General features: G+C 57.5%; 93 protein-coding genes, 1 tRNA gene and 16 pseudogenes. 56 read left to right on the forward strand and 54 right to left on the reverse strand.

Features of this window, described 5'->3' with window-relative positions:
* The 4 genes and pseudogenes from IB263_RS31975 to hutI all read right to left on the reverse strand — a co-directional run.
* A pseudogene (locus tag IB263_RS31975) lies at positions 1-217 on the reverse strand (urocanate hydratase); the annotation flags it as partial.
* Positions 218-236: 19 nt separating this feature from the next.
* Positions 237-1,037, reverse strand: a complete 801-nt coding sequence (gene hutG / locus IB263_RS31980) for an N-formylglutamate deformylase (RefSeq protein ID WP_192359173.1) — start codon at positions 1,035-1,037, stop codon at positions 237-239.
* A 3-nt stretch (positions 1,038-1,040) separates the two neighbouring features.
* Complete coding sequence (gene hutH, locus IB263_RS31985; RefSeq protein ID WP_192359185.1) at positions 1,041-2,582, reverse strand: histidine ammonia-lyase; 1,542 nt, start codon at positions 2,580-2,582, stop codon at positions 1,041-1,043.
* On the reverse strand, positions 2,573-3,790 hold the full coding sequence (gene hutI / locus IB263_RS31990) for an imidazolonepropionase (RefSeq protein WP_192359170.1): 1,218 nt from the start codon (positions 3,788-3,790) through the stop codon (positions 2,573-2,575). The genes hutH and hutI overlap by 10 nt, the downstream gene beginning before the upstream one ends.
* A 100-nt stretch (positions 3,791-3,890) precedes the next feature.
* On the opposite strand from hutI, the gene IB263_RS31995 reads away from it, so the two are divergent.
* The 6 genes and pseudogenes from IB263_RS31995 to IB263_RS32020 all read left to right on the forward strand — a co-directional run bounded on the left by IB263_RS31995 (position 3,891) and on the right by IB263_RS32020 (position 10,502).
* Positions 3,891-5,231 carry a formimidoylglutamate deiminase gene (locus IB263_RS31995; RefSeq protein WP_192359167.1) on the forward strand — a complete coding sequence of 447 codons (1,341 nt, stop codon included), beginning with the start codon at positions 3,891-3,893 and terminating at the stop codon, positions 5,229-5,231.
* 560 nt (positions 5,232-5,791) lie between these two features.
* A pseudogene (locus tag IB263_RS32000) lies at positions 5,792-6,286 on the forward strand (porin); the annotation flags it as partial.
* Between the two features lie 417 nt (positions 6,287-6,703).
* On the forward strand, positions 6,704-7,690 hold the full coding sequence (locus tag IB263_RS32005) for an ABC transporter substrate-binding protein (RefSeq protein WP_246811148.1): 987 nt from the start codon (positions 6,704-6,706) through the stop codon (positions 7,688-7,690).
* A 72-nt stretch (positions 7,691-7,762) separates the two neighbouring features.
* Positions 7,763-8,833 carry an ABC transporter ATP-binding protein gene (locus IB263_RS32010; protein WP_192359163.1) on the forward strand — a complete coding sequence of 357 codons (1,071 nt, stop codon included), beginning with the start codon at positions 7,763-7,765 and terminating at the stop codon, positions 8,831-8,833.
* Positions 8,830-9,690: an ABC transporter permease gene (locus IB263_RS32015; RefSeq protein WP_192359161.1), complete on the forward strand. Its 861-nt coding sequence runs from the start codon at positions 8,830-8,832 to the stop codon at positions 9,688-9,690. The genes IB263_RS32010 and IB263_RS32015 overlap by 4 nt, the downstream gene beginning before the upstream one ends.
* Positions 9,639-10,502 (forward strand): ABC transporter permease, encoded by an 864-nt coding sequence (locus tag IB263_RS32020; protein WP_192359159.1) that lies wholly within the window; start codon positions 9,639-9,641, stop codon positions 10,500-10,502. Before IB263_RS32015 ends, IB263_RS32020 begins: the two co-directional genes overlap by 52 nt.
* A gap of 82 nt (positions 10,503-10,584) precedes the next feature.
* On the opposite strand, the gene IB263_RS32025 is transcribed toward IB263_RS32020, so the two are convergent.
* From IB263_RS32025 to IB263_RS32045, 4 genes and pseudogenes are all read right to left on the reverse strand, one after another.
* On the reverse strand, positions 10,585-11,493 hold the full coding sequence (locus IB263_RS32025; protein WP_210333430.1) for a MurR/RpiR family transcriptional regulator: 909 nt from the start codon (positions 11,491-11,493) through the stop codon (positions 10,585-10,587).
* A gap of 283 nt (positions 11,494-11,776) precedes the next feature.
* A pseudogene (locus tag IB263_RS34865) lies at positions 11,777-11,938 on the reverse strand (integrase core domain-containing protein); the annotation flags it as partial.
* 207 nt (positions 11,939-12,145) lie between these two features.
* Positions 12,146-12,268: an IS3 family transposase gene (locus tag IB263_RS34870; protein ID WP_192359152.1), complete on the reverse strand. Its 123-nt coding sequence runs from the start codon at positions 12,266-12,268 to the stop codon at positions 12,146-12,148.
* 117 nt (positions 12,269-12,385) lie between these two features.
* Positions 12,386-12,808 carry a helix-turn-helix domain-containing protein gene (locus IB263_RS32045; RefSeq protein ID WP_246811143.1) on the reverse strand — a complete coding sequence of 141 codons (423 nt, stop codon included), beginning with the start codon at positions 12,806-12,808 and terminating at the stop codon, positions 12,386-12,388.
* Between the two features lie 612 nt (positions 12,809-13,420).
* On the opposite strand from IB263_RS32045, the gene IB263_RS32050 reads away from it, so the two are divergent.
* Positions 13,421-13,633, forward strand: coding sequence for a hypothetical protein (locus IB263_RS32050; RefSeq protein WP_192439513.1), 213 nt, complete (start codon positions 13,421-13,423; stop codon positions 13,631-13,633).
* A 77-nt stretch (positions 13,634-13,710) separates the two neighbouring features.
* Here IB263_RS32050 and IB263_RS32055 read toward each other — a convergent pair whose 3' ends face one another.
* Positions 13,711-14,256: a hypothetical protein gene (locus IB263_RS32055; RefSeq protein ID WP_192359146.1), complete on the reverse strand. Its 546-nt coding sequence runs from the start codon at positions 14,254-14,256 to the stop codon at positions 13,711-13,713.
* 2 nt (positions 14,257-14,258) lie between these two features.
* Positions 14,259-14,678 carry a DUF3830 family protein gene (locus IB263_RS32060; RefSeq protein ID WP_192359143.1) on the reverse strand — a complete coding sequence of 140 codons (420 nt, stop codon included), beginning with the start codon at positions 14,676-14,678 and terminating at the stop codon, positions 14,259-14,261.
* A gap of 403 nt (positions 14,679-15,081) precedes the next feature.
* On the opposite strand from IB263_RS32060, the gene IB263_RS32065 reads away from it, so the two are divergent.
* The 3 genes and pseudogenes from IB263_RS32065 to IB263_RS34875 all read left to right on the forward strand — a co-directional run.
* Positions 15,082-15,468, forward strand: coding sequence for a transposase (locus IB263_RS32065; RefSeq protein WP_192359140.1), 387 nt, complete (start codon positions 15,082-15,084; stop codon positions 15,466-15,468).
* A complete protein-coding gene (gene tnpB, locus IB263_RS32070) occupies positions 15,465-15,797 on the forward strand; it encodes an IS66 family insertion sequence element accessory protein TnpB (RefSeq protein ID WP_192359138.1) in 333 nt (110 codons plus the stop codon). The genes IB263_RS32065 and tnpB (IB263_RS32070) overlap by 4 nt, the downstream gene beginning before the upstream one ends.
* Positions 15,791-15,952: pseudogene (locus IB263_RS34875) on the forward strand (IS66 family transposase); the annotation flags it as partial. The gene tnpB (IB263_RS32070) and the pseudogene IB263_RS34875, both read left to right, overlap by 7 nt.
* A 17-nt stretch (positions 15,953-15,969) precedes the next feature.
* Here the strand turns inward: IB263_RS34875 and IB263_RS34880 are convergent.
* A pseudogene (locus tag IB263_RS34880) lies at positions 15,970-16,017 on the reverse strand (hypothetical protein); the annotation flags it as partial.
* A 23-nt stretch (positions 16,018-16,040) separates the two neighbouring features.
* Positions 16,041-16,185, reverse strand: a pseudogene (locus tag IB263_RS32080) (transposase); the annotation flags it as partial.
* Positions 16,186-16,188: 3 nt separating this feature from the next.
* On the opposite strand from IB263_RS32080, the pseudogene IB263_RS32085 reads away from it, so the two are divergent.
* Positions 16,189-16,565, forward strand: a pseudogene (locus IB263_RS32085) (transposase); the annotation flags it as partial.
* On the opposite strand, the pseudogene IB263_RS32090 reads toward IB263_RS32085, so the two are convergent.
* Positions 16,565-16,918: pseudogene (locus IB263_RS32090) on the reverse strand (IS66 family transposase zinc-finger binding domain-containing protein); the annotation flags it as partial. The pseudogenes IB263_RS32085 and IB263_RS32090 overlap by 1 nt on opposite strands.
* Before the next feature lie 562 nt (positions 16,919-17,480).
* Between IB263_RS32090 and IB263_RS32095 the strand changes: the two are divergent.
* Positions 17,481-17,544 (forward strand) — tRNA-Met (locus tag IB263_RS32095).
* Between the two features lie 126 nt (positions 17,545-17,670).
* Here IB263_RS32095 and IB263_RS32100 read toward each other — a convergent pair.
* From IB263_RS32100 to IB263_RS32110, 3 genes and pseudogenes are all read right to left on the reverse strand, one after another.
* Positions 17,671-17,852: pseudogene (locus IB263_RS32100) on the reverse strand (cold shock domain-containing protein).
* 98 nt (positions 17,853-17,950) lie between these two features.
* On the reverse strand, positions 17,951-18,238 hold the full coding sequence (locus IB263_RS32105) for a hypothetical protein (RefSeq protein ID WP_192358208.1): 288 nt from the start codon (positions 18,236-18,238) through the stop codon (positions 17,951-17,953).
* Between the two features lie 132 nt (positions 18,239-18,370).
* Positions 18,371-18,667: a hypothetical protein gene (locus IB263_RS32110; protein ID WP_192358235.1), complete on the reverse strand. Its 297-nt coding sequence runs from the start codon at positions 18,665-18,667 to the stop codon at positions 18,371-18,373.
* Between the two features lie 393 nt (positions 18,668-19,060).
* Between IB263_RS32110 and IB263_RS32115 the strand changes: the two genes are divergently transcribed.
* The 7 genes from IB263_RS32115 (at position 19,061) to IB263_RS32145 (ending at position 26,066) form a co-directional block, all read left to right on the forward strand.
* Positions 19,061-20,659, forward strand: coding sequence for an RcgA family putative transporter (locus IB263_RS32115; protein ID WP_192358233.1), 1,599 nt, complete (start codon positions 19,061-19,063; stop codon positions 20,657-20,659).
* Positions 20,649-21,668: an RcgR family putative quorum lactone hydrolase gene (locus tag IB263_RS32120; RefSeq protein ID WP_192358206.1), complete on the forward strand. Its 1,020-nt coding sequence runs from the start codon at positions 20,649-20,651 to the stop codon at positions 21,666-21,668. The genes IB263_RS32115 and IB263_RS32120 overlap by 11 nt, the downstream gene beginning before the upstream one ends.
* Positions 21,669-22,383: 715 nt before the next feature.
* Positions 22,384-22,815: a protein psiB gene (locus IB263_RS32125; RefSeq protein ID WP_348646649.1), complete on the forward strand. Its 432-nt coding sequence runs from the start codon at positions 22,384-22,386 to the stop codon at positions 22,813-22,815.
* A complete protein-coding gene (locus IB263_RS32130) occupies positions 22,812-23,813 on the forward strand; it encodes a hypothetical protein (protein ID WP_192358202.1) in 1,002 nt (333 codons plus the stop codon). Before IB263_RS32125 ends, IB263_RS32130 begins: the two co-directional genes overlap by 4 nt.
* Before the next feature lie 30 nt (positions 23,814-23,843).
* Positions 23,844-24,290, forward strand: a complete 447-nt coding sequence (locus IB263_RS32135) for a hypothetical protein (RefSeq protein WP_192358201.1) — start codon at positions 23,844-23,846, stop codon at positions 24,288-24,290.
* Between the two features lie 299 nt (positions 24,291-24,589).
* Positions 24,590-24,895 (forward strand): hypothetical protein, encoded by a 306-nt coding sequence (locus IB263_RS32140; protein WP_192358199.1) that lies wholly within the window; start codon positions 24,590-24,592, stop codon positions 24,893-24,895.
* Positions 24,896-25,784: 889 nt separating this feature from the next.
* Positions 25,785-26,066: a hypothetical protein gene (locus IB263_RS32145; protein ID WP_192358197.1), complete on the forward strand. Its 282-nt coding sequence runs from the start codon at positions 25,785-25,787 to the stop codon at positions 26,064-26,066.
* Between the two features lie 453 nt (positions 26,067-26,519).
* Here IB263_RS32145 and IB263_RS32150 read toward each other — a convergent pair whose 3' ends face one another.
* Entirely contained in the window at positions 26,520-26,735 is a 216-nt protein-coding gene (locus tag IB263_RS32150) for a hypothetical protein (protein WP_246811144.1), read from the reverse strand.
* A gap of 176 nt (positions 26,736-26,911) precedes the next feature.
* Here IB263_RS32150 and ligD point away from each other — a divergent pair.
* The 13 genes and pseudogenes from ligD (at position 26,912) to IB263_RS32215 (ending at position 40,963) form a co-directional block, all read left to right on the forward strand.
* Positions 26,912-27,951, forward strand: a pseudogene (ligD, locus tag IB263_RS32155) (non-homologous end-joining DNA ligase).
* A 460-nt stretch (positions 27,952-28,411) separates the two neighbouring features.
* Positions 28,412-30,340 carry a ParB/RepB/Spo0J family partition protein gene (locus tag IB263_RS32160; RefSeq protein WP_192358193.1) on the forward strand — a complete coding sequence of 643 codons (1,929 nt, stop codon included), beginning with the start codon at positions 28,412-28,414 and terminating at the stop codon, positions 30,338-30,340.
* A gap of 563 nt (positions 30,341-30,903) precedes the next feature.
* Positions 30,904-32,181, forward strand: coding sequence for a plasmid replication protein RepC (gene repC / locus IB263_RS32165; protein WP_192439514.1), 1,278 nt, complete (start codon positions 30,904-30,906; stop codon positions 32,179-32,181).
* Positions 32,178-32,690, forward strand: coding sequence for a thermonuclease family protein (locus IB263_RS32170; protein ID WP_210338361.1), 513 nt, complete (start codon positions 32,178-32,180; stop codon positions 32,688-32,690). Before repC (IB263_RS32165) ends, IB263_RS32170 begins: the two co-directional genes overlap by 4 nt.
* Before the next feature lie 401 nt (positions 32,691-33,091).
* On the forward strand, positions 33,092-33,424 hold the full coding sequence (locus IB263_RS32175) for a DUF736 family protein (protein ID WP_192439515.1): 333 nt from the start codon (positions 33,092-33,094) through the stop codon (positions 33,422-33,424).
* A gap of 120 nt (positions 33,425-33,544) precedes the next feature.
* Positions 33,545-33,748 (forward strand): antitoxin VbhA family protein, encoded by a 204-nt coding sequence (locus IB263_RS32180; RefSeq protein ID WP_014330300.1) that lies wholly within the window; start codon positions 33,545-33,547, stop codon positions 33,746-33,748.
* 68 nt (positions 33,749-33,816) lie between these two features.
* Positions 33,817-34,866, forward strand: a complete 1,050-nt coding sequence (locus IB263_RS32185) for a Fic family protein (RefSeq protein WP_192439516.1) — start codon at positions 33,817-33,819, stop codon at positions 34,864-34,866.
* A gap of 224 nt (positions 34,867-35,090) precedes the next feature.
* A complete protein-coding gene (locus tag IB263_RS32190; RefSeq protein WP_192439517.1) occupies positions 35,091-35,972 on the forward strand; it encodes an ArdC family protein in 882 nt (293 codons plus the stop codon).
* Between the two features lie 812 nt (positions 35,973-36,784).
* Positions 36,785-37,960 carry a plasmid partitioning protein RepA gene (repA, locus tag IB263_RS32195; protein WP_058327362.1) on the forward strand — a complete coding sequence of 392 codons (1,176 nt, stop codon included), beginning with the start codon at positions 36,785-36,787 and terminating at the stop codon, positions 37,958-37,960.
* Positions 37,957-38,949 (forward strand): plasmid partitioning protein RepB, encoded by a 993-nt coding sequence (gene repB / locus IB263_RS32200; protein ID WP_192439518.1) that lies wholly within the window; start codon positions 37,957-37,959, stop codon positions 38,947-38,949. Before repA ends, repB begins: the two co-directional genes overlap by 4 nt.
* Before the next feature lie 182 nt (positions 38,950-39,131).
* Positions 39,132-40,349 (forward strand): plasmid replication protein RepC, encoded by a 1,218-nt coding sequence (gene repC / locus IB263_RS32205; protein ID WP_192439519.1) that lies wholly within the window; start codon positions 39,132-39,134, stop codon positions 40,347-40,349.
* 118 nt (positions 40,350-40,467) lie between these two features.
* Positions 40,468-40,607 (forward strand): annotated as a pseudogene (locus IB263_RS32210) (cold-shock protein); the annotation flags it as partial.
* Positions 40,608-40,627: 20 nt separating this feature from the next.
* Complete coding sequence (locus tag IB263_RS32215; protein ID WP_192439520.1) at positions 40,628-40,963, forward strand: hypothetical protein; 336 nt, start codon at positions 40,628-40,630, stop codon at positions 40,961-40,963.
* 7 nt (positions 40,964-40,970) lie between these two features.
* Here the strand turns inward: IB263_RS32215 and IB263_RS32220 are convergent, their stop codons facing one another.
* The 5 genes and pseudogenes from IB263_RS32220 to IB263_RS32240 all read right to left on the reverse strand — a co-directional run bounded on the left by IB263_RS32220 (position 40,971) and on the right by IB263_RS32240 (position 44,371).
* Complete coding sequence (locus tag IB263_RS32220) at positions 40,971-42,131, reverse strand: site-specific integrase (protein ID WP_192439521.1); 1,161 nt, start codon at positions 42,129-42,131, stop codon at positions 40,971-40,973.
* Complete coding sequence (locus IB263_RS32225) at positions 42,121-42,540, reverse strand: type II toxin-antitoxin system VapC family toxin (protein WP_192439522.1); 420 nt, start codon at positions 42,538-42,540, stop codon at positions 42,121-42,123. Before IB263_RS32225 ends, IB263_RS32220 begins: the two co-directional genes overlap by 11 nt.
* Positions 42,537-42,776: pseudogene (locus IB263_RS32230) on the reverse strand (type II toxin-antitoxin system Phd/YefM family antitoxin); the annotation flags it as partial. The pseudogene IB263_RS32230 and the gene IB263_RS32225, both read right to left, overlap by 4 nt.
* Before the next feature lie 45 nt (positions 42,777-42,821).
* Positions 42,822-43,724, reverse strand: a complete 903-nt coding sequence (pyrF, locus tag IB263_RS32235) for an orotidine-5'-phosphate decarboxylase (RefSeq protein ID WP_173997052.1) — start codon at positions 43,722-43,724, stop codon at positions 42,822-42,824.
* 14 nt (positions 43,725-43,738) lie between these two features.
* Positions 43,739-44,371, reverse strand: coding sequence for a recombinase family protein (locus IB263_RS32240; protein WP_124916303.1), 633 nt, complete (start codon positions 44,369-44,371; stop codon positions 43,739-43,741).
* 129 nt (positions 44,372-44,500) lie between these two features.
* Here IB263_RS32240 and IB263_RS32245 point away from each other — a divergent pair, with 129 nt between their 5' ends.
* The 4 genes from IB263_RS32245 (at position 44,501) to IB263_RS32260 (ending at position 50,399) form a co-directional block, all read left to right on the forward strand.
* Positions 44,501-46,975, forward strand: coding sequence for a Tn3 family transposase (locus IB263_RS32245; RefSeq protein ID WP_192439523.1), 2,475 nt, complete (start codon positions 44,501-44,503; stop codon positions 46,973-46,975).
* Between the two features lie 276 nt (positions 46,976-47,251).
* On the forward strand, positions 47,252-48,403 hold the full coding sequence (locus IB263_RS32250) for an RHE_PE00001 family protein (RefSeq protein WP_192439524.1): 1,152 nt from the start codon (positions 47,252-47,254) through the stop codon (positions 48,401-48,403).
* A 242-nt stretch (positions 48,404-48,645) separates the two neighbouring features.
* Positions 48,646-49,176, forward strand: coding sequence for a hypothetical protein (locus IB263_RS32255; protein WP_192439525.1), 531 nt, complete (start codon positions 48,646-48,648; stop codon positions 49,174-49,176).
* The gene (locus IB263_RS32260; protein ID WP_192439526.1) at positions 49,173-50,399 is read left to right on the forward strand and encodes a DNA phosphorothioation-associated DGQHR protein 1; all 1,227 of its coding nucleotides are present in this window, start codon (positions 49,173-49,175) and stop codon (positions 50,397-50,399) included. The genes IB263_RS32255 and IB263_RS32260 overlap by 4 nt, the downstream gene beginning before the upstream one ends.
* A gap of 311 nt (positions 50,400-50,710) precedes the next feature.
* On the opposite strand, the gene IB263_RS32265 is transcribed toward IB263_RS32260, so the two are convergent.
* From IB263_RS32265 to IB263_RS32295, 7 genes are read right to left on the reverse strand one after another with little or no spacing between them, the layout of a single operon-like run.
* On the reverse strand, positions 50,711-50,914 hold the full coding sequence (locus IB263_RS32265) for a sulfurtransferase TusA family protein (RefSeq protein WP_192439558.1): 204 nt from the start codon (positions 50,912-50,914) through the stop codon (positions 50,711-50,713).
* A 32-nt stretch (positions 50,915-50,946) separates the two neighbouring features.
* Entirely contained in the window at positions 50,947-52,473 is a 1,527-nt protein-coding gene (locus IB263_RS32270) for a DNA translocase FtsK (RefSeq protein ID WP_192439527.1), read from the reverse strand.
* Positions 52,470-54,539 carry a DNA sulfur modification protein DndD gene (dndD, locus tag IB263_RS32275; RefSeq protein ID WP_192439528.1) on the reverse strand — a complete coding sequence of 690 codons (2,070 nt, stop codon included), beginning with the start codon at positions 54,537-54,539 and terminating at the stop codon, positions 52,470-52,472. The genes IB263_RS32270 and dndD overlap by 4 nt, the downstream gene beginning before the upstream one ends.
* A 19-nt stretch (positions 54,540-54,558) precedes the next feature.
* Complete coding sequence (locus IB263_RS32280; protein ID WP_192439529.1) at positions 54,559-54,774, reverse strand: DNA modification system-associated small protein; 216 nt, start codon at positions 54,772-54,774, stop codon at positions 54,559-54,561.
* Positions 54,767-55,906 carry a DNA phosphorothioation system sulfurtransferase DndC gene (dndC, locus tag IB263_RS32285; RefSeq protein WP_192439530.1) on the reverse strand — a complete coding sequence of 380 codons (1,140 nt, stop codon included), beginning with the start codon at positions 55,904-55,906 and terminating at the stop codon, positions 54,767-54,769. Before dndC ends, IB263_RS32280 begins: the two co-directional genes overlap by 8 nt.
* Positions 55,906-56,118: a ribbon-helix-helix protein, CopG family gene (locus IB263_RS34885; RefSeq protein ID WP_192439531.1), complete on the reverse strand. Its 213-nt coding sequence runs from the start codon at positions 56,116-56,118 to the stop codon at positions 55,906-55,908. Before IB263_RS34885 ends, dndC begins: the two co-directional genes overlap by 1 nt.
* A gap of 52 nt (positions 56,119-56,170) precedes the next feature.
* Positions 56,171-56,527, reverse strand: a complete 357-nt coding sequence (locus IB263_RS32295; protein ID WP_192439561.1) for a hypothetical protein — start codon at positions 56,525-56,527, stop codon at positions 56,171-56,173.
* Here IB263_RS32295 and IB263_RS32300 point away from each other — a divergent pair.
* On the forward strand, positions 56,451-57,800 hold the full coding sequence (locus tag IB263_RS32300; RefSeq protein ID WP_371814289.1) for an anti-phage deoxyguanosine triphosphatase: 1,350 nt from the start codon (positions 56,451-56,453) through the stop codon (positions 57,798-57,800). The genes IB263_RS32295 and IB263_RS32300 overlap by 77 nt on opposite strands.
* A 5-nt stretch (positions 57,801-57,805) precedes the next feature.
* On the opposite strand, the gene IB263_RS32305 is transcribed toward IB263_RS32300, so the two are convergent.
* The gene (locus IB263_RS32305) at positions 57,806-58,849 is read right to left on the reverse strand and encodes an HNH endonuclease domain-containing protein (protein ID WP_192439532.1); all 1,044 of its coding nucleotides are present in this window, start codon (positions 58,847-58,849) and stop codon (positions 57,806-57,808) included.
* A 184-nt stretch (positions 58,850-59,033) separates the two neighbouring features.
* Entirely contained in the window at positions 59,034-64,358 is a 5,325-nt protein-coding gene (locus IB263_RS32310; RefSeq protein ID WP_192439533.1) for a sacsin N-terminal ATP-binding-like domain-containing protein, read from the reverse strand.
* Between the two features lie 317 nt (positions 64,359-64,675).
* Between IB263_RS32310 and IB263_RS34385 the strand changes: the two are divergent.
* The 3 genes and pseudogenes from IB263_RS34385 to IB263_RS32325 all read left to right on the forward strand — a co-directional run.
* Positions 64,676-64,819: pseudogene (locus tag IB263_RS34385) on the forward strand (SyrB2 regulator); the annotation flags it as partial.
* Between the two features lie 120 nt (positions 64,820-64,939).
* The gene (locus tag IB263_RS32320) at positions 64,940-65,449 is read left to right on the forward strand and encodes a hypothetical protein (RefSeq protein WP_192439535.1); all 510 of its coding nucleotides are present in this window, start codon (positions 64,940-64,942) and stop codon (positions 65,447-65,449) included.
* A gap of 32 nt (positions 65,450-65,481) precedes the next feature.
* A complete protein-coding gene (locus IB263_RS32325; protein WP_192439536.1) occupies positions 65,482-66,021 on the forward strand; it encodes a hypothetical protein in 540 nt (179 codons plus the stop codon).
* Between the two features lie 93 nt (positions 66,022-66,114).
* Here the strand turns inward: IB263_RS32325 and IB263_RS32330 are convergent.
* The 4 genes and pseudogenes from IB263_RS32330 to IB263_RS32345 all read right to left on the reverse strand — a co-directional run bounded on the left by IB263_RS32330 (position 66,115) and on the right by IB263_RS32345 (position 68,864).
* Positions 66,115-66,317 (reverse strand): annotated as a pseudogene (locus IB263_RS32330) (cold-shock protein).
* Between the two features lie 339 nt (positions 66,318-66,656).
* Positions 66,657-67,130, reverse strand: coding sequence for a helix-turn-helix transcriptional regulator (locus IB263_RS32335; protein WP_058329199.1), 474 nt, complete (start codon positions 67,128-67,130; stop codon positions 66,657-66,659).
* 593 nt (positions 67,131-67,723) lie between these two features.
* Positions 67,724-68,158, reverse strand: a complete 435-nt coding sequence (locus IB263_RS32340) for a hypothetical protein (RefSeq protein WP_192439562.1) — start codon at positions 68,156-68,158, stop codon at positions 67,724-67,726.
* On the reverse strand, positions 68,151-68,864 hold the full coding sequence (locus tag IB263_RS32345; RefSeq protein ID WP_192439537.1) for a ParA family protein: 714 nt from the start codon (positions 68,862-68,864) through the stop codon (positions 68,151-68,153). The genes IB263_RS32340 and IB263_RS32345 overlap by 8 nt, the downstream gene beginning before the upstream one ends.
* A 653-nt stretch (positions 68,865-69,517) precedes the next feature.
* On the opposite strand from IB263_RS32345, the gene mobC reads away from it, so the two are divergent.
* From mobC to IB263_RS32385, 8 genes and pseudogenes are all read left to right on the forward strand, one after another.
* Positions 69,518-69,919 (forward strand): plasmid mobilization relaxosome protein MobC, encoded by a 402-nt coding sequence (mobC, locus tag IB263_RS32350; protein ID WP_192439538.1) that lies wholly within the window; start codon positions 69,518-69,520, stop codon positions 69,917-69,919.
* A 3-nt stretch (positions 69,920-69,922) separates the two neighbouring features.
* Entirely contained in the window at positions 69,923-71,866 is a 1,944-nt protein-coding gene (locus IB263_RS32355) for a conjugal transfer protein TraA (protein WP_246811145.1), read from the forward strand.
* 88 nt (positions 71,867-71,954) lie between these two features.
* The gene (locus IB263_RS34890; RefSeq protein WP_060530559.1) at positions 71,955-72,341 is read left to right on the forward strand and encodes a transposase; all 387 of its coding nucleotides are present in this window, start codon (positions 71,955-71,957) and stop codon (positions 72,339-72,341) included.
* A complete protein-coding gene (gene tnpB, locus IB263_RS32365; RefSeq protein ID WP_060530558.1) occupies positions 72,338-72,685 on the forward strand; it encodes an IS66 family insertion sequence element accessory protein TnpB in 348 nt (115 codons plus the stop codon). The genes IB263_RS34890 and tnpB (IB263_RS32365) overlap by 4 nt, the downstream gene beginning before the upstream one ends.
* A gap of 72 nt (positions 72,686-72,757) precedes the next feature.
* Positions 72,758-74,323, forward strand: coding sequence for an IS66 family transposase (locus IB263_RS32370; RefSeq protein ID WP_060530572.1), 1,566 nt, complete (start codon positions 72,758-72,760; stop codon positions 74,321-74,323).
* Entirely contained in the window at positions 74,323-74,628 is a 306-nt protein-coding gene (locus IB263_RS34390) for a hypothetical protein (protein ID WP_060530557.1), read from the forward strand. Before IB263_RS32370 ends, IB263_RS34390 begins: the two co-directional genes overlap by 1 nt.
* 45 nt (positions 74,629-74,673) lie before the next feature.
* Positions 74,674-75,165: pseudogene (locus IB263_RS32380) on the forward strand (conjugal transfer protein TraA); the annotation flags it as partial.
* A gap of 6 nt (positions 75,166-75,171) precedes the next feature.
* Complete coding sequence (locus IB263_RS32385) at positions 75,172-75,381, forward strand: hypothetical protein (protein WP_192439539.1); 210 nt, start codon at positions 75,172-75,174, stop codon at positions 75,379-75,381.
* Here IB263_RS32385 and IB263_RS32390 read toward each other — a convergent pair.
* The 14 genes from IB263_RS32390 to IB263_RS32455 form a co-directional block, all read right to left on the reverse strand.
* A complete protein-coding gene (locus IB263_RS32390) occupies positions 75,378-78,626 on the reverse strand; it encodes a hypothetical protein (protein ID WP_192439540.1) in 3,249 nt (1,082 codons plus the stop codon). The two genes, IB263_RS32385 and IB263_RS32390, sit on opposite strands and share 4 nt — an antisense overlap.
* Before the next feature lie 263 nt (positions 78,627-78,889).
* Positions 78,890-80,983, reverse strand: a complete 2,094-nt coding sequence (locus tag IB263_RS32395; RefSeq protein ID WP_192439541.1) for a type IV secretory system conjugative DNA transfer family protein — start codon at positions 80,981-80,983, stop codon at positions 78,890-78,892.
* On the reverse strand, positions 80,980-82,008 hold the full coding sequence (gene virB11 / locus IB263_RS32400) for a P-type DNA transfer ATPase VirB11 (protein WP_192439542.1): 1,029 nt from the start codon (positions 82,006-82,008) through the stop codon (positions 80,980-80,982). The genes IB263_RS32395 and virB11 overlap by 4 nt, the downstream gene beginning before the upstream one ends.
* Positions 81,989-83,200: a type IV secretion system protein VirB10 gene (gene virB10 / locus IB263_RS32405; protein ID WP_192439543.1), complete on the reverse strand. Its 1,212-nt coding sequence runs from the start codon at positions 83,198-83,200 to the stop codon at positions 81,989-81,991. Before virB10 ends, virB11 begins: the two co-directional genes overlap by 20 nt.
* A complete protein-coding gene (virB9, locus tag IB263_RS32410) occupies positions 83,197-84,009 on the reverse strand; it encodes a P-type conjugative transfer protein VirB9 (RefSeq protein ID WP_192439544.1) in 813 nt (270 codons plus the stop codon). Before virB9 ends, virB10 begins: the two co-directional genes overlap by 4 nt.
* Complete coding sequence (locus IB263_RS32415; RefSeq protein WP_192439545.1) at positions 84,006-84,701, reverse strand: virB8 family protein; 696 nt, start codon at positions 84,699-84,701, stop codon at positions 84,006-84,008. Before IB263_RS32415 ends, virB9 begins: the two co-directional genes overlap by 4 nt.
* Positions 84,702-84,726: 25 nt before the next feature.
* Positions 84,727-85,755: a type IV secretion system protein gene (locus tag IB263_RS32420; protein ID WP_192439546.1), complete on the reverse strand. Its 1,029-nt coding sequence runs from the start codon at positions 85,753-85,755 to the stop codon at positions 84,727-84,729.
* A 16-nt stretch (positions 85,756-85,771) separates the two neighbouring features.
* Entirely contained in the window at positions 85,772-85,999 is a 228-nt protein-coding gene (locus IB263_RS32425) for a hypothetical protein (RefSeq protein WP_192439547.1), read from the reverse strand.
* Complete coding sequence (locus IB263_RS32430) at positions 85,989-86,690, reverse strand: type IV secretion system protein (protein ID WP_192439548.1); 702 nt, start codon at positions 86,688-86,690, stop codon at positions 85,989-85,991. Before IB263_RS32430 ends, IB263_RS32425 begins: the two co-directional genes overlap by 11 nt.
* 11 nt (positions 86,691-86,701) lie before the next feature.
* The gene (locus tag IB263_RS32435; protein WP_192439549.1) at positions 86,702-87,790 is read right to left on the reverse strand and encodes a lytic transglycosylase domain-containing protein; all 1,089 of its coding nucleotides are present in this window, start codon (positions 87,788-87,790) and stop codon (positions 86,702-86,704) included.
* The gene (locus tag IB263_RS32440; RefSeq protein ID WP_192439550.1) at positions 87,787-90,246 is read right to left on the reverse strand and encodes a VirB4 family type IV secretion system protein; all 2,460 of its coding nucleotides are present in this window, start codon (positions 90,244-90,246) and stop codon (positions 87,787-87,789) included. Before IB263_RS32440 ends, IB263_RS32435 begins: the two co-directional genes overlap by 4 nt.
* A 2-nt stretch (positions 90,247-90,248) precedes the next feature.
* Positions 90,249-90,548, reverse strand: a complete 300-nt coding sequence (locus tag IB263_RS32445) for a type IV secretion system protein VirB3 (protein WP_113399136.1) — start codon at positions 90,546-90,548, stop codon at positions 90,249-90,251.
* A 2-nt stretch (positions 90,549-90,550) separates the two neighbouring features.
* Positions 90,551-90,901, reverse strand: a complete 351-nt coding sequence (locus IB263_RS32450; protein WP_192439551.1) for a TrbC/VirB2 family protein — start codon at positions 90,899-90,901, stop codon at positions 90,551-90,553.
* A gap of 11 nt (positions 90,902-90,912) precedes the next feature.
* Positions 90,913-91,872 (reverse strand): lytic transglycosylase domain-containing protein, encoded by a 960-nt coding sequence (locus IB263_RS32455; protein WP_192439552.1) that lies wholly within the window; start codon positions 91,870-91,872, stop codon positions 90,913-90,915.
* Positions 91,873-92,032: 160 nt separating this feature from the next.
* Between IB263_RS32455 and IB263_RS32460 the strand changes: the two genes are divergently transcribed.
* The 5 genes from IB263_RS32460 (at position 92,033) to IB263_RS32480 (ending at position 94,730) form a co-directional block, all read left to right on the forward strand.
* The gene (locus IB263_RS32460) at positions 92,033-92,641 is read left to right on the forward strand and encodes a hypothetical protein (protein WP_192439553.1); all 609 of its coding nucleotides are present in this window, start codon (positions 92,033-92,035) and stop codon (positions 92,639-92,641) included.
* Positions 92,638-93,174, forward strand: coding sequence for a thermonuclease family protein (locus tag IB263_RS32465; protein ID WP_192358212.1), 537 nt, complete (start codon positions 92,638-92,640; stop codon positions 93,172-93,174). Before IB263_RS32460 ends, IB263_RS32465 begins: the two co-directional genes overlap by 4 nt.
* Positions 93,171-93,863, forward strand: a complete 693-nt coding sequence (locus tag IB263_RS32470; RefSeq protein ID WP_192358086.1) for a thermonuclease family protein — start codon at positions 93,171-93,173, stop codon at positions 93,861-93,863. The genes IB263_RS32465 and IB263_RS32470 overlap by 4 nt, the downstream gene beginning before the upstream one ends.
* 101 nt (positions 93,864-93,964) lie before the next feature.
* Positions 93,965-94,534, forward strand: coding sequence for a hypothetical protein (locus tag IB263_RS32475; RefSeq protein ID WP_192358084.1), 570 nt, complete (start codon positions 93,965-93,967; stop codon positions 94,532-94,534).
* 13 nt (positions 94,535-94,547) lie between these two features.
* A complete protein-coding gene (locus IB263_RS32480; RefSeq protein ID WP_246811147.1) occupies positions 94,548-94,730 on the forward strand; it encodes a hypothetical protein in 183 nt (60 codons plus the stop codon).
* A gap of 319 nt (positions 94,731-95,049) precedes the next feature.
* On the opposite strand, the gene panD is transcribed toward IB263_RS32480, so the two are convergent.
* Entirely contained in the window at positions 95,050-95,502 is a 453-nt protein-coding gene (panD, locus tag IB263_RS32485; RefSeq protein WP_192358081.1) for an aspartate 1-decarboxylase, read from the reverse strand.
* 684 nt (positions 95,503-96,186) lie between these two features.
* On the opposite strand from panD, the gene IB263_RS32490 reads away from it, so the two are divergent.
* The 3 genes from IB263_RS32490 to IB263_RS32500 all read left to right on the forward strand — a co-directional run bounded on the left by IB263_RS32490 (position 96,187) and on the right by IB263_RS32500 (position 100,389).
* Positions 96,187-96,594 carry a TadE/TadG family type IV pilus assembly protein gene (locus IB263_RS32490; RefSeq protein WP_192358210.1) on the forward strand — a complete coding sequence of 136 codons (408 nt, stop codon included), beginning with the start codon at positions 96,187-96,189 and terminating at the stop codon, positions 96,592-96,594.
* 1 nt (position 96,595) lies between these two features.
* Positions 96,596-98,335: a pilus assembly protein TadG-related protein gene (locus IB263_RS32495; RefSeq protein ID WP_192358079.1), complete on the forward strand. Its 1,740-nt coding sequence runs from the start codon at positions 96,596-96,598 to the stop codon at positions 98,333-98,335.
* A gap of 302 nt (positions 98,336-98,637) precedes the next feature.
* The gene (locus IB263_RS32500; RefSeq protein ID WP_192439554.1) at positions 98,638-100,389 is read left to right on the forward strand and encodes a bifunctional diguanylate cyclase/phosphodiesterase; all 1,752 of its coding nucleotides are present in this window, start codon (positions 98,638-98,640) and stop codon (positions 100,387-100,389) included.
* A gap of 86 nt (positions 100,390-100,475) precedes the next feature.
* Here the strand turns inward: IB263_RS32500 and IB263_RS32505 are convergent, their stop codons facing one another.
* From IB263_RS32505 to IB263_RS32520, 4 genes and pseudogenes are all read right to left on the reverse strand, one after another.
* Entirely contained in the window at positions 100,476-101,159 is a 684-nt protein-coding gene (locus IB263_RS32505) for a LuxR C-terminal-related transcriptional regulator (protein ID WP_192358075.1), read from the reverse strand.
* 124 nt (positions 101,160-101,283) lie between these two features.
* Entirely contained in the window at positions 101,284-102,489 is a 1,206-nt protein-coding gene (locus IB263_RS32510) for a DUF3422 domain-containing protein (protein ID WP_192358074.1), read from the reverse strand.
* 266 nt (positions 102,490-102,755) lie between these two features.
* Positions 102,756-103,337: a HutD family protein gene (locus IB263_RS32515; protein ID WP_192358072.1), complete on the reverse strand. Its 582-nt coding sequence runs from the start codon at positions 103,335-103,337 to the stop codon at positions 102,756-102,758.
* 4 nt (positions 103,338-103,341) lie between these two features.
* Positions 103,342-103,619: pseudogene (locus IB263_RS32520) on the reverse strand (urocanate hydratase); the annotation flags it as partial.

The following is a 103,619-nucleotide window of genomic DNA, read 5'->3' on the forward strand; positions in this document are numbered from 1 at the left end:
CCTTTAGCGTCTCTACGATCTTGTCGAAATCGGCCCACGTGCGGGCGGCACGACCGATGCCGCCGTAGACGACCAGCTCGTGCGGGTTTTCCGCGACGTTCGGGTCCAGATTGTTCATCAGCATGCGCAGCGGCGCTTCGGTCAGCCAGCTCTTGGCGTTGAGCGTGGTGCCCTGGGGCGCGCGCACGTCGCGAATGTTGTGGCGCGGATTGTTCATGGTCAATGGCTCCCAATAATCAGTTCTTCAATTCAGATGCGACACGTTCGAGGCTGGTCAGGATGTCCTTGAGCCGGGCACGAATGCGGTCTGCTCTTACGGCGTCATACGCAAAGGGCGGTTCTTCGGCCGAGAGATGTGTTGACTGCGCCAGCTCCATTTGGATCGCGTGGATGCCGGTTTCCGGGCGGCCATAATGGCGGGTCGTCCAACCGCCTTTGAACCGGCCGTTTAGCACCCGCGTGTATCCATCGGCATTGCGGACAATGTTGACCACGGCCGCCTGGATGGAGGGATGACATGTGCGGCCATCATCCGTTCCAACGTTCAAGTCGGGCAATCTGCCTTCAAATAGGAAGGGGATGTGCGAACGGATCGAATGGCAGTCGTAGAGGATGGCTATCCCATGCATCCCCTTGACGCGCTCGATCTCCGCCTTCAGCGCGGCATGGTAGGGTGCATGAAAGGCACCCAGGCGGGCAGTAACATCCTCTGGAGTTGGGCCGGCGCCATCTTTCCAGATCGCATTGCCGTCGAAATCCGTTTCCGGGATCAATCCGGTCGTGTTCTGGCCGGGATAGAGGCTGACGCCCTCGGGATCGCGGTTGGCGTCGATCACGTAGCGGTGGAAGGTGGCGCGAACGACGGTCACCTCCGGCAGGAGCCCGTCGTAGAGTTCATGAATATGCCAGTCCGTGTCGGCGAGCGTTCGCCCATTGTCGTTAAGCCGCTCCCAAATGTCGCCCGAAACGACGGTGCCGGTGTGCGGCAGGGCGAGAACAAGGGGGGACGTGCCCTGCGTGACCTCGAAGACTTCCATAAGCTAAGCCTCCAGAATCGGCAGAATGCCGTCCGAGATTGATGAAACAAGCGCACCTGAGGCGATCAGGCTGGCCGCAGCGGCAAGATCGGGCGCCATGAAACGATCATTCTCGAGCGCCGGTACGGCAGAGCGTAGCACCGCAACGGCCTTTACGAGCTCCGGACTGGTTTTTAGCGGACCTCGCAACTCAACGCCCTGCACTGCGGCCAGCGCCTCAATGCCGAGGATGCCGAACAGGTTTTCCGTCATAGCGAGGAGCCGGCGGGCACCGTGGCAGGCCATCGAAACGTGGTCTTCCTGGTTGGCCGAGGTGGGCGTCGAATCGACGGAGGCCGGATGCGACATTTGCTTGTTCTCGCTCATCAGCGCCGCGGACGTTACCTCGGCGATCATCAGGCCCGAATTCAGGCCCGGCTTTTTCGACAGGAATGCGGGTAGGCCATAGGAGAGCGCCGGGTCGACGAGGAGCGCGATGCGCCGCTGGGCAATCGCACCAATCTCGCAAATTGCGAGCGCCGTCTGATCGGCGGCAAACGCTACTGGCTCCGCGTGGAAGTTCCCACCTGACACGACTTGGTTGTCGGAAAGTACGAGCGGATTATCGGTAACCGCGTTCGCTTCGATTTCGAGGGTGCGGGCCACCGAATGTAGCAAGTCGAGGCAGGCGCCATCGACCTGTGGCTGGCAGCGGATGCAATAAGGATCCTGCACACGCTCATCGCCTTCGACATGACTGTCCCGGATTTCGGAGCCTGCGAGCATCTGGCGGAGCGCGGCAGCCGCGTCAATCTGGCCCTTATGGCCACGCAACGTGTGGATGTCCGGATGAAATGGTGCAGACGAGCCCATTGCCGCATCCGTCGACAGCGCACCGGTGACAAGCGCCGTTTGCGCAGCGCGATGGGCACGGAACAATCCTGCGAGCGCCAGCGCCGTCGAGGTCTGCGTACCGTTGATCAGTGCAAGCCCTTCTTTCGCGGCCAGCACGACCGGCGCAAGCCCGGCCTTCGCCAACGCATCGCGGGAGGCCATGCGTTCGCCGCAGTAGAAGGCCTCGCCCTCGCCCATCATAGTTGCAGACATGTGGGCGAGCGGCGCAAGATCGCCCGAGGCACCGACCGAGCCCTTTTCTGGAATAACCGGGATCACGCCCTTTTCGAGCATGCCTTCGATTAGCCGGATGAGCTCGATGCGGACGCCAGAGGCACCACGACCAAGTGAGATCAATTTCAGCGCCATGATGAGGCGCACGACATTTTCCGGCAGCGACACCCCGACGCCGCAGCAGTGGGAGAGGATGAGGTTTCGCTGGAGGGTTGCCAGATCGGCGCTGTCGATCTTGATCGAGGCAAGTTTACCGAAGCCGGTGTTGATGCCATAAACCGGCGTGTTGCCGGCGGCGATCTGGGCGATCCGTGCGGCCCCCTTCATCACTGCGGCGTTAAAGGACGAATGGAGTTTTGCCGAACCGTTATTCCAGTAGATGTCAGCAAGGTCCTTGAGAAGCACGCTGCCCGGGTGGAGAACAATTGTCATGGTGATACCTTTTCGCCTTTGAATACGCGGGAATGAAGTGGGTTGAAGCCGATGCGATAGACGAGCTCGGCAGGTTGTTCGATGTTCCAGACTACGAAGTCGGCGGACTTGCCGACTTCGAGCGTTCCTGTTTCGTGCAACCACCCGAGAGCGCGTGCGGCCTCTCTGGTCGTGCCTGCAATACACTCGTCAACTGTAAGCCGGTACAGCGTGGCGGCCATGTTCATGGTGAGAAGCAGAGAGGTCAGCGGCGAGGTGCCGGGGTTGCAATCGGTGGCGATCGCGATCCTTGCGCCGGCGTCGCGCAGCGCCTGAACCGGCGGCAGGCGCTCTTCGCGGAGTGCATAGAACGCACCGGGGAGCAGGACGGCAACCGTGCCTGATTTGGCAAGGGCTGCGGCGCCTTCGGCGTCGAGATATTCGAGATGGTCGGCCGAGAGCGCACCATAGGTTGCCGCGAGCTTGGCGCCGCCGAGATTGGAAAGCTGTTCTGCGTGCAGCTTGACCGGCAGGCCCAGTGCCTTGGCGCGGTCGAAGACACGGGCGATCTCGGCGGTCGAGAAGGCAATGCCCTCGCAGAAACCGTCGACCGCATCGACCAGCCCTTCGGCGTGCGCCGCATCGAGGCCGGGCAGCACGACGTCGGTGATGTAGTCGCCGTTGCGGCCCTTGTAGTCTGCCGGCGTCGCATGCGCGGCGAGGTAGCTGGTGACAACGCGGACCGGGCGGAGCGTTTCGAGCTTGCGCGCGGCGCGCAGCATGTTGAGCTCAGCCGTCACATTGAGCCCGTAACCGGACTTGATTTCGACCGTCGAAACACCTTCGGAAAGAAGCGTGTCGAGGCGTGGCAGGGCGCTTTCGACAAGCTGATCGACGCTCAGCGCATTGGTCGCCTTCACCGAGGAAACGATGCCACCGCCGGCCCGTGCGATCTCTTCATATGTGGCGCCTTCGAGCCGCATCTGGAACTCGCGGGCGCGGTTGCCGCCGTGCACGAGATGAGTGTGGCAATCGATCAGGGCAGGCGTGACCCAGCGGCCTCCGCAGTCCGTTGCGGCGGCGGTTTGAAGTAACTCACCAGGCAGAAGGGCTTCCGGACCGACGAATTGAAGCCGTCCGGCATCGACCACGATCGCTCCGTTCTCGACAATATCTAGTCCGTTTTTATCGGAAGCGGCCGTGATCAGACGGGCATTTCTCCAGACTTCGACCACCCCCCGCCTCCTGAATTTCGGGTTGCTTCACTCACAATATGTATATATCCATTCACGTAACTTGCAAGATGAAAAATATCATTCATACCAGGAGCAAAAAATGTCACAGCTTTACGCAAGCAAGGCTTTTCTACCAACCGGCTGGACGAGAAACGTCCAACTAACTCTGAAACAAGGGAAAATCGCTGCGATCAGCTCGGAAGTTCCGCCGGAGCAAGCCGCCGGAGAACGTCACGACATACTGCTCCCGGCTATGCCGAACCTGCACAGTCATGCGTTCCAGAGAGCGATGGCAGGTTTAACGGAGACGCGCGGCGACGGTGATGACTCCTTTTGGAGTTGGCGAACTCTGATGTACAGGTTCGCGCTCTCAATGACACCGGACCAAATGGAGGCAGTTGCTGCGCAGCTTTACATGGAAATGCTTGAAGCTGGCTTTGGTCGAGTCGGCGAGTTCCATTACCTGCATCACGACAAGGACGGAAACCGTTATTCCAATATCGCTGAAATGGCAGAGCGGATCGCTGCGGCTGCCAATGATACGGGAATTGCTCTCACGCTGCTGCCCGTATTTTACGCCCATTCCGGTTTTGGCGCACAGGCACCGGGTAAAGAGCAGCGGCGCTTCATCAACTCGGTAGAAGGTTTCGCCCAGCTCACGGAAGCAGCTGCAAAATCAATTTCTTCCTTGCCCAATAGTCGGATTGGCATCGCACCTCACTCCTTGAGGGCGGCAACAGTCGATGAAATCCGACAGATCTTGCCTGTAGCGAACGGCGGGCCGATCCATATCCACGTCGCCGAGCAGACAAAGGAAGTCGAAGATTGCATCTCATTCTGCGGTGCTCGACCCATCGAATATCTTCTCTCGAACTTCTCCATCAATGACACCTGGTGCTTAATTCATGCGACCCATATGACGGCCGAAGAAACGGCTGCTGTTGCCAAGGCAGGGGCAGTCGCCGGTCTTTGTCCGATTACCGAAGCCAATCTCGGCGATGGAATTTTTCCCATTACGGATTTTCTTAAGGCCGGCGGTTCATTCGGGATTGGTTCCGACTCCAATGTCTTGATTGCGGTCAGTGATGAGCTGCGGCAGTTAGAGTACTCACAGCGTCTCGCTCAACGTGCGCGTAATGTCATTGCTCCGCCAAACGGCTCTACGGGTCAAACCCTGTATGAGAAGGCGACAATGGGCGGCAGCGCGGCCTTAGCCGCTACAGCCAAAATCGCGCAGGGAGAGCCCGCCGACTTGGTGTCGTATGATCTTCATCGGCAGCCCAAGCAACACGCCACCCTCGATCACATTATTTTCGCCGGTGCACCAAAGCCCGATTGTGTGTGGGTACATGGGGCGAAACAAGTCGCCGGCGGGCGCCATCGCGATCGTGATAGGATAGAGCGGCGTTTCCGAACTACGTTAGACGCTCTGATGGCGTGATAGGTCTACCTATTCACGGGAACCTCGTGCTCATCGACTGCCAGGCGGTTCCTCCATGGGCAGAATCGCTTAGCCGTCTTTGTATGAATTGAAATATTCATACGCGGATTGTCGGACCTGATATTAGCTGTCCTTACGGATTGGTTTGAGTGGTTGCAATGCGTTTTAGGAGGGAGCGGATTGTTGTTGGGCGTTTCCGGGGGGCATCATGCATTTATCAGGGACGTTCCGGTTTCAAAGCGTTGCCCTCATGTCCGCGCGCGTCCAGCCCGCGTCAACTGAGTCGGGGCTGAATCCTTTTTCGACACTGCGCCTGTTCCGAAAGACATCGGTGCAAATGCTCGAAGCCACCGGCTTAGCCGGGAGTGGCAAGGACCGAAGTACAGAATTTTGAGAAAGACACAACTTGGCGGTTGCGGCCAAGTCCATCGAATTGGCCATAGCTCGAACGACCCTGGCTTCGATTTACTCCCCCAGCGCCGCTAGGCACTAGGCACTAGGCACTGGCGGCGCCTCTTTTGGCCTCTTCTCTTAGGCAAGGCCTGCGTAACACCAATCTGGTCGCCACCGCCGTTGACGAACTTGAGGGCTGGTCCACCAAGGCAAACGGCGTCGGCATCGAAGGTATCGTTTCGGCTACGCTCGGTAGTGTTTCCTTCGACCTGCTCGGCGGCTACGACACCGAATGGGAAGAAGGCGCGATCCGCGCGCTGCTCTCGGCAGACCCCGGCCCGGGCACGCTGCAGGTTGCCGGTATCTGGGCTTCCAACCCGAACACCTATTGGCGCGCATCGGAATGGAGCGTTGCAGCTTCGTACGCCTTCAAGCACCGACAAGCTGAAGATCACCCCGGTGTACAGTACTTTGATAGCCTGCGCACCGGCAACGAGTTCAACAACGACCTCGACAAGTGGCGAGCTGGCGTGACGCTCGACTACGCGGTCACCGAAGGCCTCGCCGCTCGCGTATCGGTTCAGTACAACCCGGAAGACCTGACGGCTACGACCGACCGCGACTACGTTGCGGGCTTCGTCCGCCTTCAGCGCAATTTCTAATCCGGCTCAGGAATAACATGGCTCTGCACATGTTTGCTGCTCGGGATAAAGGACAGGCGTCGCTCGTCGTCGCCTGCTCGGCTGCTTATTTACACAATCTAGGCTCGAGCTCTCCTCCTGTCTGGTTATGTATCAAGAGACGGCTGGCACATGCACAATGCCACTGATGACGCGGCCGTTCGCCATCCGGATTCGAGCGGATGGAACGGGTTTCCGCGTCACATTAGGAGTCTGACGTTTCCGCAGACCTGCCCACGGGCAAGCGTGAGGTTGTGACCGCCTAATTGTCCTGGGTAGTCAGCTTGCTTGATTACGGCATCCGACTGAATGGAAAATTACATCTTGCCATAGCATAAAAATTTCCATACATTCGCAATGTCTACCCAAACCAAAACAAGGGGAACTCAAGTGAAGATCATGTTGACTGCTGCCGCACTCACTCTGGCGATGGCGACTTCGGCTCTTGCACAAAGCAAGGAGCTTGTCGTCGCAGCTTTCGGCGGTGCCTACACCGACGCCATCAAAAAGAACATTGCCTCGTTCGAGAAGGAAAACGACGTCAAAATCACTTTCGTGCCCGCATCGGGTGCGGACGGGCTGGCCAAGGCAATGGCCAAGGAAGTCGATGTCGTGCATGCTGACATGGCATGGGCCACCCGCGGCGAAGCGCAGGGTGCGTTTGAAAAGCTCGACCCTGCAATCGTAACGAACTTGGAAAAGCTATACCCGAAAGCTCGTTTTTCCGATTACGGGGTAATCACGAACTTCGGCCAGTACGGCATTGCCTACAAGCCAACGGAAGTTAACCCCGCTCCCACCTCCTGGCTGGATTTGTGGAACGATCAATATTCCGGCGCTGTTACAACAGCCGGGTTCGATGCAGCAAATATCGAGCTGCTCGTTCTCATGGCCAAGCTCAATGGCGGAAGTGAAGACAACATCGACCCCGGCTTCCAAAAGATGGCTGAGCTGGGCAAACACATCACAGTCTTCTACAGCCAGCACCCGCAGCTCCTGGATCTCTTCCGTAACGGTGAAGTCGTAATGGCTCGCTGGCTGCGCGGGCGTGTCGATTGGGCCAACAAGCAAGGCGTTGAGCTTCAGTTCGCTGTGCCGCAGGAAGGTGCTATCGGCCTAGTTTCGACTGTTCATGTCGTCAAGGGCCGTCCGAACACAGAGCTTGCCATGAAATTCGTGAACAATCTCCTCGGCGAGGCAAGCCAGAAAACCTACGCAACGGATCTCGGCTATACTCCGGCGCGCATGGGCTTGGATTTGTCGGGCGTCAATGTGCCTTACAGTGACGAAGTCGTGAACTCGCTGCTCATCTCCGACTGGAGAAAGATCGTCCCGCAAATGGATGCGTGGAAGGAGCGGTGGGAAAAAGAGGTCGTCGCCCGGTAATCTCAACTGGTCAACTTTCCGACGTGCCCGGCGTCCTTCGCCGGGCCCTTTATTCAAACCTATGGTGATGTGATGGGCGAGATTAGCGTAAAGAACATTACAAAAAGTTGGGCGGATTTCGCGGCGCTCAAAAACATCAGCCTTGATGTGCGTGAAGGCGAATTCCTGTCTATCCTCGGGCCTTCCGGGTGCGGCAAGAGCACTTTGCTGCGCATCATCGCCGGACTTGAAAATCCGACTGGCGGGGACATCGTGATCGCCGGTCGGTGCGTTACGAATGATCCCGTCTGGAAGCGCAAGATTGGTTTTGTATTTCAAAACTTTGCGCTCTGGCCTCATCTAACGGTCTTTCGCAACATTTCCATGGGACTTGAGCTTCGTAAGACCCCTAAGAACGAGATCCATGAACGGGTGATAGAAGCACTCCGCATGGTCCAACTTGAGGCGCTTGCAGATCGGCTTCCGTCCCAACTGTCTGGCGGTCAACAGCAGCGTGTTGCGCTTGCACGCGCAATTGTCCTGAAGCCACATGTTCTGTTGCTTGATGAACCGTTGAGTGCCCTCGACAAGAACTTGCGCCAGGACATGCAGGTCGAGCTGAAGGCACTGCAGCAAACTCTGGGGCTGACAACCGTGTTTGTAACCCACGATCAGGAAGAGGCTCTATCGCTCTCTGACCGTGTGGTGGTAATGAACCGGGGAGTGATCGAGCAGTTGGACACACCAGATAACGTCTACAACAAGCCTGTGTCAGAGTATGTTGCACGGTTTGTGGGAGAAGCCTTTTTCTTCCGTGGGGCTATAGAAAACGGCAGCGGTGGGCTGCATCTCAGGTTACAGGACGGGAGCCGCGTGCCAACTAAGGCAGAATTCGAGGCGAGTCACCCCGGAGAAGCGGTGGGGTTCGTCCGACCGGAATGGATCTCGCTCAGTAAGCTGGATGGAAACCTCAATCCCGACGTCCTTCAGGGAAAGGTGGAACGTCTTATGTTCTTCGGGCAATCGAGCGACTACATCGTTCGTATCGGTGAACATCCCATGCGCGTCAAGCGCATGAATGACGCGCCGGAATTGCGCCAGGGCGAAACTGTGGCAGTTCATTGTACAGCGAGACTGCTTCCCAAAGAGGGAAGAGCGCGATGAGGAAACCCGGCATTCTCATTTTACCCGCACTCTCAATCCTTGGTGCGTTTTTCGTACTTCCGCTGATCTGGGTTTTCATTCTGAGCTTCATGGCAACCGGCCCGACTGGCGAGGTGCTGAGCGAGTTTACGCTTTCTAACTATTCCCGCTTCCTCGGAGATAGTTACTACTTGAACGACCTGCTTTGGCGCACAATCAGAATGGCGGCGGTGGCCACGGTTTTTTCCGTTGTTATCGGCTATCTTGGGGCCTTCTTGATCGTTCGAGCCGAGCCGCGCGCCCAGACGTGGATGATCCTTCTTGTGATGTTGCCGCTTTGGGTCAATCTTGTCGTCCGGACGTTGAGTCTCATGGTGGTGCTCGGCCGCACTGGTCCAGTCAATCAGCTCCTCGTCGGTCTTGGATTGGCCGATAGGCCGTTGCAACTACTTTACAACGAAACATCCGTGATCATTGGTATGGTGCAGGTCGCCGTTCCCTTTGTTGTAATGTCTATTTATGGAGTGCTGCAGTCCATCCCGCGCCAGTTGGAGCACGCTGCGATGACTGTGGGAGCGACACCGATCGCAGCTTTCAAGAGAGTGACGTTGCCAATGAGCGTGCCCGGAATTCTTGCAGGCAGCGTCCTCGCCTTCGGCATCAATGTCGAGTCCTTCGTGGTACCTATCCTGCTCGGAGGTGGGCGAGTCCGGTTTATGAGCGTGGCAGCGTACGAGACCGCGACGCAGTCCAACAATCTGCCATTTGCCGCTTCGATCGGGGTCATTCTCTTGATAGTTACTATGGTGATGCTTGGCGTGTACCAGTGGGCGGTTCGCTCCGCCAGCCGGCCAGCCACGCTGGCGCCGGCAACCTGAAAGGCCGTCCTATGCAAAAGACATTTCTCACGACTGGGCTTTGGTATGTGGGGGCCATCCTCTTCTTCGGCTTTCTCCTGGCCCCGCTGCTAATTCTCATCGCTGTTTCCTTCAACCCAACCGCGATGGTGTTTCCGCCCCAAGGCTTCACCTTGAAATGGTATGGAACAATCCTTGAGAAGCCTGACTTCCTCACAGCGGCTGTTGCAAGCACGATACTCGGGGTGGCGACTGCTGTCGCTACGACCGCTTTGGGCGTGCTTGCCGCAATCGGCCTGCAGAGATACACGGGCGCTGCTAAGGGCGTAGTGTCATCACTCTTGATGTCGCCGCTTTTCATCCCGGCGGTTATCGTCGCGCTGGCGTTGTTTCAGATCATATTCATGATGGGTATCGTCAATAACGTTTGGACCCTTCTAGCGGCCCACATCGTTGTCACGCTTCCCTATCCCGTTCGGAACGTAATGGCACAGATGGAAAATTTCGACGCCCGGTTGGAGGAAGCGGCTCTGAGCGTAGGTGCCACGCCGGCACAAGCGCTGCGGCGTGTCACTCTGCCGTTACTGAAATCAAGCATCATTCCGTCTCTAATTATCGTCTTCGTTCTGTCGTGGAACAATTACACGGTATCGGTCTTCCTCGCGAACAAGGACTGGACAACCCTGCCCCTGCAGCTTCGCGCCTATCTGCAGTACGAGTACGAACCATTCGTAGCGGCGATGTCTACGATCCTCATCCTTGCTTCGATAGTCTTGCTGATCATCGTGGACCGCACGGTTGGTTTGGGAAGCGTTCGTAAGCCTGGCAACTAATCGACCAAGTCTAGTCGGCCGTATTGCGGCCGACTAGACAAGATATCAGCGCCCTGCCCCGCCGCCTCGGCTCCTGTACGGATTAACTGACGAAAACTTTACGACGCTTGGACGAACGATCGATCGAATCCAGTCGCTTTTGGGCTTCCCCATTCATGTTGTTGCACATCGCGTCCAACAGCACTGACACGAGGGCAGTCGCCGCAGCGTAGGAATCGAAAACCAGTCGGCTCTCGGCTCGGGCGGTAAGCAGGAAATCCGCAATCCCCTCATGATCGGTGAAGTCAGGATCAGTAACGAGAGCTATTTTCATCCCTGCGTGCCGAGCCAATTCGATAGCCTTCAAAGTTTCCCGGGGATGCAGAGGCATCATGAAAACCACCATGGTACGCCCGCCGGCAGCATAACATTGCTCGATCTGATCCTCCACTAAGGATCCGCCCGCCGCCAGCAATCGAACATCCGGGTGTACCTTGGCGGCAAAATACGCGAATTGGGTCGCAAGGCCGGCTGACGCTCGTATACCGAGAACTGCGAGTGGCCGCGAATTAGCCAGTGCCTTGCCGAATTCATCGATTGCCTTTTTATCTGAGAACGATTGCGCAAGTTCCGTTAGATTTGCCGCTTCGGCTAGCATCGCCGTCTGATAGCGGTTTGCATGTGTTTCCGCTGGCAGGTCGGCAACGGGTTGGGCGCTTCGCAAGAACCGGCGCATTTCAAGGTAGCCGTCAAAACCAAGTGCCACGGCAAAGCGCGTAACGGACGGTTGGCTCACATTTGCCAGTTCGGCCAGTTCCATGCTCGATAGGAAACCGAGTTGCGCGCTGTTCTCGATCATTTGCTGTGCGATCCTGCGATGGGCAGGCGTCAGCCGCTGACCAGCCGTTCTCCGTTCGATTTCCGCTCGCAGCGCTTGGCGATCTGAAGGCTGAAGGTTTGTGGCGCTGGTCGCGACGTCCTCATCAGCAATCTCGATGTTGCCTTCCGACACGAAAACACCTCCACGATTTCTCATGTATCAAAATATTCAAAATTGAGTCCACGGTATAGCTCTGTTTCACTCCAAACGCAAAAAAGCGTCTGCAGTGTGATTGCAAGCGGCGGGTTTAGCAGGTAGCGGGTCGAGGAGGCCACCGGGCGACTAGTTCCGGCAGGGACAACGTGGGAGCTGTGTGCGTGGCGCTGCTGCCTCCGGCAGAAGGTCTGCGTGTACGGGATTGGAGTGCACCGCCAGGCTGAGACAAGGAAAATCGCGGACACCGTCCCGCGTTCAGCTATCCCGCCTTTTCCATCTGTCGTCCACCTGAATGCTTCTGTTCGTATTCCTCTGGCGTGAGATAATCGAGCGCCGAATGTAGGCGCTGCGTGTTGTAAGCGGTATCGATGAAAGCGCCGGTGCGCCTGCGGGCATCATCTGCATCCCTTATAGGCGAGACCTTGCACCTCTTCCTGTTTCAGGGTTTTCATGAAGCTCTCTGACTTGGCGTTATCATAAGGATTTCCGACACGGCTCATGCTCGCCTGGCTGGTTGACCCCACTGAGGATCATGCCCCGGCAAGGTTCGGCACGACTTGCCAACCATGCCTCGAGTTCGTCGTTGCAGGAACAAAAAGGTCTCGCGCGCAGGCACAGCAGATTGTCTTCACGCATGATGCGTTGAATGCACGTGGTTGACTTGCCAACCCTCCCGCCGCAACAGGGCCGCGATCCGGCGGTAGCCGTAGTGCGCGTTGTTTAGTGCCGTCCTCTGGATGAGATCGCGCAAACCTGTCTCAGCCCGACGCGGGGCCGAATGCAGCCAGTGACGGTAATAACTTGCGGCTGACGCCAGCGAGCCAGCACATTCTATTGACGTTGAATTCGCCTTGCGACAGGCCGGTCGTCATCTTTTGGATGACTTTGAAGATCCAGTTTCGCCAGGGGCGCTGCTCCGACGCTGATCTTCCTCGAAGTGCCGCAAGGCTTCGCGAAAAAAATCGAGATCGAGTTGCTGTTGCCCGACTTTCTGCTCCAATTCCCTGGTCCGGCGCCTGGCCTTAGTCAGTGCCTTTTCCTGAAGCGCCGGCAGATCGACTGCACTCTGCAGCTGCAAGTCCCCGTCGGCTCCTCCCGCCGCTCTCGTTGGCCGGCCGCGCCGACGTGACTTCAAATTACCACGAAGCCTGAGTTGATCGCGCCACTCGTAAAGACGTTGGCGCCTGATGCCAATCTCATCTGCAAACTTGCTGGCGGTTTCGCCCGCCTCCATGCGCTGGAGAAGCTCCAGTTTTCGGTCCTCATCTATAACTCTTTGCCGTCCGGCCATGCCCCAGTTTCCTCTCCTTGCGGGAAACTGTCCGCGATTTTCCTTGTCTCAGCCTGGGGCGCACTCCATAGCCGTCCGGCATCATCGGAATACGCAGAAGGTCAGCTTGGCATGGATTTTCGTATGGAAATATTCACACAATGGTGTAGTGTTATTTTTAATGCATAAAACAAAGGGGTAACACATGACACCGATAGAGGCACCTGAATTCAACTATCTTCCGATCAGATTGTCACTCCCGATGCTGGAGGAGTATCAGTCGGACGACAGCCCGGCCATTGCACTAGTAGCCAGGTTCTGGAGCTTCCCAGTAGCTGCCAGATTTCGCGCACTTGGATTGATCCTTGTTCGAGTCGCAATTAGCTGCCGCCACTCCGTAACGGTTGGACGCTAGTGAACGCGCCAATCCCGTGGGTGGTTGGACCACCCATTGGGTGGGCTGCGGCGTCTTGAAACGGAGCCGCTGCACCGGAAAAAGCTCTAATATCCCGCCCGCCGTGAGCTCAAAAACAAACTCGAGCTCTGAGCATTCAGGAGGAGTCCACTCGACCCGGCCGTGAGAGCCTGTTGCAAACATCGGCCTATTTGCAGACCGCGTCCGCGCTGAGGGACATGAGCTATGGTGCCGCCCTTCCCGCACCCTTGATGCTGAGCAACGACATTCTGACCTCTACGATTACCTATAGCGATGGCTGCGCGAATATCCGCAAGGTGATGGGCTGGGCGTTAAGGTTGACTGGGAAAAAGTCGACCGCCTGGCAAATGGCTAAGGCGGTGTACGTGTCCACAGCTTCGATCTCGAATCTGCCTACCGGCATCCTCTGAGCCCGCTCTTCCTGGCATCAGCTGAAACGAAAAAACCCCGGCAAAGCCGGGGTTTTCTTTGGCGTCCTGGGAGGGTTTTAGAGCGCCTGAACAAGCTTGCTGATCGCCTGGACTTCCGCCGGCAGACGGTGCGGGAACGCAACGCCGAGGTTCCACGGGAAGATGAAGTGGATCCAGCGGTGCATACGGATGACGTAGGTCATCATTGCGCCGGTCAGCTCGACATACTGTTCCTTGGTCTCGAGCGTATCGAGAGCGTCAGAATACATCTGGCCGATTTCATGCATGTTCGTAAGGCCGAGGTCGGTCATGAACTCGAAAACGTTGAACGTGCCGGTGAGGAACTCGCGGGTCAGGCGGTTCATCGTCGCGAGCTGCATGTCTTCGTACTGCGAGACCTTAAGGAAGCGGTACATAACGTCCGCACCAACCAGCATCAGGTATGCTTCGAGGTGAACGAGTACCGTGAAGGACTGCTCGCGCGTACCTGCGCCGCTGTCGATGACACCGAAACGGATCTTCTGGATCTCGGTCGGCTCTTCGAACCAGACGCGATCGATTTCTTTTTCGATGATTGCCTTGGCTTCTTTCCAGTTGCCTTCAAATTTCTTGATTCCGGACATGATCAGCCCTTCCGAACATTGATTTCGATGACGGTGCGACGCGGCAGAGCAACGGTATGCTCGTATACGATCTCGCCGAGCTCCTGCAGGATCGGCAGGTCTTCCTCGAAGACTTCGGCGAACTTGTTGACGTTCGCGCTCTCGGTGATCTTGCCGTAGGTCAGGCAGATCGTCTGACCCGGTGCGTAGAGGTATACAGCGCCTGGATGGCGCTGAACCATGTTGCTGCGGCCGAGGTGTACGATGCGGGTCGGCATCCAGATCGCTTCGCCGGAGATGACGACGTGGCCGAGAACGCTCTTGAGCGGAAGCTGGGCGAGAACCTGCTCGACGACATCCGGATTGTCCTGCGTCAGGAGTTTGGCCCGGAACGATTTTCCGACACTCGGAGCGTCGAAGATTAGGATTTCAGAGGACGGCATGGATGCTCCTTTTGCTCATGTGAATAAAAAATTGCCGTGCCCACATGTATGAATAAAACTATTCAGAATGTCAATGTATGGATAAATACATTTAGCATTTTGCGTACCGGTGCCCCGCGCACTGGACACAGGATTGAATGCAATGCTCGAATTTTTCCTTGAAGAGGAAATCGATCCTCGCGCTACCGGCGCTTGGATCCTCGAACTGGAGGTCGGGCGAACCTTATGTTTCCAGTCGCGGCATAGCCTGTTATCAAGCGTCATCGTGAACTGGTACCGGAGCGCGCTTCATGAAAATCCCCAGCGGGCGTAGAAGTCACGTAACCGCTGTTCCACTCCCACGTTGTCCTCGCCGCTCTGATCTGTGATCGCCTATCCATGGACGAGCAACGGGAGTTTCTCCATGGAGACTACATTGGAGGTTCTCAGGACCAGGAAGCCTGGACGTGAGGTTCACCGGCACTGGCCGGACGAGGTCAAGGCGCAGATCGTTTCGGAGAGCCTTCGGCCCGGAGCGATCGTAAATGAGGTCGCCGAGCGGCATGGGTTGAAGCCGAACCATCTGTCCACCTGGCGAACGATGGCGCGGCAGGGCAAGCTGGTTCTGCCTGCATCTGAGGATGCGGTGGAGTTCGCAGCGGTGATCGTCGATCCGCCGGTTTCGGAGCTGCCGATCAAAGAAGTCGCTCGCCCTGAGATCATCGTTGGTTCCATCACCATCCGCTTGGAAGAAGGCGCATCTGCCGCCCGGATCGCCGCCGTCGCGCGTGCCTGCGCGGTTCCGGCATGATCTTTCCATCGAACCGGGTTCGGATCTTGGTGGCGACCAAGCCGGTCGACTTTCGCAAAGGCCATGTTGGCTTGGCGGCACTGGTCAAGAACGAGTTGCACAAGGACCCATTTACCGGGACGGTCTTCGTATTCCGGTCGCGTAATGCGGATCGACTGAAGTTGATCTACTGGGATGGAAGCGGGCTGGTGATGGCCTACAAGCGGCTGGAGGAACATACATTCACCTGGCCGGGCATCAAGGATGGCCTGATGACCTTGGGCCATGCTCAGTTCGAGGCGTTGTTTGCAGGGCTCGATTGGCGTCGGGTCCGTGCCGTGGAGCGCTAGCTCGTGATGACCGACCGTGGGGCGGCGGCGCTCCACCAGGTGTGGCCTTCACCTATGCTGCAGGCCGTGGCGGGCAGCATGCCGAGCGGATATTGCAAGGGTTCACCGGCGTGTCGGCGATCAGCGGTGCTGATCGTTTTTGCCGTCCAGACAAACGAGCCTCGGGGTCGAGGCAGCGCAACTCAGCCTCCATCCGATAGAGTTCACCGATCCGCTTCACGCCTTCCTCGGCAATCGGCGTGGCAACGTCGCCCAGTTCTCGGCTCCGGCGTCATGCCCTGCAAACAGCGAGTTTTTCCGGTTAAGGGCTATTGGCCGGATCGTTTTCGACGCTGTTGTTGTCGATCTCGACGCGGCCATCGGTGAGGAACAGGCCCAGGCCGTTCCAATATTTGGCGATGTCATCGTCACCCGTCGTCCCAGATATGCGTGCCGTGCCGCACCGACGGGGTTGCCCAGGCTCCAGCGCCCGTGTGGCTGATCCAAGCCGGATTGCCGACGGAAGCGACTATCGCGCATGTGCTGGTGTCCAAATACGCCGATCATCTGCCGCTCTACCGGCAGGCCCAGATCATGAGCCGCCAAGGCATCGATCTTGACCGTTCCACACTTGCTGACTGGGTCGGTCGGACAGCATTCGAACTGCGCCCGGTCTTCGACGCCCTGATTGCCGACCTGAAGCGCTCGACTAAGCTGTTCATGGACGAGACCCGTGCGCCGGTCCTTAATCCCGGCTCCCGCAGGACCAAGATCGGATACTTCTGGGCGCGGAACTGCGCCGGAATGACATCCAACCGCTCGGACACGTCTTCACCGATGCAATGCAAGCCACCTCCGCAAGAGCAGATCAGCCTTTCCGGCTCGATGATCTCCTCTATGCGAGGGAGATGGGCGGGAAGAGAGCCGCGATTAGCGGAGCGTGGTTTGGTGCGCGGCTTGTCCGAAGGCCTATCGGCTTCGTCTTCGGCATGGACGGCCGCAATGGCCGTTTCCAGGTCTTCCAGTGCGAGATCGAATTGCTCGGGATCAGCCTTCTCGGACTTGCGGCCGAAGGCAGCCTGCTTGAAGGCGGCGACCAACTTCTCAAGCCTTTCGATCCGCTCATCCTTGCGAACTTCACGCTGGCTATCCATGGTGAATATTGTGGGCGATCATCGAGATCATTTTCGATTAGTAATGCTGAGCCGAGATACTTGCCTTCCTTATGTGCGACAAGAGCGAGAGGGACGTCTTCGCCTTCCATCATCGGATCCAGATGGGCGCGATATTCAGCCAAAGAAACACCACTATCAGTCCACCAAGCATTCCAAGCACGGGAAGCGATTGTGTCCGCCCACTCCGGGCAGGTCTGTAGATTAGAAACTTCCACGGAATACCCTTTAAAATCGTGCCATGAAGTAAGTTGCACCATATCGATGTGCAGTTCTCGATCAAGCAGGTGGAGAGCATAGGTCATTCATAACGTCCGCTTCTGGCATGGCGGCATTTAACTTTTCGTCCAGGTGTGAGCTGCACACCGGTTACGAAGTCACTTTTGGGGTGTGCGAACAGCAGGTGGTCGAGGATTTACTGGATCGCTGCGCTTTGGGATAGCGTGAGGCCGCAGTTAGCTGATGCAGAGAAAACTGGAGGACCCGCCGCCACTGCAGCGGCGTCTTGCGCGGTAATCACGGTAACGAGCTTAGCTCAATGGTTGGAGCCGTCCGCTCATAACCGATTACTGCAGGTTCGAATCCTGCCGGGCCCATTGATCAATCGCTTTATGTCCTTAGAAGCGTTGTCTGTGGGGCCTGTACCATTCGTTGCCGCGCCGTTAGTTGCGACAATCGCCACATCAGCCCCTGCCACAACTCGGCAAGCCGGCCGTCTTTCGTCAAAACGATCTAACGTTTTCGGCCTTCGATCTTCCTGCCTTTCGAACTTGGTCGTAAGACACCGTCTGCCCATCTCTCAATATATCGCCATACCGGAGTGCGGAGACATGAAGGAAAACGTCCGCGCCGCCCGTATCCGTCGTAATGAAAACGAAGCCCTTGTCGGCGTAAAAAACTTCACCTTGCCGTAACCATATCAATTCTCGCCTGTTCGCCCACGCACTGCGGAGCAGCACTGCTCCTAAAATAGGAAATACTAAAAAATGCTTCGAACGCGTTTCAATGTCGTTTCGGATTCTCCGACCAATGCTTCACCGACGAGCCGGGGTCGAGATAACGCCCGAGCGATCTCAGGTGTGCGACGATTTCTAACAGCAGGAAATCGCGGTCTCCGAACTTTTCACCTATCCGCTGCAGTTCACCGCTCGCCGCATCCATCTCCTCCAAGTCGCCCAGTATGTAGCAATCGCGCCTAACCGCACAGATATCGCAGCCAGCGTTGATCACCTCATCAATAAAGGCCGGAATCTCACTAACTCCCAAATGCTTACGCTGGCGTGTTTCCATGTACGGTATCTCCCAGCAAAGAATCGACGAGGGGAAATGGCGCCGCGTCCTATCCCTCGAAACGCTGTCGGATTTCAGCGCAGAGTCTGTGGCCCCAGTAGCCTGCAGCCGGCATAAAAAGGTTAATTAGACCTACGCGCCGCCTGACCGACCCCGAGGGGCTTCCAAGGTCGAATTCATCTCTTTGGCGTTCAGTGTGCCGCGTGTTGCGATCAGGTATGCCGCCATATAGGTCAGCTTTAGCCTCGATTCCTGATCGCCCCGCGGCCGGTAATCGACGATCGCGAGCCAGCCAGCTTCTTCATCCCGCGCAACGTCCAACAGTCGATGAGCATAGGTGAGGTTCGTAATATCGCCGGCCGCCCTGCGCTCATCCCAGGCACGAACAGCATCCGCCGTCGCCAGTTGCGCGGCGATATGGCGATCTATCAACTCAGCAAGGGAAACCGCAGTTTCCGACCCACTTTGTTCCTCGTGTCCCTTCCCGCCGTCAGGTTCCGCGATTTCCAGATACGAAATACCGTCGGAAGCTAACGCGCTCAAAGCCGAGCGCATTCTTGCAGAATAGGCTCCGTTGCTATGGCACCGAAGCGAACTTGAAAGGGTGTCGGTGTCTATGCTGCGCGGAAACGCTGATGCCGACGACATTGGTATGATTGAGCGCCTCACCGATGGCAAAAGACCCCCTCCTTCCAATAGTTGCGCGCTTCATCTCGGAGGCGCTAAAAGTTGCATCCAGTCGATCAGACGATGATTTGAGGGGCGGTGGCACGATAGGACACGAAACCTAGCGAAATGAAACGAAACCAGGGCCTGAAGCCATTGATAAAGAACGGAAAGTTTTTTCTTGCGCCGTCGAAGGACGGAAGTGATTTCAAGGAGCTGTTCAAACAATTGGCTGCGGCTGGAGCGGGTCGGCCATTGGGCAGCGACGGATTTCCCGCAGGCCCGTGGACGCCCGAGCTTCTTGCAGAAGCGATTTCCCAGATCGATTCGAACCGGATCGGGGTCGATCTGCGAACAGTGCAGCTTTGGTTTCAAGAAAATGAGAAGGGAATTAGCACTGCCAACATTCGGTGGCTCGCACGGGTTTTCGGGTGCGATGATCCGTTGGCAACCAGCGAATGGCAGATGGAGCTCAGTGCGGCGCAATCGCGTTTAGCCGCCAAGCGGCGAGACTCGAAGCAGGCCGGGGGCAGCGTTGGGATCCCGGATCCGACGCCGACCACGATCGTCGACGATGAGACGAAGTCTCCGCCAGAATCGGCAAGGGACACTTTCGCCAAGGGGCCAAGACATTTCGGTTTGGCGACGAGATCGGAGGCGCTCTTCAGTCGCGGGTCGCCCTTGAATTTGCCGGCGTCGGTGTTTGCAGGTGCAACTGCCCTCGGGTTTTTGTCGTATGTCACCGGGATCCATAACGCTAGTTATGGCCGGCCGGATGGCGTTGTTAAACAGGTTGGATTTCTTTGGGCGCCGAATTGGACTTTCGTCTTCATGGTGCTGCTCCCTTTGTTTTGTGCGTTCGTCATAGAGCTGCTGGGTTTCTGGAAAAATGAGGCGCGCTTAAAGCTCACTGCGCAGGCAGACCGGATGCAAATCGACTGGGAGCGCAATGTCGAAGCTTCTTCCTATACATATTGGTTGGTCTTTTTGATTTGCCTGCTATTCGCAGGTCTTTTTCAATGGATCGAAGTATGCCTGATCCCATTGGTAAACGGCGGTGGCAACTATGCAATGGATTGGGGCAAGTTCGCACTTGTGCGCCCGGAGGTCATATCGGTGCCAGAAGCGGTCCTGTTCACAGGGATTGCTTATCTATACATGTCCATTTGCTTCTATGTCTTCTTTGTCGGTCTAATTCTGCTTTATACAGTGGTCTATGATTTCTGGAGAGTTGGCGAGGCGACAAAGCATCGGCTTGATGCCGACTGTCGGCAAGAGATCGATGAAGTCGGTCTCAGGGTAATCCGCGGGATTTTTCGGTGCACGGTATTGGGCGTTGTGATCGCCATATGCATGAAGGTGCAGAGCTCCTACCTGACATCGAGCGGCGAGAATGTCGTAGCTTGGTTGGTCAGCGATATGTCTTCAGCCCTTCATGGTCGCAATAATGTAAGCGACGGGGTCGGCTATAGGATGCCGACGCATTTCAGCAGTCTTCTTATCGTTATTTCGACCTGCGTTGTCTTCCTGTTTGGTTCGATCCGTTTGCGCGCTGATGGTCGTTTTCGCGCGCTTTTATGGAAGATGACGGCTGTTGTAGGCCTCCTGGTTGGCGGTTACTTGCTGGTCGGGGCGTTTGCAGGCTTTTCGATCCTTTTGGGCGTCGGCGTGCTCCTTGCGGTGTACGGCCTGTTTGATCCAGGGTTTGGGCAATGGCGAGCGAGTGAGTTAGGAAATCATCAGCGTGTATCATAATTGGCTTGATCGATGGGATGAGCGGCGGGCGCGGCGCGGCGAAGAAGAAAAGGAAACGACGGATTTCGTCCTCGACGCGGAACGCGCCTTTCCAGGCGCGAAGGAGGTCATAAGTCTCGAGGCGTTTTTTGATTTTGCGGACCAGGCCGTCGTTGATCCAGCCTTCTTCGATGAGGCGAGTGGGAGCGATCAAGGTTTTCAGAAGCAAGATGGGTGGCTCAGATTTTCATCGGGCATTTCTACTGACATTGACGAGAACAACGTCGTCTGGGCAAAGATCACAGAAAGCGGATCGTTCGACCAGGTTCTTGTGGTTTTCCACCATTGGAATGCAACCTCGCGAAATCGTCAGATCGCCAAATTTCTCTCACGGCGTGGCATCACGGTTGTTGAGATTGCAATGCCTTACCATTTCGAGCGCCGACGTCCGGGCTCCTCGCACGCCGATTACATGCTCAGCGCAAATCTCGGCCGAACGATTCAATCTGTGAGGCAGGCGGTTTGGGATGGGCGAAAACTCCTACGCTGGCTGAGGAGCGAAGGCTATCGAGAGATAGCCGTTCTCGGCATGAGTCTTGGCTCCTGGGTTGCGGGGCTCATTGCGGCTCACGATCCGGCTGTGTCGAAGGCCTCATTGTTTCTGACGGCGGGAAGTCTCGCGGATATGGTTTGGACGGGGCGCGCAACGCGAGCGATACGCGACAGCCTTGAGCCTCCGATCGGGCTGACCGATCTAAGAAGGGCCTGGGCTCCACTTAACATGGAGAACTACGCGCATCGTTTGGCGCGTCCTGATCTCGATCTTCACGTTGTGCTCGCGAAGAGAGACAAGGTGGTGTTGCCAGAGCTATCGGAGAGGTTCATGCACGGGCTGAAGGTCGCCGGAGCCAGGCCAAATATCCTGCATCTAAACTGTGGTCACTATTCGCTCGCCAGGCCGCCCTACATTCTGTTGGCGGGTTTGAGCTTGAAGCGGTTTCTATCGGCTACTGCCAAATCGGCCCGCTGAGTATGCGCTGGCGACGAACGAAAGTTTTCCTCTACTGGAGCCTTTCCGCCTGAGCTTATGGTCGGCACTACGCCGCCCGGTTTCGCATCGATTTGGCGCATCGCTGACGCGGGCCCGCTCTATGCCTTTGGCACGAAGCCCGCTGAAGGCGGTCTTCGCCTCTACGGGTAGCGATCGGGTGCGCTACGTCCGCTTCGCGTCCTTGCATCAAATTGCCTCTGACTCCCGGTTTACACGCCCGTTGAAACCAGCATATGGTGCGCCGGCAAAGTCAATCATGAGTTGGTGATGGCAAGTCGCTAGCCCTTCTTGTCATGCGCCAAGGGGTCGTCCTGTTCACGAGGCAGGACGGCCCTTTCTGTATCTGAAATGGCGTCCGCTAGGCGGCCGGCGTGCTTTCTCGAGGGAGGGAAAGAAGGCGCCGCCCTCTCTCCCTCACAAGGGAAAAAACGGTCTCCCCGTCCTTCCTCCGCTCGCTAATCGCTCGCTTCGTGCAGGATAGACGCGGATCCGCCTGTACGGATCATGCGCGTCGCCCCTTCGGCGCTAAGCCTCGGGCGGGCGAACCCCCTCCGTTTTGTTCCCTTGCCTCCCTCTCTCCCGCTGCTCCGCGCGAACTCGGAAGCAGGAGCGGGGCTCCTGCCCCTCGGGCAGACGCTAGACCGCTTCGCGGAATGGAAAGGGCTAGAATATGTTACGCGCAAACACCGCTTATGTGCTGGACCCGGAGACGACGATTTTTAAGCCGGTCGGGCTTCCGGTCTCGACGGGTATCCGGCCGGTTTACGACCTGATTGGCTGCCGCCTCCTCGAAGTCGTACGTTTCGACGAGCGCCACACGCTTCTTGTCGATGAGGAAGGGTTGAAGGAAGGCCTGACCGCCTTCACCATCTTTGAGGGCTTCCCCCAGCCGATCGCGGGCAAGATTGTTCTTGTCGGCGGGGGCGGTAGCTCCCCCTACACGTCGCCGCTTGTCAGTCTTGAGGACGCGGCCAAGCATTTCAAATGCTGCCGCCCGGTCCTGGACCCGGTTTTCGCAAAGACAGACGAGATTTCCCCCGGAGGCATCATCATTGCCGGCGCGCTGGCGGGCTTGCAATCCCGCATCGAGCGACGTGCCCCCACCCTTGTCGAGGGAGAGGCATGATGAAAATCGCAACCTTCGAAAACAACATCCTGGCCATTGTCTCAGGGACCTTCGCCGCAACCATCGCGGCGGAGGACATCGAGCCGCAGTTTCATGCCCTGACGCACTTTCCCGACCGGCGCGCAAAGACTGAACTAGCGGACCTGGCCGAACGGCTGAACCAATTCGCCACACACGTTGTCGAGCTTTGGAACGAAGCTTGCGCACCGATCCCGGAGCCGGAAATCGAAACCTTCGCCTGCCGTCACGTCGAGTTGACGCGGCGCTATTGGGCGGCGGAAGGCCGTTGCATGAATTGGTTTGTCACTGGTCCCGCCCGCTTCCCGGTTGCCCGCAACGAAAAGCGAATGCGGATTTCCGATGCTCGCCGAGCCGATCTTAAGGCGCACGAGGCAGCCGCCCGGAAGGCCGTCAGGCGGAAAGCGTTCCCGCATGGCGTGGAAGATAAACCGAACCGTTCCGGCGATCCCGCTGTTTTGCAGAAGATCATGACGCGCATCGAGGCGACAGCGCTTTCGATCGACCAAATGAAGGCGGCAAACGTAATCATCCGGCGCATGGAGAAAGACCTTGCCACGGAAGACGACATGATCGCGGCCGTCGTGGCAAACACAGGACTCACTGAGGAAGCAGCAGCCAGAGGCATCAAACTGGCTCCGTGGCAATCACGGCGCGGGTTCAGCACGACCAACAGCCGCGCCGAGCTCCGCCGCCTTCAGCAGCGCCTTGCAGTCCTCGCAAGAATGAAGGAACGCGGCACCCTAAGCCAGGAGCTTGAGACGACCGCAGGCGCCGTCGAGATCAAGGAGAACGCCGACATAGCGCGTATCCAACTGATCTTTCCCGACAAACCCGACGATACGACACGACGCGTCTTGAAAGCCAACGGCTTTCGCTGGTCGCCGTCGCAAGGTGCGTGGCAACGGCACCTTAACGAGGCCGGACGCTACGCAGCGCAGCGCGTGTTGAAAACGATCATCGACGCCAGCGCCGCCTGATCACGCCCCCATTTTGAGAAGGACGTTCCGATGACCCCCACAATCTTTTTCGCAATGGAGTTTCACGGCACGGGCGATCCCTATTTCGGCGGCGCTGCCGCCGATTGGGCGCTCTACAAGACCGACGACGGCGGGCAGGCGTTCATCAGCGCTGCCGACGCGCAGCGCCGAGACTTGATCTTGGCCTATTTCCCGACGGCTACGGAGGCAGAAGAGGCTGGAACCGCAGCGAGCACACGGAGGGGGCGGATATCCGCCCTTCCCGGGAAACTCCGGTCGGAAGTGCCGACCGGACAGATTTCTTGGATTGTCGGCAACAAACATGTCGGCGAGGACGATGGTGAACTCGCCGAGGACATCGCCGACAGAGCCACGAGGGCGGGCGCGACCGACGCCGATTTAATCGCGCAGATGGTTGCCTACGCTCTTGCTTGCCACCGCGCCAATCAGGCGCTTGTGCCTCATTTCCAGCTGTAGGAGGCCGCACAATGCGACACGAGCGCCGCAGCGTCGAGGTTTTCGATACCCCTTCTGGCTCGGGCGGAAGCCATACGGCTTCCATGGCGCAGGAGTTGGCTGCCGATAGAGTGCAGGTGCGCGTCTGGTATGGACGCGCCACGCCGAGAGGTTGGGAGGCTTAGAAGGATTGGGACGGCTACACCTTCGCGACGGAACGAGCCGCCCTGACGAACAAGCGGACAATGCCGCTTTTCAAATAGAAAGAGGCCGCGCCACTCGTGGCGCGGCCATCGAACACGCCACGAGAGGAACCGACATTGAGCCGCTACACCGTTGAAGTGAAGTCTGCGACCAACGCCGATCCCGAGGCCACGATTGGCTATGACCGGCCCCTGAGGACCTTCTTTTTACAAGCGTTTCCCCACCCGAATACCGACGAATGCGCCTTGTGGTTGGGCGCGTTCCTTGATGAATACTCAACCCTGGAATCGATCGTCGAGGCCGCGCGGACACAAGGCTACGAGGTTCGCGGCCTGACACGCGAAATGATGCTGGCAATGATCAAGGAATCTGGACCGCCGCAGCCGCCGAGCCTTGGCGAAAGACTGGGCTTAGTGCGGTAAGAGCCCTCCCCGGCCGATCCAAGCTCGCATCGAACGGGCCAGGACCGGAACGAGGGGAGCCCCAGACGCCCCTCCCCTCGTGCTCCCCTCCCCAACCACAGCGGCCGACCGCCATGGCGGGTCGGCTCACTTCGACATGTTGTCATTGTCAGCCGTTGAAGACTGATGTCATGAGCGCGCTGTACCCGCAACCCGGGATCCCGGCCCTGGTGGCCGGATGGGGACCCGCCGATTGACGACGAAGGCAGTGGGCCTGGGCTACGAATGCCGCGTTTTCCGACAGCTCCTTAATGGCAGTCCGTAATCTAATGCTGCGCACGATACTGCAGGCCCTGCCTTGGCGCGCAACCCTAAGGGTTCTCCTCTCCGTTGCGACCGCTCCGCGGTGCACTCGTCAGTGCCTGCCGTATTCGAGCTTCGCGATCACGCAGCACCACTAGGAGGATCCACCTCATGAAAGCGCTCGTAACCTTCTGCCAGAAGACCGGCCGCCGCCTTCGTCTCTACATCAATTGGCACATCGCCAAACTGACCATAAAGGCCAGTTGAAAATCTCGGTCGCAGTCTCGCTTCCGCTCATCGCCAAGATTGAGGTCAGCTATCAGCGCGACTTCAGCGCCAAGGCTGGCAACGGCAACACGCCGAAATGAGAAGGCCGCGCTGACACGGGCGCGGCTTTCCGCCCGAACTTCGGATCTCGTCGACGATCTTTCGCTGATGCTTAGCCCGTGGTGCGGAGCGCTCCATACTCGGAGCGCCGCGGGCGGGAACCACAGTCAGCCTCGCACATTACTGAACCTTTGCAAGTTGCGGACCTTGTCGAATCCTACAATTTCGAACGTGCCGAGCCGTGACTATAACCGGAGCGTTGATTGAGGAAGGGATCCAGATGGAATTCACGCTTTGGGCGTATCAGGTCACGCCGGGCTCCGACCATAACCTGTATTTTGCTGAGCATGAGGCCGACTGCCGTCGTGCTGCACTTGAGCAGCGTGCCGAATTGAAGGAAGGCGACCTCGATGATGAGGAGGTATTGGGCGCGATGGCTCTTTACGTGTTTGTGTTCCGGTCGATGACATCTGGGGAACTGGTTGCCGTCTTAAATGGTGACGCATCGCTGATCGAGACCTGTGCGGTGGACCGGAAACTTGTCGGGCTGATTGCAGACTAAGTACGCCCGACGGAAAGGCCCAGCTCAACGACGTGGTATCTGATAAGTGCCTTTATGCCGCCTGCCTGGAGGATTGTTGATAGCGCGTTTCATCGCCCCGTCTTTGGATCGCGGCCTTGACTCGCCTAAGACTATGTTCCTATTTTGTTCTCTTCCTCCTATCGAGCAAGAGCAATGAAACTAACCGCGCCTTTTCAGCCCTCATCGTTCATCGAGCATGATCCTGCGACGTACAACACGATCAAAGGCCTACAGGAGTGGGAGGTATTGGGTGCACGATGCTCGGCATGTGGCCGAGTGGGCTGGGTCAACAAAGACACAGTGCTTGCACGTTGGGGCGATCAATATCTGATGAACTTGAGAGGCAGGTTCCGCTGCGACTGTGGCAACCGAACTGACAACACCGTTCTGATTGGTCGATTGCCCCGGTAACATACCGGACGCTACGACGGCTCAGCCGTCCGGCAGTTCTTTGCGCATCAGCAGTCGATTTCCCGGTAATAGCGTGATGATCTTGTCCTGTTCGAGCGCATACAGGACCTCTACGATTTCATCCTGCGTGAAGCCTGTCGCAGTCAATGGAACACCGATGTCGAATACGTTGATCGACATTTCCGGCAAAGCCTTCAAGGCGCGTAGGCGCTCGATCAATGCGGTTTCGGTTTCCATGAATCTACTCATAGTAACTTCATTACGATTTTCCGGCTGAATTGTCTCATGTCCAAAGCCGCCGCACGTCTGCCTGTTCGCAGTGGCGGACGAAATCTGTTGATCGGCGCCTAGGATTCGGAATCCGCCCCTTCCCGATCTATATTCGGTGTTGCAGCACCGTACCGAGTACCGCTATGGCACGAACGCCGAGATCGAAACCTCTTCTCCAAGACAGCGATGCGCCTATCAGGTCGAAGCCTCGGCGCCGCCGGGATCCGGCGCAGCCAAACCTTCTGCTCGATCACATGCCTCGCAGGATCGAACCTTGTCTTTGTCTCCTGAAGTCGAAGCCGCCTGAAGGACCTGACTGGGCTTACGAAATCAAGTGGGACGGCTATCGCTTGTCGATCCACATCGAGCCAACCGGGATTCGTATCCTAACGAGGAACGGACACAACTGGACCAGCCGCTTCCCGGAAATGGAGGAAGGTGCGCGGGAGCTGGGCGTTGCATCTGCGATCATCGACGGAGAAGCGGTCATGTTCGACGACCAGGGCCGATCCGATTTCAGCCTCCTTCAGTCATCGCTTGGCGGCCGAGCTGGTAAGAAGACCTCGCGGGCACAGTTCATGGCCTTCGATCTCATGTATCTCGACGGCCACGATCTCACGACGACGGAATTGCGGGTGCGTCGACATCTCCTCGAAGAACTGATCTCCGCTCGCCCAGAATCCGCGATCCGCTTCTCTGAAGCCTTCGACGTGACGGGAGCAGAGTTGTTCCGGGCATCATGCGACCACGGACTCGAGGGGATCATCGCAAAGCATCTCGGTCGTCCTTATAGATCCGGCCGCCTTGGCGACTGGGTGAAGGTCAAATGCGTCCAGTCCGAAAGCTTCTTTATTGTCGGCTACGAGCGTTCAGCCGGAGCTTTCCGGTCTCTCATGCTGGGCGCTTATCGCGGTGACCAAGTGGTCTACGTCGGAAGCGTCGGTACGGGCTTCAAAATGAGGGAGATGTCGCAGCTCCGATTCACTATGAACAAGCTGCCATGGACCGGAAAAAGCCCCCTGTCTCCTACGCCGGGAAACGCGACATCGTCTGGGTCGCGCCTACCATCATCGCCGAGATCGAGTTTCGCGGCTGGACCTCCGACGGCAAGCTCCGACACTCGAGCTATAAGGGCCGGCGGGAGATTCAGGACAACGCCGCAGTATATCGGATCGAGGAATAGGGCGTCACTCGTCGTTGGAGCCATCCACAGTCTGGCAGAACCGCTTGCCGGGGCCAGTCGGTCCCGGTTCCCGGCTGATCGCCGGCGCTATGCTGAACCTCCTGCGGTGGGCCTTTTAACCGGTCAAGCGGTGCGCGAACGGTCTGCGGCCGCTTTGCTGAGCCTGCGCCTGGTACGCTCATTCTTGCTTTGGCAGGGAAAGGGTGGCCCTGCCCCCTCTCCCCTGCAAGCGGAAAATCGGTCTCCCCGTCCTTCCTCCGCTCACCTTTGCTCGCTTCGTGCAGGATCGGACGCGGGTTCGCGTCGCCCCTTCGGCGTTGCCTTGGGCGGGTGATCCCCCTCCGATTTGTCCCCTTGCCCCCTCTCCCCCGCTGTTCCGCACGAGCTCGAGAGCAGGAGCGGGCTCCTGCCCCTTCGGGCACGAGAAACGCTTCGCGGGAAAATGGAAAAGGGAAACATCATGACCGAGATCATCAGCATTCCATTGAACAAGCTGGACGCCGATCCGAAGAACGTCCGCAAGACCTACAACGCCGAGGGCGTCGAGGCGCTAGCCGCCAATATTCGAGAAGACGGCTATCGCCTCTTGCAGAACCTCGTTGTTCGCAAGGGCGACAAGAAGGGCCGCTACTTCGTGACGGCGGGCGGCCGACGCCTTGCTGCCCTCAATCTGTTGGTCGAGGCGGGGGAGATCGCCAAGGATTTCGCTGTCGAGTGCAAGGAGCGGGAAGGCGAGATCGCCACGGAAATCAGCCTTGCCGAGAACCTTATGCGCGCGGACATGCACCCGCTCGATCAGTACGAGGCATTCGACGCGCTTACCAAGCAAGGCAAGGAAGTGGCCGATATCGCGGCTCGTTTCGGCACGACCGAAACCGTGGTTCGCAAGCGGCTGGCGCTCGCACGCGTGTCGCCGGTGCTGTTGGAGCTGTTCCGCGACGAGGACATGAGCTTTGCGCAGCTATCGGCCTTCACCGTCAGCGATGACCACGAAAGGCAGGTGACTGTTTGGAACTCGCTTTCGTCTTGGAACCGTGAGCCCCACTCGATCCGGCGAGCTCTCACGGAGGAAATGATTCCAGCGACGGACAAACGCATCCAGTTCATAGGCGGACTGGCGGCTTACGAGGAAGCCGGTGGATCGGTAAAGCGCGACCTGTTTGATGACCGCAACGCCGGTTACGCCTTGGATTCGGTTTTGGTTGAGAAGCTGGTCGCCGAAAAGCTCGATGCGACCGCCGCGACTGTTCGCGCCGAAGGCTGGAAGTGGATTGAATGCTCCGCGACAGCGCCCGTTGGCTATCACACGATGAAACGGCACTATCCGGAAGGGATCGCTCTTTCCGAGGAAGATCAGGCTGCGCTCGATGCCGCAAAAGCCGAATATGACGATCTTGCCGCACTCATCGAAAACGACATGGCAGGCGACGAGGCAGAGGCGAAGTTGGCGGACGTCGAAAAACGAATCGACGCGCTCAATGCCCGAACGGAGGCCTATAGCTCCGAGGCGTTGGAACAGGCGGGAGCCTTCGTTTTCCTCGACTACTACGGTCGGCTCGCCATCGAGCGCGGTTTCGTAAAGCGGGACGAAAACGCCGAAACGGAGGACGGGGACGACGAGGGCGAGAGCCTGCAGGGCCGCAAGGGTACAGATGAGCCCAAGGTCCCTACCATCAGCCACTCGGCTGCGCTGATCGAGGACCTGACGGCTCACAAGACCGCCGCGTTGCGCATCGAACTGGCCAACAACCCCGAGGTGGCGCTTGTCGCCGTGGTTCACGCCATGTTGTTGCGCGTGGCCTACCCGTATCACTCGGAGCAGAGCGCGCTTCAATTGTCGCTCACCCATGAGCGATTAGAGCCGTCGATGAAGGACGCCGAAAGCTGCAAGGGGCTTACCGCATTTAACGACCTTGCGGACAACTATGGTCATCACCTCCCCGGCAATCCCGCCGACCTGTTTGTCTGGCTGATGGAACAACCACAAGACACCGTGCTTTCGTTGCTGGCCTTTGGGGCGGCACACTCTGTCATTGCGGTAGAGAAGAAGTTCACGGATCGGAAGAAGGGCCTTGAGCAGGCGAACCAGCTTGGACACGCGCTCAAGATGCACATGCCGGACTGGTTTGAAACAACGGGCGACAGCTATTTCAAACACGTCAACCGGACGACCATCGAACTGGCTGTCGCCGAGGCAAAAGGCAGTGAAGCGGAACTGGTGGTTCGCGCTGCCGCCAAGAAATCCGAAGCGGTAGCGATCGCAGATCGTATTGTTGCCGGAAGCGGCTGGCTACCGTTCCCTGTTCGCTTAGCATCGCCCGAGGTAGGCCCGGAAATTGAAGCCGGGCGCAACCCTGACGATAGTCAGTTCCCCGAAGCGGCTGAGTAACCTCAGTCGCGGGCCGGTCACGTTCTTCTCCCCGTGATCGGCCTCCCGCACTCTGCGCCGATGATTAGGAGCCAGTGACGACCTGGCTCCTAATCACGTCGAGGGTAGGCCCATTCCCCTCCCCTCGAACACCCCTTCCCGCCCATGGATTGTCCGATCCGGACACTGATTCCGCATCAAATTGCTTCGGGTATAGGCGGCCGCGCATGAAAGCCTCATTTGCGGAGATGGCAGAAAATCACCGAAAAACCAGTCAATTGTAAGGGGTTCTAGTCGCCTTTGGGGCCATCTGATGGCGCACGTTGTTGCGCCAATATGCTTTCTGTCGCTATGTTCCCGAAGCAGCGGAATCGGTTCAAATTCCGGCTGCCAATCTGACCATCATTTTGCGGAGAGACACCCGACCAGAAAAGAAAAACCGCTCCCGAGAAATTCCGGAAGCGGTCTGCGAGTCGATAATTTAGCCAAATCCTTTCTCGCAGACCCTCCCTTCCCTGTCAACGGTGAATGCACCTATTCGGTGAACGGCGAAGCTTTGCCTGGTCTCAAAATGGAGACGAGGAATGGGGGAAACCCAAATGAACCTGCGGCCCGCCGGTCGCCGGATAACCCCGCAGCGTGCCCATTTCCGTCGACTGGCAGAGTCGGCGGAAATGGGGGCAGTTACACGCGCCCAGTTGACGATACTTGTTCAAAGCCTCCCATGCGTGGGCTTGATCAACGGAACGGAAAGCCATTTGCTGTTAGCTCTGATCAACACGGCCCAGGCCGACACATTCGACAAATCGGGTCGTCCGATCATATTTAAGTCCAACCGGCAGCTGGCGTTCGAAATCGGCCGATCGGTCGGTCGCGTCAGCCGCATGTTGTCGCGGCTGTTCGACGCCGGCCTGATCACCATGCAGGATAGCGGCAACTACAAGCGCTATCCCATACGCAATGGCGAAGGCGAGATAACGGATGGATGCGGGATCGACCTGCGCATTTTGATCTTTCGGTTTGCCGAGCTCGATGAGATGGTCAGGCGGGCACGCGCTGAGAAGAAGGCAGCAGATGCGGCTTTGCGGCGTTACCGCGGCGCGCTCCGCACCGCTCACCAAGCCCTAGCGATCGCCACCGAGCAGACCGAGCGAGTTGTGAGACTGATTGAAGGCCGCATCGAACGTGTCAGCGATCGTATCGGGACCGCCGGAAAGGCCACCAGCAGCGTGCTGCGTCGGGCAACCGCCCTTTTGGAGTGGTTCGTCGAGCGTTTGATGCGACTTCCGCGTCGATCAGCAGAAGGGCATGAGACTCAGAATATGACATGCTCGCATGTCGAAAACGGCATGCACAAACAGACTACAACCCCCTATCCTCTTGCAGATAGTAACGATGAACGGCGTTCGGCTGACGCCGAACAACACAAATCCGTTAAGGCTGGCTTTGCCAGCAAATGGGCTTTTGAGGAAAGCCTGAGGCGACGCCGGAGCGAAATCAACCGGCCACAGCGCTTGCCGCACGCAAAAGTCGCGTTGCAAGACGTAGTGAGGGCATTACCAGCATTGAAGGCCTATGGGTTTGCGCCCGCCAACTGGGGAGACTTGGCGCGCGCCGCGCCGCTGATGTGCCGATTTACCGGGATCTCCGAAGATGCCCGGCGCCGCGCCGTCGAACAGATGGGCGAGCAGCAAGCCGCCGTTGCGGTCGCCGTTACGCTAGAGAAATACGACCGGCAGGACGTTAAGTCGCCAGGAGGCTATTTGCGGGCCCTTACGGACCGCGCCGCCGCGGGCGAATTGCATCTTGCCCGCTCGGTTTTCGGGCTCGCCGCCCGAAATTCCATGGAGATCAAACATTGAAACGCAAAGCCTTATCGGCAGTTTTCGCCATCCTCGTTGTCATTGGTAGTTCGGTCGAAGCGGCCGATCTTTCGGGCCGTGCCCGGGTTATTGATGGCGATACCATTAATATTCGAAACCAGCGCATCAGGATCGCGGCCATTGATGCTTGCGAACGTGATCAGACGGGATTGAAAGACGGAAAGGTATGGCGCTGTGGCGTCGCAGCCCGGAGCTACCTCGGCAGAATGATCGACGGACAGCATGTGCGCTGTGACATCATTGACCAGGATCAGTATCGGCGCCTGGTCGGCCAGTGCTTTCTCGGCGACATCGATATCGGCCTAGCGATGGTGAAAGCCGGAATGGCAGAGGCAATGTTGCGGTATTTGCCGGCGGCCCACTCAATCAGTGAGGTCGAGTACGGCCAAGCCGAGAACAGAGCCCGCGACAACGGTTTGGGCATATGGTCCGCTGAGATCGAAAGCCCGCACGTCTACCGCCGTTCCAAATCAACCGTGATGCCGTGACCCTTGAAATAGCCAGTATCGCGCAATGGCGGATTCGGCTTCCTGCGCCGTATTGCTTCACGCGTTCCGTCGAAACTCTGGAAAACCTGTTGATATCGCCGCAATCGTGATTAATATTGATGCAGAATTTGCGGTTGTATGTCGCTGGAGAAACGGGGAAACGTTGCCAGAGAGGTTCAAGCCACACTCCTCTAAAGCGGTTGCTTGTGACGCTCGTTCGCACGTCGACGCGAATTTGCGCAAAGCTGGACGCCACAAAAATTTCCCCGCCTTCGGCTTCCTCGCGCACCAAATTTTCGCGTCCTCCAGCTTCCTCCGCTCCTGCTCCGGCCTACGGTGCCCATCGCTAACCGCCGTGCCGTTTGAACGATCATTGCAACCGCCAAAGAGGAGTGAAAGACATGAACATCACCAACTACATCCAGTTCGAGGGCGACGATCTCGCAACCGCAAAGGGCACCGGCCTCATCTCCACCATCGACCGGGACATGGACATCAAGGTTGTGCCTTTCGACTCGGACAATGAAAAGGCCCCGACGCACCGCGTCTACGCCAAATCACCGCGCGGTCACGATATCGAGGTCGGCGGCATCTGGAAGAAAGACAACCAGGAGGGCAAGCCCTACTACACTCTTTCGATCCGCAAGCTCCGCTACAATGCCAATCTCGGCCGGTTCCCGGGCCAGGACGACGCCTCCCTGCAGGCGATCATCGAGTGGGACGCCCGCGATTGAGCCGCTCACAGCGCCCGGCATCCTGCCGGGCGCACACCCTCGAAAGGCCGGTAGATCCGGCAAAATGCTGGATTTACAGCATTATTCCTGCTAACGTATCCCGCAACTGGAGATTTGCCGATGAACGTTCATTCCCGCCGTCCGGATCGTTCCCCGGAAGCTGTCGAGAAACGGCGCAAGGCTGCGGAGCAGGCGCGCGCTGCCAACGTGCGGCAGGGCTATGTTCACGATCCCGTCCTCGAGGCGACCACCGCACGCTATGTAGCCGGCGACATCACCCGCGAGGAATACCGGGCGCTCATGATCGATCGACCCGTTAGATAGCTCACCGATCAACTCTCAAGAACAAGAGGCCGCCCGCTTAGAGCCGGCGGCTTTTTGTTGGGCTTGCCATGGCTGAAGAGCGCCCCAAAGGTTCCTACACCTACCCCAACTCCTCGGACGATCCGGACCGGACAGACGTTTTGAGAAACAGATGGGGAGTTGAAACACACTCCGAGCTGCGCGTGAAAGAGTATCGCGCGACGGCCGTGCGGATGCTCGAAATCGCCGAAGGCGATGGCCCGAAGGGCAATTTTGACAAGGCCCATCTGAAGGCGATCCACGGTTATATTTTTCAGGACGTCTACGAGTGGGCCGGTCACACGCGCAACGAAACGCCTGTCGTCGACGGCGAGCGTCTCGTGCCGATCGGGGGGTTGTCTAAGGGCGGCACCTCGTTCCTGCCGGGGTCGCGCATAGAAATGGGCTTGGACGAAGCCTTGAAACCGATCCGGGATCCGCAAGCACTGCGCAATGCCACGCCAGAGCAATTTGCAGAACGTGCCGGCCAGGTCCTTGCCGAACTGAATTACGTGCATCCGTTTCGTGAGGGCAACGGCAGAGCGCAAGAGGCCTTCATTTCCGAACTTGGGCGCCACTACGGGCACGAGATCGATTTTTCCGTTATCAGCAAACCACGCATGATCGATGCGTCGATCGAGACCACGAACAATCCCTCGAGCGATGCAATGAAGCATGTGGTGCAGGACGCCTTGGATCCTAGTCGCCGAGAAGCCATCCGAGCGGCATTCGCGGATTTGAGAACCTGCGGCGAGGAGCCCCTCCACCACAACGTTCGCACTGCCCGGGCTGGCGAGGAAATCACCGGCACGGTTCTCGGAGCCGACGACCGCCTTATGAGCCTTGTCACCGAACGCGGCATTGTCGTTGCCGATCGCGCCGACTTGCTGGAAAGATTGCTGGACGACGGGGAAATCACCTTTACCGCCCGATCGGACTTTTCCCGCCTGGGACGAGAGCATCAGACCCGAGAGGTTCAGTCGCGGCCAGCGCCGGCCGGGCAGCCACAGCAGGACCGGAATCCCGATCTGAAGGCGATCCAGGCGCAATTGGGGGCACAGAGAGGCCGCGAGCGCGATGACGACAATCATGAGCGATAAGGATCCCATTCGGCTTTAAAGCTGCAACGACGTTTCCGATTGCGGACAGTCTCCTATGATCTGCCGCCCTCTCCTTCCGTTGGATGGATTGACGGACAAGCTACGATAGCCCCTCCCCCATGCAACCGCTGGCGCGGTCCTCCTCTCTGTTGCGGCCCTTTGGGTGCATGGGCTCGCTTCGGCCATCTCCGTTTTCTGCCGTCAACCAACGGAAGGAGACGGCAATGCAGAACATCAAGGACACCTACCAGCGCATTACGGATGCCGTCATCGAGCAGCTTGAAGCCGGCACCAAGCCGTGGGTCCGGCCCTGGCGCGGAAACAGCCGCGGCTCCCTTGTTCCCCGCCGAGTCAATGGCGAGGCCTACCGCGGGATCAATGTCCTGATGCTGTGGCTTGCAAGCGAGCTCGCGGGCTACGAGGAAAACACCTGGCTCACTTACCGCCAGGCTCAGGAATTCGGCGGTCAGGTTCGAAAGGGCGAAAAAGGCACCTTGGTCGTCAAGTACGGCACCTTCGCCCCTAAGGAGCGCGAGGACGATGACAATCGCGGCATTCCCTATCTCAAGGGCTACACGGCCTTCAACGTTGAGCAGATCGAGAAACTTTCGCAGGAGTTCTATCGGCCGACCGAGGAGCTCCCGACGACGCAGGTTCCGCACCTTGAGGCGGTCGAAACCTTCGTCCGCAACACCGGCGCGGTGATCACCTATGGCGGCACGACAGCCTGCTTTCGTCCCACCCCGGACGACATCCTGTTGCCCGAGCGGGCTCGGTTCGTCGATGAGGTTCATCTGTACTCGACGTTGCTTCATGAAATGTCGCACTGGTCCGGTGCAAAGCATCGCCTCAATCGTAACCTTACCGGGCGGTTCGGCAGTGAAAGCTACGCCATCGAGGAACTCGTTGCCGAGCTTTCCGCTTCATTTCTCTGCGCTGATCTTGGCGTCGCCCACGACCCTCGAGGCAATACCGCGAGCTACCTGGAGAGCTGGCTTAAGGTGCTGAAGAACGACAAGCGTGCGATCGTGTCCGCGGCCGCCAGGGCTCAGGCTGCTGCTGACTACCTTCACGGGCTGCAACAGGCTGGCGCTGCGCCAGCCTGACGGAGAACACAAGTTCCCCGCGGGGAACTTTCGCATCGTCACGTTGGTGACGGCCCGTTCCACGTGTTTGGAAGGTGAGGGGTGAGGCGTCCGCGCCGTCGCAAGGTGCCTTATCCCTCTCACGCGTTGTCTGGCAGGGGAGGGCCGCAAATGTGATGTCTAGCGCTCAGCCCCTTCTTCGATGAAGGATCGCATCAATGGATGACTGGAAGATCGGAAGTATCCGGGTAACCAGAATTCTGGAGATGTGTGACCCATTGCGGACGCCATCGGAATGGTTTCCCGATTGCACCGACGAAGCGCTCGGAACTCATCTCCATTGGCTTACGCCGCGATCAATGGGCGTTTTTGGAGGTATGTTCGGACAACGGCCGTATCGTCATGACATCGCATTCCCCTTTGCCATCCCTGGGAACCATCGCCCGACGCCATTCATCATTCTGGTTCGACGACTACCAACCGCGGTAGTGATCGAGACAACGGTAGCTGCGAAGCGCCCCTGATTGTTGAAAAGTTCCCCGCGGGGAACTCGATCATACCTTGCGCCGATCGCGGTGGCTCGTGAGAGGATCTGCCTCGAATCCAGACCTCTCAAGGAAACGGGGTTCCCCGCGGGGAACTTTGCACAAGAAGGCTATTCATACGCGATCAGAAATGGCGTGCGATAATTGATGCGTTCGCCCGAATCGGATTACCCATTAGTTGCGGAGAAAACTCGAAATTGCGGGTTTTTGAGTAGTTACGTGGTTGTTAGCGGTTCGTTAACCACAGCGACGGTTAAGTAGCAGGACTGACCACCGAGGATTCTCATTATGACGCGACATCTCAGCAGCCTCTCCTTCATGGAAAACTTCTCCAGCAAGCTTGAGTTGGCGTTGAGCAATTTGAGCATGGCGCAATTTCCGCCGGATGCGCGGCGCAGCATGCGAAAGTTCACTTCCACCGAGGTCGCCCAGCTCCTTGATGTGACCGAAGCCTATATCCGGCAAGTCGCGGCGAAGGAGCAGGGACCTTCACCTGAGATCGCGAACGGCCGGCGCCTCTACACTTTGGAGCAGGTCCTCGAACTCCGAATGGCACTCGCTGCCAACGGCCGCAAGAAATGGATGAACCCCAGGCGCACCGGAAACGAACAGTGCCAGATTATCGCGGTCACCAATTTCAAAGGCGGTTCCAGCAAGACTTCCACAACGATCCACCTCGGTCACTACCTGGCTCTTCGCGGCTACCGCGTGCTCGCAGTCGACCTCGATCCACAGGCGTCTCTGACGGCCCTCCACGGCAACCTCCCGAATTTCGACTACAGGGGAGGGGATACGCTTTATTCCGCGATCCGCTTCGAGGATCCGATCCCGACCAGGTCGATCATCCACCAAACACATATCGCTGGCTTCGATGTCATTTGCGCCGGCCTTGAGTTGACCGAATTCGAAACGGCCGTCGCGCTCGAGATGCGCCGCGCTGGCGGGACAGGATTCCTGCTTCGCGTCTCGCAAGCTCTCGAGCAGGTCGCCGACGACTACGACTTCATCTTGATGGATTCGGCGCCGTCGCTGAACTTCCTGACGTTGTCGTCGCTGACGGCCGCCACCGGCGTGGTGATCCCCGTGCCTGCACACATGCTGGATGTCGATTCGACCGCCAAGTTCCTCGAACTGGCCGCCTCCTATATGCAGATCCTTGATGAGGTCGGAACGTCCGCTCAATGGGATTTTGCGAAGTTCTTGGTCACCAAGTTCGAGCCCAACGACCATCCGCAGGCGAACATGTCTGCGCTGATGCGTCAGGTATTCGGCGAAGATCTACTGCTTAACTCTGTCATCAAGTCGACCGCGGTCGCGGATGCGCTCACATGGAAGCAAAGCCTCTATGAGGTGCAGCGAGCGCGTTTCTCCGCACCAAAAACCTATGACCGCGCCATCGAGTCGATCAATGCGGCCAATGCCGAACTGGAAAGCCTCTTCTGGAAGGCATGGGGGAGAGAATGAGCCGCAAAGATTCCAAAGGTCTTTTCGCCAACGTTCTTGGTCAACTCGAAGCCTCGCCCGACAGGGGAGGGGCTCAAAGGACGACATCACCGCATCTTCTCAAGGTTGCGGCGGGGGTCAGGCAAATCCAAGAGCGCAGCGAACTTGCCGACAGGCTGTTGAAGGACGGTGGCCAGATCATCGAAATCGATCCGGAGGACGTGCTCGACTCCGATATCCCGGACCGCTTTGCCTCGGCCTATGACGCAGCCAACCTCACTGAGCTGATGCAGTCGATGGGGGAGCACGGACAAAGCACGCCGGGCCTCGTGCGTTCGGTACCGGGTGGCTCGAAGCCATTCCAGATCGTCTTCGGACGCCGTCGCCTTGCTGCGGCAAAGCTGCTCGGCACCAAGTTCAAGGCGATTGCCCGAGACTTGAGCGACGAGGAAGCTGTGGTCCTTCAGGGGGAGGAAAACAGCAATCGCAATGACCTCTCATTTATTGAGCGTTGCCTGTTTGCTCACTCACAAGAGGCGTCCGGCTTCGGGCGCGAGATCATCTGCAAATCGCTGAACACCGGCAAGTCTCACGTTTCGGAGATGATCCGCCTCGCTAACGCGCTTCCCCGAGATATTCTGCAGGAGATCGGCGCCGCTCCTGAGGTCGGCCGCCGGCGGTGGGTCGATTTTGAAGCAAAGTGGTCGGGGCATCAGGCGCCTATGGACGTCGCCAGGAAAGCCCTCAGCAAGGATGAAATCCGCAACGGTGGCAGCAATGTCCGTTTCGCCGGAGTTTTCGATGCACTTTCCGGTGAGAGCCAGGCGTCAGATTTGTCCGTTAACGGGACGGAGCTCGTTTCGCACGGCCTGGTGCTTGGGCAGGTGAGCCATGGGAAATCCGGCTCGAAACTGGCCTTCAACAAGTCAGTGTCGAGCGACTTCGTCGACTTCGTTGCGGAGCAAATTGAAAGTCTGCACGACCAGTTTATGCAGAGAAGTGCCCGATAGGGCACGAGAACTTAAACGAGGAGCATAACCGCAAAAGAAAAAGGCCCCCAAACGTTTCCGTCGTGGAAGCCTCTCTCATATCTGTAGCAAGATCGAGAATCGCATTTCCACGAATCCCCGTCAAGAGTCTTGGCGCCGTTTTGGTGAGCAGATTTCTTTTGCCTTGTGAGAGGTGAAGAAAAATGCAGGTTGGAAATGTGACGACGCCCTTCGGGCGACGGCCGATGACGCTTGCCTTGGTCAAAAGGCAGTTCACGACTGCCGAAATCAAACCAGGCAAAGCAGCCGACAAGTGGAAAGTGTTTCGCGACGCCTCGGAGGCAAGGACGCTTCTTGGCATCCAGGACCGCGGCCTAGCCGTCCTCGACGCATTGCTGACGTTCTATCCGGATGCGGAGTTGTCGCAGGACAGGGCCATGATTGTATTCCCATCGAACGCGCAGCTTTCAGTGCGCGCGCACGGAATCGCCGGCGCCACCCTGCGCCGCCAGCTGGCAGCACTTGTAGACGCGGGCCTCATCGTGCGCAAAGACAGTGCCAACGGAAAGCGATACGCCCGTAAGGGCCGCGCGGGTGAGATTGAAGAGGCCTATGGCTTCGATTTATCACCCTTGCTTGCCCGCGCCGAAGAACTCGCGCAGTTGGCCCAGCAGGTCAATGCCGATCGCGTGCACTTCCGTCGCACGAAAGAGAAGCTCACCGTCTGCCGGCGCGACGTGCGCAAGCTCATTTCGGCAGCCATGGAGGAGGGCGCTTCCGGCGACTGGGGTGCGATCGAGGCTATGTATATCGAGCTTGTTGGCCGGATTCCCCGCACGCCGACCATCGGTGACCTGACCGCGATCCTCGACGAAATGGAGATGCTGCGGGCGGAAATCCTCAATCTGCTGGAAATGCAGATGAATTCCGAAAATATGAGCTCCAATGATGCTCAAGATGAGCGTCACATACAGAATTCAAATACCGAATCCATCCATGAACTTGAACCCAGCTCCGAAAAGGAGCAGGAGGCGAAACCTGAAATAAAACCGGGGCCGAAGCGCGAGCCTATAAAGGCGTTCCCGTTGGGCATGGTGCTGCAGGCTTGCCCGGAAATCATAATGTACGGGCCTGGCGGCGCAGTTTCGAGTTGGCGCGATCTGATGGCAGCTGCAGTCCTCGTTCGATCGATGCTTGGGGTGAGCCCGAGCGCCTACCAGGATGCCTGCGAAGTGATGGGGCCTGAAAACGCCGCGGCGACGATCGCCTGTATCCTCGAAAGAGCAGGGCACATCAATTCTGCCGGGGGCTATCTGCGGGATCTGACGTCAAAGGCACGCCGAGGGGAGTTTTCCCTCGGTCCGGTGCTGATGTCGTTGCTTCGGGCCAACGCCGCTGTCGGTAGCAGATTTGCTTCTTGAGCTGGAGCCAGACGAGAAAGGAATCGAACGGCGCGAGTTTAGCAGTGCTCGTACCATTCAGGCTTGTCTGAGCGTGGAACCGTCTAATTGTTCTCATGTCGAGGCGAGCCATGTGGCGGGCGATGCTGATGTCTTCGTCCACATTTCTGCGGTGGAGCGGCCTGGGATGCGAGAACTGAAAGATGGTCAGAAGGTCACCTACGGGCTGTCGCGGATCGCAAGTCAGGCAGGATATCCGAGGATAATTTGCAGACCTAACAGAACGTGCGGGAGCGATAATGGAAACTGACGAACGCGAATTCATCGTCGTGATGAGACGCTATTTTGCGGCGAAGACCGAGTTAGCCGCGCTGACGGCGCAGTTGGAAGCGGAACGAAAGGCTGCCGGCGAGCAGATCGGTAAGTTCTATGATCCGCGCCAGAATGCCGAGCGCGCCGCCGATCTCCAACGCTCGCATCATTTGAGGGCAGAGATGGCGTCGCTTATGCAGCGCGCTGAAGCATGGTCGCGGGCGGCAGTAGCCGCTGACCAGCGCGGAAAATCGGAGCCGGACGCCGAACCTGAAGAATGGCAGTCGTTTGAGAAGCGGGCCGATACATTATTCGGAGCGTAGTCTTATCCTAGACGATGAGACGGGCCGCTCGTCCATTCTTTCGTTCTACGTTGTTGTAATAGCTGGCCGCCTGGATCACCGACTTGTGTAGCGACTGCTGCATCGCTTCGGGGAGGGGAATGCCGCGATTGGCTGACTCGGTGAGATAGCCAGACCGCAATCCGTGCGCCGAAAACAGTGTCGCGTCGAGCCCGGCCTGCCTGCAACGGCCTTTCAGGATCAGATTGACCGACTGTGGCGTCAGCGGCCGACGGTCGATGTTCCCCCATTGATCAATGCGCCTAAACACCGGGCCGTCTTTGATGCCGGCTACTTCGAGCCACCGTTTCAATGCGGTGACCGGTCGGCCGATCAGCAGCACATGTTCGTCGTCATCGCTGGTGGTCGTCTTCGTCCGACCCAGTCGGATGGCGAGGCAGGGAAGGGGAGGGGAGTCCGGGATCGATGGATCCGCCTGGACGGGATCCTCGTCGATCAGATCCCCAACACGCAGCGCTGCCACTTCCGATCGGCGGCGACCGCCGGAAGCGAATGCCAGAAGAATCAACGCGCGGTCGCGAACATCGACCAGGCGTTCATCGGTGCAGGCGTTCAGCAACTTTGCCAGGATGTCGCCGGTGACAGCCTTCTTGCTTTTGCGTTGCCGCGGCCGGGCGCTGGTGCGAACCGCAAGCCGTAGCGCCGATTTGAGCGACGGCCCGTCGAAGGCGCCTGTCAGGCCGCGCCAACGGGTCAGGATCGACCAGCTGGTCAGCCGGCGGCGCACGGTCTCGGGCGCATGGGGCCCGTCGGCGCGCAACAGCCGCTTCGAGCGCAGGCCAGCTTCCACTTCGAATGGCATTCCATGGCTCGGATCTTCCGCGCGCTTGACCGGGTCCCAAAGATGGTGGGCAACGAATTTCAGCAGCAGACTCTCCGGCGCCGGCCAGGGCAGTGGGCTCCCGGTGGCGAGCTGGCACCACGCCTCGAGATAGCCGAGGTCGGAGGCGAGTGCGCGCAGGGTGTTATCACCCATGCCTTCGCTGGCAAGATGCTTGAGCGTCGCGACGTCGTCATCGGTCAACAGGGCAGCAAGCTGGTCGCGGCGATCAAAGGGCAGGATGGCGTCCAGGGCGTCGAGTTCTTCGGCGCGCCGCTCTATTTCCGACGCTGTAGGGTCAATGCTCATTCTCGAACGGCCCCAGCGCCTGAATCCTCTCGGCGCGGGCCGCGCCGGCGAGCTTGCGGTCAAGCGTGGCGAGCGGCAGGGACTGACGGACTGCAACGTCGAGATAGGCGGCATCGTAGGCGCTCAGGCCGTGCGCGCTTGCGAGCTCGAGCACCGAACCGTCCTGACCGGCGCCCGTGTCCTCGAGCGGCAGCCGGCGCAGCCGGGCCATCGCGTTCAGCGCCTGGCCGGCGGCGATCCGCTGTCGCCGCTCAGCGCTGATCAAAATGCTGCGCGTCTCGTGCCAGAACAGGTTGGGTACCGGGCAAGGGCTGGCGATGCCGGCGATGAGCCGCTCGGCCGCCTCGCTGTATTCCTCCGGCAACAGCCAGGCAGCAGCGAGCGATGCGTCGAGAACAAAGACGGTCAAAACCTTTGTCCCTCGCGTTTCCAGTCGAGGATCTCGTCGTTGGTGACCGGTTTTGCCCGCATCCTGGCCGCGCGCACTTCCGCGATGAGCGTCGTCAGCTCGGTTTCTTTCTGAACGCGCGAGAGCCGGGCGACCGGATCGTTGCCGCGAGATATGATGACCTCTTCGCCGGCTTCGACGCGCGCCAGTAGTTCTGAGAGATGGGCCTTGGCCTCGGCGACCTTGACGGCCCCTGAACATTAAAGGGGCACAGATATACGGTAGGCAGCGCCAAATTGGAGCTAGCCTGATTTGGCTTGGCTCGCGCTGTAATCGTACGCTATCGCTGCTTTGAACTGATCGACCCTTTCCACGATCATCGCGCGGTAGAGTTCCATTGGAACGTCCCGATCTTCGACGCGCGTCAATCCTCGCGAGACGGGCACCAGCAGATCACCAAGACGAGTACCACGCAGAGAATGTATGCTTGCGGCATCACCTCCCTGGGCACCCAAGCCAGGCGCGAGAATGATCGAACGAGGCAACAGATGTCGCAGGCGCCGCCCTTCGTGGGGTACTGTTGCACCGATCACAGCCCCGAATGGACTTAAAGAACTGGCGTCGGTCACCGCGAGCGCCCCGATCAAATCGGCGACCCGGTCGGAAATCAACCTGTTTCCCGCCATCTTGTCCTGAAGCCAGCTCGCGCCTGGGTTGGAAGTTCGACACAACACGAACAGGCCTTTGCCGAACCGGTTTGCGCATTCGACGAAAGGATCCAGGGTGTCCGGCCCCATTAAGGGGTTGATCGTTAGGCAGTCTGCTTCGAAATCTCCGCTACCACCATCGGAAACGGGTGTCAGATAAGCGCGGGCGTACGCTGCGGCAGTTGCGCCGATGTCTCCGCGTTTGGCGTCCAGTATGACGCCCATTCCCGCTGCTTTCGCTCTCTTCATTCCAGAGGAGAGCGCGGCCAATCCAACGAGGCCGTGTGCTTCGAAGTAAGCGGACTGGAATTTCACGAATCCGACATTTCCCTCGACGGTGTCGAGGATGAAGTTGACGTATCCTGCAATCCAACTCTCGGCATCATCTCGCGCCAAGACACGTGGAATATCGGGAAGGGACGGATCGATACCGACGACGAGATCGCCAAATTTGCGAACATTCTCTTCAACGATTTCAACCCAGGTCCGATTTTCCATAGTAGCTCCTTGTTTCAGGTTTTACGGTTGCGACGAGCAAGTAACTTCTCACCGTCGGTTCGTAGTTCGCCTTTCGGGTCGACGAACCGGTACAGTGTTTGCCGGGTGATACCGAGTTCGGCGCATAAGTCGCCGATTTTGGTTTCCGGCTTTCCCATTGCAGCTTGGGCGAGGCGCAGTTTCGCTGTCGTCATCTTGAACGGCGCTCCACCATTTCGGCCGCGGGCACGGGCCGCCGCCAGGCCCGCTTTGGTCCGCTCGATGATTAGCGCCCGCTCGAACTCAGCGAGCGCGGCGAATATCCCAAACACCAGCCGGCCGTTGGCTGTCGATGTGTCGATCGATGCGCCTTCGCCGGCGAGCACTTTCAGACCGATGCTCCGCTTCGTGAGGTCGTCCACGAGATTGACGAGGTGACGCAGGTCACGGCCGAGGCGGTCTAGCTTCCAGACGACGAGTGTGTCGCCACGGCGCAGCGCCTTCAAGCAGGCCGCCAGACCGGGACGGTCATCCTTCTTTCCTGACGCGGAGTCCTCATAGATATTGTCGGCCTCGACCCCAGCTTGGGTCAGCGCATCGCGTTGCAGATCGTGGACCTGACTACCATCGGATTTCGACACCCGCGCATATCCGATCAACGTTGTCATTTATACGTCCGTCTGCGTGACAATTTTCATTTGGCCGCGCCAAAGTCTGTAGATTGTCACATAACCCGTCTTGCAATGTAAGATCCGTGAACGGTTATCTCCGGTCTTTTTGTGACAAATGGAGTACCGATGCCTCGCCGCATGATTTTGACGGATGCCGAACGGCAGAATTTTCTTGCACTGCCAACCGATGAAGACACCCTGATACGTCACTGGAGCCTCGATGACGAAGACCATCGCCTTCTCGAAACGCGGCGGCGTGACGACACCCGCCTTGGTCTCGCACTTCAGCTCTGTGCACTCCGTTATCCCGGCCGACTGATCCAGCGTGGGGAGGTCATCCCGGAAAGCGCGATCGCGTTTCTGTCAGAGCAGCTCAGGATAGAACCGGAGGCGCTTGCAAGCTTCGCACGAAGAACGCCCACTCGCTACGAGCAACTGGCTGTCCTTCGCCAGCATTATGGGTTCAGCGAATTGTCTCACCCGCTCCGCGCCGACCTGCTTGCCTTCGCGCGCGGCGTGGCAATCGCTTCGACGAAAGACAAATTTGTTGTTGCGTCTCTTGCTGACGAGATGCGCCGCCGGCGTATCGTCATTCCCGGCATCACGGTGCTCGAAAGGTTGGCCGGGCAGGCATGTACCGAGGCCGAGGAAACCCTTTTCGCCGATGTCGCCGGAAGATTGCCACCGGATATCATCATCAGGATGGAAGCACTGCTGGGCACCGGGCCGCGCGTTCGTCAAAGCGGTATATCCTGGTTGCGTGAGCCGCCTGGAAAGGCCGGCGAAGCGGCCATGCGAGGATTGATCGATCGGCTTGAGGCCGTGCGCCATGTCGGTATCTCCAACGATGTGCTTCAGGCGGTCCCGGCCCATCGCGTGCGCCGCATGGCGCAGGAAGGTCGCCGCCTGACAGCTCAGAATTTCGAGCAAATGCGGCCCGGTCGCCGATATGCGACGCTTGTGGCCTTCCTTCTGGAGATGGAAATCGCCCTCACCGATGCGGCGATCGGCATGTTCGAGGTTCTGATCGGAAAGGCGTTCCGGCAGGCAGAGGCCACCCGGGACAAGCAACTGCTGGAAAACGCCTCATCGGCGACATCTGCGCTGGATTTTTTCGTGAGCTTTGGCGAGGCGATTGCCGCCAAACGGGAAACCGGGCTTTCCCTCGATGAGGCCGTCAACGCGGTCGCCAGTTGGGAACAATTGATGCAGGCAACCGAGGCGGCGAAGGCTGCCTCTCGTACACGCAAGGACGATGACCTGATCGTCTACCTCCCGGCTCAATATCTGCTTATCCGGCGCTTTGCCGCTCCGTTCCTGACAGCCTTCACCTTCGAGGGAAACCGTCAAAACAGCGATTTCATCGGCGTCGTGATGCAAATGAAGGCCGCAGGAAATGGCCGCCGCCGTTCAACCAATCCGCCGTGGGTGAAGAACGCGCTCGCTCTGGTGGACAAACGCTGGAGCAAGGAAGTCGTTGCGGCAGACGGATCGGTCGATCACAGAATGCTGGAACTCTTCATTATCGTTGAGCTGAAGAACCGGATCGCCGCCAACGAGATCTGGATCAAAGGGTCTCGCACGTATCGCGCGCTCGATGAGGATATGATCTCGCAGCAGACCTATGCCATCATCAAGGCCGAGGCCCGTATTCCCGTCGCCATTCCGGTCGATGTCGAGATATATCTCGTCCAAAAGGCCGAAGCACTGGATCAGAAACTGCGCGAGGCAGCGAACCGGCTGGAAACCGGCCGGGGTGATACTCGTATCGGCGCGAAGGGTTTACGGGTGCCCGCCGTTAAAACCGTTGAGACCGAAGCCGCAATCGCATTCGCAAAACGAGTGGCAACAGCCATGCCGCCGATCAGGCTGACAGACCTTGTCGCGGACATCGATCGAATAACCGGTTTCAGTTCCCTGTTCGAGCATCTTCAGACAGGACGGACACCGAACGACATGCGAGTGTTCTATGCAGCGCTCATCGCTGAAGCAACCAATCTCGGCTTCTCGAAGATGTCGCTTGCCTGCCCCGGCATTACACGTCGCCAGCTACAGCAGATGGCGATCTGGCACTTCAGGGAGGAGACCTTCACCCTGGCGCTCGCCCGGCTCGTCGAGGCCGTCAGCGCCTCGCTAATGCTCAAGCGACTGTCGGCGACCACGAGGCAGAGCGGCCTCGCCCAGGCGCTGCGTCAGATGGGCCGGATCGAGCGAACCCTGTTCACCCTCGACTGGATCAACGACGAGGATTTGCGGAAAAGCACCACAGCGGAGCTGAACAAAGGGGAAAGCCGCAACAGCCTCGTGCGTGCCGTAAATCTCCATCGTCTCGGCCGCTTCCGCGATCGCAGCCAGGAAAACCTATCAATTCGGGCATCCGCCCTCAACCTGATCGTCACCGCCATCATTTACTGGAACACGATCTACACCGGTCGTGTCGTCGATGCCCTGCGCAACGCCGGACAGAGCGTCCCCGATCATCTGCTCAGCAGTCTTTCGCCACTCACATGGGAACACGTAAATCTCACCGGCGATTACCTCTGGGAAGACAAGCCCGCGCTCGACGACAGCGGCTTCCGACCCATCCCGTTCACTATCTGATCCGCCTACCGTATATCTGTGCCCCTTTAATGTTCAGGGGCCTTGACGGTGACGCTCATGGGAAACTCCGTTGAAAACCGTCTCGTCGCGCAGATTGCCGACGAATGCGAATTTGACGTTCTGCGCCACGATAGAGCGCGCTCACTGGTTGGTCAACCGGTAGACCACATAACTATCGATACTTGGGACCTATCGATAGTGAAAGGCACAGCTACTGGCCATACCCAGTGAGGAACTCTAAATTCAAGATAGAGTTCGTTTAAGAAATCATTTACCATGATTTCAATGCGTTACGATCTCGCCCATTTAACCATCCGGACCCTGCTGCGGCCGGTTTCCGACGCCGGCATCGGACTCGCCCGTCTCGACGAGCGCATCGCCCGTTCAGCGGTCGGCGCGGGCTTTCTCGAACGCATGCACTTCGCCGATGCCTGCGCCTCGCTGTGGATCGACGGCGAGCTCGTCCATCTCGAGGACCTCGTCCTGCACGATGCCAGCCACGACATCCGCACGCCGACGCATGAGTTGACCATCGCCCGCGACGTCTTGCGCACCCGCCGGCGGATCGCCGCGCAGCCACCCGGCTGGCCGCTCAGCCCGGACGGTCTCCGCAGCCTACGCGGGCACAACGTTGTTGCCAGCGCGCCTGCGCCGTCAGTTGGTGAAGAAGGCGCCCTCGAGCGCGAAAGCATGGTAGTGCCTGTTGATGCGCCTGTGGAAGGGGAGGCGGAGGACGGCGATGATCATGTCAGCCCGTTCGACGCCGAGCTGGCTGCCATCGATGCGGTGCTGGCGCGCTCGGAAGCGGTGTTGACAAAGGCGGCCGCACCGACGAGCCGATCGCAGAATCGCGACCCGCTAGTCTACGATCTCGACTGGGACGAGGACGAGCGGCTGGAGGAATGGCGGAGCGTGCTGCGCCAGACGGCCGATTTGCCGCCGGTGATGCGGGCGATTGTTGCCCTCGATGCCTGGAACGAGCTGTCGGTCTTGCAGCATGCGCCCTGGCTTGGTCGCCTGCTGGTCGCCTCCATACTGCGCCAGGCCGGCGTCACCACCGGTGCACATCTTGCCGCCATCAACCTCGGCCTGAAAACCATTCCCGTCGATCGGCGCCGGCATCGCAATCGCGAAACCCGGCTGCTGGCCATCGCCCATGGCCTACTTGCGGCCGCCGAGATTGGCTTGAAAGAGCATGACCGGCTGACGCTGGCGAAGACAATGATGGACCGAAAGCTGGACGGGCGCCGGACGTCTTCAAAATTGCCGGAACTGGTCGAGCTGGTGATGGCAAAACCGCTGGTCTCGGCCGGCATGGTCGTGAAGACGCTCGAGGTTACGCCGCAGGCGGCGCGGCGGATTGTCGGCGAACTCGGCCTGCGGGAGATGACGGGGAGGGGGAGGTTTCGGGCATGGGGCGTGATTTGAGCATAACGATACCATTGGGCATCGAATCTACAGTGCGGCTGCCTAAACCAATCCAAGCCAAGCCTTGGACTATCTACCAAACGCAGAGGTTCTTTAGAAATACATGCTTAGATTGCCATAGCGTCTTGTTGTTATGGCTGGGCGTGGTATTCAAATTGTGGTGAAAAGGTGGCGCGACTATCGAGGCCGTCACTCTTTTTAACCGAACTGATATGGAAGTCGCTTATTTTTTGGCGGATGTCATGGACGAATTAGAGCAGGAACTGAGCGGCTTTGCCTTTCTCAAGGAAGAGATCGGTAAACGTCTTAAAGCTCCCGTGAAGCATACGAACTTTTGGGGCTACCTATTTCTCGCTATCTTCGTGCTCGGTGGCCTTTCGGTGTACATCGAGTGGTTTCGATACGCGGCCGGTAAGACCCAAAACTCAGAGGGGATAGTGCTAGCACTGTTTACTGTTTTCCCTGCGATCATGGGTGCTTCAGCCGTTCAGCTTGTCCTCGATAAGGACAACTCCCCGACGCGCATGGCAGGGCTCATATCGTTGTTTCTTTGCGCCCTATTAACATTCGTATTTACGGCAGATCCGTTTGAGATCTCGAAAACCATCGCCGTCATATGCGGGATCGTCTGTTGCTTGATCGCGGTTCTCGTGTGGTGGATCGCTAACGGCGAAGAGGAAATTTTCAGGGATACAATCAAACCCTACGCGTCAATGGGCGGCTCAAAGGCAAGCGGGAAGTTGAACTCTAAGCAAACGGATGTTGAGACGTGAATACAAGTTATCCTTTGCAGGTTCCCGCGCTTCGTGTGGAACAACCCCTTGGGGCGTTTTACGCAGTAGTTTTGTCCGCTCGGACGTTACTCGACCTTTGCTTCACCGAGGCTCTCCGTGCTGAAAAACTGGCTGACGGAGAAACATATGAAGTAACTGGAACGCAGCGACTGCGCCAACCAAAGCGGTTGAACGAAATTGCCAACTACATAAATCGTGATGATTCTGCTTTTCCTAATTCGATCATCCTCGCTGCAAATTATCGCGAAGACGGGCGCGTTGAAGGCGAAGCAGACAACGAAGCCGATGAACAACGAGAATTTCAGCGTCGTTGGTCGGTCGAGGAAAAGGGCCCGGGCTGCTACGTCCTCACAATTCCTTCCCCCGAGCGCTTAGCGGCGATCATTGACGGTCAACACCGACTGTTCGCATTTGGCTTGGCTTCTGCAGAGCATCGTGACGATCAGTTACTCTGTTCAGTGTACATCGACCTGCCGAAGCCTCTCCAAGCCCATATTTTCGCAACTATAAATTCGACGCAAAAGCCAGTCGATAAGAGCCTCACTTACGAGCTCTTCGGATACAATCTCGAGGATGAGCCTTCTTCAAGGTGGAGCCCTGAAAAATTGGCCGTCTTCCTTACCCGAAGGCTTGGATCCGACAAAGAATCTCCCATGTTTGGCCGAATAGCTGTGGCTCCGCAAAACGACTTCCGTGACGAACAGGTCGATCGAGGTCATTGGAGGGTTTCGACAGCTGTTTTGGTGCAGGGAATTCTGCGACTTATATCAAGTAACCCCAAAGCTGATTCAAACGCGCTTTTTACGAAGGATAGTTCGATCTTCGCGAAGCCTCGAACCCGCGCGGATATTAAAGATCTCCGTCGTGATCGCTCGCCTTTGCGAGATCTGTACATCGAAGAAAATGATCAGCTGCTCTACAAAATAGTAGAGAATTTTCTTAGCGCCGCTGATCAACTGTTTTGGCAGCCAGCAGCTCCGCGCTCCTTCATTCTGAAAACCGTCGGCATCCAAGCGCTGTTGGATGTGTTGCGCCTGATAGCTCCCGCCGCAATTGCGAACCGGAATGCCACTGTGGAAAGTTTCGAGAACCGTCTTCGCTCAGCTGCTCACATCGACTTTAGCGAAGATCTTTTCAGAAATGCCTCGGGATCTGGGCGTAGTGTTATTCGAAATAGAATCTTGGATGCAATAGGCTCATGACGCTGGAAAAAAATACCGTCTCGGTTGCTACAGCGCCGCGCGTCTTATTAGACGCACAAAGCTCGCTTTGCTACTTTGAATTGCTGCATGTTTTGTCATTCAATTGGCTACGATTAAAGGAAACATGCAGTAGCTTTACACAGAACTCCGAAACCTTCTGATCCTTGAACCAACTTATGTGGCAGATTCCCCTGACTTCAATGACAAAACCAGGGGCCAATGGTTCGGAGTTTCGAAGAGCGATTCCTGGCCGTTGTTTCAGGTTTGTCTTCTCGGCCTGGCCGAGAGCAGGAAACATTGGCTAAAAGTTCTCACTTCAGACGGATCAAATACCATCTCACGTCCTCGGCCACGCCTTTATCGAGCAGTTTGTGACCATCCGAGCTGACCATGTGCGGAATATCAATGTCGGCAAGTGGGTCGGTGCATTCGACTCGGATATTGGCGCCAGAGGGCAATTTCCGGACGGCTTTGCGAGTGCGCGCGACGGGCACAGGGCACTTTAGTCCCCTCATATCGAGCAGATAAACAGTTTCGTTGTCGGAAATCACTTGCGCACCACGGTTTCTACATCGTTCAGCGACAGAAGATAGCCGTGCGCGCGCACCGCATCACTGCCGGATAGTTTGACAATCATGTCACCGCGCCCAAGCAGATCCTCGGCGCCCGGTTCGTCGAGAATGATCTGGGATTCCGAGCTCTTCTGAACCGTAAGCGCGATACGTGCGGGAACGTTAGTTCGGAGCAGTCCTCGGAAGGTTTGCGCATCCGGGCGCTGCGTTGCAAGAATGAGATGTATGCCGGCCGCTCGCGCCATCTGCGCCAACCGAACAATCTTATGCTCTATGTCCCGATCCTGAAGAACAAGATCGGCCAGCTCATCAATGCAGGCCACGATGAACGGAAGGTGCAGGCCACGCGCGGTAGCATCTGCAACATTGTTCACATTGACCTCGCCAAGCCGACGATAACGGTCGTCCATCTCTGCCACGAGATCTTCAATCATCGTCCGGCAGGCAGCAGCTCCCACCGCCATGCTGTCACGCCATAGAAAACGAGAGCTGGAATAGACACCAAACTCAACTTGTTTGGGGTCCATCAACGCGAGCCGCAGGGTCGAAGGTGAGTGCTTAGTTATCAAAGAAACGAGCAGGGAATGAACACACACGCTCTTACCTTGGCCGGTTGCGCCGGCAACCAACACATGGGGAGCGTTCGCCAGGTCGAACTGAACAGGTTTGCCAATAACGTCGACGCCGGGGCTCACGATAAGATGGTGCCCATTGGACGACACCTCCCGCAGCGCGTCCAGGAGCGCCCCCTTGCCTTCGACACGCCAGGTGTCCCGAGGCCTGGGGATGTCGATCATAACTGTTCGTGCTTCGTCGCCGGCGCTCAGTACAGGCATTTGCTGCTGCAGGCTCAATGCAAGAGCCAGGCGTTCCAGACCTCGTTTGAGCTTGTCCAGCTGGTTGATGTCGCGCAGAGCTACACGATAACGAGTCAGACGGGGGCCATGGATCACACCCTTGACCTCGGCATTTACGCCGATCTCCGACAGGCTTCGTACCAATTGTCCTGACTGGTCGTCCGCCAGGACGACCTCTGGCTTTGTGCGCGCATCCTCATGTTGAACGACAGACCGATCAGGCAGATCGGCCCTTCGTTTGACAAGCGTGCCGACGAAGTTGTCGAAATCTTCGTTGCTGTTTTTCCAGTCTTCGTAGAGCAGGCCTGCGCCACGATGCCAGTGCAGCCGAAGATTACTGCGGAATGTATCCATGCCCTCTGTTGCTGCACTTCCGAAGGTTCGTGCATGAGTTAAGATCAGGCCGACCCAAATCGCGACATCGTCTTGCGTAAAGAGCGACGAGGCGGGAATCTCGAGCCCCTTGGCATCGATTTGTTCATCGGTAAGAGCTCCGAGCGAAAGTGAGCGGCCGATCGCCAATCTCGCAACCGCGGCTTTTGTAGACAGGCCGAGAACCTCCATCAGGGTCTTAGTCTGATTGTCCGCGTGGGCCGACGTGCGAAAACGCGCGGACATGATCTGCTGAAGACTTATGGTGCTCATGCTACTTCCTCGAGGAAGTACCTGTTCTCAAACGCCTTTGTCCTGCCGATGCCGTCGCCGACGTCGGAGTGCTCAAGAAGGTAGGTCTTCGATATATTGTCACGGATACGGTCAAGAAACGCTGCGTCGATTTCCTCGTCCTGGCTCAGTAGAATTACCTGACGGTTCTTTTCTCCAGTCCAGTATTTAAGGATGTTCTGACGATGCCTGCTGTCGAGGCGACCCAATGGTGTATCGACAACTAGTGGAGCTTTCACTCCCGAGACGCGGGCGAGACCTGCGATCAACGCTGTTGCGAAGATTTGGTTTTCGCCGGCTGATCGATCAAAGGCGAGAGGCTTACCCGATTTTCCGAGAATGATCGTCGTGCCATCGTCCTTGATCTCAATCTTGGAAACTTGATCTTTGTGCGCGAGCTGCTTGTAGACCGAGGTCATGTTGGCAGCGAGTTCCTTTACCTTGAGCGGGAAAAGAGCCGGGATGACGGCTTCGATAACCTTCCTCACCCGATCAGATCGTTCGATGATTGCGCGTGCCGGAGAGGACTCGTCCAGTTTTCGACGTTCGCGTTCATAGTCCGCGCGCTGCGATGATATTTGAGAATCCAAGGCCACTAAACGCCGATCGTCAGCTCGCCATTCGTCGTCTAGGGCGGTCATCCGCTCCTGCACATTTTTCAGTTCTAAAGTCAGTGATGCTAGAGTTCCGTCGCGATCGATGCCTTCCAAGCGCGTAATCTTTCGCCCGAGATCGTCAATTCGATCGTTGAGATCAGCCTCAATGCGCAGCACGTTCTGTATTTCTTGATAGCCGAGTGACACGCTGCCGAGCGTGGAAAGCACCCTTTCGCGCTCCGCTGCAGAGAGGTAGTCGTGGTCGATTACCTCTGCGCAGTCGTTGGGTGGTGGATAAAATAGACTTGCCCAGGCCGCATTCATGCGGCCGCGGATGGCTTCCCGCTGCTCATCCGTCAATGGTGGGTCAATGGCCGGATCAGACTGCTGTTCATACGCCGATTTGAACTCGAGTTGTCTGGGTTCCAACGCTCGCTTTTCGGCCTCCCATTGAAACCAGCGCTGTTCTTTTTCTAACTGCGTTTGATAGGCGACCACCAAGTCCTTTGCGACCAAGTGGAAGGGCAGCCTTACAGCAAGAAAATCCTCAAGCTTGCGGCGTGTATCGCGCAGCTGGCCGCGGATCTGCTCCCGCTCTTCGATCAAGTCTTTGTAGGTCGCTGTGTCTCCACCTCCGCCGCCAGCTGCGGTCACGCGCTCAAGGAGCGATTGAAACTCACCGTCGAGGTGGCCGCGTTGATGACGCGCTTCGTCAAGCTTCCTCCTAAGGTCACCAGCAGTTCGCTCGTTTTCCGAGAGCTGGTTAAAGAGAAGCGATAGCCTGTCTTCGTCTACGTTCGCCACGGTCTCGCGCTTTGATCGCTCGAACTGTTTCAAGCGATCTGCAAGGTTCCGCAGCAGCACGACGCCCAGGAGACCCTCAAGGCCCTGCTTCACCTGCTCCACTCGACCCTGATCAGCAAGCTTCTTTACTTCCTCGCCATCGAAGAAGAAGAATGGCGCGACATGAGCCGGTACGAAAAACTCGTCCAGGGCTTCGGAGAGATGGAATGAGTTCCTCCCGTCAGAGCGCGGCAGCTGGGGCACTCCGCGGAGGATCTCCCGATAGGTCGCCTCTTCGTCGGTCCAACTGCCGTTAGACCGAAAATACCATTTCCGGGCTATTTCGACAGCTTTGCTCTTGGTCCGGTGGATGACCACCTTGACCATCATCGTATCTCGGCCATCCCGTAGCGCTTCGCCGTTGAACGCCTTCTCCAGAAAGGTGGGATATCCTCGCGTTTCATCGGTCTTCAGGCCCGCGCGTGCGAGGTGCGACATCGCGTCTTTGCCGTAAAGGCAAAGGTAAAGGGCTTCAAGGATAGAGGTTTTTCCGTAACCGTTCATGCCGCCGATCAGCACGACATTGCGACCTTCGGCCGGCTCAGGGAATTCGAATTCCTGGCGTTGATAGGACTTGAAGCAAACGAGTTCGATTTTAGATATCCACATTTCCCCGTGTGCCCCGCCCTCAATCCATTCGTCCGAGGATCTCTTCGATCCGTTGGTAAATCCCAGCTGCGCGTTCTTGATGCTGTCTGGCGCGTTGCAAACCGACAAGTTCGGCCAATACATCCACGGGAACGTTGTTGGCCTGGGCAATCGCGCTCAGAACCTGGCTCGCCTCATCATCTGCCCACAATGGCAAATCGTTTAGCTGCGCCTCCTCAGCAAAAACCTCAGACATCCGCCAAGCCCCCTTGCGTTTGCAATTCCTCGGCCCAATGCCGATAAATAAGCTTCAGCTCGTCATCATTGATGAGCTGGTCCCCAAATTTATCTTGAACGTCCAGCAACCGAGTAAGGATTTCCCGGCGTGCCTGGATCGTGAAAGGTCCAGGGATGTGTTTGCCGTTCAGGTCAAACGAAAGCCTACCGTTGCGCCTTACGATTTGACGCATCTCCGGATTGTTGCGGATGGAACGAAGCCAGTCGCGGAAATCGATCAGAGGCTGGAAATGATGTTTACCAGCATCGACAAACCCTTGCAGACTCTTGTCCTTCTCCACAACGGTGCATGTCCAACATCCAAACCGGCTGTTTGATGTGCCGCATCCCGGCGCTTCGTCGGCACTGAGGACCACCGGGCATTCGCCGCCCTCAGAATCTCGATAGAGCTTAATAAGCGAGGAATGGTCGCCGCCCCAAGGCGCATGGTAGGTCCCAAGAATTTCCCAAACGTCTTCAATGCCAAGGTCAACGATGGGCCGATAAATCAATGCGCCTGGCAACCGTTCGTGCGGAACAAGGTTTCCGCCCCGACCGTTGCGCCACTTATCGATGGAACGTTGGCGGGATTGACTTTCGTCACGGCGCACCCCGAGAATCACGATTGCCGCCCCAGATGCCGAAACCTGGTCTTTGATATACCCGCTGGTCGGCTGAATCTTTAGGCGGTCGGTGCACCACCTCATGGTCATGTTCGGGCTCGGATATCCTTTCCCAAGCAGCAAAACCCAGAACGTCTTGTCAGGATCAGGCTGAGTTCGTGCGACCGTGATTGGAAGATCCAAGCTTTCAGCGGCCTCGGCAATTCGAGCACTCACTTGATCGAGGTGGCTAATCACCAGCGGAGATTCGACCATCGTGTCGTTTGATACGATGTGAATCGGGCGGGTTCGCTTTGACGGCGATATGTCAAGCAGGGCCTCGAACACCGCGTGTGTGACAACGGTGCTATCTTTACCGCCCGAAAAGCCAATGATCCATGGGTATTTTTGCTGCTCGGATAGATATTCTCTTTTTACATCATCAACAATCGAGGCCCAGGTCTCCTCGATGGAGACCTCGTCGTCGAGTAAAAGCGGGACAAATGCCATTATCGGTATTCTTTCGATGCGCGCAGGGACAGCGGAAGTTCGGCCTGCGCATCATCAACATGGCGCGCAACAAATTCGGAAACAGCCCGACGAACAACCCAAGCGGCCGACAAATTCATATCAGCGGCCAGGCGAGATATCGCGGCATGATCCCCCTCATCTAGGCTAACACTCAGTCGGACTGGGTGCTTTTGTCCTCGCGGCCGAGCCATAAGATCTCCCGTGGAAATTGCAGCATCACCGTGCACCACAAAACTTCAGAAATCAAGCAAAGCTCGAATTTTCAACAATTTTTTGACTTCGTGCCAAACTCTGGAAATCGCCCGGGGGGGCCATTTCGTAAACCCGATCACGCGGGCCATTTTCATTGCGCGCCATTCGGAATCGGCGAAGTGGGCTACTCATCCAGGATCCGCCTTCCAGCTTTGCCAACACCAGTTCTTGGATTGCACCGATGCCAATCAGTTGTACGCTGGCATCTTCCTTGGCTACTACTTCTCGCTTATAGGTGGCGCCGGATGGTGAAGTAAGCGGGGAGGCTTCAGTGATAGCGGATTTGTGGGAAGAGCGGCGGAGCGGATGGAAAAAATATCCAGATGACTCGAGGACGAATTTCGACATCGACTTCAGCCGTGTCGTTCACTCTGGATCCTTCCGCCGCCTACAGGGCAAGACACAAATCTTGAACCTTGGTGACAGCGATTTTTATCGCACACGCCTGACCCATTCATTGGAAGTGGCGCAAATCGCGACCGGGATCTTGCTGAGATTGAGGGATCTTTATTCGCATGAGCCGGTGTATCCGCATCTGCCAGAATTTGGATTGATGCAAACCTTGGGTTATAGCCACGACCTCGGGCACCCTCCATTTGGCCATGGCGGTGAGATCGCTTTAAACTATTGTATGAGAAATGCCGGTGGGTTCGAGGGAAACGGCCAGACGTTGCGCATACTTTCCCGTCTGGAGCGCTTTTCGGATCACAATGGTGCCGACTTTACACGCCGAGCGCTGCTCGGCGTACTAAAATACCCAGCTGCGTTCAGTGCGGTCTTCAATCCTGAACTCGCCCCCTGTCTCCAAGAGGGGACCCAGGTCACGCGAATTATTGATCGTGAGAAATCCATTCCGCCGAAGTGCTACCTAGACAGTGAAAAGGAGGTTGTCGATTGGATCTTCACACCATTCACGCCAGAGGATACGGAGAGGTTTGTTGATTTTCAGCGGCGCCCTGAAGAGCACGCTAAGACTCGTGAGAAATCGTTCGATTGCAGCATCATGGATGTTGCCGACGACATCGCTTACGGTGTCCATGATCTTGAAGATGCCATAGCGCTCGGACTGATTGACGAGAAGGCCTTTCGAAACCGTATAACCGACGAAGTGTGCGCGCGCTATCTGGACGCCTTAAAGCAGAAGTATCCAAATGAATCGGCGAACAATGTATATGAGCGCCTCGTCACCCAGCTTTTCGGTGGAGGTGACAGCAGGAAGCATGCCATCAGCCGGCTGGTCTATTTCTTTATCTCGAACGTTCTCGTCGAAAGCAAGGACGTCTTCACGGATCCTTTGCTGAGATTCCGGGCTGCGATGCACCCAGACGTGGCGGGACTCCTGTCAGCGCTAAAATCGATGGTTTACGATCTCGTCATTAAATCAGCCAACGTGCAGCACCTGGAGTTTAAGGGGCAGACGATGGTGGTTGCGGTATTCGAGGTGATCGCGAGTGAGCCTAAAGCGTTTCTTCCGTCCGATGCATTCCATGCCTACATAGAAGGCGGTCGTGATCTACGTATAATCTGCGACCATATCGCCGGCATGACCGACGCGTTCCTAATGAAGACTTACGAGCGCCTTTTCAGTCCGAGGATGGGCTCGGTCTTCGACAGGCTTTAGGCCGGTTAGTCGAGGTCTAACGACCAGTCAGCAGGGAATCCCATCCGTTTCGCGGTCGTGAGTAGCGGGGGAATTGCACCCCAGTAGGCTTCGCGCAAAGCTGGTTGGTCCAGCAGACGGGCAGGAGCTATCCGAAGATCGTTGCAATATTGGTCTAGCCAAATGCCTGTCCGGCCTCCAGAAAGCGCAACCAATTCGGTTATTACGCGATGGTGAAGTGTAACCAGGCTGTCGAGGAAAACGAGGCTCGGCAGCCGGCCTGCCTTGGCGGAATTCAGGGACTTGCTTGTTGGCACCAAATTCCACACCCGGTCATGTCCTACAAAGCTTCGGGGTAAGAAATGGTCGAGACTGAAGCCTGTTCTGTCCAGAGGTTGGTTGGTATAGATGCAATCAAGTCCTATCCGGTTCATCGCCATCAGGAAATATGCTCGCTCTTTAGATAGTCCTAATCTTCGGGAAGGGGGGCCGATTTTCTCGATGGTGACGGGTACGTTTGGATTTCTCGCCTGCATCCAAGAAAGCCAGGCGTTGTCAGCCCAACCTTTGACAATCGGCAAATTTGCTTTGAAATAGCGGTACCATTGCGGGGGTATTTCAATGCCTTCTTTGAAGATTTGGTAAATTGGCAGACCATCTGACGCTTTCCAAGGACTGAGTAAAGCCTCAGGAACATATCGCAGGCAGCCGCGGGAACGTTCGCGCTCGGCGTACATGCGGGCGAGCTCGATGGCTTCGTGCGGAGACAGCTTTTCTTGCACAGCGTTGCCAAGTGAGTGCACGAGGGCGGTAAGCGTATCGTTTGCGGCGGCGTTGCCGATCGTTAAACGGCTAACGACCACGGGCCACCACACCGCGATCAAAATCTCGGCAAGGAGTTCGTCGAAAAGCATGATTTCGCCGGCGCCCTTAATCAGTCTCGCGATAACGGCTTTAAATAGAAGCAGCTTGTAAGGTTGCGTGCAGTCACGGAAAATTTGAGCGAGGCGTTCGACGTCCCTATCTGCGGGGAAATCGAGGCTAGGGTCGCCCGTCTCATTCAATTGCATGTTGTTGGTTTTCCATCTGATGAGGTGTTTGTTCTGCCTTTTTAGGTTTGTCGTTTAGGGCGTGACGCATTTCCATGCTACACATTGTAGATGTGCCGAAGTCTATCGATGCCGTTCACAGCCAATGGGCTTTCGGCGGATCTCACCCCGAGCGCACACGATACCCAGTCCGGCGTACATCTCGTCATGAAGGCTCAAATTTGAACCGGGTGGAACCTGTCCCGACCGCACGGAAGAGGCGACGTCCCCGATCACTCATGGGGTTGGGAAGCTCCATCACCCGCCAACGGGATGGATCGAACACATAGGGAACGTACAAAATCCTGTACTTCTTGCTGCCTTCCGAAGCGCACTCGGCGGCGCTGCGCATCTCATTCTGGGTGAATTCGAACTCGAAGGCCTCATCGAAGTTCGACTTCACTTCGTAGCGCCACTCTACCTCGATGGTCTGCACCTTGAAATCGAAGCCGAGCCGGTCATCTCCCTCCCAGTCTATCTCGAACCTGCTCCGGTTTTCTGACACCCAGCAGCGGTCGTTGTAGTGGTCCTTGTGCTTTTGGCGCAGAAAGTGGCTAGCGAGATACTCGCTCGCGAACCCCATAGCCGATTTGACATCCTCGGAGACCCGTTCGTGACGGCGCCGCTTGCCGCTCTTTCCGCCGGGGCCTCCGTTACGTCTATCCGGCGATGCCTGCTCGGCAAGGTTGAAGCGTCGGCGCGACCGCGTGAGCCAAGCGTTATCCTTCATCTGCGCATCTGCCAATGCGATGAGGGTCTGCGCGAAGTCTTTCGATCGCGTGTCCAATGGCGAGCCTGCGAACCTGACGGTGCGCCTGCTCACCTCTGCCTGCTCCAGGCGTTCCTGCTCTCGCTTTTTCGCGCCGAGGAGATCATCAGGGTCGAGGCCGAGAGCCGCCGGATCGGCGACATGTGGCATATCCGCGGGCCAGCAGCCGGCTCGCACGATTGTCGCGATCTCGTGGCCGCGTTCGATCGAAGCGAAATCGAGAAGACCGTGCTGGTCCACCGACTTGAGAACCGCCAGGGTTCCGTCACCCCAGGGGTTCGACCGTCCGTTCCGGAAGCACCATGCCTCGATGGTCGATGCCGCATCCTCGATAAATTTCTGGAGCGTACGTTTGGAGCGATTCCGTACCAAGTTCACCGGCTCAAGTTCCAGTTCGACATCCTTGCCAATGAGAGCATCCAGCATTCTGTCCAGGAGGCTGCTCACCTCCTCGCGCTCGAGGGTCTCCTTCTCCATGATCCACTCGGACTGGAATTCGAGGAAGTCGAGCGATCTAAGGCGTACGTAGTCGTCCAGCGTCGACCCGGACCGAAAATCCGGCCAGTATCGGCGACGGACGCGTTCGATGGCCGGACCCAGAAGCTCGCCTTTCCAGATCTCGAAAAGCCGGCGCAGTTCTCCTTCGTTGGAGAGTATCGGCTGCCCGAGAGCGGTGAGCATCTGGTTAAGGCGGCTATAGTTCAGCCCCAACGTTCGGCGCACCTCCGCGAAGTCTGCCCGGGCGAGTTCGTCCAGGAGTTCAGCCGGGCCAACCGGGAGCCGGTCTTCGATCGTAACGAGCGCTTCCAGGACCTGCGACCGGAGTGCCGAGTCACCGAGCTGGATTCCAAGCGTCTTGGCCGTTTCCAAGTCCGTCACGCAAGCGACGACGGGAAGGAGCCGTCGGATCAGCAGGTCGCCGTCCGCCCGCAGTGCCAGTGCGTGTTCACGTACCAGCTCAACCTTGCAGCCCAGTGCCCGGGCGAAATCTTCGTCGCTAGGGCGCTGCCGCGGATCGAATGAGACACCTCTGGCTGCGAGACGGAGCAGGAGTGTTTCAAATGACCGCATGCGCCTGTCGAGCAGCATGGAGAGATGGGGCGCAGCGTCGGCCAGCACCGCCCAGGTGATGTCCTGATTGTCGCCGATGACGAGTGTCGGCAGTTCGTCGTCCGGCAAGGCATAGAACGGAAGGACCTCATCGACGGCCGCGCCGGCGACCGCAAGCGTGATTCTGCCGCATTGGCGAACCCGGACGCGCCGGAGTCGCTGGTCAATCGTGCTGCTCGAAATCTGCCGCTCAAGTTCGCGACCGAGCACTTCGTTGGCGAGGACGGCTGCCTCGGGTAGCCACTCCAGGCCGTCGTTCGCAAGAAGTGGGTTTGCCAGACTTGGCACCAGAACCTCATCGTCCAGGAACACCTCAACTTGCTTGCGATCGATGCTCATAGTGTCGAAGCCGCCGCTCGCTCGAAGCTTCTGCATGGTCGGTGAAACGAGTTCCTCTTCCCCGAGTTCGAGTACGGCTTGCCCCGCCGCGGTGATGGCCTTGGTCTCCGACTGGAGCGGGTCACCGGTCAAGAAAATCCGTGGCGGCTCAGCCACTTTTCCGGTGAGCACGGCGAGGCCGAGCGAGGTTGCTACGACCACGGACAGGTCGGCAGGAAGCGGCAGGTCGCCGACACACGCTTCCGCCCATGCACGCTGATAGACACGTCGAAAGTTGACCCTTTCGCGTGGAGCAAGGCCTGCCGACCCGCGCGCCAGGTCGGCGAGCTTGCGCACGGCCTCGTCCGGGTTTGGCCAGTCCCTGAGGCTCACCGGGTGACGGAACATCGCCGTGGTAAGGTGCTTTTCCTCCTCGATCATGTCTGCGAGGCGTTCGCGCGGGCGGTCGACGTAACGCGGCGGCTTCTGCTTCCGATCGCGGCTGGACCAAAGATCTCTAGGTCGCTCGAACCGTTCAGCTTCGCCCTCAACTGGCAGCCAAGGCTCGGCCGCGATAAACACCGCCGCGGGCGTTAGCAACTCCCGTTCATTCTGGTCGGAGCCCCATCGCTCATAACGGCCGAGATGCCATCGCAGCCACGTCTGATCCTCATCCGCGAGCTGGACCAGGATGAGTTCGGCCAGGCGATGGCGCGCCTCCGATGGCAGATCGGCGTGCTCGATCTGGCCGGGGAAACGCCATAGCTCTCCTTTGCGGCTGTAATTGGTGAGCGGGTTCAGCAGGTTGATCCGCGAGTTGGCTGCAATCCAATCGCGGGATCGACCCTTCGCTGGCGTCTCTCTCCTGCGGAACGCATCCCAAACGTAGCTTGGAGTACCGCTCCTGGGCGCGTCTTCGTCGTCCAGCAACGGCAACCCGTTACGCACGCCTGCCTTGCGCAAAAAGTCCGTCCACAGTCGTCGGCCCGATTCCGACTTGGGTGCCCAATCGGGCTCCGAGACCAGCAGAAATCTCGCCGCTTGAACGCAATCGGGAGACAGGGACGCCGCTTCGGCGAGGTATGTCGAGAGCTTTCTTCCTTCCGGCGTCCAACCCTCCGAGAAGCGTGCGGTGCTTGCTTCCCGCCATCCGCTTCTGGTTTCGACATGCAAGTCAATTTCGCGCAAAACCCTCTCCGACCTTGGTCCTTCGGCCCGCCAGACGTCGAAAGCCCATTTGAGGGCAGCCTCCCGGCGCTTTGGAGCGGGCTTGTCGCCGAACAGCGACGGAACGCTCTGCAAGACTTGCAATGCATCGTATCGACGCAGGAGGCCAGCCTTTATGAAGTCTGAGACGACTTCGGGCGATACGGGAATATCGTCGGCGAGAATCGCAAACTTGCTGGCGACCGTGGAAGGCGGAAGCGGCGCGCGATCCCTGTCTCTCGAACTTGAGCTGCGCTCACGGACAAACACCGGTGCGCCACTCGGCAGACCCATCGCCGCGTGCAGCCCGCCGTCCCTGGTTTTCATGATCAACTTGCCGGCAAGCTGCCTTAGCCCGTTCATTGAGGTCAGGGCTTTTCGTGCCTCGTCATAGAGAGTTCCCCAGGTTCTGGCCGGGGAGCCGTCCTGATCAAGGGAGCGCGCAACCGACTCGATCCACTCGGCCAGCCCTCTTTCGTCGGGCATGGACCTGATGTTGGTCGCCTCCATAAGCTTGCCCAGCCGCTCCAGCCGCTGTAGGCCGAGACCCGGATCAGCAAGGTTCCTGACCCCCGCCTTGACCAGCCTGCGGACGCGCAGAAGCTTGTAGCCTTGCTCGGGCCAGATGCGGGCATTTCGGAACGTTACCCACTCCCCATTGTCACCTGCCGCCGGGACTGTTTGGCAATCACGCCAGTCGGTTCCAATCCGCTTCGACGTGCGAAGCAGACGCAGCACATCGTCCGGTGACCAGGCCGCAAGATCGAAGATTGCGGAGCTGCCAATCTCGTCCGCCATTGGCTTCAGCTCGATTGCCGCTCGCATCGCGGTCTCCGCGATTTCATCGAGGAGAATGGAATTCAGCGGAAGGTCGAAGTTTGCTCTGCGCCGGTCGATAGACGCGTAAAAGGGAGCGTCGACGTGACCACGAATGGGCGAGGGCACCTCTGAGGCCATGGGCAGGAAGTTGTATGTGCGTCCGCGCTCCACCTCGCTGGTCGACAGCGGCACGGCCACGGCAACCGTTGGCTCGCCCTGCCAATCTCGCCAACGGGAAAGTTGCGGCTCCTTGCTGATGCTGGCTTCGACGGCCTCGGAGAGACGGCGACGGTCGACTTCGCGGCGCGCGACCAGAAAGCGCCGGTTGCCGGGACCCACGCTCACGATCTCGTACCGCAGGGATGAGCCAGGATCGAGCTGCGGCCGACTTAGCACCGTGCGGGTAAGTGTCTTTGGCTTCACGGCGTCGATATCTTCGAGCTCAATATCGTTGACCTCGACCGTCACGCGGGCGAGCCTATCGAGGAAAAGGAGGAGAGGCGCCTCTGTCTTGGCCAAGTTGCCAACTTGTTCGCGCGCGACCAACACCGCGTTGGCGCTCCTCAAGGGAAGGTGCACGACGGTTGCGAAACCGAGCCTCGCAAACTCCCTTATCTCCTCAGGCTGGCTCATGAGCGGAACGGCTGCGAGATACCGAGGAAGGACCGTCGATACGCGCTCCGCTATTTCACGTTCTGCGATGGCGAGGGTCTCCTGCAGTACCTCGTCAGGCCCCGCGAAGCGAAAGCAATAGCCGTCAAACGCCTCTGCCGATCTGGCTTCGGTCTGCGAATAGATCCTTGGATCATCGGTGAGGGTCTCGACGCTGCGAAATCCAAGACCCTTGTTGCCGATCCCTTCTCCAACGGACTTGCTAGACACGCCCACGTTCCGGATCGCGTTCACATTCTCCCAAGTGAACCCCTTTCCCCTGTTCGCTACGAACAGGTCGCCTCGCTCGGGTCCGTGGATCATGAGTTTGAGGAGGATGGAGCCATCTTCACCCTCGTCGTGTGCATCGTGAGCGTTCTGGAGGAGTTCGAAGATGACGCGGTCGCCGTACTCCCCGCCGATGACCTCGCTGATATTGCGGAGGCTTTCGTAGGTGAGGAGGCCTGAGCGAATTGCATCCACCGCATTCAGCAGCTGCGCCCGGAGCACTCCTGTAAGGCGCTGTACCGGTGTCAACGTCGACGGCGTCAGGCCCCCGGAGCGATCATCGTTCAAAAGCGCTAAATCAATCGAGATTGAGTTGCCCACGGTCACCATTAGCGTCCCCCTGGCGCAAGATGCCACTCGAACGCTGGTTTCGCCAGTACGAAGAAGCCTGGGTCGGACGGTTTGTTAACGCTGCAAGGAGCGTGGCAAAATGATGTTGGAGCTAGTGTTACTCGTCGCTCCACTTCGGCAATCTAGAGCGGCTGATCCGTTGAAAGTGCTCGTTGCCCATATGTTCACGTTCTGGGCTAAAATGATCGCATAATGTATCGTCAGGAACGTCGAGGCTCGACTTGCTTGCTCAGGCGGTTTGTCGCATTCAATGCGGCGTTTGCATCGCGAAAACCCGTGAGGCAAAGCAGCCGACGGCGACGACGACTGCAGCTCCAGTTCTCGACGACATCGCAGATCTTCTCCAGCTCGAAGAAGAAAACGCGCGGCTGCGCAAGGCGCTCGCCGAAAAACTGCGGGCCGAGAATGCCGAACTGCACAAGCGGTTGGGCCTTGCCTGATCAATGGGGGAAGGGCCAATCGGATAGCCTGATTGGCCTTTGTCATCGCATTCTGGCTGGAGCTCGTCCGAGGGCTGCGGCCAAGGATGCGGGTGCCATTGATCGGGTTGGCGGCGCACTATGAAAGCGCCATGGAAATATCTGGTCCAGCTGGCGTCCCTGGGAAGAACGGGCAAGGAGCCGGAGACCCTTCCTGAAATCGGGACCGAGGACCCGGCGCGAGAAGTTGCCGACCCGATCGTGGAAGCCTCGAACGAGGAGGCAAGTAGTCTCGACGTTTCGAACATCGATGCTGCGGCTGACGAAGATGACGGGACGGTCGCTACAACAGTCGACCGGTCACCTGCCGACGCTCCGGTGATGCTTCCGGAACCCGCCAGGCCACCACAGCCACCGCCGACGAAAAGGCGGAGGCGCCGCCGGAAAACGAGCGCTGGCGATGTTGCAGTGGCCGAAGTCGTCGAGTATGGAGATGGCAGCTCCGGTGCCCCACAGCCGCCGATGACCTTCGTCGATGAGATGATCGCACTGGACGAGGACATCAGGCAACTAAGACGCCGGCTTGCAGAAAAGTTGCGGTTGCAGAACACGCAGCTCAAACAAATGCTCGGGCGGTATGACACGCCTTAAAATGATGTCCCACCCGTAAACGTTGGAGCCGCATGAAACCGCAACAGCGAAAGTTTGTCGTCGAATTCAAATCGGCTCGCCGGCGGTCGACTACCAGCCAGTCTTCAATTTGGGGCGATACGGACCTCAAAGCGCTTGTGCGCGCTGCGGAAACAGAAGCACCGCATCTGTTCGAACCGGCTCAGCGCATGAAGCTGCCTTCTCCAGAGACCACTGCAGAAGTTTTGCCAAACGAGGGCGCCGTAATCGAGGCTGCTGCCCCAATCGCAGATCTGGCGGACCCGACAGAAGGCGGCACTGGTAGCGTTGATGTTTTTTCCGGTTCTGCTCCGATCCCACCCTTGGAAGTGGATCGCCCGCAGGCTATCCGACAAAAAACGAAGCCGAAGCGTCAGGGCTCGCGCCGGGGTCGCCCTATTGGCAGCCGGACGGTCATCGCTACTCCCGAAGCAATTGCCGACCTTGCGGCGCTCGAGGAAGAAAATCGCCGGCTGAAAGCGCTGCTCGCGCAACGGCTTCGGCAGGAAAACATCCTGCTCCAAAAAATGCTTGAACGGTTCGAAACAAACTGAATTGTGGTTTGCTGACCTCGCTTCGAAGGCCAGCGACTCCTGCGTTGAACCACAGCTCGCGACTTTCGTCGTTGTCACTGTACAGTTGGCAACTCAGGCTGACCTGACGTTTTCGGCTCGCGATTTTCCTGTCTTGCGGTCCTGGCCAATGTCGTAGCTGACCTTTTGGCCGTCTCGAAGCGGACTGCCACCTTCAACCGCGGACACGTGGACAAACACGTCCGTTCCACCGTTCTCAGGTGCGATGAAGCCGTAACCCTTGTCTTGATTGAAAACTTAACAGTACCGATTGCCATCATCATCCTCGTTCACTGTAGTGGCTCTGCAGTCGTGCGAAGCCTATTCACCCTCTTGGCTCACTGCAATCACGCAAACGGGTGAACTTCGGTTCGCTCTCGGTTGTGAATAATGAGAAACCCCTAAAATTATAGGGAACAAAAGTAGGCGGGGACCAGAACGAAGGCGCAACCATGTCGGCAGTTCCGATCGTGGCTACCACAGCAAAAAGTCGAGTAAATTTGAAAGGAATATCGCCGCCAGCCGATTCTGGAGGTCGGGCCCAATTGTACCCGCGTTCGAGGTCTTAGCTGATGCCGTGATGGCTATTATCCAAGAGCAGGAAGCAACCAGGATGCTTAGCGGCCTTCACCCCTGCTCGTAGCCACAGTGTCCGCCGACGGTTCCGCCGGCGTCATGCGCTTCAGGAGCCCGATCAGATCGCGCATGGTATCATGCGGTAAGCGTTCAATGAGCCTGGTTAGCGTCCGGCGATCCTCTGCCTCTTCCGGTGTCTTGCCCCACAGGTGGGGAGCGGTTTCGAAAATCATGTCGATCGGCATGAAGCCCATCAATTCACAGAGATGAATAAGGCGAGGAACCGTCATGCGTGACTCGGAACGCTCGTACCTTCCATAAACGGACACGGAAAGTCCAAGCAGCTGCGCCAGCTCGGCGCGGGAAAGCCCCTTGTCCTCACGAGTTTTCTTGAGAAAAGCGGATATGCGCTCGTCCATCTCGTGCGATGTTTGAATGCCGTCGAAGCCAGTCTTGCGATAGACGGGCCTCTCCAGTTCTGGATCGTTTGTTTCCACTAAATCCCGCGCGCCCATATAGCTGCTTAAATCACTCACCGATCATACCCTCTTATGCAAGCCGCCCTCGGCAGCCACTCCGCACCAAATTGCATCGATTTGCCTTGCTCCATCTCAGATGAACGCTTCGGAGTCCACTATCTTTTTGGGGGTTATTTTCGATGGTAAGCTTCCTTCAGGCGGTGAACCGAAATGCTTCAACATTGCCCGGAGCTTCGAGCCTATTTGCATCTAAGAGAGAGCAAACAGGAGAAAAACGCAATTAGCGATTCTTAGCGGCTACCATCTCCAACCTTCGGGATTTGCATTGAAAAACAGCTGCAATTTCTCTCTCGCCGCTAATCAGGGCGAGTCGCGCAGCCAGCTCGCAAGCGAGTTCTTCGTCGGAAATTCGAAGGCAACGTCTGACGTTCAACTCAGAGCCAATACGATGCCCAATGATGTCCGATTTCGCCCATACGAACAGCTGCGACCACGCTTCAACGTCGGTTGGCCACGTAACGTCTCGGGCATGGCGTCAGCAGGATCCTCTTGAGGCAATATGCTCTCGGTGAGGCTTTCATTCATGTCGTCGGGTGGCCGAGACGAGGCGCCTCGAGATGGTAGCCAAATCAATAGCCGTTATCTTTGAGGTATTGATCGATTGCCGCCTGCATGATCTTGGTCATCTTCACGTCGTTCTCGAAGGACGCTCTTTCCAGCCGTTTCTTCGTCTCATAGTTCAATGGGCAGTTGACGTAATGTTTGGATTCGCGATCGTGCGCCCTCTTCAGGTCACGCAGCCGAACTCTCGAATCTTCTCGTTGTAGGGCTTTGCTCACCGACCGCTCGCGCCGGGCTTCCTCTGTCGGCACTATCAAGCGGCTTGGCCTTTGCTCAGCCTCAAGAAGGGATGCAGGTGCGTGAGGCTGGTTTTCGGCGCCAGTTTCCTCTGACGGCCGCTCCAAGCTCAGGGGAGCATCATCCCGCTTCGCAGCTGGGTCCACTGTACGGGTGCGACGCGGTGCGACCGCAAAGTCTGAAACCGTTGTTTGACCCTTAGCCATTGGCCGTTACCCCTTTCCTTCGGGAGAGAAGGTCTTCGATGTTCTGAACCAGGCTCATCACTTCGGCTCTCGCTTTTTTCACCGGATCCGTGAGGTCCAGCATCTGCAAAGTACCGTAGCCATTTCGGATCTCACGATAGCAATTGCGCTCCATGAGTTCGGTCTCGAGCAGATAGGAGTCGTAGCCACCTTCTCGAAGGTTCTCCACAAAAGGTCTGATCAGCCGATACGCTTCAAGCGCTCTGGCCGGCAACGTTATCCTGGTGACTAAATTGGCGTGGGGGATCAGTCGTCCTACTTTGTCTGAAATATCCGCCGTGTCAGCCGCGGCCTGTCCTGCCGCTTTGATCTCGTCCTGGTTCGGCTGGATTGGCGTGAGCACGATATGTGATCCGGCGATGATCGCATCTTTCAGAACGGTGTCCTGGCCGGGAGAGTCTATCAGGACGACATCGAACCTGTTCGCGTCATTTTCCAGAAGCTGTTCGACGGCGGTCTGGCGGGCCGCGGTGACCAGTTCGATGTTTTCAGGAAGGTTGTCCTTCGCATCGCTACGTTTCCACCATTCCTGCAGGTTTTGCCGACCGTCCGCATCGACGAGAAGGACGCGCTTTCCCTGAAGGGCATATTCTCCTGCGATCAGAATTGCCGCTGTCGTCTTTCCGGCTCCGCCTTTGCCGCTCACCGCTGAAATGCATAGAGGCATATGTGGCATCTCCTCTTGCCAACCGATACGTGTCTCGGCCGCTAGTTGGGTGTCCGGCGCGGCTGTTCAGGGCCGAGAACGCACACATGATGTGAGCAATCGCTCACACGATATCGCAACATGCTACTATCATACGGTGTAGTACATCTCTGCCATTAAACCAAGTCCGCATCATGGGAACAATGATCCCCATGATGTGTCGCTGTGTTTATGTGACCACATCGTGTGGAATCTTCGTGTTGTTAACTCGTGTGGAGTTTTCACACGAGGCCCCTGCGGTTGCTCCTGGAGGCGCCGTCAGATCAGTGAACCTCGGAGCCGCGTAAGGCCGGCTTTGACGCTCGCACGGAAGCGGCAAGGGCGAAGAGCGGAGCGTCCCTTGCCGCTGAGTACGAGGGGCAGACAAAGGGCTTCAGAAGCGGATTTCGGAGGTGAACCTTGGTGAGCGTTTCCACGATTGAACGACCGGGCGAAGTCCCGGTCTGAAGGAATTGAAAGGGCGAGCGTAGCGAGTGCGGCTCGAAGGTGTTACGTTGAATTTCCCTATACTGAGAGTGGCAGGATACGGAAAAATGTGCTACGCCATTTTCCTGCAATCGAGGGACGAGCCCTCGATCATCTGTCGCAAGCGCCAGTAGGGGGCAAACGGCCAAATGAATGAGGGGACGTTCAACGCTCTTCTTGAGCCTCCGAAGAAGGATCGCACTCTGCACGTGCGTGTCACGGATGACGAACATGCGGCGATCGAGACGGCTGCCGCCGCCGCCGGCATGACAGTCTCCAGTTTTTTCCGTTCCCTGAATCTGGAAGGGGCGGGCGTTCGGCCAATCCTGACCGGCGATGATCGCCTGGTTATGGCGGCGCTGCTTGAAGACATGCGGATGATCGGCATCAACCTGAACCAGGTCGCAAGGGCGCTCAATAGCGGTCGGGGCGTGCACCCGAGTGAGTTGGACATCAACCTTGAGAACGTGCAGCGGGTTCAAGCCGCTGTCATGAGCGAGCTTCGTGCTCTGACTCGGCGCGCTGGTTATCAGCGTCGAGGGGAGAGGTAGCGTTTGGAGATCTTCTTCGGCGCATTCACCAGTGAGTGGGAGCAGCGGCGCGCAGCGCTGTTGCAGGAAATGTCGGCTGGCGGCCGTCGTGCTTCGGCTGAGGAAGAAATGCGGAAGCGCCTGAACCAGTTGGCCCAACTAGGCTCGGCTGGTGGAGGAGGTGGCAGCTCCGGCGCTTCTGGCAGTCCAGGAGGTCCACGGAAGGGGCGGCGTGCGCCTCGATCAGAAGAGGAGCTGCCGAAAGGCGCGAGCCGTCCCATGGATGTCAGGTTAGCGGCAGTCGCGAAGGGCAGCCAGCCGGCAGTTGTTAAAATGGCATCCTATGGCGGCGGCGCTCGCGTCGGTGCCATGTTGAACTACGTGTCTCGCGCCGGAGAGCTTAAGGTCGAGGACGAGAGTGGCCGCATCCTGGACGGACGCGAAGATCTCGCGCGTGTCCGGGGCGATTGGGATCACCTTTTTCAGAACCGGGCCGAAAGTCGAGACATCGGGAGTTTTACGATCGAGATCGCGACTTCGGCCTTCGCATCCGACGCGGCAATGCACGAGCTGGTGCGAAGCTCGTTGACGAGCGGCTTTGGCGATCGCCGCTATGCCTATGCCGTGGAGAAACGTGACGACGGCTCTCTGACCGTTCAAGGGCTCGTAGTGCTCAGGAGCGGGCAGGGGGAGCGGCTGACGGGCGACGCCAAGGCTGCAGCAATCATCCAGAGCCGACACGACACCAGCGCGGCCGCTCGCGACGCAGAGGCCAAATTCTCGTTCCAGGGTTACGGCAATGGCGTCGAGTTCGGAGCCAGCCGTTTGCGCGACCTCGTCGAACGATATCGGGACCTCCGCGACGATAGCGGTCGACAAATAGCTGACGAAAAGACAGCTGCTAACCTGGTACAGAAGGAATGGCGCGGCGAGCTTCACAGCCGGAAGAGCCGAGACGTGATGCACGTTATCATGTCGGCGCGGGCCGGAACCGACGTTGCGGCATTCGAGGGGGCGGTGCGCGACTTCCTGGCACACCAGTTTGCAGGACATCGTTATGCCTTTTCCATGCACGATCCGGAGAGCGACCCGAAGCAAGAAGGCGCGGGGGGTAAGCGTCCGCATGTTCATGCTCATGCGATCGTCGCCATGAAATCCGACTCCGGTGATCGCATCGAAACGACGCCGGCAGTGTTCCGGGAATGGCGATCAGTCATGGCTGAGAAGGCGCGCGACCATGGCATCGAGATGGAAATGACCGATCGCCGTGAGTTTGCCAGCCCCCCGGCATTCACGCGCACTCAGGTTCAACCGGTGAACCGGGAGGGCCGCACGGAGCATGTCGGGACGAGCGAGGCGGCGCAGGGGCGCTATGACGCCAAGCGCAGCGGCCGACGGACGGTCCCTAAGAGCGACAGGAGCCGGCAATACATCATAAAGGTGCAGGGCTCGTGGCAAAAAATCGCTTTGGCGAGTGGGGATCAGCAAACCGCTACCTATGCCGTAAGGCATGGAGAATACTTGCAATCTGGGCTTTTGGCGACGCAGACGGAAACCAGCACCGCCGTAATTCATGCGGATTTTGGATCGAATTTCCGCACCAATTTGGTTACATTGGAGGAGATGGTTCTGGAGGGTCAGCAATTGCGCGAAACGTCACGAGCAGAATTTGAGGTTTACGAGAAAAAGGTGGAGACGGCTCTGTTCAAACTGCAGCGCACCGTCGCGTCAGAGGATCGTGCCGACTTTGATGAAGTCGCGGGCCTGGCCCGAGATTTCGTCAACCAAAAGCGTGAGCTGGTGGAGCTGTACGAGCAGCGTAAAGAGGCGTTGGCGGAGCAGGGGAACCAAGAGGCACGCAACGATCCCCGCGATCCGATCAACGAGGCATGGAATACCGCTGCTTCCAAGCATGGTGCGGGTGTCGTCGAGGCCGGCAATGAAGCCATGCTTGACATCGATCACTAGTGAGCGTCCGGTGAGCGGATTTTGGTCCGGCGGGGAATTGGCGCAAGTTACGTCACAGATGATTCATTTGTGACGTAACAGGGTATGAATGGCCAAGGTTGAGATCCTGACGGGTGCCGAGCGACAACGTCGATGGTCCACGGAACTGAAGCTTTCGATCTTGCAAGAAGCGTTCAGCGCGGATGGCAGCGTTTCGGATGTAGCGCGCCGGCACGACGTTCTTCCGCAACAAATATACGCCTGGCGAAAGAAGTTCTCGCCATCCGAATTGAAACCTCCACAGACCCCATCGTTCATCCCGGTTTCGCTTATCGGAGCGTCGGAGAGCGTGAGTGACGGTTCCAAGAGGATCGGTGCTCGGTCGAGATGCAAGGACGTTGAAATCGTCTTGAGGAATGGCCGTCTACTGAGAATTGCAGCGGATATGGATCTCGAAGTGCTATCGTCGCTTGTCGCTTGTGTGGAGGCAGCATGATCGGGCCTTCGGGAAATGTGCGGGTTTATCTGGCCTGCGGAGTGACCGACATGCGGCGTGGCATTGATGGACTCTCCACGCTCGTTGAGACGGTCCTCAAGGAGGCGCCAGGATCCGGCGCAATCTTCGGCTTCCGTGGAAAGCGCGCCGACCGGATCAAGCTTCTATGGTGGGATGGCCAAGGGTTCTGCCTATTCTACAAGATTCTCGAGCGCGGATACTTTCCCTGGCCCACGGCGAAAGATGGTGTTGCGCATCTTACGCAGGCCCAGTTGTCGATGCTTGTCGAAGGGATTGACTGGCGCCGACCAGCGTGGACTTCCGCCCCTGGCCGCACGGGTTAAAAGCTATATTTTACAGGCACATCCGGGGCAAAACGCTAGTGCTTTCGCTGCAAATCGGCTATGTTTTTGGGCATGAAAGCACCGCCGCTGGACAGTCAGGACGAGCTATTGGCATTGCGCGCGCTCGTCGCTGAACAGGCGGCGAAACTCAGCGCACAAGAAGCCGAAGTCATCAAACGCGACTCGATCATCGGTCTTCTGCGCGCGCAGCTGGAACTGCTCCGACATCGGCAGCACGGCGCATCCTCGGAAAAGATCGATCGGAAGATTGAGCAATTCGAACTGATGCTCGAGGAGATCGAAGCCTCTCGCGCCGAGGCTGATGCTCGTTCCGGAAAAGGCCTGCTGCCAGATCTGGATGATACCCCCGACAAGCCGAAACGCAGGCCTCTGCCGGATGGTCTTCCAACCGAAGAGCGGGTGTACACAGCGCCCTGCAGTTGCCCGACGTGTGGTGGCAAGTCCTTCCTGAAGGCGGCCGACAAGGTGGTGCAGGTGATGGAGCATGTGCCGGCTTCTGTGAAGATCGTCCGGCATATCGAGAAGCGCATGGTCTGTAAGGACTGCGATACAACGGTATCGGGTGAGATGCCGAGCTTGCCGATCGAGCGAGGCAAACCTGGACCAGGACTGCTCGCACACATCATGGTCGCCAAGTTTGACGATCATATCCCACTCTACCGTTTGTCCGAGATGTACGACCGGCTGGGGATCGACATCTCCCGGTCTGTCATGGCGGACTGGGTTGGCCGTGTGTCCGTTCTGCTCTCGCCCCTCATCTTGCTGATCAGAGCCCATATCGCCGCGGTCGACCGAATACACACGGACGATACGCCGGTCGATGTTCTCGACCCAGGACGAGGAAAGACGAAGACCGGCAGGGTCTGGGTCTATGTCTTCGACGGCAGCGGCTACCAGGATCCCACGCCCGGAGCGATCGCCTATTACTATAGCCCCGACCGAAAGGGCGTGCATCCGGCTGAACACCTCGCTCACTTCAGCGGCGTAATGCATGCGGATGGCTATGCTGGCTATAGCAAGCTTTACGGCAACCAGATCATCGAAGCCGCCTGCATGGCGCATGTGCGCCGCAAGTTCCATGATGTGATCAAGCTCAAGCCATCTCCGATCGCCGACGAGGCTCTGTCGCGCATCGGTGCACTCTACGATATCGAGGATCGTATCCGCGGCATGTCTTCCGACGAGAGGCGAACACTGCGCCAGCAACACGCCAGACCCATTCTGGCGGACCTCAAGGCTTGGATTGAAACGACGCTTTCGACGCTGCCGCAGAAACAAAAGCTTGCCGAAGCGATGCGATACGCTCTCTCGCGATGGGCAGCTTTGAGCGTCTACATTGACGATGGCCGTGTCGAAATCGATAACAACATAGCTGAGCGCGCTATGAGGCCACTCGGAATTGGAAGAAAAAATTGGCTCTTTGCTGGGTCAGACAAGGGCGGCGAGCGCATCGCCAATATCCTGACCATCATCGAAACAGCTAAACTCCATGGCCACAATCCAGAGACCTATCTGGCAGACGTCCTGACCAGGATCCAGAGCCATCCGAAGGATCGACTTGAGGAACTGCTCCCGTGGCAGTGGACTCCGGCAAACGACCGGTACGAGGCTGCGTGATGGCGCGCTCAAGGATCATCTATACCCTCAAAGAGGTCGCTGAGATGATCGGCGAGAACCTCGAGTTGATCGAAGAGGTGACCGCCAACTCGGATAATATCAGCGAAGGCGAATTGCTTTATGTCCGCGACGGCAGCGAACACGGCACAAAGGGCCTGACCGAGAACGGCGTGGACGAGCTCCAAAATCTCCTCGCCGACATACGGACATGGGATGGTGGAATCCGCCAGTTTCTCGTCGATGAACAATGCGATCCGGATGTGGTCGAACGCGTTATGGCAGACGAGATGAAACGCGACCTATAATCTCGGCCTCTCAACCAAGCGAAAATGCCTTCGCCGGACGCTCACGATCACTACCGACAAGGTCTCGATCGGATCGAAGCCGGAGAGTTTGCGGCCGATCGCAGGGAGGCGATGCAGGCTGGTCTTGATCAGGCGATTGAGAAAGCTGCTCAATTGGCTGTCGAAGGAAACGGCTATCTTCGCCAAGTGGCTGAGAATGATGGCGATCTGCAGCGAGCGATCGGTCAGGTGGGTCGACCGACGGGAGTGCCACCTTCGACCGCGGATGTCACCGCGGAGCAAGAGCGTGATTTGCGCGGCGAAGAGGAAGATCGGCGGCCGCCCGACAATGACGCGCGAGAAGCCCACGATCTCGCTGCTGCTGTCGAGGCTACAAATCGCCTCCAGGATCGCCTAAATAAGGATCGGGAAACCGCGCAGCGTAGCGGAGAGACAACACGCACCGATCCCGCCCAGCAGCACATCCCTCGTCTCGAGGAGCTTGAGCGGGAACAGATCGAACAGAAGGAACGCGACCGCGACGATCGGGACCGTTAAACGGATATGTTGAACGACAACCGCCAACAATACGTCGTCCAGAGCAACGATCCCAAAGGTGACGAGGGGTTCGGGAAGTTCTTCGGCGCAATTATCGTATTTGTGATGTTTCTAGGTTTTGTCCAGGTGGCCCATGAATCGGTCATGGCCTGGTACCGTGATGTAATGGTTTGGCTGAACGACACCATGACCTATCTGATGGCTTTGGTTTCTTAATTCGCTTGGTTCACTACAAACGGTCTAAGCCGTCTATCGAGCCAATCGTATTCATTCGCGATAAGTTGGTCGACGTCTGAAGACAGCTCAACTTCGGCCCTCGGTTCACGTTGAAGAGCTGCGAGCCGCTCCTTCAACGTTCCAAGAAAAGCCTGAATTTGCGATATCGCCTCATCTGCGTGAGGCTCGACTTTAATTGATGAGATCCGCGCCAGGTCGGTCAGTTCCATAGTTCGCTGAGTCTCCTTTGAGGTGGGGTCGAGAGTCATGCGCGTCAGGTTGAATTCTTCAATGTGGCGATATTCGTCGCTTCGATCAGGGAACACATTGCGGAACCCCGTAACGTCACATGTGAAGCTTACCCCTTGAACGAGACGCTGCAGGCACGGCGACAACGTCTCAGTCGCGGTGTCGCGGAGGAAGCTCACGTAGGCAATCATGCCTTCGCTGAACTCCTTTCGATACTTATTGTGAAAACTTGAAAACCAATCGAGGCTCACGTGCCGAGCTGGCGGAAGACTCAACATGTCACCGTTGTGAGGGGCTAATACTGGGCCGAGGAAAAAGTTTCCAGGCTCGAACTGATTGTATGTCTTGTAATTTTGCTTGGCTGCACCGTTACACTCGTAAAAACCATCGAGCATATTGCAATAGACCGTTTCTCGCCCGGGAACCCATTTAAATGCGTTGCCCCGTTGCCCCTGTCGGGCGTCCATCGTGCCCAACAGGCCAATGCCCCTGTCATTCAGCATTGCATATACTCGGGGCAAACTATCCGGAATCAATCTAAAGTAGATTGCATTGGAACCCCGAAACGTGTCGCTATAAAGGGAGGGGTCTGTCAGCCACTCTCGATCAATCTGGCCCCGCCACATGTGTATCAATTTTTTGTTTCGAGGCGAGGTTAGTGCAATTTGCAGCGGAAGGAGATATTTTCCGGGGCTCCACCAATTTTCGATAAAGAACTGAAAGTCCGCGCCCAAGGAGGGGCCGAGGCGGATCTGATATGTGGGAACGAACCCTGTGAAATCCGACCGTGTCATCTGAAACCCCTGTGTTCCCAATCCATGGATCGGCAGCACAGAAGGCATCGGCGCTACCCGTTCCCAAGCCTCTGGATCAAATGACCTTGCCTCTCGAATGAGCTGTCCAGCAAAGAAGCTTTCACGATGGAAGCCGCCGGGCAATGGATAATTGGCGACCAGAGTGACAAGCATATCATTGAGACGGGAGCCGTCTTCAAAGAACGTGTCGAGCTGCCCTTCCAAAAGGCCTATTAGGCGGCGGATTTGGGTCGCCTCGAAGTCTTGATACAGCGCCTTCGAGACGCACTTGGCTACCGCTGTTCTCTGACCGGCAACAAACTTGGCTCCCGCTCTCAGCTGATGCTTGAACTGTTCTTGATTGACTGTCGAATCTGACAAGTAGTCCGAGAGCTGAAAATGAGAGACATTGTCCAGCACCCCGTTAACCTGCCCGGCCGCCTCGGAAACCATCAGCAATCCAATGAGATTGACCTCGGAGCAGTTTGAAACTTGGGAGGCGTTAACTGCATTTTGAGCGAGGAAGGCCGTACGAAATAGGCTTGGCGGATAAGCTGCGAGCTCGTTGATGACGCTGAAGTGCGCCTCCGCTGCCTCGCCCTCGCTAATAGCAATGTTGTACTCTCCTTTCTGAATGGCTGCTGTGATAATAAAAAGCTCAGCGAATAGGCTGGTTAATAGCCGTTTCGTCATCGCGGGAAGAGGGGATGTTGGCTCTCTGGGGAGACTGAGTAAAAAATCCGTCCCAATTCTGCCAAGGCTCTTATATTGATCATAGGCCTTCTCCGCATAGGATAGCCTGACCAACTTCAGTGGCTGTAGGCCTTCTCTGACCTCCGCACGTAGGGCGACGAGTTCCTGTTGAAGAGTAAAGTCGTTCTTCGACGAGAGGTTGCTGTAGGATTTTAGAAGCGCCTCTATTCTGTCCGTTCGAGTTGCGACATCTGAGAACCCAGCCTCGATCTGTTCGCTGAGCTTTACGATCATTTCCTTTAGTTCCTGGAGAGATTCCAGAATTGCTTCATCAGCGGTCTTTCCCCCGCCGTCTATAATCGCTGAAACTGCGACGACGGCGCCAACCACGCCCGATGCAGCGCCAGCGACTGCTCCGACCTGACCCATTGTCGTACTGGCACTCCCGAAAGCGGCCATGCCCTTTGAAACCGCTTGATATGCATCGTTCACCGCTTTCAATGCTTGAAATGATTTTGTGAGATCGTCACTTTTAGTGAGTCTGCCGACCGCAATGCCAAGCTCGATGGATTGTTCGATGCCGTATTCAAACTCGGACCTAGCGATCTGCTCTTTCTTCTTCTCCGCAAGTTTAATGCTTTGACGTTTGCCCTCGTCGCAAGCCGGCGCTTGGTCGCCTTCGCAAGCAATACCATTGAGCCGCTTCAGGATTTCGTCAATCTCAGCGAATGATGTGGCTTGATGGAGCTCGGCGGAGGCGTCCCGCAAGGCTTGTCGAAGACCTTCATCTTTAATTTGAGACCGGAGCGTAGCAACAAGGTCCTGCGTCACTCGGCTGGCCTTCCTCAGGTTGCTCAAATCCCCGCCGAGTTGCTCCTTTAGGCGACCTTCGATTGCCGCGGAATCCTTTACAGGCAACATCAAGGGATCGGCCATAATCTCCGTTACACCAAGGCGACTTGGAACGCCGATGTAGTAGCGAAAGAAGAGATCAAGCGCCTGCTGTTCATCTTGTGTAAGGGCGCCAGCATTGCTCATTGTTGTCAGATAAATCATGTTGTCACGGAATTTCTCCAACTCTTGCTCTGATTGCAGCCCTAGCGCTTCGTAGGCGCGAGGGGCCCGCATTGGGCCGCTCGTCAGGTAACGAGTAAACATTGAATAGAGGGAAAGTGCCTTGAAGACCTTTTTAGAGTCTTTGTAATTCTTTTCCGATATGGTGCGAAGGTCATCGAGTATTTGAGCCGAAGCGCCACTGCCTGCTGTTGTTGGATGCAACTCGATGAGCTCGTGAGTCCGCTGCATTATACTGACGTTAGTATTTATAGGATCTGCCCTCAAACGGTCAAAGTGGCTACGAAACTCATTGACCGACTTGGCGAAAGGAGATTGGCCAACCAGAGAGCCCCTTAAGAAATAGTAATGAAGCCTTAAGTCGTCTGGACTAGCTGCCTGCGCGTCGATAGACAAAAGTGCGAGGAACCCGATGACCAAGAATTTTTGCTTCATAATGAGCCCTCGGTGCCTTTCGCTTTGTCTCGGAAAGCGGTGAGTCGAGGCAGCATTAAGCAGTGATGACGGCGGAACGCCTACGGTTGTGGTTGTAAGTCGTTAACGCTGTCAACGCATGCTATGCTGGCCGCAGAGCGACAGTCCAAACCCTGACGCAGGGTATAGAGTTTTACTAAATTAGACAACTAGACCGGGATCGTTGACCAAAATCCCGCTTGGGGTTGATAAAGGATCAGTTCGTTTTGCAGTAACGTATCTCGCTACGCACTAATCGGCACCACACCGACGTCGATAGGATCAGGCACAGTCGCGTCGAAGATCTCCATGAAATTCCGACGCGCTGTAGGTGACCTGGAACCAAGCTTCTCGACTTTTGCTTCGACTGCTGCCTTCAGCTGGACGGCCCGCGGTTTCAATCCCACTTCAAGAGCCTTGATCCGGGCTTCCATCGCAACCAGATGAGCCGGCGCTTCCGCTTCGGTCGCTGGCGCCGCCTCTTGCTTCGATCTCAGCGCGTTTTTGTTAACGGTTCGCTTGGTGGGGGCCTCATCCTTCGCAGCCACTGGATGAACTTGCATTTCGGCCGGGTCTCCGGCGGACGCGGCCTGCTTTTCTTCTTTCACGGGTGGAGGTGGGGCCATTCCAGCGCAAGGGTCTCCGCCATTGGCATACTCCGGAGCCGTCGCCGGCACGGGCTTCGGCGTCAGATATTCGACCTCCGGCACGTGCGGAATGTGTGCTTGAGAGAACGCTTCTGCCGATTTGAAAGGCTGCGTTTGGAAGAACCGAAGCTTCTCCCCGAAAATCGGCCTTTGTCCCTCGATGAGCAGGATCATCCTGTTCTCCGGCATTTGCCGGACTTCCTGCGGCATCATCAGGTCGCGCTCCCGAATCTGCTCTACCTTCGTGCGACGGGGCAGACCCATTAACTCGATCGTTCGGGATTCCGACTGGTAGCGGATCGTGCGCTTCCCAAGCGCCCGGGACGCATATTCGGCGGTTGCCTGGTCATTGGCACCAAGAACGAGCTGATAGCCGCAATTGCCGAGCAAGGAATGCCTCGAGGTTTCGCCGTAGATCTCGTCGAGGTTCTTCAGGTCCTGGATGATGAAGGCGAGCTTGATGTTATAGCCGGCCACATAGGGCAGCTTCGTCATGATCTCGTCCATCCGCTTCAACTGCCGAAATTCGTCGAGCAGGAAGTACACGGGGAGGGAGTTGGGATCGTGTTCGAGCGTGAGGATGTCCATCACTTGCTGCACGAACAAGGTCAGGAGCGGACGCAACAGCGTGATGTCGGTAATGTTGGGCGCCAGGTAGATCGAGATCGGCCGGCGCTTCATTGCCCGCAGATCCATGTCGGTAACGTTTGTCGCCGCAACGATCCGCTCATTCTTGAAAGGCCGCATGGCCTTTTGAATGTCCAACAGGGCAGAGGCGGCCGCCCGCTCAGATAGAGCGAGGTAGGAATTGAAGCTTTCGATAGTGAACTTCGACAGGTAGGGCTCTTTTTCCTTGATGTACTTCATGAGCGCCTGCAGATCGACGCCGCTGTTGAAGAAGGAGTTGACCTCGCCTAGATTTCGCCGGTCCTTATAGAAAGGGCTCTCCGTGATGTAGCTGATCACGCCGGCAAGGACTTGCTGTGCGGTCGCTTGCCAGACTGAGTTTTCCGACTGCGTGTTTTCGGGCACCAGAATGCTGGCGATATTTTGTATGTCGGTCGTTCGATTTCCGCGCTCAGAGCGCACGAAGTCAAGCGGGTTGTATCGATTGGTCGTTTCCGAGCCTGGCGCGAACAGGAAGACTTGGCTGCCGTTCTGACGCCGATAGCCCGCGGTTGCCTTGAACACCTCGCCCTTGAGATCGGTTACGATCATCGAACCTCCATGCATGAGCGCGTTCGGAATCACATAGCCGGCGCCCTTACCGGAGCGCGTCGGGCCGATGATCAGGTGATGCCGGTCGTCCTTGGTGCGAAGAATGCCGCGCCCCAGACGCCCGAATATATGGCCGTGTTTGCGGAACCATTTCCCCCGCCGAAGCGAGGCCATGTCCTGAAAAGAAGCGTCTCCAAGGGGGTTGGTGATCGGCTTGAGACCGATGTGAGCGACGAGGCCTGCAACCAATAGTGCCGGCGCGATCGAGCCAAGCGCGACCTTCTGCAGGGAAGGGCTCGTTCGATAGAGCCAGAACTGTTGGATTGGAGCAAAAGGATTGCTGGTGATGGTTGTTTCGAGAATCCGCCCGTCTTTATAGAAGAGCTGAAGCCCCAGGCCGTACCCAAGCATCCAGACAACAAACGCTATCCCGAGGCAGAAGAGAAGATAGAAGGCCTGGAGCCCCTTGGTCATGTTTCATCCCGGGCAAAGAAAATCTCAGAAACGCCGCGCTTGCCGCCCTCCCGGCGGAGCTGGATAACGATCGGTATCACCATCTGGATGTACGACATGAGATCCTGCTTGGAGAAACCGGCCGACATGCCGGCCTGCTGCATCATCATCGCGAGCTGCTCATACGCGCCCATAGGCGTATCCGCATGGACCGTGGACATGCTGCCCGGATGGCCGGTGTTAATCGCGCGCAGAAATGCGAATGCCTCGCAGCCACGAATTTCGCCGACAAACAGGCGGTCGGGACGCATGCGCAGCGATGACTCGAGCAGGTTTTGAATGGTCACATCCGCGGTGCCCTGGTCGCCCTTCGATGCAATCATATGAACCGCGTTGGCTTGCGGCGGGAATAGCTCTCGCGTGTCTTCGAGCGTGATGATGCGTTCATTTGGGTTCACGCTCTTGAGGCAGGCGTTGAGGAAGGTCGTTTTACCAGAGGACGTGCCGCCGCTGATCAGGATCGAGACCCGCTTGGTGATGGCGGTATGGATGAAATCGTAAATCCGATTTGCGCGCAGGTGCCGGATCAATTGCCGGTCAATGTCGCTGAGACCACCAACGGCCACCGATACCTTTTCGAGTGAGCCGTTATCGCGATACTCCTCGAGCGTGAAGTTGTTGACCACCTGCTTGCGGATCGAGATGGAGCCGCCTTCGGGTGCTGCCGGCGGCAGGACAATCTGGATACGCTCACCAGTGGGGAGCGCGGCGCTGAGGATCGGCTTGGCACGGCTGATAAACTGGTTGGTCGCCGCAGCAACGCGCTCACCGATGTTCTGGATTTCATCGAGCGTCAGCGTTTCGATCAGATGATGCTCCATATGATCGGCGCCGAACCGTTCCACGTAGACCTGACCCGGCCTGTTGACCGCGATCTCCACCACCTTTGGGTCGTCAAGAAAATGCTTGATTGGTTCGAGGGCGCGATTGAGGAAGTAATGCGGATCGCGCCTGATGGTACTTGCGTTACTTGCCGCGACGTTCACGCTGAATCTCCTTCATCGCTTCGGTGATCGGATCATCGTACATTGCGCCGAAATCGAGGTCCTGACGTACGTAGACAAAGACGCGCTCGCCTTGGCTGACGCTGATGGTTGGAGGAATGCGGAGGTTTTCGCCCAAGACCTGGTTCGCCATGTCGGAGAAGGTCTCGGTGATCGTTTCGCGGGCCAGTTCTTCGCCACGCTGTGCGTCGCTATCGTCGTCACCGAACGCCTGGTCGCTTCCATATCCCGTCAGGAAGCTGGCCCCGGCGCCGACGACTGAAAGCATGATCGCCGAGCCGAACCGCTCTCGCCATTTGTTGTCGACATGGCCGGTCAAACCGGAGCGGCCCAAGCTGTCTGCCCCGATTGAATTGAGCCGCACTGAGACGCCGTCGTCACGAAGAAGCCGGGTCCAGATGACAAAGATGCGTTTCTGCCCGCGCGTCACTTCGGACTGGTATTCGCCGATGAGACGGGTCCCGGTCGGGATCAACACGCGCCGGCCGTCGAACGAATAAACGTCCTGCGACGTGATCGCACGAATTTGACCGGGAAGGTCGCTATTGATTGCGGTTTCGAGAATCCCGGGGATCAAAGTTCCTTCCGGTATCATCGCGTCGATCCGCTCGATCTGCCGAGCCTTCGCGGTTCGGTCGGCAAGGCTCGAGGCCCCAGCCAAGTACTTGCTGTTGCGATCCTCGCCGGCAACGGACAGTCCGGTTTCTCCTTCATCCGACAGACTTCCGCTGCCTGTCCCGTTCCCTTTTTGATCGAGCGAGATCAGGCCGGACTTATACCGGTCGGGAAAGTCCTCGACAGGGGCCATCTCTGGGGCTTGTTCAACGACCTCAGGGGGAGCTGGAACCTTGAACTCGGTCGTGTCGACAGGCGCCTCTTCAACTACCTCAGGAGGCTCAGGCAGCTTGATAATTTCCTGCTCGGGCCGCGGCTGTGGCTTTTCTTCATCACGCACAAATGACGGTGGCCGGAAGGTCGTGGTTTGAAACTCCTCGTCGCTATCAGCGACGTCACGCGGCTTTTCGTTGGCTGCGGCAAGGACGAAGTAGGCGGCGACAGCTCCGCCCACAATGAGGGCAGCCATGCCCAGGGATTGGTTGCGACCGACACGACGATTGCTGACGGCCGTCTCGTCAGCCGCCGTCATGGCTTCAAGTTCGGGGCTGATCTTCATTCGTTGCCGCTCCTTCTTCGTTTCGCCGCTTTTGTGTCGTGGGCGGGACCGAGAATGTCAGGATCCGGAGCGCCGAAGTCGGGCTTGCGAAGGTTGAAGATGCAGGTCCACTGGTTGCCGTCGCGCAGTGTGTATTGCGTCGCAACGCCATCGACGACGATGTATTCGCCCTCTTTCCTAAAATTTCGCAGTGTCTCGGAAAAGTCGGTCTGGACCGCAAAGATCGCCGGAACGCGGCTGCTGAACTTGAAGAAGGTCTTCTTGCCGTCGTCGAAGATCATTGCCGGCTTCAAAGCCGGATCACCGGAAAACGAATAGTCGATGTTGACGTTCGCTTTGTCGATCTTGGACATGTTTGGGTTTGCCGCCCGGTACTCGGCTTCCTTGCGGAGCGAGGCATTCAGATCTTTTTCGGGGTACACGAAACGGATCCCGAACACCTGCTTGCCGTCGGTCGGGGCATGGTCGTTGAGCTCGAGAAAGTAGATCCTCTTGCTGGTCACAACGTTCATGTTTGTGGCGACATTTTTCGCGATCGGTTTCACGAACAGGATGTTGCCTTTCTCAGACGGGGCAACCTGCCAACTGTCGGTGTCGCCAAGCGAGATCGTCTCGAACTTTTCGTCCTCGTCAAAGATGATCATCGTGGAAATGCCGTAAGTCGCCGAAACCTTCACGACGTTGTTGGACTGGTAGACTACGCTGGTCACGCGTGAATCGAGAGAGCCGGGACGGGGCGCTTGTGCCGCATAGACGTGAGTCATCATCGCGACCCCGCTCGCGGCCGAAAGCAGGAAGCGTTTCATCACTCAGCGCCCCCTTGTGTTACCGTCTCCTGGTCGCGGCGATAGTTATAGACCTGGAAGCCCAAGGGGTTCTCGAAGCGCCATTCATTGGTCGCCGGCGTGTCCGTATAGCGATGGCGGACGACGGAAATGTAATGCCGGACGATCGAGTCCGTGTCCGATTTTTCGGTGGTCGAAAACCGGACCAAGGCCGTGCTCGCATTCGAGAAGGTGACGGACTTGATATCAACGGTCACATGTCTGTTCTTGCCCAGGACCTTTGCCGGATTGTTCGGATTTGCTGCGCTGTAGAGCTCCTGCAGCTCGCGGGCTGCATCGCCAGTGGAGAGCAGGGCGGCAATGCCGAAGTTCTGCTCGATGGCGAAGGGGTCGTAACCTTCACGCGATCGAATGTAGCGAACGACATAGGCCTGAGTTACGGCCTGTTGGTCGGTGAGGTTTGCCGGACGGGTGAGACCGGTTTTGACCTCCATGTAGCCTGTGTTTTTGTCGACCTCGACGATATAGGGTTCAAAGCTCTTCAGCGGGACGAGCATCACCAAAGCTGTCAATGACAGCAGGGTTATCGCTGCGAAAATCGTCGTGACCATCCACGCGATCGTGCGCGATCGCTTGGCTTTCTTCACGATCTCCTGTTCCCAGCGATCGCCATCCTGAAAATAGCTCCGAAGAGCTGTTTCGTTTGTATCCGCCATTCGTTCTAGCCCTTACGTTCGCCTCTCAGCGAGGCATGCTGTTGTTGCTGATGCGGTTCTGCATCGCCTCAGCACTGGCGTTTCTTATGTTGGCTTTCATGCCTTCGTGGGTCCGCGCCCTAGCTTGCATGCCTGCATTGCCAACTGCTCCCGCCACCCTCCGCCCACCCTTGAAGGCCGCTACTGGTGCTGAGACTCCCGCAAACCGGCCGACCGCCCGAGCAACATTGCCGAGACCGGCTGCTACGCCGCCGGTAATCCCCTGGGCCAGAACCTGAATATTGAAGAGGACGAACGCGCCAGCGGCGCAGAGCAACAGGAACGCGGAGATGTCGCTGAGCTGAAGGCGCCTTTCGCTTGCGGCGCTGCTGACCTTTGTCAGTTCCGGATCCATTGCTGCAATCAGGAACGCGGCCACGACATAAACGAATAGCGGGATTAACGCATACATCAGCACCTGCTGGAACCACGCGACGCCGAGGCCCCTTGTCTGGTCGAAAAGCATGCAACCGATGAAAATCGGCGCGGTCCCTATCAGGACCCACATCATCACTTTTGCGAGCAGTAGGATCGCCAACGCCACGGCGATGAACACCGCCACGGCGAACATGATCAGAAAGCCGACCATGGACGGCAGAATTGTCAAATAACCCGACTGTTCCGCAAACGCGGAAGCGGCCTCGTTGGCGGTTCTCCAGATCATCGATAGGCCGTTGGTCGGCTCCGTTATCCCGGTGCCTGTGGCAGTTAGGATCGCCCGGCCGACGTCTTCCGGCGTGTCGTTCAGCCAGGAGTAGAACAGCGTGTTGAAGTAGTCCCACTCCCTCACGAGCGCGAGGATGATCAACATGCGGGTCACGCGCCCTATGATCTCGCTAACGCTGATGCGGGCGGTTCCCATGAAGAGTTGCAGCCCGTAGTAGCCCACATATGCGATGAACATGATGGTAAGCAGCGGCACGATTTCGTCGCCGACAATCCCGTATGCTCTTGCTGAGAAATTTGCGCCAGTCTGTTCAATTCTATCCAGCAGCGCGCCAAGGAAATCGTTCATCGGTGGGAACCCGTCCTCATTCAGTCGCCATCGCGTCGATCGCCGCGAAAGCCGCAGCGGCCTCGCCGTTTATGCTCATCATCGGGCCGCATTCCTGACGAGGATCCGACGCGTAAGAGGTCAGGTTGGCAGGCCTCTTGCAGGGCGCGGTTTTCTCCTTCGCCGCCGTGCCGCAGCCGGCGAGGCCGGCCGCGATCAAGACGGGAAGGAGAGCCTTCGCTGTCAGGATGATTTTACTGGTCACTATAGGTGAGTGCCTTCTTTGAGTTGGAGATGTCCGTCAGGCGTCGCTGGTTATCGGCCTGGAGGGAAGACACGGCGCCGTTCATCACGCCGATCAATTCGTTGACCGTCAGGCCGGCTTGCACCTGCAGCTGTGTATTCTGGTCGATTGAACCCTTGATATCCTTGGCTTGACCGATGTTCGCGCCCGCTTGCTCGAAAGCTGTGCGGCGGGTCTGGACGGCCTTTTGCGAGCCGGTGACGAGGGCGGCGACACCGAGAACTGTGTTGACCATTTCCTCGTATGACTTGTCGCCCGAGAACGAGCTGCCTGCTTGGCCGGATAGGTTTTTCACGAGTTGCAGGCCGTTGATGAAGGTCGTAGCGACCTTCCCAATGTCACCGCCCATGCTGCCGAAATTCGGCACGCCGCCTGACATAAGGCTGTCGAAGGACGGCATTTGGGAAACGCTGAATCCGTTGCCAACGGCAAGGTTCTGCATCTGGTTGGCGTCGCTGCCGCGATCGCCGGTCACCGCCTGAAGGGTCTCCTGGACCGTTTTCAGGACTTCCTTGTTGGTGCCAAGAATCTTGTCGGTCGTCGCCGACGTTTGCTGCGCAATCTTAAGATTGGCGCCGTCGATGACCGGTACTTGGGCAAGAGTTGTGGATGCAAAGGTCAGCGAATAGGCCGTCAAAATTAAACGTCTCATCGCAGTTCTCCTCATTGAGCGTTCAACATCAGTTCTACGTTGGCCTCACGTTCACGCTTCTGGACGCAAGCCTTCTCCGTCGGGTTCCATTCAAGCCCTTGCCGTGGATCGCAAAGACCAGTCGTTTCGCGGTTCGCATTGTCTTTCTCAGTTCGGAAATCGCTTGTGCGCGATGATCCGGACAGGCCGCCAACATCGACGGCGCTACGAGAGTTCATGAGATCCGCCATCGTCGTGCCAAGACGAATGACCTGGTTCATCATTTCGAGGTTGGCATTGCGAGCGCCGGAGTTGTGGTCCCAACTGTCCTGGACCGTGCCGCTGTACATTCCGCCCAATTGCTGCAGCCACGACGCGACGTTTCCGCTGCTTTCAACGATCGATTGGGAGGTCGCCATGGAGTTAATCGTGGAGTCGCGCATGCCGGTGAAGGCCGTCGAGCCCCCGCCGTAGTTCACCGGGATATTGGCCACGTCGGAACCACCGAACGCTGGCAGCCACTTTTGGGTGATGTTCGCGACGTACCCTTGCGTTTCCTTGAAAGGGGGGATTCCGCCATACTTCTGCACGTTTCCGGGACCGGCGTTATAGGCGGCCAGCGCCAGATTGGTGTTGCCATTGAAGCGGCGAAGTTGTTGCTTTAGATAACGCGCACCGCCCCGAAGATTGTCTTCGATGTTGTGGGGATCGACTCCGAGGTCCTTTGCCGTGCCCGGCATAAGCTGAGAGAGCCCGATCGCACCGACGGGCGATTTCGCACAGGGATTGAAGCGGCTCTCCTGGTAGACAAGCGCCATGAAGAGTTTTTCATCGACACCTTCTTCCTGAGCAACACGCTTTACCAAGCCGGCAATCTCCGGATTGGCAGTCGCCGCCGAGGCCGGATCGCCGCCTCTCCCTGGCCGATAAACCGAGCACGTCACACCTTTGCTGACGGCGTGTCGATCGCTGTCGGTCTTTTTGATTTCCGTCGTCGTCTGGTCGCGCGTGGTATCGGTCTTGAGAACCTTGTCATCGATGACGGGCACCTGAGAGAGCGCCGGTGCGGTTTCGACAAGAGCCAGTGCAGAAATTACCCACAAAGCAGGACTTTTCCTCATTCGGCCTTCTCCCATCCGCAGAATTCGGCCAGCCAGTTTTCAGGCTCGTCGCCATGCCGTTCCCGAAGCGCTGCGCATTCCTCGATCGTCTCCTTGCGCCCCGAGAGCACTTTCACGAGATCGGGCATGGTGGAGAGATCGAGGCGGGCAATGACCGAGTCATTGCCGTGTTTGATGAGGAAGGTTCGCTTTTCGGGTGGGGTGTTCTTGATGAAGTTGAATTCCTTCGCCGTCAGGCCAAAGCGCTTGATGTAGCTCTCTTCGTCGGCGCGGGGGTTCGGGAAGTGGATGTTGGTTGCGGACTGCTCGATCAACGTGTGTGAGGCTTTTGCCTTGGCGATATCCGCCGCGGACTGAGTTCCGAAGCCAACAATGCCGTTGAGCTTACGGATGGTCTTCATCTTGTCGACGATGAACGCCGAAAAGGTCTCGTCCATGAGGAGCTGCCAACCTTCGTCCATGAAGAACATGACGGGGTTTCCGTCCAACAGCTCATCCAGCCGATGATACAAATACATCAGCGCCGGTGTGCGCAGGTCCTCGTTTCCGAGAATGTTTGTCATGTCAAAGCCGAACACGCTCCGGCCCGAGAAGGAGAGGACGTCATGCGCGGCGTTAAAGAGCCAGGCCTTTTCTCCGTCGATCCAAGGCCGAAGGCGCGAATGAAGATCGTTGGCATCCGCCCGCGACCGACCGACCAGCAATCCGGCTAGGTTCGGCAGATTCCGCTCCGCGGCAGGCTCCTGCATCAAACGGACGATTGCCCGTTCGAGAGTATCCTCGTCTTCCTGGTTGAATTCGCTCCGATCTCCGGAGCGCAGCATTGCCTTCAGCAACCGAAGCAGGAATTCGCGGTTCGGGCCGGTATTATCGAGCTGCAGCGGGTTGAAGCCGGTCGGCGTGCCCGGCGATAATACCTCATATGAGCCTCCAATCGCCCTTACAAAGATCTCCGCACCCCGGTCCTTGTCGAAGAACACGGCCTTTGGTGTCGGTGAAACGCGTATCGCCTGCGCGAGCAGGAACGTTAATACGACCGTCTTACCGGAGCCGGTCGGCCCGGTGACAAGGAAGTGGCCGATGTCACGGCGATGGAAGTTGAACCAATACGGCGTTTGCGACGTCGTTTCGAGGATCGTGATCGGCAGTCCCCAATGGGTGCGATCAGCCTGACCCGTTGCGAAATTGTGCATCGATGAGAGACCGGAGAAATTCGCACTCGACAGCATTGCCTTGCGGGCAATGTAGCTGTGGTTGCCGGGCAATTGCGCCCAAAAGCCCGCTTCGAGGTTCAGGTCCTCGCGAAGCCAATTGATGTTCATGTCAGTCAGGCACGCACCGAGTTCAGACACGGTGCGGCTGACGCTGGCGAGGTCGCGGGACAAGCACAGCAGCGAAAGATGGTGGAAGCCGAACACGGCTTCCTGGTTCATTAGGCTATTGAGCGCATAGTCGATGTCCTGCTCGACCGCGCTGCCGGATTCATCCGATGCCCTGATTTGCCGTTGCAGCCGACTTATCCGCTCTTGCGCAATCGGCTTGTCGGCGATGGTGAAAGACTGCGTCAGAATGAATTCATGGTTCACCTGCAGCAGGCCGTCCAACATTCCCGGTCCGGTAAAGGGCGGATACTCTTTAATCGATAACAGGGCGCCAAAACGGGTATCTTCATCGACTGCCGCCTGAGCCTGCATTGTCCGCTTACTGAAATGCAGCCGCGACGTGCCGACGTAGTTGCGGATGCCCATGCGCGGCAGGCGCATTTTGCGCGGCACGCCACAGGTCAGGATCGCATTGATGAATTCGCAGGGTTCGGAATAGGGTTCGCCCTGTTCCTTCTTTTTATGCCCCTCGATCGTCGCCTCGGCGTCACTTCTGCGACGATAGGTAATTCCAAGCGCTCGGGCACCGTACTTCTGCAGGTCGCGCACGATGTTACCGATCAGTTCTTCAAGCTCGGAAACATCTTCACGTGTTTGCTGGACCCGAGCGTCTTTGCTGGCCTTGTCGAAGAGCCTCTTTAGCGAGTCCCCGACGCCGAGAGCGCCCCGCATTCCTGACCGCACGATGGTCAGATAGATTTCGTTCGTGAACATGCGCTTGTGACGCAGTTGCTCAACGTAGCGCCTATTCAACAGATCGCAGAATGGCTCGTCGAACGCGCCACCGATCTCGGTTTCGACTTCGCGGCGGATCACTGTGGACCAAAGGGAATAGCGGCTCGACCCCAATGCGCGGATCATCGTGTTGTGCACGACCGATCGCATGTTCAGTTCAGCCTGGTCTTCTGTTTGGAAGAACAGCCCATCCAGTTTGATGACGCTCAAGAGTGAACCGTTTTCCAACCCGATCACAGTGTCGGAGACATGTCTGAGATAGGGGACATGAATCGACATGGGCCGCTCGTTGCTAGCGACCCGTCCAAATCCCAGCTCTTCTTTTATGACTTTCAGCATGATCACGGTCCGTAAGAGTTGGTGCCCCAAAAACGCTTGTTGGGCGTGCGAGGCGTCTTGCGAGACGTCACCTGCAGAACGTCGAGGATTTTGTTGTCCCAGGTGCAAAGCGAGAACAGAACGATGTAAGCGACCGGCGCGATCAGCAGCGCGAGGAAGTGGTTCGTCGCCAGCCAGCCGATAATGGTGACCCCGACGATCAGCACCACCGCCATGTATGGCACGCCCCAAAGCGTTGGAGATCGAGTTAACCCGATCACCAACGGAGTAAGAGCCGGCTTTTCGTCGGAGAACTCGCTCATGCTCAGTTGCTGCCGACGGACGAAATCATCTGGTCGACGATCGCCGGGGCTCCGAACACAAGACCGATACCGATGACAACCGCACCCGCTGTGAACCACGAGAGACGTCCGGCAAAGGCGAGGAAGCCAAGGCCGATGACAGCAATGATCGCCATCAGGCGACCAAACGGGCCGGTGATGAAGTCAACGATCATCTGGACGGCCGTTTGAAGCGGCGCAAAGGCGCCTCCGGCTCCGCCGCCTGCCTGCGCAAAGGCAATATCGGCGCCAGCAACCTGAATGGCTGCTACCATGCCGAACATCGCCACAAGCTTCAGCGGTTGGGATTTGTCCCTCTGTACTCCCGTCTGCATATATCTCTCCTTTAGAAGTGCATTACGCCACCGACAAACGTGCCGGTTTTTTTCACGGCGACGACGCCGGCATCGCCGCTGTCACCCGCATCTGAGACCGCTTGCGAAGCGGCTATTCTCGCCTTGCCTTTTGCCGACGGTATCGGCAGCCCGAGCTGGTAGTTGACCACCTTGGCGACGTAACCGATGGTTTCCTTGAATGGTGGGATACCGCCGTGCTCATAAATCCGCTGCTCGCCGCTGTTGTAGGCGGCGGCAACAAGAAGGGGGTTTTGAAACTCGTCGAGGAGCGCCCGCAGGTATTTCACCCCGCCCTCGATATTTTGAGCAGGATCACAGATGTCCTCGACGCCAAAGCGTGCAGCCGTCGCCGGCATGAGCTGCATCGGCCCGCGCGCGCCCTTTGGTGAATTGCGGCTCTGGTCAAAACCACTTTCCGCCCAGGTGATCGCCGTCGCAAAACGCTCGTCCACACTGTATTTCCGTGCCGTCCGGACAACCAATGATTTGATTTCGTCTGTGTCCAGCGGAGAGGGACCGCAATTTTGTGCTTCGGATTGGCCGCCTTCAGCCGGCTCGGATGCATCAATTTGCTCTAACCTTCCTGTCGGAGTTTGCGAAACTCCATGCCCAAAGGTGTCATCATTTGCAGATGATGCGTGGCCTATTATTGCATCAATTTGATTCGATCCCCCAAGATTATGGAGGTGCTCTTGCGCTTCGGTCGCCGGTTTCACAACGCCGTCGGCGCCAAAGACGAACTCTTTCTCGGATCCAGACCAACGCTCTTCGAAATTCGTCGCGAGGGTGGGCTCGCCGCGATTTTGCCAAGCGCTTTGATTTTTTACGATTTTTTCATTTATTTTATCGTCCTTGGCGTGTGCAGTCCCGCCCCAAGCCAGAGACAAAAGGGCGGCGCTGACAAAAGTGCACCTTCCCGAAATGCCTGCTTTTCTAGCCCTTTTTTCCATCGTCCTCCGCCTGACTTGCGGTGTTGTGATTGAAACGAAAACTGTTTAGATTGGTGAGCTAATGACATCGATTTGGTTCAGCGATACAACTTTTTGAAGATCACTGAAACCCCCTTTTGCCGGGGGGATCGACAGAAGCAATTTGGATAAGGGCTAGAAAATGAAACGGACCATCATTGCCGCGCTCGTAGGTGGTGTAATGACAACACCCGCATTGTCTGCCTCGGACATCGACAAGAACTACATCAAGTCACTGGCAGCGCCGGGTAAGACCGTGCTGGTGATCGAGTACTACGACGGAAGTGGCAAAGTCGCCGATCGCAAGGGTTACGCGACCACGGCGGGGTTCAAGGCCGTATCGCCCACGGACTTCCGCGTTGACGATAAAACGACGCTTCGCCTCTACGGGCTCGAGCCCTGCAAAGGTGAAATGGTCAACCGTAGTGAAGACTTCGCCGGGAGCTGTGACGACTTTGCACAGAAGCAGCTCCAAATCATGCTGCAAAACCCCAAGGTCGTCTTTTGCCGCGCGTTCGTGAGCGAGCAAGGCGCACCCCTTCAGAACGCGACTTGCTACGGCTACTACAACTTTCCTGGCACTCTCGATTCCGTCGATATGTTCGAGGAGCAGCTGCTATCGCTGGGCGCGCTACGCATATCGCAGAAACCTGACGGAACGCCCGCTCGCTCGGATCTCACCAAAGCCGAGGAGATCGGGCAAAAAGGCTCTTTCGGGATGTGGGCCGATCCAAGGGTAAAGGGGCAATGAGAGAGGTTCTCATTCTCCTACTGGCCCTCTTCCCGACATCCGTCGCCGCCGCGCCAGATGGATATTTCGATCTGCTGCCTGGCGTCACCTTGGAAACCGGCGATACGTGGACGTCGGATGGCAAGCGCTACCGGCTCTATGGCGCTCAATCCTGCCTGCGCGGCACCTCTTACACGGACAATCATGGGCAGAAGCGCGATTGCGGCGAGGCCTCCCTTGCCGTACTCGCGGCATACATCAAAGACACCAAGCCTGTTTGCGCGCCGATCGTTAAAAAGGACGGTATCGCCTACGTGGTCTGCTACGCGACCGTTGGAAAAGACCGGCTCGATCTGGCGAATGTGCTGATCACGAGCGGCTACGCCTTCGCGGCCCTCAACGGTGAGGGCCTGCCCTATCACGTTCCCTATGCCGTGGCCGAGCAGCTTGCCCGCGATAAGCGCGCCGGCCTCTGGCAGTTCGAAGACGTTCAGCACCCGGCCATTCTTCTGAGCCGCGAGGTGAATGCGCGAAACAAGAAAGCGGATCAATGAAGCGATGCCTAGCCGCTACCGCAGCTCTCACTGCGATCATTCTGCCAGCTACCGCGGCTGACCTCGTCGGGAATCCCGATGCAACCCGACGGCGGCAGGGCGACGCTCCGTCCCACGCGTATCCAGTCTTCAAGGGTCGCGTCGCGGTCATGGATGGCCGGACCCTCTGGTATCCACAATTCTCCCAGCGTGTCCGCCTCGCCGATATAGACGCCTGCGAGCTGCCACAATGGGCGCTCGACCCTAAGTGGCTGGACCGCCGGCGACAAAAAGCACCTTCGCCCGTTCCCTGCGGCCCACTCGCAAAGTCCTGGCTCAAAAGGACCGTCGGCAACAAACCGGTCGAATGTCGCGTCATCGCCTATGGTCATGATGGCATCCCGCAGGCCCGTTGCACGACGAGCGGGCAAGATATTGCGCTAGAGATGCTCCGGGTTGGTTGGGCCCGCGTGGCCCCGCCGTATTCGTATAACACTCAGTACCTGGCCTATCAGCGGCACGCCATGGCAGCCCGCTATGGCATGTGGGCGACCTACGTTCTCGATATGAACGAGTGGCGGCGCAAAGCCGTAGACAAGACGCTCGGCCGCCAGCCGATCGCGGACGCCAATCTTCTCGCGGATCGCGAGAGCGAAATCTCGCCCCCCTTTATCGATGCTCGGCGGAAGCCAAGGAGGACCGACCGATAGGTGACGGAATTCGCTCAAGAAGAGCACCCGCCAGCGCGCGATCGACGCGGCTCTTCGTCGATCGGCTGTTTCCCGCCGCAACCATCATGAGGACCACCTGAATGAAACGGATGTTTTTCGCCACAGTCGGTCTCGCCGCTTTTGCCCTTGCTCCCCAAGGCGCCAAGGCACAAGACGCCACCTGGGGCTGTCAAGTGCTCCTCTGCGCCGCCTCCCAAAGTCCGTCGTGGCAAGGCGTCCCCTATTGCGTACCGCCGATGACGAAGCTCATCAACGCGATGAAGAAGCCCGGCTTTTCTTGGCCTATCTGCCACGAGGCGAAGGCGGGCAAACCTGGTCGCGAGCAATATGAGGATTGCCCGGCCGGCACGAGCATTGGCTACAGCGAAAGCGGTCGCGATGGGGTGAAGCGGACTCCTAACAAATGTGTTCAGGTCGTCGACCGGTGCGAGAACCGCAGGGACTTCCACGCCCGATACGGCAACGCGGGCGCCAATGATCGAGCAAATATCGAACTGCGTACTCTCTATAACGATCCGGACAATCTGAGCGACAACGGGTGCAAGGTCCAAATCACGAGGCCTCGTCCACAACGTTCAAATCCTTATTTCTTCGACATTCCGAACGACAAGGGCGTCAAGGAACGCTTCTGGTTCAACCTCAGAACCTGACGGGAAGGTTGTAATGAACCAGAAAATCCTTTTGGCAATCGCGGCCAGCGTGGGTCTCGCGGCGGGCGCTGGCGGCACGTATCTTGCCACGTCCGGACCTGATGTGGACGCTCAAGCAATATCCAAGGCCGAGCTAGTCGCGGCTATGGGATCGAAACAACATGCCACAGATCTCCTTGAAGCTCGGCCAGTGTGACAAAAGCGACGCCGGTCCCGGGGTGGCATGCATGACGTCCATAAAAAGTGCAACAACAATATGCAACCTAGTGTTATTTTGTGGATGCAGTGCACGCGTATCTCACTGGCGACTATGTCTGGTCAGACAGCATCGAACTCGATGCGGACGGCTTCGCGTCGGTAATGTTATAACATATCGCATAAGAACTATTATGGAACTGGCCGCGAGAAATGAGCGGAAGCCCACGACAGGCGCGGCCTCTGTGCGGATTCCCGCTGTAACAGACGGCTCAACTTCAAAGAGGTACGGCGGCACCCACCGTGGATCGGCGATGCACTCAGCCGCCTGACACCACGAGCGGGACGGGCAAGGTCCTATCAAACTGGTCGAGGATTTCGAACGTGTACTTGCCGGCCGCATCGACGCCAACCGCATAGCTGAGGCGATCTCGCACGTGGTTGTTCTCGTCGAAAATCAGGATCCTCGGCTTCAATGACTTAAGATAGCTCTCCTCGAGATAGACCGAATTGCAGATGATGATCTGGTCGCCGGGCTGACAGGTACGTGCGGCCGCGCCATTGAGGATGCAGCACCTGGATCCGCGTTCACCGAGAATGACGTAAGTAGAAATACGAGCCCCGGAATTCTTGTTCCAGATCTCGACGAACTCCATCGGCAGGATGCCGGCTTCCTCGCAGTGGTTGGGGTCAAGCGTGATCGACCCGTGATAGTTGAGGTTGGCCTCCGTTACGTGGATGCCGTGAAGCTTTCCTGCGACTAGCTTTCTCATTTGGTCACCCCCCGGTTTGATCAGGCTTCGCTAGCGTTTTGGCGTCATCGGCGCGGTGAAAATCTTACGTTCCACCATAGGCAGTCTGAGAAGGTCAAAAGAAAGCCCCGCCAAGGATGGCGGGGCAAGGCTCGCACCCAGATGGCTCTCTGGACGCGGGGAAGAAAAACTACATCGGCCAAACCGATGCAGTCAGATACCGGACAAAGTCCAACGCGGGGAAGGTCGCTTTCGCCGATTCCGGTACGGTTGTGCTAATATATCACCTGCTTATTTAGGTGACCTCCCCAGCGGCATTTGCGAGCAGGCGGGTGACCTCGTTTCCTCGACAAGCGTGGGAAACATAGGAAAGCACGGCGATCGCCGAAGGGACGTCATCGCGGAAGACACGGCTATTCGACCCAAACCGGCGTCTTTCTTGAATCAGATCGGGAATCCGCGCGCGACCGCTGACAGCTCCCGCTTAGATCTCGACCAGGAGCTGGTCCTATCATGCTTATACATCGCATTCCTTGACAACTGCTTACCTGTTCACGCGAAGCGATCATCACTTCCTTCTAAAAAAGAAAAATCGAGATTAAATCGAGCGAGGTGCTCAAGTTGGCTTTGCGATTTTATCGGGGCTCTACGCCAGCGAGCGACAAAGCTCGCCTTTCGCTGTGTGAGTCCAGGCGTCGGCTACGCTTGATTCGGCGATCCAATACAGGCGCCGCTGCAATCGAATTCGCAATCATAGCGCCGCTCTTCTTCCTTTGCGTGCTGACCTTGATCGCCTACGGCGTCTATCTCAGCACAGCGCATTCCATACAGCAGATCGCCGCCGATGCCGCACGCACTGCCATCGCTGGACTATCCCAAGGCGAGCGTGAACGCCTCGCGACCGACTACATCCGGCGCACCACGATGGATCAGGCCTTCATCAAATCTTCGCGCATGACCGTGACCGTCAAGGACGACGCCAGCAACGCCAACCAGTTCACCGTTCGGATCAAATACGACGCCGCCGACCTCCCGATCTTTAACCTTTTCACATTCGCGATGCCGAGCAGCCAGATCGAGCGCTTTGCAACCATACGCGTGGGAGGGGTCTGACATGTCGTGGAAATCAACGCGACTGCGCACGCTGCTCCAATCAAGGGACGCCAATATCGGCATCTCCGCTGCACTGGTCATGCCGCTGGTCGTCGCCTCAATGGGGCTCGGCATCGACTACGGCTATCTCACCGTGCAGAAACGTGAGATGCAGTCGGCGGTCGACCTTGCCGCGATCGCAGCGGCCGCCAACATCTCGTCGGCCGAGAAGTCCGTACTCGACCATTTCTCCAACAATGGCCTCAACTACGCCGTGGCCACGCCGACCGGGCTGATGACGGTCGATGGCAAGGTGCTGCCGCTGAGCGATGTCGGCACGGGCAAGGTGGATGGCGTGGCCACGCTGGCGCGCGGTCGCTATATCCCCGACCCTTCCGTCGAGGCCGGACAGCGCTTCGTCAAGGACGCAACGCCGACCGATGCCGTTCAGGTTCTGCTGGAAAAGAAAGGCCAGATCTTCCTAGCCTCCATGTTCAGCGCGCCGCCGGATTTAAGCGTCATCGGCACGGCCGCCAGCTCCAAGATTGCCGCCTTCTCTGTCGGCTCGCGTCTCGCCAGCCTGAACGACGGATTGTTGAATTCGATCCTCGGGCAAATGCTCGGCACGACCATCTCCCTCAAGGTGATGGATTATCAGGCTCTCATCGACGCCGACATCGACGTCCAGCCGTTCCTGAAAATCGTCGCGACAACGCTGAACCTGACCGCCGCCTCCTATGAGGACGTGCTGAAGGCCAATCTGACCATGCCGCAGCTGCTCTCCTCGATGCGGCTCGTCCAGGGTCTTTCAGGCACAGTGACAGCCGCGCTGAAGAGCATCGAGCTTTCGACCGCAAACAACAAGAAGACCGTCACACTGGCCCAGATCCTCAACCTCGATCCGAAAAAGAGCCTGCAGATCGATGCCGGTTCCGATTGGGCGATGAAGATCAGCGCGCTGCAGATCGTCTCCGCGGCCGCCGCAATTGCCAATGGCGAACACCAGATCGCGCTCAACGCCGTGACCGGGCTTCCCGGCATCGCCTCCGCCAAGGTCAAGCTCGCGATCGGTGAGCCGCCGGTCCAGACGCCCAGCCATCGCCTCGGAACCCCGGGCGCAGCCGTGCGCACCGCGCAGACCCGCCTCGCCGTCGAAGTCAACGTCGATGGCCTTGCGGCCCTTGCCGGCATCCGCGTCAGACTGCCGATCTACGTCGAACTTGCCTATGCCGAGGCGAAACTTGCCGACATTCGCTGCTACGGCGGCACTCCGGAAAACGCGGCGGTCAGCGTGGACGCGGTGCCAGGCATTGCCGAGATCGCCATCGGCGACGTCGACCCGACAGTGCTCTCGAACTTCTCGTCGGATGCCCGCGTACAAAGGGCCCGCCTCGTCGATGCCCTCGTCGTCAAGATCGATGCGCTCGCTCATGTCGAAGCACAGAATCTCAAGGTCTCGCGCCTGAGCTTCAGCCCATCCGAGATTGCGGCTCGATCGATCAAAAGCGTCTCCACCAAGGATATTCTCACCTCCACGACCCAAACGCTGCTCAACAACCTCGACCTCAACATCCAGGTTCTGTTCCTCACGCTCGGCAGCCCGACGATCATCCAGCAGGCCCTGGCTCAGACCTTGGGTTCCGTCACCAAGCCGGTCGATGACCTCCTCTACAACCTGCTCCTGCTCGTCGGCGTCCGGGTCGGCGAGGCCGATGTGCGCGTCACCGGCGTCAAGTGCCAGCCGCCTGTGCTGGTGCAGTGATGATGCGGAAAAGCGAAACTGTCGTCTCGCTGGACCCTAAGCAAGCTCTTGAAGAGCCGTCCCAGGCTGACCCGTGTTGCCCAGCACAGATCCCACCCTACCGCCGTCGCGCGTCCATGCGTACGCATACACAATGCGTGCTTGGTCCATACGGGCCCGCTCTACGAGTAGTGGCAAAACTGGGAAGATTCAGACACTGCTCCAGGACGCCAATCTAGCGTCCTTCCAAAGCCTGAAGGTGGTGAAATACGATGGGTTCTCAACGTGAAATATGCTGCTCCAAAGGGAACAATGCCGCACAGATGACGCAATCTCTGCGAGACGCAGCAATCAAACTCTGGGGAGCGCCCCGGCTCGGGGCCAAGCAGGATATCATCAGTGCGCTCGACATTGCCGTTATCGTTGCAGTCACGGATTTCCGCGGCACCTTCACTTATGTGAACAGCAAATTCTGCGAGATCAGCGGGTATAGCGAAACAGAGTTGATTGGCGAGAACCATCGAAAGGTCAAATCAGGTCAGCACGATGTAGCGTTTTTCCGAGCCATGTATCGTGAAATCGAGCAAGGGCGAATTTGGCACGGAGAAATCTGCAACAGGCGAAAGGATGGATCACTTTATTGGGTCGACACGACGATCGTTCCCAATCTCTCCGAGAGAGGAAAGGCCGACAGCTACACGTCGATCCATTTCGATATAACGGACCGCAAGCAGCTTGAAGTCGAGCGGTGGGCAAGTCGAGAACAGCTGAAACGCATCGCTAATCTCGACCCATTGACCGGTCTGCCGAACCGACGAAGTTTCCGGCAACTTCTGGAAACGACAATCCGGCAACTTACAGACTTTGGACGCACCTTCCATCTCGCTCTTCTGGACGTAGACACATTCAAGGAAATCAACGACTCGTTTGGGCATTCCGCGGGCGATTACCTCTTACAGACCGTGGCATCCCGTCTCCGGGAACTATGCCAAACGAAAGGCTTCACCGCCCGGCTGGGCGGTGACGAGTTCGGCATAATACTTACCGATGTCACGCCGGCCGCCGCAGAAGCCTTCTTTGAAAAAGCCCTTGAGAAAATCCGCCAGCCAATCCAGATTGGCTTAACTTCACGGCGCCTTTCGGCGAGTCTCGGCGTTTCCGTGTTCCCCGAAGATGGGAATGATGCAGAGAACCTGTTTCAGTCGGCTGACCTAGCTCTCTATCACGCAAAGTCCCTTGGACGCGACCGGTTCGAACTCTTCCATGCCAATCTCAAGACGGTCGCCAAACACCGGTCCCAGCTACTGTCGGAGATTGAGCATGGCCTTCGACGGGATGGGTTCGAGCTTCACTATCAACCAATCGTGCCGGTGGTGCGCAACGGGCTGATCTCGTTGGAAGCGCTCATACGCTGGCGGCATCCGCAACAGGGATTATTGACGCCGAGCACCTTCAAAGACGGCTTCTCGGATCCGGCAGTACGAGCAGCTATCGGGATGTTTGTTCTCCAAAAGTCATTCTATGACTTGGCGGACATGTTGGCCGCGCAGTTTCCCTTGCAGAATGTCGCAATCAATCTCACCAACTCCGACTTTCGATCGGACGCATTTGTGGATCGTTTTTTCGAGCTGTGCGAAGAAACCAAAATCGGCCCGGAGAAACTTTGCGTCGAGGTAACGGAGAGCATGTTTCTTGGCATCCACCAAGAACGTGTGGAGCGGGGGCTTCGTCGCCTCCATGAGGCGGGCGTGGAGATTGCATTTGACGACTTTGGAACAGGAAACGCTTCGCTGACCCATTTACGCCATTTACCCATTGATAAACTGAAGATCGACCGTAGCTTCGTTGCCAATATGGCGGCTTGCCCGGAGGACCAGGCGATCGTTCGCGGCATAATCGACATCGCCCATAGCCTCGACAAAGCTGTCACAGCAGAAGGTGTAGAAACCAAGGAACAAGTTGAATTGCTCGCCGATATGAAATGCGACTATATGCAGGGATGGTACTTCAGCCAGGCATCTCCTCCAGACCGGTTGGCGAAGCTCATTACATCCCTGTTGCCGGGCATCGAGTGAAATTGGACGGGTTTCCTTATGACGGGAAGTCGCAGCATCCTGTAGCCCGAGAGGGGTTGGCGCTTGTGAGTCATCCGGGGATAAGCTCAAGTTTGGCGATTGAAAGCAGCAAAGATTGCAGCCGCTTGTGCTCTGCTAGAAACGCCGAGTTTCGATAGTATCTGAGCGACATGATAGTCAACATTACGTTGTGTAAGCCCGCAAATTACGGAAATCGCGAAATTAGATTTACCTTCAGCAATCCAGCGTAGTATTGTTTGCTGTTTTATACTAAGAACATCCAATGAACCCGCTTCGAAGCCGGTTCTGGCTGTTTTGGCTTTCATGCTAAGAGCGGTCGCTACCATGTTTACTTCTGGAACTAGCTCATAGTCAAATGGGCCATCAACGCGACGCGACAGACAGAGAACCGAGTAGTCGGTCGAAGACGCTATGATGAACAGAACAATGCCGCTCTTGGCGGGTATGGGGGGCAAGAATTCTAGACTCCGCTCGCTTGCCGGATTTGTGGCCGATTCTCCCCATAAGTATGTGACTGCACCCATCCGAATAGACGGTTCGTCGAATTCTGGCGGGTATTTTGTTTTTGCGTAATCCAGTGCTACAGATCTCGGCCAGTTAGTGAGGACATCCCGCCTGTTGCTGTGAAGGTATAGGTAATCTTCAAATCCGATCTCAACGAAATGAGGTACAAGCAGAGAATCAATGTTGTCCCAGCATGTATTACCGATATCGTTGATCAATCTTAATGTGATTTGAAATCGTTGCATCTACTAGCTCGCTAAAACGCGGGACTGGCCGATCCATCTCTGACACCACCTTCGAGCGGCCTTGTCCTATAGAACTTTGACGCACTGGTTCGGTGCATCGATCAGAGGTGTTTGGGAATTGACCTTAAGCGGGTACGGAAAGTGCGTGCTTTATGCGAAGCACCGAGATTGACACCGCCCCAATCACAAGAGGTATCGATACAAGCATCACCATCGGGCTTACGTGATAACCGGCATGCTCACCCGTCTCGAACAAGATCTTCAGCAAGCCCAGTAGATAGTAACTAATCGCAATGATCGAAAAACCTTCGACGGCCCGTTGGATTTTGACTTGCGTCGCGGCTCGCTCCGCAACGGCCTGAATTTGGACAGCGTTCTGATACTCGATCTCAACTTGGATTCGCGTCTGTAGGAGATCGATCAGGTGCATGGTCGCGTTTGAAAGCTGATCCAGTCGCAAGGCGGATGCTTCGCAGGTTCTGACGGCGGGTTTGAACCGCCTCGCGACGAACACACCGAACCTCTGAAAGCCAGGCACATGCGTCTCGCGCAACTCGCGAATACGCTCCTCTACGATCTTTGCATAGGCCGAACTGGCGCCAAAGCGATTCCGCGTTTCAGCAGAAGCAGAAATGATTTGGCCTGAGAGCCGCGAGATGTCTTCAAGTAGAGTCCGATGCTCAGACGTCCGCATCGACTGATGTCGGTTTGTCAGTTCAACAAGCTCTCGATCATAGCTCCGAAGGAGAGGAGCCAATCGGCGAGCCTCCGGAAGCCCAAGCAAAGCCATGGAGCGATAAGTTTCGATTTCACATACGCGGCGAACCATCCGCCCGAGTCGATACGCGTTCAGTTCCTTATTAAAAAGGAGTATGCGGCTGGATTGATCGTCTCGAACACGAAAGTCCGAACACACTTGAGCCGCGCCGCCGCCAATCGATGATGCAGCGGTATCGCGAAATCCAAACTCTAAAAGGGTAGGCCCTAGCTCGGAGGGTGCCGGCCCCAGGACTAGAATGCCTATTCGGCAGACGAGCTGTGCTGAGCTTGCACCTATGAGGTCTGTAACGTTCAGCATAGAAAGGTTTGACGTGGGCCAGTCCTTCACCTCCCTTTCTAACGTCGTCACGCGGGTGACCGTGACGAATTCCGTGTGATACTCTACCTGAGTGCGAACGCTATCGTCTTCGCCCCGGTTGCCGGATACGCAACGCTCGCCATCCTGTTTGACCGATCCGGTCGGCATGAGTGCCACGTGCTCGACTAGCGAAGGACCGGTAAAGTAAATGGAAGGTCGAGCATGAAGCTCCGCATTGAAATCTGACGACATATGTTTCGTCCAAGCTGATCCGGTACCCGGAGTTGGCAACGACCTAGCGGTGCATCGCTACGGTCAGCGTTCAAAGAATCGCCAGAATTCTGCCTGCCGTAGTCCACAGTCGATCTCGGTCTCGGATCGGGGCTTCTCAGGAGATCTTACCGCGCATGCTGCGACAACGGCCCGAATACCAATTGGTCCGTAGTGTTCAACCAAGTTAGGCTGATCGAGTGGGCGGTTCTGATTAGGTGCTGTTTCCAACATGTGAAATCCCCTGGTTAATTGGAACTGGGTCGGGAAAGCATCAATTCGATTGTGAAGACGGACGCGGTTTTACTCGCGCGAAGATCAATCTTCTCGCCGGCTTTCAGGCGGATGGCGTCGAGATACTCCAACGCTTCTCCGGTGCTCTTGAGCTGACAGGAACTGGCGATAATGACAAGTGTCTCCGCCGTATCCGACCCCACTTCCAACTCGCGATCAAACGTGCGCCGTAGAACGCGATGCCCACAGCGCCCCCTTCGACTCATGACATTGAGATCGCTTATTGGCGCGTCCACCAGCCTCGCAATCGTGGTCACGTCAGCTGGAAAGGTATACGGGTCGCTATCTGGATAGCAGATGATGGGGGTCGATCCGCCGACCGTGAGTTCGATCCCCTCCCCGGTTAGGACAGTTAACGTCCGATCGATATCATCAAACGTTGAGAATGGTCCGTCGCTCACGACTGTCGCCGTGCTGATTCGCCAGTCGAAGTCCTCGACGGTCGCGTTGGGCGGAAAGACGGCGATTTCCACCGTCTCCCCCTTGCCGTTCTTCCACGGCATGCGCTTATAGTCCGCGGGATGCAAAACTTGCATTGGATCAGTTCCCGAGAATGCCGGGCAGGCGCAGGCCCTTATCCTTGGCGCAATCGAGCGCAATGTCGTAGCCCGCATCGGCATGGCGCATGACGCCGGTTGCCGGGTCGTTCCAGAGCACGCGTTCGAGGCGCTTGGCCGCATCGTCGGTACCGTCGGCGCAGATGACGACGCCCGAATGCTGCGAGAAGCCCATGCCGACGCCGCCGCCGTGGTGCAGCGACACCCAGGTGGCGCCCGATGCGGTGTTGAGCAGGGCGTTGAGCAGCGGCCAGTCCGAAA

Source organism: Ensifer sp. ENS03, from assembly GCF_014852035.1.
Taxonomy (GTDB): Bacteria; Pseudomonadota; Alphaproteobacteria; order Rhizobiales; family Rhizobiaceae; genus Ensifer; species Ensifer adhaerens.

Excerpts from the sequence above, each read along its gene's own strand:
- pyrF (WP_173997052.1), bottom strand. The coding sequence starts at position 43,724 with ATGGAAAATCGGACCTGGGTTGAAATCGTTGAAGAGAATGTTCGCAAA.
- IB263_RS34390 (WP_060530557.1), top strand. The coding sequence starts at position 74,323 with ATGGCGCGCTCAAGGATCATCTATACCCTCAAAGAGGTCGCTGAGATG.
- IB263_RS32250 (WP_192439524.1), top strand. The coding sequence starts at position 47,252 with ATGATTTCAATGCGTTACGATCTCGCCCATTTAACCATCCGGACCCTG.
- IB263_RS32180 (WP_014330300.1), top strand. The coding sequence starts at position 33,545 with ATGAACGTTCATTCCCGCCGTCCGGATCGTTCCCCGGAAGCTGTCGAG.
- IB263_RS32005 (WP_246811148.1), top strand. The coding sequence starts at position 6,704 with ATGTTGACTGCTGCCGCACTCACTCTGGCGATGGCGACTTCGGCTCTT.
- repC (WP_192439514.1), top strand. The coding sequence starts at position 30,904 with ATGGGGGAAACCCAAATGAACCTGCGGCCCGCCGGTCGCCGGATAACC.
- mobC (WP_192439538.1), top strand. The coding sequence starts at position 69,518 with ATGAATGAGGGGACGTTCAACGCTCTTCTTGAGCCTCCGAAGAAGGAT.
- IB263_RS32475 (WP_192358084.1), top strand. The coding sequence starts at position 93,965 with ATGAAACGGATGTTTTTCGCCACAGTCGGTCTCGCCGCTTTTGCCCTT.
- IB263_RS32015 (WP_192359161.1), top strand. The coding sequence starts at position 8,830 with ATGAGGAAACCCGGCATTCTCATTTTACCCGCACTCTCAATCCTTGGT.
- IB263_RS32465 (WP_192358212.1), top strand. The coding sequence starts at position 92,638 with ATGAGAGAGGTTCTCATTCTCCTACTGGCCCTCTTCCCGACATCCGTC.
- IB263_RS32440 (WP_192439550.1), bottom strand. The coding sequence starts at position 90,246 with ATGCTGAAAGTCATAAAAGAAGAGCTGGGATTTGGACGGGTCGCTAGC.
- IB263_RS34890 (WP_060530559.1), top strand. The coding sequence starts at position 71,955 with ATGGCCAAGGTTGAGATCCTGACGGGTGCCGAGCGACAACGTCGATGG.
- dndC (WP_192439530.1), bottom strand. The coding sequence starts at position 55,906 with ATGGCATTTGTCCCGCTTTTACTCGACGACGAGGTCTCCATCGAGGAG.
- IB263_RS32185 (WP_192439516.1), top strand. The coding sequence starts at position 33,817 with ATGGCTGAAGAGCGCCCCAAAGGTTCCTACACCTACCCCAACTCCTCG.
- IB263_RS32245 (WP_192439523.1), top strand. The coding sequence starts at position 44,501 with ATGCCTCGCCGCATGATTTTGACGGATGCCGAACGGCAGAATTTTCTT.
- IB263_RS32460 (WP_192439553.1), top strand. The coding sequence starts at position 92,033 with ATGAAACGGACCATCATTGCCGCGCTCGTAGGTGGTGTAATGACAACA.
- IB263_RS32240 (WP_124916303.1), bottom strand. The coding sequence starts at position 44,371 with ATGACAACGTTGATCGGATATGCGCGGGTGTCGAAATCCGATGGTAGT.
- virB10 (WP_192439543.1), bottom strand. The coding sequence starts at position 83,200 with ATGAAGATCAGCCCCGAACTTGAAGCCATGACGGCGGCTGACGAGACG.
- IB263_RS32420 (WP_192439546.1), bottom strand. The coding sequence starts at position 85,755 with ATGAACGATTTCCTTGGCGCGCTGCTGGATAGAATTGAACAGACTGGC.
- IB263_RS32305 (WP_192439532.1), bottom strand. The coding sequence starts at position 58,849 with ATGCAATTGAATGAGACGGGCGACCCTAGCCTCGATTTCCCCGCAGAT.
- IB263_RS32515 (WP_192358072.1), bottom strand. The coding sequence starts at position 103,337 with ATGCAAGTTTTGCATCCCGCGGACTATAAGCGCATGCCGTGGAAGAAC.
- IB263_RS32470 (WP_192358086.1), top strand. The coding sequence starts at position 93,171 with ATGAAGCGATGCCTAGCCGCTACCGCAGCTCTCACTGCGATCATTCTG.
- IB263_RS32325 (WP_192439536.1), top strand. The coding sequence starts at position 65,482 with ATGAAACCGCAACAGCGAAAGTTTGTCGTCGAATTCAAATCGGCTCGC.
- IB263_RS32480 (WP_246811147.1), top strand. The coding sequence starts at position 94,548 with ATGAACCAGAAAATCCTTTTGGCAATCGCGGCCAGCGTGGGTCTCGCG.
- repA (WP_058327362.1), top strand. The coding sequence starts at position 36,785 with ATGACGCGACATCTCAGCAGCCTCTCCTTCATGGAAAACTTCTCCAGC.
- IB263_RS32050 (WP_192439513.1), top strand. The coding sequence starts at position 13,421 with ATGAGCTATGGTGCCGCCCTTCCCGCACCCTTGATGCTGAGCAACGAC.
- IB263_RS34885 (WP_192439531.1), bottom strand. The coding sequence starts at position 56,118 with ATGGCTCGGCCGCGAGGACAAAAGCACCCAGTCCGACTGAGTGTTAGC.
- IB263_RS32010 (WP_192359163.1), top strand. The coding sequence starts at position 7,763 with ATGGGCGAGATTAGCGTAAAGAACATTACAAAAAGTTGGGCGGATTTC.
- IB263_RS32345 (WP_192439537.1), bottom strand. The coding sequence starts at position 68,864 with ATGCCTCTATGCATTTCAGCGGTGAGCGGCAAAGGCGGAGCCGGAAAG.
- IB263_RS32335 (WP_058329199.1), bottom strand. The coding sequence starts at position 67,130 with ATGGGCGCGCGGGATTTAGTGGAAACAAACGATCCAGAACTGGAGAGG.
- IB263_RS32320 (WP_192439535.1), top strand. The coding sequence starts at position 64,940 with ATGAAAGCGCCATGGAAATATCTGGTCCAGCTGGCGTCCCTGGGAAGA.
- IB263_RS32280 (WP_192439529.1), bottom strand. The coding sequence starts at position 54,774 with ATGTCTGAGGTTTTTGCTGAGGAGGCGCAGCTAAACGATTTGCCATTG.
- hutG (WP_192359173.1), bottom strand. The coding sequence starts at position 1,037 with ATGGAAGTCTTCGAGGTCACGCAGGGCACGTCCCCCCTTGTTCTCGCC.
- IB263_RS32270 (WP_192439527.1), bottom strand. The coding sequence starts at position 52,473 with ATGAGCACCATAAGTCTTCAGCAGATCATGTCCGCGCGTTTTCGCACG.
- IB263_RS32265 (WP_192439558.1), bottom strand. The coding sequence starts at position 50,914 with ATGAGGGGACTAAAGTGCCCTGTGCCCGTCGCGCGCACTCGCAAAGCC.
- repB (WP_192439518.1), top strand. The coding sequence starts at position 37,957 with ATGAGCCGCAAAGATTCCAAAGGTCTTTTCGCCAACGTTCTTGGTCAA.
- IB263_RS32065 (WP_192359140.1), top strand. The coding sequence starts at position 15,082 with ATGGAGACTACATTGGAGGTTCTCAGGACCAGGAAGCCTGGACGTGAG.
- IB263_RS32340 (WP_192439562.1), bottom strand. The coding sequence starts at position 68,158 with ATGGCTAAGGGTCAAACAACGGTTTCAGACTTTGCGGTCGCACCGCGT.
- IB263_RS32370 (WP_060530572.1), top strand. The coding sequence starts at position 72,758 with ATGAAAGCACCGCCGCTGGACAGTCAGGACGAGCTATTGGCATTGCGC.
- IB263_RS32310 (WP_192439533.1), bottom strand. The coding sequence starts at position 64,358 with ATGGTGACCGTGGGCAACTCAATCTCGATTGATTTAGCGCTTTTGAAC.
- IB263_RS32105 (WP_192358208.1), bottom strand. The coding sequence starts at position 18,238 with ATGGAAACACGCCAGCGTAAGCATTTGGGAGTTAGTGAGATTCCGGCC.
- IB263_RS31995 (WP_192359167.1), top strand. The coding sequence starts at position 3,891 with ATGTCACAGCTTTACGCAAGCAAGGCTTTTCTACCAACCGGCTGGACG.
- IB263_RS32060 (WP_192359143.1), bottom strand. The coding sequence starts at position 14,678 with ATGCCGTCCTCTGAAATCCTAATCTTCGACGCTCCGAGTGTCGGAAAA.
- IB263_RS32295 (WP_192439561.1), bottom strand. The coding sequence starts at position 56,527 with ATGTCGAAATTCGTCCTCGAGTCATCTGGATATTTTTTCCATCCGCTC.
- dndD (WP_192439528.1), bottom strand. The coding sequence starts at position 54,539 with ATGTGGATATCTAAAATCGAACTCGTTTGCTTCAAGTCCTATCAACGC.
- IB263_RS32215 (WP_192439520.1), top strand. The coding sequence starts at position 40,628 with ATGGAAACTGACGAACGCGAATTCATCGTCGTGATGAGACGCTATTTT.
- IB263_RS32175 (WP_192439515.1), top strand. The coding sequence starts at position 33,092 with ATGAACATCACCAACTACATCCAGTTCGAGGGCGACGATCTCGCAACC.
- tnpB (WP_192359138.1), top strand. The coding sequence starts at position 15,465 with ATGATCTTTCCATCGAACCGGGTTCGGATCTTGGTGGCGACCAAGCCG.
- IB263_RS32045 (WP_246811143.1), bottom strand. The coding sequence starts at position 12,808 with ATGGCCGGACGGCAAAGAGTTATAGATGAGGACCGAAAACTGGAGCTT.
- IB263_RS32455 (WP_192439552.1), bottom strand. The coding sequence starts at position 91,872 with ATGGAAAAAAGGGCTAGAAAAGCAGGCATTTCGGGAAGGTGCACTTTT.
- IB263_RS32130 (WP_192358202.1), top strand. The coding sequence starts at position 22,812 with ATGATGAAAATCGCAACCTTCGAAAACAACATCCTGGCCATTGTCTCA.
- repC (WP_192439519.1), top strand. The coding sequence starts at position 39,132 with ATGCAGGTTGGAAATGTGACGACGCCCTTCGGGCGACGGCCGATGACG.
- IB263_RS32510 (WP_192358074.1), bottom strand. The coding sequence starts at position 102,489 with ATGTCGTCAGATTTCAATGCGGAGCTTCATGCTCGACCTTCCATTTAC.
- IB263_RS32500 (WP_192439554.1), top strand. The coding sequence starts at position 98,638 with ATGACGCAATCTCTGCGAGACGCAGCAATCAAACTCTGGGGAGCGCCC.
- IB263_RS32415 (WP_192439545.1), bottom strand. The coding sequence starts at position 84,701 with ATGGCGGATACAAACGAAACAGCTCTTCGGAGCTATTTTCAGGATGGC.
- IB263_RS32135 (WP_192358201.1), top strand. The coding sequence starts at position 23,844 with ATGACCCCCACAATCTTTTTCGCAATGGAGTTTCACGGCACGGGCGAT.
- IB263_RS32220 (WP_192439521.1), bottom strand. The coding sequence starts at position 42,131 with ATGAGCATTGACCCTACAGCGTCGGAAATAGAGCGGCGCGCCGAAGAA.
- IB263_RS32450 (WP_192439551.1), bottom strand. The coding sequence starts at position 90,901 with ATGCAGACGGGAGTACAGAGGGACAAATCCCAACCGCTGAAGCTTGTG.
- IB263_RS32435 (WP_192439549.1), bottom strand. The coding sequence starts at position 87,790 with ATGAGGAAAAGTCCTGCTTTGTGGGTAATTTCTGCACTGGCTCTTGTC.
- IB263_RS32150 (WP_246811144.1), bottom strand. The coding sequence starts at position 26,735 with ATGGAAACCGAAACCGCATTGATCGAGCGCCTACGCGCCTTGAAGGCT.
- IB263_RS32255 (WP_192439525.1), top strand. The coding sequence starts at position 48,646 with ATGGACGAATTAGAGCAGGAACTGAGCGGCTTTGCCTTTCTCAAGGAA.
- tnpB (WP_060530558.1), top strand. The coding sequence starts at position 72,338 with ATGATCGGGCCTTCGGGAAATGTGCGGGTTTATCTGGCCTGCGGAGTG.
- IB263_RS32495 (WP_192358079.1), top strand. The coding sequence starts at position 96,596 with ATGTCGTGGAAATCAACGCGACTGCGCACGCTGCTCCAATCAAGGGAC.
- IB263_RS32385 (WP_192439539.1), top strand. The coding sequence starts at position 75,172 with ATGTTGAACGACAACCGCCAACAATACGTCGTCCAGAGCAACGATCCC.
- IB263_RS32190 (WP_192439517.1), top strand. The coding sequence starts at position 35,091 with ATGCAGAACATCAAGGACACCTACCAGCGCATTACGGATGCCGTCATC.
- IB263_RS32395 (WP_192439541.1), bottom strand. The coding sequence starts at position 80,983 with ATGACCAAGGGGCTCCAGGCCTTCTATCTTCTCTTCTGCCTCGGGATA.
- IB263_RS32505 (WP_192358075.1), bottom strand. The coding sequence starts at position 101,159 with ATGCAACGATTTCAAATCACATTAAGATTGATCAACGATATCGGTAAT.
- IB263_RS32055 (WP_192359146.1), bottom strand. The coding sequence starts at position 14,256 with ATGTCCGGAATCAAGAAATTTGAAGGCAACTGGAAAGAAGCCAAGGCA.
- IB263_RS32445 (WP_113399136.1), bottom strand. The coding sequence starts at position 90,548 with ATGAGCGAGTTCTCCGACGAAAAGCCGGCTCTTACTCCGTTGGTGATC.
- IB263_RS32430 (WP_192439548.1), bottom strand. The coding sequence starts at position 86,690 with ATGAGACGTTTAATTTTGACGGCCTATTCGCTGACCTTTGCATCCACA.
- panD (WP_192358081.1), bottom strand. The coding sequence starts at position 95,502 with ATGAGAAAGCTAGTCGCAGGAAAGCTTCACGGCATCCACGTAACGGAG.
- IB263_RS32390 (WP_192439540.1), bottom strand. The coding sequence starts at position 78,626 with ATGAAGCAAAAATTCTTGGTCATCGGGTTCCTCGCACTTTTGTCTATC.
- IB263_RS32145 (WP_192358197.1), top strand. The coding sequence starts at position 25,785 with ATGGAATTCACGCTTTGGGCGTATCAGGTCACGCCGGGCTCCGACCAT.
- IB263_RS32160 (WP_192358193.1), top strand. The coding sequence starts at position 28,412 with ATGACCGAGATCATCAGCATTCCATTGAACAAGCTGGACGCCGATCCG.